This is a genomic window from Arcicella sp. GW822-FHT02H01 (assembly GCF_058802005.1).
In genome coordinates, this window is record NZ_JBXANT010000001.1 from 1,326,447 (window position 1) to 1,441,789 (window position 115,343).

General features: G+C 36.6%; 105 protein-coding genes (2 of these 105 cut by a window edge). 56 read left to right on the plus strand and 49 right to left on the minus strand.

The window, feature by feature from the left end; translation table 11 throughout:
- The 3 genes from AC1RNE_RS05740 to miaA (AC1RNE_RS05750) all read left to right on the plus strand — a co-directional run.
- A protein-coding gene (locus tag AC1RNE_RS05740) for a complex I subunit 1/NuoH family protein (protein WP_492800070.1) crosses the window boundary here: on the plus strand, positions 1 to 132 show its end. 957 nt of this gene lie to the left of the window's left edge; only the last 132 of its 1,089 coding nucleotides appear in the window; the start codon falls outside the window, past its left edge; the stop codon is at positions 130 to 132.
- 103 nt (positions 133 to 235) lie between these two features.
- Entirely contained in the window at positions 236 to 1,477 is a 1,242-nt protein-coding gene (locus AC1RNE_RS05745; protein WP_492800012.1) for an IS4 family transposase, read from the plus strand.
- 764 nt (positions 1,478 to 2,241) lie between these two features.
- Positions 2,242 to 3,165, plus strand: coding sequence for a tRNA (adenosine(37)-N6)-dimethylallyltransferase MiaA (gene miaA / locus AC1RNE_RS05750; protein ID WP_492800071.1), 924 nt, complete (start codon positions 2,242 to 2,244; stop codon positions 3,163 to 3,165).
- Between the two features lie 197 nt (positions 3,166 to 3,362).
- On the opposite strand, the gene AC1RNE_RS05755 is transcribed toward miaA (AC1RNE_RS05750), so the two are convergent.
- Entirely contained in the window at positions 3,363 to 3,962 is a 600-nt protein-coding gene (locus tag AC1RNE_RS05755) for a beta/alpha barrel domain-containing protein (RefSeq protein ID WP_492800072.1), read from the minus strand.
- A gap of 570 nt (positions 3,963 to 4,532) precedes the next feature.
- Here AC1RNE_RS05755 and AC1RNE_RS05760 point away from each other — a divergent pair.
- Positions 4,533 to 6,092 carry a type I restriction-modification system subunit M gene (locus AC1RNE_RS05760; protein ID WP_492800073.1) on the plus strand — a complete coding sequence of 520 codons (1,560 nt, stop codon included), beginning with the start codon at positions 4,533 to 4,535 and terminating at the stop codon, positions 6,090 to 6,092.
- Positions 6,093 to 6,139: 47 nt separating this feature from the next.
- Entirely contained in the window at positions 6,140 to 7,372 is a 1,233-nt protein-coding gene (locus tag AC1RNE_RS05765; RefSeq protein ID WP_492800074.1) for a restriction endonuclease subunit S, read from the plus strand.
- A 53-nt stretch (positions 7,373 to 7,425) separates the two neighbouring features.
- Here the strand turns inward: AC1RNE_RS05765 and AC1RNE_RS05770 are convergent, their stop codons facing one another.
- Positions 7,426 to 8,727, minus strand: a complete 1,302-nt coding sequence (locus tag AC1RNE_RS05770; protein WP_492803607.1) for a restriction endonuclease subunit S — start codon at positions 8,725 to 8,727, stop codon at positions 7,426 to 7,428.
- Between the two features lie 52 nt (positions 8,728 to 8,779).
- On the opposite strand from AC1RNE_RS05770, the gene AC1RNE_RS05775 reads away from it, so the two are divergent.
- The 5 genes from AC1RNE_RS05775 to AC1RNE_RS05795 all read left to right on the plus strand — a co-directional run bounded on the left by AC1RNE_RS05775 (position 8,780) and on the right by AC1RNE_RS05795 (position 15,672).
- Complete coding sequence (locus tag AC1RNE_RS05775; RefSeq protein WP_492800075.1) at positions 8,780 to 9,703, plus strand: tyrosine-type recombinase/integrase; 924 nt, start codon at positions 8,780 to 8,782, stop codon at positions 9,701 to 9,703.
- Between the two features lie 102 nt (positions 9,704 to 9,805).
- A complete protein-coding gene (locus tag AC1RNE_RS05780) occupies positions 9,806 to 12,679 on the plus strand; it encodes a type I restriction endonuclease subunit R (protein ID WP_492800076.1) in 2,874 nt (957 codons plus the stop codon).
- 435 nt (positions 12,680 to 13,114) lie between these two features.
- Entirely contained in the window at positions 13,115 to 14,251 is a 1,137-nt protein-coding gene (gene mnmA / locus AC1RNE_RS05785; protein ID WP_309923976.1) for a tRNA 2-thiouridine(34) synthase MnmA, read from the plus strand.
- A 4-nt stretch (positions 14,252 to 14,255) separates the two neighbouring features.
- The gene (locus tag AC1RNE_RS05790) at positions 14,256 to 14,531 is read left to right on the plus strand and encodes an ArsR/SmtB family transcription factor (RefSeq protein ID WP_492800077.1); all 276 of its coding nucleotides are present in this window, start codon (positions 14,256 to 14,258) and stop codon (positions 14,529 to 14,531) included.
- Positions 14,532 to 14,595: 64 nt separating this feature from the next.
- Positions 14,596 to 15,672, plus strand: a complete 1,077-nt coding sequence (locus AC1RNE_RS05795; RefSeq protein ID WP_492800078.1) for an alkene reductase — start codon at positions 14,596 to 14,598, stop codon at positions 15,670 to 15,672.
- Between the two features lie 366 nt (positions 15,673 to 16,038).
- Here the strand turns inward: AC1RNE_RS05795 and AC1RNE_RS05800 are convergent, their stop codons facing one another.
- On the minus strand, positions 16,039 to 16,524 hold the full coding sequence (locus AC1RNE_RS05800) for a peptide deformylase (protein ID WP_492800079.1): 486 nt from the start codon (positions 16,522 to 16,524) through the stop codon (positions 16,039 to 16,041).
- A 38-nt stretch (positions 16,525 to 16,562) separates the two neighbouring features.
- On the opposite strand from AC1RNE_RS05800, the gene AC1RNE_RS05805 reads away from it, so the two are divergent.
- Together AC1RNE_RS05805 and AC1RNE_RS05810 are read left to right on the plus strand one after the other, a co-directional pair.
- Entirely contained in the window at positions 16,563 to 17,144 is a 582-nt protein-coding gene (locus tag AC1RNE_RS05805) for an aminotransferase class IV (RefSeq protein ID WP_492800080.1), read from the plus strand.
- 970 nt (positions 17,145 to 18,114) lie between these two features.
- Positions 18,115 to 19,374, plus strand: a complete 1,260-nt coding sequence (locus AC1RNE_RS05810) for a hypothetical protein (RefSeq protein ID WP_492800081.1) — start codon at positions 18,115 to 18,117, stop codon at positions 19,372 to 19,374.
- 149 nt (positions 19,375 to 19,523) lie between these two features.
- Here the strand turns inward: AC1RNE_RS05810 and AC1RNE_RS05815 are convergent, their stop codons facing one another.
- The 3 genes from AC1RNE_RS05815 to AC1RNE_RS05825 all read right to left on the minus strand — a co-directional run bounded on the left by AC1RNE_RS05815 (position 19,524) and on the right by AC1RNE_RS05825 (position 21,194).
- Positions 19,524 to 19,898 (minus strand): helix-turn-helix domain-containing protein, encoded by a 375-nt coding sequence (locus AC1RNE_RS05815; RefSeq protein ID WP_492800082.1) that lies wholly within the window; start codon positions 19,896 to 19,898, stop codon positions 19,524 to 19,526.
- Positions 19,899 to 19,912: 14 nt separating this feature from the next.
- A complete protein-coding gene (locus tag AC1RNE_RS05820; RefSeq protein ID WP_492800083.1) occupies positions 19,913 to 20,059 on the minus strand; it encodes a type II toxin-antitoxin system HigB family toxin in 147 nt (48 codons plus the stop codon).
- A 193-nt stretch (positions 20,060 to 20,252) separates the two neighbouring features.
- Entirely contained in the window at positions 20,253 to 21,194 is a 942-nt protein-coding gene (locus AC1RNE_RS05825; RefSeq protein WP_492800084.1) for a ClpXP adapter SpxH family protein, read from the minus strand.
- 187 nt (positions 21,195 to 21,381) lie between these two features.
- Here AC1RNE_RS05825 and AC1RNE_RS05830 point away from each other — a divergent pair, with 187 nt between their 5' ends.
- From AC1RNE_RS05830 to AC1RNE_RS05840, 3 genes are all read left to right on the plus strand, one after another.
- Entirely contained in the window at positions 21,382 to 21,675 is a 294-nt protein-coding gene (locus AC1RNE_RS05830) for a winged helix-turn-helix transcriptional regulator (protein WP_492800085.1), read from the plus strand.
- A gap of 728 nt (positions 21,676 to 22,403) precedes the next feature.
- Positions 22,404 to 22,667: a hypothetical protein gene (locus AC1RNE_RS05835; protein WP_492800086.1), complete on the plus strand. Its 264-nt coding sequence runs from the start codon at positions 22,404 to 22,406 to the stop codon at positions 22,665 to 22,667.
- A 229-nt stretch (positions 22,668 to 22,896) separates the two neighbouring features.
- Positions 22,897 to 23,505 (plus strand): class I SAM-dependent DNA methyltransferase, encoded by a 609-nt coding sequence (locus AC1RNE_RS05840; protein ID WP_492800087.1) that lies wholly within the window; start codon positions 22,897 to 22,899, stop codon positions 23,503 to 23,505.
- 252 nt (positions 23,506 to 23,757) lie between these two features.
- Here AC1RNE_RS05840 and AC1RNE_RS05845 read toward each other — a convergent pair whose 3' ends face one another.
- From AC1RNE_RS05845 to AC1RNE_RS05855, 3 genes are all read right to left on the minus strand, one after another.
- Positions 23,758 to 24,543 (minus strand): sulfite exporter TauE/SafE family protein, encoded by a 786-nt coding sequence (locus tag AC1RNE_RS05845; protein ID WP_492800088.1) that lies wholly within the window; start codon positions 24,541 to 24,543, stop codon positions 23,758 to 23,760.
- A 345-nt stretch (positions 24,544 to 24,888) separates the two neighbouring features.
- Positions 24,889 to 25,764, minus strand: a complete 876-nt coding sequence (locus AC1RNE_RS05850) for a TraB/GumN family protein (RefSeq protein WP_492800089.1) — start codon at positions 25,762 to 25,764, stop codon at positions 24,889 to 24,891.
- Between the two features lie 237 nt (positions 25,765 to 26,001).
- Positions 26,002 to 26,280 carry a MafI family immunity protein gene (locus tag AC1RNE_RS05855; protein ID WP_492800090.1) on the minus strand — a complete coding sequence of 93 codons (279 nt, stop codon included), beginning with the start codon at positions 26,278 to 26,280 and terminating at the stop codon, positions 26,002 to 26,004.
- 213 nt (positions 26,281 to 26,493) lie between these two features.
- Here AC1RNE_RS05855 and AC1RNE_RS05860 point away from each other — a divergent pair, with 213 nt between their 5' ends.
- Positions 26,494 to 27,249, plus strand: a complete 756-nt coding sequence (locus tag AC1RNE_RS05860) for a hypothetical protein (RefSeq protein WP_492800091.1) — start codon at positions 26,494 to 26,496, stop codon at positions 27,247 to 27,249.
- Between the two features lie 123 nt (positions 27,250 to 27,372).
- Here the strand turns inward: AC1RNE_RS05860 and porV are convergent, their stop codons facing one another.
- The 3 genes from porV to arfB form a co-directional block, all read right to left on the minus strand.
- Positions 27,373 to 28,488 (minus strand): type IX secretion system outer membrane channel protein PorV, encoded by a 1,116-nt coding sequence (gene porV / locus AC1RNE_RS05865; RefSeq protein WP_492800092.1) that lies wholly within the window; start codon positions 28,486 to 28,488, stop codon positions 27,373 to 27,375.
- A 216-nt stretch (positions 28,489 to 28,704) separates the two neighbouring features.
- Positions 28,705 to 29,745, minus strand: coding sequence for an agmatine deiminase family protein (locus AC1RNE_RS05870; RefSeq protein ID WP_492800093.1), 1,041 nt, complete (start codon positions 29,743 to 29,745; stop codon positions 28,705 to 28,707).
- 282 nt (positions 29,746 to 30,027) lie between these two features.
- Entirely contained in the window at positions 30,028 to 30,450 is a 423-nt protein-coding gene (gene arfB, locus AC1RNE_RS05875; protein ID WP_492800094.1) for an alternative ribosome rescue aminoacyl-tRNA hydrolase ArfB, read from the minus strand.
- Between the two features lie 166 nt (positions 30,451 to 30,616).
- Between arfB and dinB the strand changes: the two genes are divergently transcribed.
- Positions 30,617 to 31,696: a DNA polymerase IV gene (gene dinB, locus AC1RNE_RS05880; protein WP_492800095.1), complete on the plus strand. Its 1,080-nt coding sequence runs from the start codon at positions 30,617 to 30,619 to the stop codon at positions 31,694 to 31,696.
- A 175-nt stretch (positions 31,697 to 31,871) separates the two neighbouring features.
- Here the strand turns inward: dinB and AC1RNE_RS05885 are convergent, their stop codons facing one another.
- Both AC1RNE_RS05885 and AC1RNE_RS05890 read right to left on the minus strand, forming a co-directional pair.
- Positions 31,872 to 32,603, minus strand: coding sequence for a LytR/AlgR family response regulator transcription factor (locus tag AC1RNE_RS05885; protein WP_492800096.1), 732 nt, complete (start codon positions 32,601 to 32,603; stop codon positions 31,872 to 31,874).
- Positions 32,600 to 33,571, minus strand: a complete 972-nt coding sequence (locus AC1RNE_RS05890; protein ID WP_492800097.1) for a sensor histidine kinase — start codon at positions 33,569 to 33,571, stop codon at positions 32,600 to 32,602. The genes AC1RNE_RS05885 and AC1RNE_RS05890 overlap by 4 nt, the downstream gene beginning before the upstream one ends.
- A gap of 452 nt (positions 33,572 to 34,023) precedes the next feature.
- Here AC1RNE_RS05890 and AC1RNE_RS05895 point away from each other — a divergent pair, with 452 nt between their 5' ends.
- The 6 genes from AC1RNE_RS05895 (at position 34,024) to AC1RNE_RS05920 (ending at position 39,759) form a co-directional block, all read left to right on the plus strand.
- On the plus strand, positions 34,024 to 35,517 hold the full coding sequence (locus AC1RNE_RS05895; protein ID WP_492800098.1) for a CotH kinase family protein: 1,494 nt from the start codon (positions 34,024 to 34,026) through the stop codon (positions 35,515 to 35,517).
- A gap of 115 nt (positions 35,518 to 35,632) precedes the next feature.
- On the plus strand, positions 35,633 to 37,060 hold the full coding sequence (locus tag AC1RNE_RS05900; protein ID WP_492800099.1) for a CotH kinase family protein: 1,428 nt from the start codon (positions 35,633 to 35,635) through the stop codon (positions 37,058 to 37,060).
- A 107-nt stretch (positions 37,061 to 37,167) separates the two neighbouring features.
- Complete coding sequence (locus tag AC1RNE_RS05905) at positions 37,168 to 37,650, plus strand: hypothetical protein (protein ID WP_492800100.1); 483 nt, start codon at positions 37,168 to 37,170, stop codon at positions 37,648 to 37,650.
- The gene (locus AC1RNE_RS05910) at positions 37,640 to 38,440 is read left to right on the plus strand and encodes a polyphosphate polymerase domain-containing protein (protein ID WP_492800101.1); all 801 of its coding nucleotides are present in this window, start codon (positions 37,640 to 37,642) and stop codon (positions 38,438 to 38,440) included. The genes AC1RNE_RS05905 and AC1RNE_RS05910 overlap by 11 nt, the downstream gene beginning before the upstream one ends.
- A complete protein-coding gene (locus AC1RNE_RS05915) occupies positions 38,415 to 39,050 on the plus strand; it encodes a DUF4956 domain-containing protein (protein WP_492800102.1) in 636 nt (211 codons plus the stop codon). The genes AC1RNE_RS05910 and AC1RNE_RS05915 overlap by 26 nt, the downstream gene beginning before the upstream one ends.
- Positions 39,051 to 39,057: 7 nt before the next feature.
- Complete coding sequence (locus AC1RNE_RS05920; RefSeq protein WP_492800103.1) at positions 39,058 to 39,759, plus strand: DUF2490 domain-containing protein; 702 nt, start codon at positions 39,058 to 39,060, stop codon at positions 39,757 to 39,759.
- Between the two features lie 114 nt (positions 39,760 to 39,873).
- Here AC1RNE_RS05920 and AC1RNE_RS05925 read toward each other — a convergent pair whose 3' ends face one another.
- Positions 39,874 to 40,575 carry a PAS domain S-box protein gene (locus AC1RNE_RS05925; protein WP_492800104.1) on the minus strand — a complete coding sequence of 234 codons (702 nt, stop codon included), beginning with the start codon at positions 40,573 to 40,575 and terminating at the stop codon, positions 39,874 to 39,876.
- 522 nt (positions 40,576 to 41,097) lie between these two features.
- The gene (locus AC1RNE_RS05930) at positions 41,098 to 41,658 is read right to left on the minus strand and encodes a carboxypeptidase regulatory-like domain-containing protein (RefSeq protein ID WP_492800105.1); all 561 of its coding nucleotides are present in this window, start codon (positions 41,656 to 41,658) and stop codon (positions 41,098 to 41,100) included.
- A gap of 25 nt (positions 41,659 to 41,683) precedes the next feature.
- Here AC1RNE_RS05930 and AC1RNE_RS05935 point away from each other — a divergent pair, with 25 nt between their 5' ends.
- Complete coding sequence (locus tag AC1RNE_RS05935) at positions 41,684 to 41,854, plus strand: hypothetical protein (RefSeq protein WP_492800106.1); 171 nt, start codon at positions 41,684 to 41,686, stop codon at positions 41,852 to 41,854.
- Here the strand turns inward: AC1RNE_RS05935 and AC1RNE_RS05940 are convergent.
- Entirely contained in the window at positions 41,841 to 42,566 is a 726-nt protein-coding gene (locus AC1RNE_RS05940) for a 3-keto-disaccharide hydrolase (protein WP_492800107.1), read from the minus strand. The two genes, AC1RNE_RS05935 and AC1RNE_RS05940, sit on opposite strands and share 14 nt — an antisense overlap.
- Positions 42,567 to 43,045: 479 nt before the next feature.
- On the opposite strand from AC1RNE_RS05940, the gene AC1RNE_RS05945 reads away from it, so the two are divergent.
- Together AC1RNE_RS05945 and AC1RNE_RS05950 are read left to right on the plus strand one after the other, a co-directional pair.
- Positions 43,046 to 44,122 (plus strand): Fic family protein, encoded by a 1,077-nt coding sequence (locus AC1RNE_RS05945; protein ID WP_492800108.1) that lies wholly within the window; start codon positions 43,046 to 43,048, stop codon positions 44,120 to 44,122.
- A 266-nt stretch (positions 44,123 to 44,388) separates the two neighbouring features.
- Positions 44,389 to 44,841 carry a methylglyoxal synthase gene (locus tag AC1RNE_RS05950; protein ID WP_492800109.1) on the plus strand — a complete coding sequence of 151 codons (453 nt, stop codon included), beginning with the start codon at positions 44,389 to 44,391 and terminating at the stop codon, positions 44,839 to 44,841.
- A 203-nt stretch (positions 44,842 to 45,044) separates the two neighbouring features.
- Here the strand turns inward: AC1RNE_RS05950 and AC1RNE_RS05955 are convergent, their stop codons facing one another.
- The 4 genes from AC1RNE_RS05955 to AC1RNE_RS05970 form a co-directional block, all read right to left on the minus strand.
- Complete coding sequence (locus AC1RNE_RS05955; RefSeq protein WP_492800110.1) at positions 45,045 to 45,974, minus strand: NAD(P)-dependent oxidoreductase; 930 nt, start codon at positions 45,972 to 45,974, stop codon at positions 45,045 to 45,047.
- Between the two features lie 135 nt (positions 45,975 to 46,109).
- A complete protein-coding gene (locus AC1RNE_RS05960; protein ID WP_492800111.1) occupies positions 46,110 to 46,988 on the minus strand; it encodes a sugar phosphate isomerase/epimerase family protein in 879 nt (292 codons plus the stop codon).
- Positions 46,989 to 47,283: 295 nt separating this feature from the next.
- Complete coding sequence (pdxA, locus tag AC1RNE_RS05965; protein WP_492800112.1) at positions 47,284 to 48,315, minus strand: 4-hydroxythreonine-4-phosphate dehydrogenase PdxA; 1,032 nt, start codon at positions 48,313 to 48,315, stop codon at positions 47,284 to 47,286.
- Between the two features lie 506 nt (positions 48,316 to 48,821).
- Positions 48,822 to 50,015 (minus strand): DUF418 domain-containing protein, encoded by a 1,194-nt coding sequence (locus AC1RNE_RS05970; RefSeq protein ID WP_492800113.1) that lies wholly within the window; start codon positions 50,013 to 50,015, stop codon positions 48,822 to 48,824.
- Positions 50,016 to 50,746: 731 nt separating this feature from the next.
- Between AC1RNE_RS05970 and AC1RNE_RS05975 the strand changes: the two genes are divergently transcribed.
- The 8 genes from AC1RNE_RS05975 to AC1RNE_RS06010 all read left to right on the plus strand — a co-directional run bounded on the left by AC1RNE_RS05975 (position 50,747) and on the right by AC1RNE_RS06010 (position 62,156).
- The gene (locus AC1RNE_RS05975; protein WP_492800114.1) at positions 50,747 to 54,604 is read left to right on the plus strand and encodes a pyruvate carboxylase; all 3,858 of its coding nucleotides are present in this window, start codon (positions 50,747 to 50,749) and stop codon (positions 54,602 to 54,604) included.
- A gap of 381 nt (positions 54,605 to 54,985) precedes the next feature.
- The gene (locus AC1RNE_RS05980) at positions 54,986 to 55,579 is read left to right on the plus strand and encodes an RNA polymerase sigma factor (RefSeq protein ID WP_492800115.1); all 594 of its coding nucleotides are present in this window, start codon (positions 54,986 to 54,988) and stop codon (positions 55,577 to 55,579) included.
- Positions 55,576 to 56,037, plus strand: a complete 462-nt coding sequence (locus AC1RNE_RS05985) for a hypothetical protein (protein WP_492800116.1) — start codon at positions 55,576 to 55,578, stop codon at positions 56,035 to 56,037. Before AC1RNE_RS05980 ends, AC1RNE_RS05985 begins: the two co-directional genes overlap by 4 nt.
- A 45-nt stretch (positions 56,038 to 56,082) precedes the next feature.
- Positions 56,083 to 56,514: a hypothetical protein gene (locus AC1RNE_RS05990; protein ID WP_492800117.1), complete on the plus strand. Its 432-nt coding sequence runs from the start codon at positions 56,083 to 56,085 to the stop codon at positions 56,512 to 56,514.
- 168 nt (positions 56,515 to 56,682) lie between these two features.
- Positions 56,683 to 57,066 (plus strand): hypothetical protein, encoded by a 384-nt coding sequence (locus AC1RNE_RS05995; protein ID WP_492800118.1) that lies wholly within the window; start codon positions 56,683 to 56,685, stop codon positions 57,064 to 57,066.
- Positions 57,067 to 57,311: 245 nt separating this feature from the next.
- Entirely contained in the window at positions 57,312 to 57,701 is a 390-nt protein-coding gene (locus AC1RNE_RS06000) for a BlaI/MecI/CopY family transcriptional regulator (RefSeq protein WP_309923508.1), read from the plus strand.
- Position 57,702: 1 nt separating this feature from the next.
- Positions 57,703 to 59,346 carry a M56 family metallopeptidase gene (locus AC1RNE_RS06005; protein WP_492800119.1) on the plus strand — a complete coding sequence of 548 codons (1,644 nt, stop codon included), beginning with the start codon at positions 57,703 to 57,705 and terminating at the stop codon, positions 59,344 to 59,346.
- A 395-nt stretch (positions 59,347 to 59,741) separates the two neighbouring features.
- On the plus strand, positions 59,742 to 62,156 hold the full coding sequence (locus AC1RNE_RS06010; protein WP_492800120.1) for a TonB-dependent receptor: 2,415 nt from the start codon (positions 59,742 to 59,744) through the stop codon (positions 62,154 to 62,156).
- Between the two features lie 361 nt (positions 62,157 to 62,517).
- Here AC1RNE_RS06010 and AC1RNE_RS06015 read toward each other — a convergent pair whose 3' ends face one another.
- Positions 62,518 to 62,955 carry a hypothetical protein gene (locus AC1RNE_RS06015; RefSeq protein WP_492800121.1) on the minus strand — a complete coding sequence of 146 codons (438 nt, stop codon included), beginning with the start codon at positions 62,953 to 62,955 and terminating at the stop codon, positions 62,518 to 62,520.
- A 104-nt stretch (positions 62,956 to 63,059) separates the two neighbouring features.
- Positions 63,060 to 63,917: an alpha/beta hydrolase gene (locus AC1RNE_RS06020; protein WP_492800122.1), complete on the minus strand. Its 858-nt coding sequence runs from the start codon at positions 63,915 to 63,917 to the stop codon at positions 63,060 to 63,062.
- A 279-nt stretch (positions 63,918 to 64,196) separates the two neighbouring features.
- Here AC1RNE_RS06020 and AC1RNE_RS06025 point away from each other — a divergent pair, with 279 nt between their 5' ends.
- Both AC1RNE_RS06025 and AC1RNE_RS06030 read left to right on the plus strand, forming a co-directional pair.
- Positions 64,197 to 65,210, plus strand: a complete 1,014-nt coding sequence (locus AC1RNE_RS06025; RefSeq protein WP_492800123.1) for a threonine aldolase family protein — start codon at positions 64,197 to 64,199, stop codon at positions 65,208 to 65,210.
- Between the two features lie 70 nt (positions 65,211 to 65,280).
- A complete protein-coding gene (locus AC1RNE_RS06030) occupies positions 65,281 to 65,736 on the plus strand; it encodes a DUF1801 domain-containing protein (RefSeq protein ID WP_492800124.1) in 456 nt (151 codons plus the stop codon).
- Between the two features lie 172 nt (positions 65,737 to 65,908).
- Here AC1RNE_RS06030 and AC1RNE_RS06035 read toward each other — a convergent pair whose 3' ends face one another.
- The gene (locus tag AC1RNE_RS06035; RefSeq protein WP_492800125.1) at positions 65,909 to 66,160 is read right to left on the minus strand and encodes a VF530 family protein; all 252 of its coding nucleotides are present in this window, start codon (positions 66,158 to 66,160) and stop codon (positions 65,909 to 65,911) included.
- Between the two features lie 334 nt (positions 66,161 to 66,494).
- Here AC1RNE_RS06035 and AC1RNE_RS06040 point away from each other — a divergent pair, with 334 nt between their 5' ends.
- Together AC1RNE_RS06040 and AC1RNE_RS06045 are read left to right on the plus strand one after the other, a co-directional pair.
- Positions 66,495 to 67,373 (plus strand): helix-turn-helix domain-containing protein, encoded by an 879-nt coding sequence (locus AC1RNE_RS06040; protein WP_492800126.1) that lies wholly within the window; start codon positions 66,495 to 66,497, stop codon positions 67,371 to 67,373.
- A gap of 217 nt (positions 67,374 to 67,590) precedes the next feature.
- A complete protein-coding gene (locus AC1RNE_RS06045) occupies positions 67,591 to 68,196 on the plus strand; it encodes an NAD(P)H-dependent oxidoreductase (RefSeq protein WP_492800127.1) in 606 nt (201 codons plus the stop codon).
- Positions 68,197 to 68,375: 179 nt separating this feature from the next.
- On the opposite strand, the gene AC1RNE_RS06050 is transcribed toward AC1RNE_RS06045, so the two are convergent.
- Together AC1RNE_RS06050 and AC1RNE_RS06055 are read right to left on the minus strand one after the other, a co-directional pair.
- Positions 68,376 to 69,299, minus strand: coding sequence for a DUF4249 domain-containing protein (locus tag AC1RNE_RS06050; RefSeq protein ID WP_492800128.1), 924 nt, complete (start codon positions 69,297 to 69,299; stop codon positions 68,376 to 68,378).
- Positions 69,300 to 69,323: 24 nt separating this feature from the next.
- The gene (locus AC1RNE_RS06055; RefSeq protein ID WP_492800129.1) at positions 69,324 to 71,720 is read right to left on the minus strand and encodes a TonB-dependent receptor; all 2,397 of its coding nucleotides are present in this window, start codon (positions 71,718 to 71,720) and stop codon (positions 69,324 to 69,326) included.
- Positions 71,721 to 72,268: 548 nt separating this feature from the next.
- Here AC1RNE_RS06055 and AC1RNE_RS06060 point away from each other — a divergent pair.
- From AC1RNE_RS06060 to AC1RNE_RS06080, 5 genes are all read left to right on the plus strand, one after another.
- Positions 72,269 to 72,475, plus strand: coding sequence for a helix-turn-helix transcriptional regulator (locus AC1RNE_RS06060; RefSeq protein WP_309923451.1), 207 nt, complete (start codon positions 72,269 to 72,271; stop codon positions 72,473 to 72,475).
- Positions 72,476 to 72,780: 305 nt separating this feature from the next.
- Positions 72,781 to 74,682 (plus strand): glucosamine-6-phosphate deaminase, encoded by a 1,902-nt coding sequence (gene nagB / locus AC1RNE_RS06065; RefSeq protein ID WP_492800130.1) that lies wholly within the window; start codon positions 72,781 to 72,783, stop codon positions 74,680 to 74,682.
- Positions 74,683 to 75,113: 431 nt separating this feature from the next.
- Complete coding sequence (locus AC1RNE_RS06070) at positions 75,114 to 75,512, plus strand: ferredoxin (RefSeq protein WP_492800131.1); 399 nt, start codon at positions 75,114 to 75,116, stop codon at positions 75,510 to 75,512.
- Positions 75,513 to 75,608: 96 nt separating this feature from the next.
- The gene (locus AC1RNE_RS06075; RefSeq protein ID WP_492800132.1) at positions 75,609 to 76,448 is read left to right on the plus strand and encodes a maleylpyruvate isomerase N-terminal domain-containing protein; all 840 of its coding nucleotides are present in this window, start codon (positions 75,609 to 75,611) and stop codon (positions 76,446 to 76,448) included.
- A gap of 1 nt (position 76,449) precedes the next feature.
- The gene (locus AC1RNE_RS06080; RefSeq protein WP_492800133.1) at positions 76,450 to 76,974 is read left to right on the plus strand and encodes a DUF4269 domain-containing protein; all 525 of its coding nucleotides are present in this window, start codon (positions 76,450 to 76,452) and stop codon (positions 76,972 to 76,974) included.
- A gap of 60 nt (positions 76,975 to 77,034) precedes the next feature.
- Here the strand turns inward: AC1RNE_RS06080 and AC1RNE_RS06085 are convergent, their stop codons facing one another.
- The 6 genes from AC1RNE_RS06085 to amaB all read right to left on the minus strand — a co-directional run bounded on the left by AC1RNE_RS06085 (position 77,035) and on the right by amaB (position 84,436).
- On the minus strand, positions 77,035 to 78,441 hold the full coding sequence (locus AC1RNE_RS06085) for a S8 family peptidase (protein WP_492800134.1): 1,407 nt from the start codon (positions 78,439 to 78,441) through the stop codon (positions 77,035 to 77,037).
- Positions 78,442 to 78,475: 34 nt separating this feature from the next.
- Positions 78,476 to 79,189 (minus strand): hypothetical protein, encoded by a 714-nt coding sequence (locus AC1RNE_RS06090; protein WP_492800135.1) that lies wholly within the window; start codon positions 79,187 to 79,189, stop codon positions 78,476 to 78,478.
- Between the two features lie 77 nt (positions 79,190 to 79,266).
- On the minus strand, positions 79,267 to 79,851 hold the full coding sequence (locus tag AC1RNE_RS06095) for an RNA polymerase sigma factor (protein ID WP_492800136.1): 585 nt from the start codon (positions 79,849 to 79,851) through the stop codon (positions 79,267 to 79,269).
- 219 nt (positions 79,852 to 80,070) lie between these two features.
- Positions 80,071 to 81,126, minus strand: a complete 1,056-nt coding sequence (locus AC1RNE_RS06100) for a saccharopine dehydrogenase family protein (protein WP_492800137.1) — start codon at positions 81,124 to 81,126, stop codon at positions 80,071 to 80,073.
- A 530-nt stretch (positions 81,127 to 81,656) separates the two neighbouring features.
- Positions 81,657 to 82,574, minus strand: a complete 918-nt coding sequence (locus AC1RNE_RS06105; protein ID WP_492800138.1) for a DUF1338 domain-containing protein — start codon at positions 82,572 to 82,574, stop codon at positions 81,657 to 81,659.
- Positions 82,575 to 82,897: 323 nt separating this feature from the next.
- Entirely contained in the window at positions 82,898 to 84,436 is a 1,539-nt protein-coding gene (gene amaB / locus AC1RNE_RS06110) for an L-piperidine-6-carboxylate dehydrogenase (protein ID WP_492800139.1), read from the minus strand.
- A gap of 469 nt (positions 84,437 to 84,905) precedes the next feature.
- Between amaB and AC1RNE_RS06115 the strand changes: the two genes are divergently transcribed.
- From AC1RNE_RS06115 to AC1RNE_RS06125, 3 genes are all read left to right on the plus strand, one after another.
- Positions 84,906 to 85,145, plus strand: coding sequence for a hypothetical protein (locus AC1RNE_RS06115; RefSeq protein ID WP_492800141.1), 240 nt, complete (start codon positions 84,906 to 84,908; stop codon positions 85,143 to 85,145).
- A 334-nt stretch (positions 85,146 to 85,479) separates the two neighbouring features.
- Positions 85,480 to 85,713, plus strand: a complete 234-nt coding sequence (locus AC1RNE_RS06120) for a hypothetical protein (protein WP_323252295.1) — start codon at positions 85,480 to 85,482, stop codon at positions 85,711 to 85,713.
- Positions 85,703 to 86,029: a type II toxin-antitoxin system RelE/ParE family toxin gene (locus tag AC1RNE_RS06125; protein ID WP_492800142.1), complete on the plus strand. Its 327-nt coding sequence runs from the start codon at positions 85,703 to 85,705 to the stop codon at positions 86,027 to 86,029. Before AC1RNE_RS06120 ends, AC1RNE_RS06125 begins: the two co-directional genes overlap by 11 nt.
- 40 nt (positions 86,030 to 86,069) lie before the next feature.
- On the opposite strand, the gene miaA (AC1RNE_RS06130) is transcribed toward AC1RNE_RS06125, so the two are convergent.
- The 3 genes from miaA (AC1RNE_RS06130) to moaC form a co-directional block, all read right to left on the minus strand.
- Positions 86,070 to 86,987 (minus strand): tRNA (adenosine(37)-N6)-dimethylallyltransferase MiaA, encoded by a 918-nt coding sequence (gene miaA / locus AC1RNE_RS06130; RefSeq protein ID WP_492800143.1) that lies wholly within the window; start codon positions 86,985 to 86,987, stop codon positions 86,070 to 86,072.
- Positions 86,988 to 87,189: 202 nt separating this feature from the next.
- Entirely contained in the window at positions 87,190 to 87,768 is a 579-nt protein-coding gene (locus AC1RNE_RS06135) for an NTP transferase domain-containing protein (RefSeq protein ID WP_492800144.1), read from the minus strand.
- Between the two features lie 158 nt (positions 87,769 to 87,926).
- The gene (gene moaC / locus AC1RNE_RS06140; protein ID WP_492800145.1) at positions 87,927 to 88,397 is read right to left on the minus strand and encodes a cyclic pyranopterin monophosphate synthase MoaC; all 471 of its coding nucleotides are present in this window, start codon (positions 88,395 to 88,397) and stop codon (positions 87,927 to 87,929) included.
- Positions 88,398 to 88,550: 153 nt separating this feature from the next.
- On the opposite strand from moaC, the gene AC1RNE_RS06145 reads away from it, so the two are divergent.
- Positions 88,551 to 89,747, plus strand: a complete 1,197-nt coding sequence (locus AC1RNE_RS06145) for a molybdopterin molybdotransferase MoeA (RefSeq protein WP_492800146.1) — start codon at positions 88,551 to 88,553, stop codon at positions 89,745 to 89,747.
- A gap of 118 nt (positions 89,748 to 89,865) precedes the next feature.
- Here the strand turns inward: AC1RNE_RS06145 and AC1RNE_RS06150 are convergent, their stop codons facing one another.
- The 5 genes from AC1RNE_RS06150 to AC1RNE_RS06170 all read right to left on the minus strand — a co-directional run bounded on the left by AC1RNE_RS06150 (position 89,866) and on the right by AC1RNE_RS06170 (position 95,327).
- Positions 89,866 to 90,900 carry a YheT family hydrolase gene (locus tag AC1RNE_RS06150; protein ID WP_492800147.1) on the minus strand — a complete coding sequence of 345 codons (1,035 nt, stop codon included), beginning with the start codon at positions 90,898 to 90,900 and terminating at the stop codon, positions 89,866 to 89,868.
- An 11-nt stretch (positions 90,901 to 90,911) separates the two neighbouring features.
- Complete coding sequence (locus AC1RNE_RS06155) at positions 90,912 to 92,081, minus strand: glutathionylspermidine synthase family protein (RefSeq protein ID WP_492800148.1); 1,170 nt, start codon at positions 92,079 to 92,081, stop codon at positions 90,912 to 90,914.
- A gap of 400 nt (positions 92,082 to 92,481) precedes the next feature.
- Entirely contained in the window at positions 92,482 to 93,174 is a 693-nt protein-coding gene (locus AC1RNE_RS06160) for a Cj0371 family chemotaxis-regulating polar lipoprotein (protein ID WP_492800149.1), read from the minus strand.
- Positions 93,175 to 93,485: 311 nt separating this feature from the next.
- Positions 93,486 to 94,934, minus strand: coding sequence for a M56 family metallopeptidase (locus AC1RNE_RS06165; protein ID WP_492800150.1), 1,449 nt, complete (start codon positions 94,932 to 94,934; stop codon positions 93,486 to 93,488).
- Between the two features lie 18 nt (positions 94,935 to 94,952).
- On the minus strand, positions 94,953 to 95,327 hold the full coding sequence (locus AC1RNE_RS06170; protein ID WP_492800151.1) for a BlaI/MecI/CopY family transcriptional regulator: 375 nt from the start codon (positions 95,325 to 95,327) through the stop codon (positions 94,953 to 94,955).
- Positions 95,328 to 95,464: 137 nt separating this feature from the next.
- Between AC1RNE_RS06170 and AC1RNE_RS06175 the strand changes: the two genes are divergently transcribed.
- The 3 genes from AC1RNE_RS06175 (at position 95,465) to AC1RNE_RS06185 (ending at position 100,329) form a co-directional block, all read left to right on the plus strand.
- Positions 95,465 to 97,018, plus strand: a complete 1,554-nt coding sequence (locus AC1RNE_RS06175) for an NFACT RNA binding domain-containing protein (protein WP_492800152.1) — start codon at positions 95,465 to 95,467, stop codon at positions 97,016 to 97,018.
- Positions 97,019 to 97,841: 823 nt separating this feature from the next.
- Positions 97,842 to 99,515: a sodium/sugar symporter gene (locus AC1RNE_RS06180; protein ID WP_492800153.1), complete on the plus strand. Its 1,674-nt coding sequence runs from the start codon at positions 97,842 to 97,844 to the stop codon at positions 99,513 to 99,515.
- A gap of 100 nt (positions 99,516 to 99,615) precedes the next feature.
- Positions 99,616 to 100,329 carry a thiamine diphosphokinase gene (locus AC1RNE_RS06185; RefSeq protein ID WP_492800154.1) on the plus strand — a complete coding sequence of 238 codons (714 nt, stop codon included), beginning with the start codon at positions 99,616 to 99,618 and terminating at the stop codon, positions 100,327 to 100,329.
- A 2-nt stretch (positions 100,330 to 100,331) separates the two neighbouring features.
- Here the strand turns inward: AC1RNE_RS06185 and AC1RNE_RS06190 are convergent, their stop codons facing one another.
- From AC1RNE_RS06190 to rsfS, 4 genes are all read right to left on the minus strand, one after another.
- Complete coding sequence (locus tag AC1RNE_RS06190; RefSeq protein ID WP_492800155.1) at positions 100,332 to 100,904, minus strand: glycoside hydrolase family 32 C-terminal domain-containing protein; 573 nt, start codon at positions 100,902 to 100,904, stop codon at positions 100,332 to 100,334.
- Complete coding sequence (locus AC1RNE_RS06195; RefSeq protein WP_492800156.1) at positions 100,901 to 101,692, minus strand: UDP-2,3-diacylglucosamine diphosphatase; 792 nt, start codon at positions 101,690 to 101,692, stop codon at positions 100,901 to 100,903. The genes AC1RNE_RS06190 and AC1RNE_RS06195 overlap by 4 nt, the downstream gene beginning before the upstream one ends.
- Positions 101,693 to 101,848: 156 nt before the next feature.
- The gene (gene ftsH, locus AC1RNE_RS06200; RefSeq protein ID WP_492800157.1) at positions 101,849 to 103,900 is read right to left on the minus strand and encodes an ATP-dependent zinc metalloprotease FtsH; all 2,052 of its coding nucleotides are present in this window, start codon (positions 103,898 to 103,900) and stop codon (positions 101,849 to 101,851) included.
- 186 nt (positions 103,901 to 104,086) lie between these two features.
- Positions 104,087 to 104,473 (minus strand): ribosome silencing factor, encoded by a 387-nt coding sequence (rsfS, locus tag AC1RNE_RS06205; RefSeq protein WP_492800158.1) that lies wholly within the window; start codon positions 104,471 to 104,473, stop codon positions 104,087 to 104,089.
- A 114-nt stretch (positions 104,474 to 104,587) separates the two neighbouring features.
- Here rsfS and AC1RNE_RS06210 point away from each other — a divergent pair, with 114 nt between their 5' ends.
- Positions 104,588 to 105,355 carry a biotin--[acetyl-CoA-carboxylase] ligase gene (locus AC1RNE_RS06210; RefSeq protein ID WP_492800159.1) on the plus strand — a complete coding sequence of 256 codons (768 nt, stop codon included), beginning with the start codon at positions 104,588 to 104,590 and terminating at the stop codon, positions 105,353 to 105,355.
- A gap of 354 nt (positions 105,356 to 105,709) precedes the next feature.
- On the opposite strand, the gene AC1RNE_RS06215 is transcribed toward AC1RNE_RS06210, so the two are convergent.
- Positions 105,710 to 106,852 (minus strand): DEAD/DEAH box helicase, encoded by a 1,143-nt coding sequence (locus AC1RNE_RS06215; protein ID WP_492800160.1) that lies wholly within the window; start codon positions 106,850 to 106,852, stop codon positions 105,710 to 105,712.
- A gap of 119 nt (positions 106,853 to 106,971) precedes the next feature.
- Between AC1RNE_RS06215 and AC1RNE_RS06220 the strand changes: the two genes are divergently transcribed.
- A complete protein-coding gene (locus tag AC1RNE_RS06220) occupies positions 106,972 to 108,246 on the plus strand; it encodes a replication-associated recombination protein A (protein WP_492800161.1) in 1,275 nt (424 codons plus the stop codon).
- 2 nt (positions 108,247 to 108,248) lie between these two features.
- On the opposite strand, the gene AC1RNE_RS06225 is transcribed toward AC1RNE_RS06220, so the two are convergent.
- Positions 108,249 to 108,692, minus strand: coding sequence for an Lrp/AsnC family transcriptional regulator (locus AC1RNE_RS06225; RefSeq protein ID WP_492800162.1), 444 nt, complete (start codon positions 108,690 to 108,692; stop codon positions 108,249 to 108,251).
- Positions 108,693 to 108,837: 145 nt separating this feature from the next.
- Between AC1RNE_RS06225 and AC1RNE_RS06230 the strand changes: the two genes are divergently transcribed.
- Positions 108,838 to 110,025 carry an acetyltransferase domain-containing protein gene (locus AC1RNE_RS06230; RefSeq protein WP_492800163.1) on the plus strand — a complete coding sequence of 396 codons (1,188 nt, stop codon included), beginning with the start codon at positions 108,838 to 108,840 and terminating at the stop codon, positions 110,023 to 110,025.
- 63 nt (positions 110,026 to 110,088) lie between these two features.
- Here AC1RNE_RS06230 and AC1RNE_RS06235 read toward each other — a convergent pair whose 3' ends face one another.
- Positions 110,089 to 111,321, minus strand: a complete 1,233-nt coding sequence (locus tag AC1RNE_RS06235) for an S-adenosylmethionine:tRNA ribosyltransferase-isomerase (protein ID WP_492800164.1) — start codon at positions 111,319 to 111,321, stop codon at positions 110,089 to 110,091.
- A 3-nt stretch (positions 111,322 to 111,324) separates the two neighbouring features.
- A complete protein-coding gene (locus AC1RNE_RS06240) occupies positions 111,325 to 111,840 on the minus strand; it encodes a DUF1648 domain-containing protein (protein ID WP_492800165.1) in 516 nt (171 codons plus the stop codon).
- Positions 111,841 to 112,078: 238 nt separating this feature from the next.
- Between AC1RNE_RS06240 and AC1RNE_RS06245 the strand changes: the two genes are divergently transcribed.
- Both AC1RNE_RS06245 and AC1RNE_RS06250 read left to right on the plus strand, forming a co-directional pair.
- Positions 112,079 to 112,633, plus strand: coding sequence for a cob(I)yrinic acid a,c-diamide adenosyltransferase (locus AC1RNE_RS06245; RefSeq protein ID WP_492800166.1), 555 nt, complete (start codon positions 112,079 to 112,081; stop codon positions 112,631 to 112,633).
- Positions 112,634 to 112,885: 252 nt separating this feature from the next.
- Positions 112,886 to 113,950 (plus strand): branched-chain amino acid aminotransferase, encoded by a 1,065-nt coding sequence (locus AC1RNE_RS06250; RefSeq protein ID WP_492800167.1) that lies wholly within the window; start codon positions 112,886 to 112,888, stop codon positions 113,948 to 113,950.
- 71 nt (positions 113,951 to 114,021) lie between these two features.
- On the opposite strand, the gene AC1RNE_RS06255 is transcribed toward AC1RNE_RS06250, so the two are convergent.
- A complete protein-coding gene (locus AC1RNE_RS06255) occupies positions 114,022 to 114,594 on the minus strand; it encodes a hypothetical protein (RefSeq protein ID WP_492800168.1) in 573 nt (190 codons plus the stop codon).
- A 203-nt stretch (positions 114,595 to 114,797) separates the two neighbouring features.
- Here AC1RNE_RS06255 and AC1RNE_RS06260 point away from each other — a divergent pair, with 203 nt between their 5' ends.
- Positions 114,798 to 115,343 carry the 5' portion of a response regulator gene (locus AC1RNE_RS06260; protein ID WP_492800169.1) on the plus strand. It continues 126 nt past the right edge of the window, so 546 of the gene's 672 nt are visible here — the first part of the coding sequence; its start codon is at positions 114,798 to 114,800; its stop codon lies off the right edge, out of view.

The following is a 115,343-nucleotide window of genomic DNA, read 5'->3' on the forward strand; positions in this document are numbered from 1 at the left end:
ATTCAAATGTGGATTCGCTGGACTTTCCCTCGTCTCCGTGTTGACCAACTGATGTATCTTACTTGGAAAGTCCTCACTCCTTTCGCTATTCTAGGCATTTTTCTTTCGGCTATTTGGCGATTGTTGATGTGAATTAGTTGTGATTGAGTGAGTTAGTCAATTAGTGAATGATTCGCCTTTGTTGGTGTTTTTCACCATAGCCGTCAGGCTAAGTAAAAAATATTATCTTTGCTGAATGAAAAAACATGATTTCAATGATATAGACTTATCATCAACTTGTTTCAGGGATTTATGTAATTTTTTTGAAGCAGAAAGTATTGAGCGATTAGGCAGGGAAGTGAAATTTATAGAAAGAAGTACATCACGTTTAAGTGCTTGGATGTTTTTACAATTGAATACTTGTTTGGTCAATAATGGTAAAATGGATAGTCTAAATGATTTAGGGACAGCATTATTTAAGATTTTTGGAGTTAAACTGACTAAGCAATCTCTAGATGAGCGTTTTAATATTCATGGAGTTAGCCTTATGCGAAAGTGCTTTGAAATGGTTTTTGAAACGATTTTGTCAGCTTCAAGGAATAAAGAACATTTTGCTAGTGGGTTTAAACGTATTATTTTACGAGATGCTACAAGTTTTCAATTGCCTCCTGATTTAGCAACTTACTATCAAGGCAATGCGGGAGATACCACAGGTAGTGTTATTAAAATCCAACACGATTTTGATTTATTAAGTGGTAAGATACTTAAGTTAGATTTTCGCAATGGGAGAGAAACAGATACCGATTGGTTGAATCAAAAAGGTATAGATGTTTCTGCTAACGATTTACATCTAATGGACTTAGGCTATTACAAATTAGCTCATTTTACAAGCATTGCTCAAAAAGGAGGCTTCTTTATTAGTAGATACAAAGTAGGAACCTGTCTCTATACCAAAGATATTCAAGGAGAATATGTAGCATTAGATTGGGCTGATGTTTTCAATCAAATACAAGGAGATGATTTTGATAAAGAGGTATATTTAGGTAGTGCTAAGGATAAACTCAAAGTGCGTTTACATTTACAAAAAATACCAGAAGAGATTGCTCAAAAACGTCTAAAGAAGTATGAAAGTAAAGAGAAATACCAGTCAAAAAATAAGAAAAGGCTCTATGAAAACTCTGATTTCAAAAAGGAATTGGCGTATTATAATATTTTTATCACAAATGCACCACAGGAATTACTGAAAACAAAACAGATATATCCTTTTTATAGGCTTAGATGGCAAATTGAGCTACTTTTTAAAATTTGGAAGAGTGTTTTTGAAATTAATAAAATAGGAAAAATGAGCATTGCTCGATTTGAATGCTACCTCTATGGAAAGCTAATCTCTATTCTATTAAGTGGATATATTCAAACCCTTTTTAATGATTTCATTGAAGAGAAGATAGACTTTGAACTTAGCGAATGGAAAGCTTACAAAATTGTAAAAAAAACTTAAATGTATTGTGGGGCTATCTCCGAAAACAAATGTCAGGACTGAAGAAATGGTTGAAATGTATTTTTGAAGAATTATGGATAAGAGCTAAAAAAGAGAAAAAAAAGATTCAGCCAAAACTATACAAACCTTACACAAAAGACATTATCAACTCTTAGCCTGACGGTTATGGTGTTTTTCACCAACAACCTAAGCGTCAGCAACCTATCAACTTCATAGTTGTATTTTATTGTTTCTTTGGAGTGTGCTTGATTTGTTGGTGAAAACACCAACAAAGGCAATATGAAGATATTAGACTCCAAACTTTTGGACTTAAAAATCACTAATTCACAACTCACTCAATGCAGTCGCTAAGGCTATTGCCGAGTGACGATTATTCGCAGAAGCCCTCTGGGCGAATGTTGAGGATGAAAGGATTTATGAATCTGTTAATTTAGCCTTTAAAACCAAGCGTTGAAGCCCTTATCTCTAGCGAGGGACTTAAGTCCCTCGCTAGAGATGAGTATCTTATTATTAATACTTTTCGGCTGGAAGCCTTATAATAGTCGTCACTCGTTAGAAACGAGCGACTGCGTAAAAATTATTATCCTCAAAAACCTTTCCTATTAGCGGGTGACTTAAGTCACCCGCTAATAGGAAAGGTTAGGACTTAAAATACCGACAACCGATAGCTTTAGCCTTACAGCCTATCGCTTATAGCACTTCAGCATTTAAACATAATCACTCAATCACAATTCGCTAACTCACTCATTCACAACTCACAACTAATGTCCCCATTAATCGTCATACTCGGTCCAACTGCTAGTGGGAAAACGCATTTGGCTGTACAACTCGCTCATATCATTGATGGTGAAATCATCAGTGCGGATTCTCGGCAGGTGTATCGAGGGATGGACATTGGTACGGGTAAAGATTTGGACGAATTTGAAATTCAAGGGAAAAAAATTCCACATCACCTTATCGATATTATCGATGCGGGTGAAAATTATCATATTTACCAATTTCAACAAGATTTTCAGCAAGCTTACAACGATATTATTCAGCGAGGCAAAACACCGATTCTGTGCGGAGGGTCGGGTATGTATTTAGAGGCTGTACTGAAAGGCTATGAATTTACAGCCATTCCGATAGACTTGCCCGCCAGAGAAAAATTGCTGGAAAAGTCTACTGAAGAGCTACTTAGCATTTTTGAAGAGCACAAAAGTATCTATTCTGATAAGTCGGATACCTCTACCAAAAAGAGATTAATCAGGGCTATCGAGATTAACGTTTTCTTAAAAAACCACCCTGATTTCAAAATTAAGCCACAAAATGTCCCCAAAGCCATTATTTTTGGCTTAAACCCAAGCGTAGAACTCCGACGCGAACGCATCACCAAACGCCTATCAGACCGTTTAGCCAACGGTATGATAGCAGAAGTACAAACACTGTTAGCCAAGGGAATCTCTGCCGAAAAACTGATTTTTTACGGACTAGAATACAAGTTTATCACCCAATATATCAATGGAGAAATAGACTATCAAACCATGTTCGAGAAGCTAAATGTAGCCATCCATCAGTTTGCAAAACGACAGATGACCTACTTTAGGAAGATGGAAAACAACGGCTTAACAATCAATTGGTTAAGCCCAGAACTACCGTTTAATAAAATTACAGACACTATTTTAAGGGAAATTGCTGATTTTCAATAGTTTTCGTCTATTTTTACTCGAAATCTAAATCTAAGGCATAGTTTTTTTACGTATCTAATGTAAGAAAATAAACCTGAACTTAACATCAAATCTACCGTTATGGCTCTAGCAATTTTATCAATCATGTTATTGGGTATGGGAGTGTACCTTTCGTTCAAAGTAAGTACACACAGAGATGACAAATATCCTATGAATAACTAACCATCTGTTTCAAGTAGCTCAAGAATATTCATTAATTCGTCGATATCTCCAAATCCTGGTCGGATTTCGTCGTTACCTTTTAGGGCAAATCCCTTCAATTGGGTTTGTTCTAAAAGGTCATTAATGTTTGATTCCTTTACGCCAAAACCTAACAGTATTGGGTACTGAAACGACCATGCGTCTATCTGACTCAGGGTGGCATCGTCTATTACGCCAAACTCATCCGAACTTTCCAATAAAAAATATTCAACCATTCCCTTGGTTGTCTGAAACAACGCAGGAAGGTTTGCCGTAGCAAAATCTACTTTCAGGATGATAGGCAAGTTTATTCTTTGAATCTCAGCTAAGTGTTCCCAAGCACTTACTTGTAAATAATCAGGCTGAAAGGTTTCTGCCAATTCAGCGATTTTAGCTACGTCATTAGTGTCTGTTTCACCCACTACTTGCACGCCAGCTAACCAGCCACGCATTTCTTTATATTTCTCAAAATCGAGTTTATCCATCGAAAAACCCAACAGGTCTACTCCCATTCCTGCACAATAGCGTGCGTCAGAGAGGTTATTTAACATTGATACTTTTACGGTTGTTTTAAGCATAATTTTTATATGGCTTTTATTATTGCTGTCGGCTTCCGGTCGTCGGCTTTCAGCTATCTGCTTTTGGCATTTGGATTTGAATAACCCGTGGTCTGTGGCACACAGACTACAAAAAATATTCATATCGATGATTTTATCATTCAAAATTGGCAAGTAGGTGTTCTGTGTGCCACAGACCACGGATTAGGAAGTCATGCCATGAGTGACAATCAGTATTAAAATAAAAAACAAACCCGTTTTGAGTTTGTCCTAAAAAACTACTTTTTCAGTATCCAATACCTTTTCAGAATATCTGATGGAGCAAAATTACATGTTAGTGTACGGATAAACAATATTTTGCTTTCAAAAATAAGCGAGAGGTCATTCGGCTTTCGGTCGTTAGCTTGCGGGCTTTGGGTGGTGAACTGTAAGTCGTTAAGGTATTACACTATCTCAAATATTCAATATTTTTATAGTAAGTATAATATTTAGTAGTTAAAAGTTTGCTACTTTAGCGTTTTTTAAGATTTTAAATCCTTAATTTTTATAATTAGAGATTTAAAATCCCTAATCTAAATAACACTTATTAAAATGTCTGAACAGCAAAAGAAAATATTAGAGCAACAACTCTGGAACATAGCTAATACATTACGTGGAAAAATGAATGCCGATGAATTCCGAGATTATATTTTGGGATTTATTTTTTATAAATATTTGGCTGAAAAAATGGAGATTTATGCCAATTCCATTTTGCAACAAGACAATCTTCAATTCAGAAATATACAAGAGAATACGCCCGAAGGCGAAGAATATATTCAAGCAATCAGAGAAGAAGCGCTTGAAACATTGGGGTACTTCCTAAAACCTTCTGAACTGTTTAGTGAGATAGCTAAACGAGGAAATAGTGATAGTAACAATTTTATTCTTGAAGATTTACAGAAAATATTAACCAATATTCAGCTGAGTACGATGGGTACGCAAAGTGAAGAAGACTTTGAAGACCTGTTTTCTGATATGGATCTAAATAGTAATAATTTAGGTCGGAATGCTGAAAGTAGAAATGCTCTTATTGTTAAGGTATTGCTACATCTTGACGAAATCGACTTCAAACTAGAACATACAGAACTTGATGTATTGGGTGATGCTTATGAATATTTAATTGGTCAGTTTGCTAGTGGTGCAGGCAAAAAAGCAGGAGAATTCTACACGCCTCAGGAAGTTTCTAAAATCCTGGCAAAAATTGTTACTACAGGCAAAAACAGATTAAAGTCTGTGTATGACCCTACCTGCGGGTCGGGTTCGCTGTTGCTTCGCGTAGCCCGAGAGGTAAAGGATGTGAATAATTTCTATGGACAAGAAATGAACCGTACTACGTACAATCTTGCCCGAATGAATATGATACTTCACGGAGTACACTACCTCAAATTTGACATCAAGCAGGAAGACACCCTAGAACATCCGCAACATTTGAATGATATGCCTTTTGAGGCTATCGTAGCAAATCCTCCATTTTCAGCCAATTGGAGTGCCAATCCTTTATTCCTGAATGACGACCGCTTTAGTCAGTATGGAAAATTAGCACCAGCCAGCAAAGCAGACTTTGCGTTTGTACAGCACATGATTTACCATCTGGCAGAGAATGGCACAATGGCGATTGTATTACCACATGGTGTTTTGTTCAGAGGAGCAGCAGAATTACACATTCGTAGGTATCTTATCGAACAGAAAAATTATTTGGATGCTGTAATTGGTTTACCTGCCAATATCTTTTACGGAACCAGCATTCCAACTTGTATTTTGGTATTTAAAAAATGTAAAGAAGACCCTGACCATATTTTATTCATCGACGCCAGCAGGGAATTTGAAAAAGTGAAAAATCAAAATATGTTGCTAGAGGAACACATCGATAAGATTGTGGATACCTATCGTAACAGAAAAGCGATTGAAAAATATAGCCATTTAGCTACACTAGAAGAAGTAGCTGAGAATGATTATAACCTCAACATTCCCCGTTATGTAGATACGTTTGAAGAGCAGGACGAAATAGACATCCATGCCGTCATGCAGGAAATCAAATCTTTGGAGTGCAAAAGAGCACAATTAGATATTGAAATCGATGTATATTTCAAGGAATTAGGACTTGTTTTTTAATTTTTTATATCCTTAATGTTTTTAATAACGAAATTTAAATTACCAAGATGGAGAATAAAAAATTAAAAGTAGGTAATGTCCCTAATAAAGGAAATTTAAACATTCCACGCCTGAGATTTCCGGGGTTTGAGGGGGAGTGGGAAATGAAGAAGTTGGGGGAAGTAGCAACGTTTTCAAAAGGAAAAGGAATTTCCAAAAGTGATATTGAAGAAAATGGGATTACTGAATGTATAAGATATGGTGAACTTTATACACATTACAGAGAAGTTATCAACGAAATAAAATCCAAGACCAATGTAAATAAATCTACTTTAGTGCTAAGTGAAGCGAATGATGTTATAATTCCTGCATCGGGAGAAACAACAATTGATATTGCAACGGCATCATGTGTTTTGAAATCAGGTGTTGCATTGGGAGGTGATTTGAATATAATCAAAACGGATAATAATGGAGTTTTTTTATCCTATTACTTGAATAGCAAAAAGAAAATGGAAATAGCCAATCTGGCTCAAGGAATTTCAGTAGTTCATTTATATTCAAGTCAATTAGCTTCTCTGGTATTAAATTTGCCAAAGTTCGAAGAACAGAATAGAATTTCTAATTTCTTAGCCAAACTAGATGAGAGAATTACAACCCAAAACAAAATAATTGAACAATTAGAAACCTTAATTAAAGGGTTGTGTCAAAAATTATTTAATGAAAAGAAAAATAGTAGTTGGTCAAAACATTATTTAAAAGAAATAATAATAGAAAGAAAGGAATTGAACACAGCAAGCTATTCTGTGCATTCCGTTTCAGTAAGTAAAGGAGTTATCAACCAAATTGAATATTTGGGAAGATCTTTTGCCTCAAAAGATACGTCAAATTATAATGTAGTGCATTATGGTGATATTGTTTACACAAAAAGCCCTACTGGAGAGTTTCCATTTGGAATTATAAAACAAAGTTTTGTAAAAGAAAAGGTAGCTGTTTCGCCACTATATGGAGTTTATAAACCTAAAAGCTTTTATTTAGCTAATATTTTACATTACTATTTTTCTAATCCAGTCAACACAAACAATTATCTTCATAGTTTGATTCAGAAGGGAGCTAAAAATACTATAAATATAACCAATCAGAATTTTTTGAATAAAGAAATATATTTACCAGGGGATGAAAATCAAATAAAAACAATTTCTTTATTATTGAATAGTATAGCTCAAAAAAGTAGTGCTGAGCAAGATGTTCTTAACAAATTAATTCAGCAGAAAAAGTTTTTATTACAAAATCTTTTTCTTTAGAAATTGACGTAATAGGCAAGAAACATTTTTTTATTTTCTTGCCTATAGTTTTTTTAAAGAAACATTTGCTGTAACAGGTATTGTTTTTGTTTTTCAAGCAGTTCTAAGATTTGTTTTTCGGTTTGGATTTTTTTGTCAATTAAAGTAAGAAATGAGGCAATTTGTTTTTGTTCTTCAAGAGAAGGAAACGGTACGGATATTTCTGAGAAATAAGTATAGCTAATCATTTTCCCATCTCGTATTCCTTCAAGTTTCTTATTGAGTAGTTTGATATAATCTGGTGTTTTAAAATAATATTTATAAAAGCCAAGTTCAATCTTAACTTTATTCCTGAGAACAATATATGCTGGACTACAAATGCCTTTATAGTTAGAGTATTCAATACCTCCTTGAAAACTCCTCAAACTAATTATAAAATCACCAGTTTCTACAACTTTATAGGTTTCAATACTTCTATCTGTTACTGTAATTTGATAGTCTATAATATCTCTTGGAATAGCACCTTGTTCTTGTGTAATTGCTAATATTGGCAAATCAGAGTTATGATTTTTATTAGAAATACTATCAAACAATTCTCCTCCGTTTTTATAATCCCATAATGGAAATTCTTTTTCATTAGCGTCTTTTAACTTTATTTTCTGTCTAAATATCTTTTCTTGTAATCCTAGGATTTGGGTTTTAAAATTTTCAATTATTTTGTTTTGGGTTGTTATCCTCTCATCTATTAGCGACAGAAGGGAAACTATTTTTTGTTGTTCAGATATTGAAGGAAAAGATAAATCAATATTAGAAATTCGTCCGACATTTATACTTAGCACTTTCGAACCTTGAGATTCTTTTTGTATTTGTGTTCTGACTAAGTTGGATTGGAATAAACAGCCATTAAAACCCAAATGGAAAATATTGTCTTTTGGTCTTGCTAATAAAGTATGTAATCCTGATAGCAATTTTTCACCATTTACATTTATAATCTCAATACTTTTACCTACATCATTCAAATCTTCGGAAGCATCTGCAAATATAATGTCTCCTTCTTTACAATAATTTTCCTCAGAAATTCTGTCAATATTGATTTCATCATTGATAAAAGGGACTGTTTCATTTGTAATATCAAATAAGGTTTGAAATTTAGTATGAATATCTCCGTAATGGATATTCTTTACAGTTCCTACTTCATAATTCAAATTTTCACGAGAAAAGGAGTTGGTTACTTTAAAATGTGCAATATCCCCAAATCTCTTACTTCCCCACTCTCCCTCAAAGCCTTTAAATCTTAAATTAGGGACATAGATATTTATATCTCTTATTGATAAGATTGGAGAAACTTTTGGCCTCCAATCGAAATCCTTACGTATTTAGTCCTTTTAAGTTTCCTTTGTTCCTTTACAACTTTAATTAAAACAAAAAATGAACAAAAAAAAACTTTCAGAAGTAATCAGTCTATGGAAAACAGACAAAAAACAGTATGTAAAAAAATCAAGCTTTTCGGCTTATATGCTCTTGATTGAAAATCATTTACTGCCCACCTTTGGGGACAAGTCTTCAATTGATGAAGCTGATGTACAAAGCTTTGTGTTCCAAAAACTGGGAACAGGTTTAAGCCATAAGACCATCAAGGATATTTTAATTGTGCTGAAAATGATTCTAAAATTCGGTGCAAAACATAAATGGCTCGATTATACACCTTTTGATATACAGTTTCCCACCGAGCGTGAAAAGCATAATATAGAAGTGCTTACCCGAGCTGACCAGAAAAAAATAATGAACTATATACAAGAGCATTTTACGTTCAGAAACTTAGGCGTTTACATCTGTTTAAGTGCAGGTATGCGTATCGGAGAAGTATGCGCCCTTACTTGGGAAGACATCGATACCGATAACGGCATTATCAGCGTTAATAGAACAATCCAACGTATATATGTAATAGAAGATGGAACTAGAAAAACCGAACTGATTCTGGATACGCCTAAAACCAAAAACTCTATTCGTGAAATCCCTATAAGCAAAGATTTATTGAGGATACTCAAACCCTTTAAAAAGATAGTTAACGCTTCATTCTTTGTTTTAACAAATGATGCCAAACCCACTGAGCCACGTACTTACCGCAGTTATTATAAAAACCTGATGAAAGAACTCAATATGCCCGACCTTAAATTCCACGGATTAAGACATAGCTTTGCAACCCGATGTATTGAAAGTAATTGCGATTACAAAACGGTCAGTGTATTGTTGGGGCATTCCAATATCAGTACTACGCTAAACCTCTACGTTCATCCAAATATGGAACAGAAAAAGAAAGCCATTGAGCAGATGTTCAAAGCACTAAGGTAAGTTTTAGATTATGAATTAGGAGAAATGACATAAGAATACTTTATTTCGTTACATTTGTGCGTAAATAAAACGAACACCATACACTCCTAATTCATAATTATTTTGAGCAAGCAATCCGAACAAATTCTGGAAGAACAACTTATTGTCCAATTACAAAAATTGGGGTATAAATATGTCACCATTGCTGACGAAAAAGGTCTATTAATAAACCTTAAAACACAATTAGAAAAACACAACAATATACAATTTAGCGATGGTGAATTTGAAAAAGTATTAAACATCGTCAATAAAGGTTCTGTATTTGAAAAAGCCAAAATATTACGTGAAAAGAAGCACCATATTATCAGAGATAATGGAGATAATCTATATTTTGAATTGCTGAATGTGGAACATTGGTGCCAGAATGAATATCAGGTAACCAATCAGATTACGCAGGAGGGTAAATATGAAAACCGTTATGATGTTACCATATTGATTAATGGCTTGCCCTTGGTTCAAATAGAACTAAAGCGGAGAGGTTTGGAGATGAAAGAAGCCTTTAACCAGATTAACCGTTATCAAAAACACAGTTTCGGCGCAGGAAAAGGATTGTTTCACTTTGTACAATTGTTCGTTATCAGCAATGGTGTCAATACCAAATACTTCAGCAATTTCGGTACACACAAACAGGAGTATCTTCAAACTTTTCATTGGACGGACGAGCAAAACAATCAGTTGAATAATATTCTGAATGGTTTTACCGATGCATTCTTAGAACCCTGCCACGTCAGCAAAATGATATGCAAGTACATTGTACTGAACGAAACCGACAAACGCTTGATGGTACTGCGTCCGTATCAATATTATGCGGTAGAAAGTATTATTAAAAAGGTAAAGGATAATGAAATTTTGAACGGGTATAACATCGAAAAAAACGGTTATATCTGGCACACAACGGGAAGTGGGAAAACCTTGACTAGTTTTAAAGCAAGCCAGATTTTATCTAAAATTCCGGCTATTAAAAAAGTAGTTTTTGTAGTAGATAGAAAGGATTTGGATTATCAAACCAATCAGGAGTATGATAAGTTTAGTAAAGGTTCGGTAAGTTCGGCAACCAATACCGACGACCTTATTAGAAAATTCAATGACCCAGACCCGAATGCTAGGGTCATCGTTACTACTATTCAGAAGCTGAACAATGCTATTTCGGGTAGGAATTTATTTAAAATGAAAGCTATTCAAAACGAAAGAATGGTTTTTATTTTTGATGAATGCCATCGCTCGCAGTTTGGCGAAACTCATAGCAATATTGTTAAATATTTCAATAATATTCAATTGTTTGGCTTTACGGGTACTCCGATTTTAGCCGAAAATGCCGATGGTGAAAAAACAACCGCAAGCCTTTTCGGAAAATGCCTCCATAAATATGTGATAACCGATGCTATTCGGGATGATAACGTATTAAAATTTTCGGTAGAATATATACAAACTTTTAAGAAGAAAGAACATATCATTGACTTGGACGTGGAAAAAATCAACGAAACCGAAGTCTTTGAAGCTCCCGAACGTAAAGAAGCCATTGCTGATTACATCATTAAATATCACGACCAAAAGACGCAAAACAAAAAATTCTGTGGAATGATGTGCGTACAGGATATTGATGCTGTTATTCAATACTATGAAATTTTCAAACGAAAGAAATTAAATGGGGAACATCATCTGAAAATAGCTACAATTTTCAGCTTCTCTCAAAACGAGGAGGAAATGGAAGAACAGGGTATTCCTCAACTCAATATGGCTGCTGAATCCCAAACTGCATACGGATATAGACCTCACCGCAGAGAATTATTGGAAAATTATGTGCAGGACTTCAACCATTTATTTAGTGAAAAACAAAATATTAAAGACACAGAAGGGTTTTACAATTATTACAATGCTGTAGCAAAAAAATCTAAGCAAAACGAAACAGATATTCTTTTGGTTGCCAATATGTTTTTGACAGGGTTTGATAGTAAGTTTCTGAATACGTTGTATGTTGATAAAAACCTACAATATCATGGACTGATACAGGCGTTTAGTAGAACTAATCGTATTTTAGATAAGAACAAAACACAGGGAAATATCGTGTGTTTTCGTAATCTGAAAGATAAAACCGATGAAGCAATTGCTTTGTTTAGTAACAAAGAAGCCATTGATGAAATCATTGTAGAGCCTTATGAAGCCTATGTAGAAAAATTCAATGAAGCAACTCAGAAGTTATTAGAAGTAGTTTCAAAGGTAGAGGATGTAGATGGGCTATACACAGAAGAAGACAAATTAGAGTTTATTTTGGCTTTTAGGGATTTGATACGCTTACAAAAAAAGATGAGCCATTATACCGAATTTACTTGGGATGATTTGCCTATGGAAGAACAGCTTTTTACGGATTACACTAGTAAATACTTGGATTTAAAAGACAAAATTAACACGGATGATTCACCCCAAAAAACATCTATTCTAAATGATATAGATTTTGAGTTGGAATTAATACGACGGGATACTATCAATGTTACCTACATTCTTCAGTTATTGATTAAGTTCAAATCAAAACACAGTGAGAAAGATAAAGAAAGTATTGAGAAAGAGATTTTCAACTTATTGAACACCGAAGTATCACTAAGAAGTAAAAGAGAATTGATAGAGAAATTTATTCAAGAAAGTCTGCCACATATTAAAGATACTGATACAATTCCTGATGAATTTGAAAAATTCTGGAATGTAGAACAAGAAAAGGCATTGCAAGAATTAGTTAAAACAGAAAACCTTTCAGAAGAAAAAACAAAAAGCGTAATCGACAATTACTTGTTTACTGAACGTAAACCTTTACGAAAGGATATTATTCCACTTCGGATAGAAGGAACACCCAGTGTATTAAAATATAAAGAAACTGCTGACCGAATCTTAAATAAGATTTTGGGATTTGTAGAGACTTTTTTTGAGGGTATATCAGGTAGTTAAACATTCTTTCATAATGTACCTACTTTGGTTATTTATGCTACCTAAACCAAACGAATAAATGTAGGGCTGAATTGCATTCAGCCTATTGTACAATTGGGTAATCTAAACCGTGTTCTGTGTGCCACAGACCACGGTTTAGCTGAATGGTATTATTTTAGGCTAGAAGCCTTTTAATAGTCGTCACTCGCTTGAAGCGAGCGACTGCACATCACAACTCATAAACTCACTAATTCACTCAATCACTAACTCACAATTTCCCATCCGAACCAAAAAATCAGAAATGATGTTGAATATTATTGTAAATTTGTGACATAGTAATTAGTGATTGGTAAATAGTGATTGGAGTATTCGATTTAAATAAAATTCTAATCACTATTTACCAATCACTTAAAAAAACAACCCTTAAAACGTCAGGCCTTGAACCTGAGCAGTACAATGAGCAAACACGGAAGAATATTAGTCGCCATGAGTGGCGGTATCGACAGTTCAGTAGCAGCAGTTATGCTACATGAAGAAGGCTACGAAGTAGTTGGAATGACGATGAAAACTTGGGACTACGCCTCGTCGGGCGGAACCAAAAAAGAAACAGGTTGCTGTTCTCTTGACTCTATCAACGATGCCCGCAACGTGGCGGTATCACTCGGTTTTCCACATTATATTTTAGATATCCGTAATGAATTTGGCGATGCTGTCATTGATTACTTTACGGGCGAATACATCGAAGGGCGTACACCCAACCCATGCGTAATGTGTAATACCCACATCAAATGGGATGCACTTTTGCGTAGGGCCGATAAATTAGATTGCGAATTTATCGCTACTGGTCACTATGCCAATATCCGCGAAGAAAACGGCAGACATATCATTTCAAAAGGAGCTGATACTTGGAAAGACCAAAGCTATGTACTTTGGGGCGTTTCGCAAGAAAGTCTGGCACGTACAAAATTGCCTCTAGGACACCTGACCAAAGCACGCATCAGAGAAATGGCTACCGAAAGAGGATTCATGGATTTGGTGAATAAATCTGAAAGCTACGAAATCTGTTTTGTCCCTGACAACGACTACCGTGGTTTTATCAAAAGAAGAGTAGAAGGTCTGGAAGAGAGAGTAAAAGGCGGTAACTTTTTGGATACCGACGGCAAAATATTGGGCAAACACGAAGGCTACCCATTTTATACCATCGGTCAACGCAAAGGCTTGGGCATTGCCTTGGGTTATCCAGCCTTCGTAACCGAAATCAGAAAAGAAACCAACGAAGTAGTGTTGGGGCGTGATAAAGACTTGGAAAGAGACGGCATGGTAGTAGGGCAATTGAACTTATCAAAATACGCCTCTATCGATAATCCGATTGAAACCATCACCAAAGTACGCTACAAAGATGCCGGTACGCCCGCTACTATTTGGCAAGAAGGCAACAAAATAAAGGCTCATTTTCATGACGCTGTTTCGGGGATTGCTCCGGGGCAAGCGGCAGTATTTTATGAAGGTGACGACGTAGTAGGTGGCGGTTGGATCATGAAATCGTTCAAACAAGATGCTACTTCAGGTATTTTTATGGCTGAAGTAAACTAAAAATATGCAAGAGACCACTCAATTTATTGAAAAAAGCACCAATGCAATAGCTGATAGTTATCGGCTAAAAATCCTATTGGAATTATCCAAAAAAGGAGAAATGTGTTGTCGTGATGTTCAAGAATTGATTGGTCTCTCTCAATCTACCTGTTCACATCATATCGGTCTATTGATTGAAAGCGAGTTGGTGGAATCTAAAAAAGAGGGGAAATTTCATAAAATTTCCCTGAATCGCGAGAATTTTAAAAAACTTTCAGCCTTTTTTCAGGAACTTTCTTAGGTATTTTTGGTTTCTTAACGTATCGAAAAGATTCGATATATTAAGCAATCTAAAAAAAATAACTATGAGTTATCAATTATTCTCTTCTGCCAAACTTGGCAACATTGAATTAGCCAATCATATCGTAATGGCACCCATGACTCGCTCTAGAGCTATCGGCAACATTCCTACAGCGTCAGTGGTTACTTATTATGCACAACGTGCCTCAACAGGGTTAATCATTACTGAGGGTACTTCGCCATCGCCTAATGGTTTGGGCTATGCCCGTATTCCAGGGATTTTTTCGCCTGAACAAATAGCAGGCTGGAAAGCAGTAACCAGTGCAGTGCATGAAAAAGGTGGAAAAATATTTATCCAATTGATGCACTGTGGTCGGATAGCACATCCAGCCAACTTGCCTGAGGGAGCGACTATCGTAGCGCCATCAGCAGTAGCAGCGGCTGGGCAAATGTGGACAGACACAGAGGGAATGCAACCACAACCGACGCCTTCGGCACTAACGATTGATGGTATCAAATTGACAATTGCAGAGTTTGTACAGGCAGCTAAAAATGCTGTTGAAGCAGGGTTTGATGGCATAGAACTTCACGGAGCGAATGGTTATTTGATTGACCAGTTTATCAATACAAAGTCTAACGTTCGTACGGATGAGTATGGTGGTGACATTGCAGGTCGCGCTAAGTTTTTATTAGAAATAGCGGCTCAAACGGTGGAGGCTATCGGTAAAGAAAAGGTGGGTGTGCGTCTTTCTCCTTATGGAGCATTTAATGACGTAGCTATTTTTGATACCATCGACACTGATTATCAATACATTGCAGAGAAATTAAACGAAATTGGCATAGTATACACTCACTTGGTAGACCATTCGTCAATGGGTGCGCCAGCAGTTCCTAAAACTGTGGTGGATAATATTCGTGCTGCATTCAAAGGCACGCTTATTTTGTCGGGTGGATATGATGTAACTCGTGCGGAGGCTGACTTGGAGTCGGGCATAGCAGATTTAATTGCGATTGGTCGTCCATTTATTGCTAATCCTGATTTGGTAGAACGTTTAAAACAAGGTGCTGAACTAGCAACGCCAAATCCTGATTTATTCTATTCTGGTGGGGATGAAGGGTTTATTGATTATAAGAGCCTTTAGGAATACAGTTTTTTTTTACCCGCAGATTTTCAGAGATTTTACTCCGCAGATTTTCGCTGACAAATGATATCAGCGCAAATCTGTGGTATAAATCAGCAAAATCTGCGGGTAAAGTAATATTTTATGCGGAATTATTAACAAGCTGGGGATGAAGGGTTTATTGATTATTAGAGCCTTTAGGAATACAGTTTTTTTTTACCCGCAGATTTTCAGAGATTTTACACCGCAGATTTACGCTGACAAATGATATCAGCGCAAATCTGTGGTATAAATCAGCAAAATCTGCGGGTAAAGTAATATTTTATGCGGAATTATGAGCAAAAATCTCTACTTACGTGTAAAATATTCCACATTCAACCCTTATTATCAGCTTCGCCATTTAAAAGCCTTGTCATCCACGGCCCTCATGGTACATAAAATGCCATTCAGATGGTCGTATTCATGTTGTAAAAGTTCAGACAGAGCATCTTCCATGTGCCAAGTCTGTAATTGCCAATTTTCATTTAAATAATTTATCGTTAGCGACCTGTGCCTTTTTACCTTTACCAAAAGGTTGGGGAAGCTCATACAATCGTCCCAAAGTTCAAACATCTCTTCACTGACATTCTCAAAAACAGGGTTGATAAACACCACAGGTTTATCGATGTTCATATAAATCAGGCGTTTCATAATACCCAATTGTGGTGCAGCGATAGCCCGACCAAAATTGTATTTTGTCCTGATTTCCTCCATCACATTATGCAAATCGGCTACCCATTCTTTCACAAGCGGTAGCTCATCGTGCGTCACGGGTTTCGATATTTCATACAGGCGTGGGTCACCAAGTAACAATAAATCATTCAGATGTTTCATATCTTTGAGGTTGATTGACGAACAGATGTTTACAAGCTATGCAATTATTAGAAACCATACAAATCAAAGACGGGAAATTTCAGCATATAGCCTATCATAATCAGCGATTTAATGCTTCTCGCAAGGCATTATTCCAAATAGATACCGCAGTAAAGCTAGAAGACATCATCCAGATTCCAGAAGATTATCTCACTGGCACTGTGCGTTGTAGGGTATTGTATGAAGCAAATATTCAAGAAATCACCTTTGCTCCTTATATTTTTAAAGATATTCGGCATTTACAAGTAGTAGATGTTCCCACGATAGACTATTCCCATAAATACGCTAACCGACAGGTTTTTGCCGATTTACTACAACAATATCCACAGGCCGATGAAGTAATCATCGTACAAAATGGTTTGATAACCGACTGTACAATAGCCTGTTTAGCTTTTTATGATGGCACGGAATGGTTCGTCCCTACCACTCCCCTATTAAAAGGCACTCGCCGACAGCAATTATTAGAGAACGGGTTGGTAAAAGAAAGAATCATCAAAACTAGTGACCTAAGTACTTTTCAGAAAGTATGTTTAATCAATACTTTTAGGGATTTAGATTTAAGTATAGCGGTAAATTTATAGCCTAAGTAGCACGAGTTTCCAACTCGTAAGTAAATAATATACGAGTTGAAAACTCGTACTACAGTTATTATCAAGGGTACAACTATTTCAATCTTTTCATAATTAGGTTATGTCGTTGGGGTTTGGTCTTTGTTGATAGTCCAGATTGTCCCGAGCTTGGCGTAGTGTTTCACTCCAAATTAATATAGTAGCTCGTACTTCGCCCGCCTCCTGTTTGAATCAATATATTTTTTTGTACCACATCTGCTAAATCTCTGAGAATAACTCAACTACACCTCTATTTTGTCCTGCAAGTGAATAGAATTGCTTATCGACTTCATCGTAAAGATGAATGTCGTATTTAAAATTGGGCCAGCTTTCAAATTGCCAATTATACATAATGAGCCGAATAAAGAAATTAATTGGCTCATCGACAAAAAAGAAGCTTTTGATATTGGTTTGTGAAGGTAAAATAGCGAGTTTGTTTATATGTAGTTGCTAGTGTATTTATATTACTTTGGTCATTAGTTGGCTAAAGTAAAAGAGCATTACTCTTTAAATAATCTGAGGGTGAAGAAACCCTTTGGATACATGGCTTATCACTGATTGATAACTAACATACTTGAAACTTCAAAAAGTAATATTTCAATAATAACGCATATCGAATTATTCTATGGCTTGGACTTTTTAATCATTTCAGTTTCAAACTGAAATATTTCATATAAATACAAGTGACGCTGCTGTTAACACTTGCACTAGTGGGGATAAGATGTTAATTGTGACACTGACAATATTTCCAGCTTCTAATCAGTAAAACTCCATTTTATTATTGTACTTTTGTCACTTAAGTAATCAATACCATTTAAGCAACGTCTTTCATTTTTTGTAAATAACTGATAACTAGCAATTTGCAATACTACCGCCATGGCAGAGCGTTCAACAATCACTATTTACTAATTGTTTTACTATACACTATTATAAACCCACTATTATGTTCTCAAAACTATTAAGTGCCTCAGTATTTGTCTTATTGTTGATATGCCTTTCTTGCTCAAAAAAAATTGACGACCCCAATCCTTCATCCACCATCAGCCAGTTAATTATAGGTACTTGGAAATTCCAGAGTGCCGTAGGTTCGGCAACTGTTGCCAGCAAAAAAATAGATTTAGCTAGTGATTTAGAACTAACCGATAAAACTGGAAATACACAAACCTTCAAAAAAACAGTAGCTTGGGTTTTTAGTGAAAACGGCAAAGGTACACAAGATGGCGTAGCTTTTACTTACAAAATCGAAGATAAAACCATCATCATCACCAAAGCCAACAAGATATTTAGCTTAACAGCCTCAGTCAATAATAATCAGCTAGACATCACCGAAACAGAAACGGGTATAAAATCTATTCTTGAAGATTACAATGCCCTTTTACTAACCACCAATGCCGTAACAGCTTATAATAGAACACAAAGCTATAAATCATTAGCAGATATTCTGGCCACGAATGGCACACCAGGCTGTCTAGTAAAAACGATTACTTCAATAGCAGGAGATACTAAAAATGTACGGGAATATACTTATAATGACGAAAACAAAGTAATTGCTGTTATATACAAGACCACCGATTTACTAAACAATACCCAGACTACTAACCAATATAGATATGAAGAGGAACGTTCGAACCTTGGTTCAGATACTAAACCTTCTATCAAAATATATATCAATAACCAACCTCTGACTAAACTTTATTGTGATAAAAATGGCAGGGTAAATCGTATGGAAATTTTTGGTAACTCTTCCGATAAATACCCTAATACTATCATTACACAGGAATACGATAGTAATAACAATCATATTAAATCAGATTATGCCTATTATGATACACAAACGGGTGAAAAAAATTCTTTCTTTATAATTTATAATTATGAATATTCAAATGGCAATTTATCTAAATCTTACTCATCTCATAGTTTTACGCCAAAGTATCTTTCTTTTGAAGTAACTGCTTGGACACCAGAGGTAAGAAAAACAAAAAGTGTTTATTTATTCAATTATGGTAATGTTAACACTGATTATAATCAAAATAATTACCCTCTGAAAAGAGCTAATTATAATAGCTTGGGGAACCCTACACTCGAATATAATTATACCTATACTTTTGATAGTAAGGGTTACCTCCTTACTGAGAAAACCATAACTGCTCATAATTCAAAAATCATCGATTCAAGTACGTATGAATATTTTTCGTGCAAATAAAATGTTTGAATGCTAAGATTGATACATAGAAAATGATAAAAAAATAACGTTTATGAAGTTTTCACCCTTGATTTTGTCATAGAAATCGAGGGCGAAACGCGTATCGAATTACTATTTTTTACCTGACACACTTTAATGAATAGTCTCTGTTAAGCAAATAGAACTTCTGCAGATATTCCTAACCCATAATGAATTTTTTTAGCCATTTCAAAAGTCAAGGGTCTTTTGCCATTCAATATCTCTGATACTCTACTACTGCTTCCAAAGTAAATTGCTAAATCTTTTCTTTTTAATCCTTTTTCTTCAATTTTTTGTTTTATGGCTTCTATAACGTTGGGAGGCTCAATTGGATAATGTTCAGCTTCGTAGCTTTCCACTAAAATAGAATCCAATTCTAAAACTTGCTCTTCTGGGCTATCCTCTAAACAATCAATCAGACTATCTATAATTTTCAGATAGCTCTTATACTGTTCTTTTGTTTTGATGGGTTTTAGTTCAGCCCTGATTTGTGCTAATGTTTCCATATTCTGATTGTAAACTAAATTTCTCGTATATTTTCTATTTTATCGTATTCTTTGTGTGTACCAATAAATCTAATATATACAGTTTTTAATTTGTACCGAAACAATGCTATCAATCTGTATTTGTTTCTACAAATATTAAATACTATTCTGTTGTTTCCCACGCTTGGCGTAGTGTAACACTACGCCAAGGTATGGTTTAGAATTGAAGGATGGATGTAGCACGAGTTTTCAACTCGTGGAATAATGTACGAGTTGAAAACTCGTACTACATTTGTAAAGCAAAAGTGCTTCAAACTAATAAAGGTCTGAAGCACGTATGAAGGGTACAACTATTTCAATCTTTTCATAATTAGGTTATGTCGTTGGGGTTTGGTCTTTGTTGATAGTCCAGATTGTCCCGTTCTTAATGTTTGCTCTACTGAGTTTGCCTTGTGTCGTTAGCTGTTGTAATAACATTTCGCTATCGGACTTTGTATTACCACTTAATTCTGCAAATTCTCGGGTTGTTAAACGTGGATACTTGTTAAATAAATATTCCCAGCTAGTATCATATTGATATTTTGTAGCTTTTGGGAATGTCTTTAATATGGCATTTTCAAAAGCTTGGTAAGGTCTGAAACCATATACTGTTTGTGTTTTTAGGTGAGAGTCATCCGAGAAAAACAACGTCGGGAAGCCTCGTACGCCTAGTTTTTGAGCCAACGCCAAATCTTCCTGAAACAAATCTTTGGCTTTGTTTTCATAATCATGCTTCAATAGTTGGCTATCCAAACCTACCTCGTTGGCGGCCAAGCTAAGGTGTGCCCAGTTAGTAATATTCTTCTTTTCTAGAAAAACCATTTCCCTTATCCTCCTCATGAACAACACAGCCTTTGCTTCATCCTGTAGCTGAGCGGCTTTGAAAGCTATTGAAGGCGGAAAAGATGAATGTAGCGGGTCTTCTAGCCAGACATCCCCGTCGATAGGCATATCATAATACTCACTTACTTCATCCCAGTGGTGTGCCACATCAGAGGGCTTTGCGATGCCTCCACTGTTAAAATAATTCCAATTGGGTAGCAGTCCACCCATACGGTACTCAATTTCAACAACTGTTTCGTATTCGAGTTTAAGTTTTCGTAACTGAGGCTCGATACCCCAGCACGAAGAACAAATTGGATCAGTGAAATAGATTATCTTAACAGATTTTTTAGGTTTAGAGGTAATATCTTGATGTTCGTCGGTTGTGTATGTGATAGGCATTTCACACATTCCATTTTCTATGTCACACAAAAGTGGATTATTGTTTTTAATCATTTCTTAGGTCAATAGTTTGTTGTTACTAAAATGTTGTTATCGAAATTGCACTCAGATTGCTTTTTGTTGTCTTTTACCTTTTTAAAGCACTCTGTATCTTTTAAAGTTGTAATTTCGTTGTAAAGTTGAACACAATATAAACACCAATCAATTAGTCAGAAAAAGCTGACTACTAAAAAGATTAAACATGGAGCCCGAGAATAATTGCCCTGCCGAAGGACTTTTAAAAATACTAACTGGCAAATGGAAGCCACAAATATTCCGCCAAGTGCTCGAAGGACCTGTCCGTTTCAATTCACTACTCCGCCAAATAGAAGGTTCGAACAAGCAGTCGATAGCAGTTGCCCTGAAAGAGCTAGAAGAACAGGGATTATTAGATAAAATCGTTGTAAAGCTAAAGCCTTTGCATGTAGAATATACCTTGTCTGAAAAAGGGGAATCACTCATTCCTATCTTTCATCAATTAGAGACTTTGTTGTAGGGTAAACCTGTAAAATTCCTTGTAGATTAATGTAAATTACTTAAATGTAGGGCTGAATTGCACTCAGCCGTTTCCGATAAAGGCTGAATGCAATTCAGCCCTACGTTAATCTATACCTCTGCTTGTTGAAGTATATTAATTTAGAACAGCTTGGAATAGCGATTATTCAAAGTTAAGACATGCGATAAACTTTATTAACTATTAAAATGGGAAAAAAAAGTTTTTATAAATTGATAGGTATTATAGCTCTATCATTTTCATTTTTTTTACAATATAATACCCCTATTGGAATATTCCATGAAATGGATCTTTATGCTTCAGTAGATTGGAGTAATATTTATTATGTACATACACAAAGTCCGTGGTATCAAATCACTTTTTTATATACCCTACTTTTTATTAGAATAAGTCTTCTTATTTCTTTATTTTATCAATTAAGACGCATTTTCAAAGGAGTAATAATTTTCAGTTTAATACTTAATTTAATAGCTGGAATTAATTTAAGGTTAGGAAGTTTCTGGCTTATTTGGAGGTTATATGTTCCCTTTTTAATAATAATGATATTGTGGGTTGTTTTGTCCTTTAAATTTATACAGGAAGAAGAACTATGAAGAATAAACAAAGTTTTGGTAATAGCCTACTCTTACTGCTTCACGAAGTCAGAGACTTTGTGAGAGCGAGTTATCAATATAATCTGTATATTTGATTTATGATAAAACAACAATAATATGCTTACAGCCATAGAAGGTATTTATGATAATGGTCAGATAATTCTAAAAGAAAAATCAGCTCTTACCCATAAAGTAAAGGTATTTGTGATGTTTATGGAAGAGGAAGTTTTAGAGCAACTAGAAGAGACTCAGGTAATGGTTTCTGGTGCTTCTATTAAAGGTACTTTGCGAGGAGCTTGGAAAAATATCGACTCAAAAGATAAAGAAGATATTAAAAATCACTTTGAAAGTCTCCGAAATGAATGGGAAAGAGATAATTAATTGATACCAATATTGTAACAAAATATTTTGAAGAAACACTTTCAGTACATGGTTTATCACTAATTGATAAAATACCTACTCACTAGCATTTTGCTAAATTTCCTCGCTTGACGAAGTATAAGAATTGGAATAGCGGGCGGTGTCAGTAGTACGAGTTTTCAACTCGTACATTATTCCACGAGTTGAAAACTCGTGCTACTATTGATGCATTAAATCACTCAATAATTATATGGAACAAGGGGAAAGAAATAACGTTTATGAGGTTTATGATAAAATAGCTACGTGGTTTGCTGAAAATAAAGGCGATAGTTTAATAGAAAAACATTGCCTTGACGATTTAATACAGCATTTGCCTGTGGAAGGCACTGTTTTAGATGTTGGCTGTGGAACAGGAAAGCCCATTCTGGAATATCTTATTAGTAAAAATCTACATGTTGTTGGCGTAGATGCCAGTAGCAAAATACTCGATATTGCTAAGGCTAACTTCCCATCAACAACATTTATTTTACAAGATATGCGGTTGCTGGATATAGATAAGAAATTCGATGCTATTATTGCGTGGCACAGCTTCTTTCATCTTCCTGCCACTGACCAACCATTGATGTTTGCCCTTTTTCAAAAACACCTAAATCCTAATGGTATTTTACTTTTCACTACTGGCACAGAACATGGCGAAGCTTGGGGAATGAATGGTGGCGAAAACCTATTTCATGCTTCCTTAGATTCAAAAGAATATGAAAGACTCCTGAACGAGCATCATTTTAAAGTATTGAAACATGTTATTAACGACCCAAATTGTGGTAATGCTACCGTCTGGATGGCACAGTATTTACCGTAATAGAGAAGAAACAAACATTAGTCATCCCTAATTTTCTCATAAATTAGTAAATTTAAAAAAAATTAGAGATTTTTGGATTTATAGTTACCCTTACTTTTTGTCTTGATACAAAAAGTAACAAAAAAATCAAGAATTCCTAAACTCGCTCCGCTCAAACAGTAGGAATTCGGGGAAAATTAATCACAAAAAAGCGGTCAAAATTAGTTTTTTTGACCGCTTTTTTGTGATTTTAAAATTCGGGATGACTCATATTTAGGCTGTCTTCCAAATGTCATAGCCAAATCTGGCGATAACGGCTGTTACTACTATCAGAAAGAAGATTCTTACAAAGGAACTACCCTTTAATAATGCTAATCTTGTCCCTATTATCGAGCCTGCAATATTGGCAATGCCCAGTGGAATGGCTACTTGAAAAAGTACATCGCCCGACGACATAAAGAAGATAATCGCAGGAATATTGGAAGCACAATTCAGTATTTTAGCATAGGCGGAAGCATGGAGGAAATCTAATCCAAAAATAGAAACAAAGGCAAAAATTAAGAAACTGCCCATTCCTGGCCCGAAAAAGCCATCATAGAAACCAAGGATAGCTCCTGTGAGTAATGCCCCTATCAAAAACTTTTTACCATCATATTTAGGGGTATGGTCGGTGCCCAAATCTTTTTTCAGAAAAGTATAAATCAACACAAGTACCAACAATACTAGAATAATAGGTTTGAGTAGGTTTTTATCTAAGGAGGTAACCAGCCTAGCTCCCATCAAAGCAAATAAGCTGGTGACTATTATCGCTGGCACAATTACCTTCCAATCCACTTTTACCTTCCGTACATATTGTGATGCCGACACCAATGTGCCCGACACAGAGGCTAATTTATGCGTCCCCATAATGGTAGGAATGGCATAATGGGGAAGAAAAATCAATAAGGCTGGTAGTTGAATTAGCCCTCCTCCACCAACGATGGCATCAATAAAACCTGCCAAAAAAGCAAAACAACAGAGCAATAGTAATGTTTGGAGTGTAATATCGTCTAGTAGCATATTTTAAAATCGCACCTACCTATATCAAAGATATAGTTGGTAATATATTGAATAATAATCAGTTAGTTATCAAAAACAATTATATTTTAAAGCTTATATAATTCGTTTTGCATGGCTAAAGTTATGATTATTTTGTGGGATTTTTATTGGGTGTAGAGATTATTGGTTTAATGAAATTATTCCATTGTTTATTGACGATATTGGACTTGCATGGTGGACGAATGCAATTCGTCCCTACGGAATAGCTTGGTGCTTCGGAGTTTGGAACATTATAAATCATCAGCAGTCTTCGATTTGCTGATACTAGTCTGCTACCTGTGTAAAACAGTAAAAAGGCTATTATACTTATTTGATTTTATTAAGTCTTATTGGTTCTACCTTATACCCTTTACTGCGTAGTAATGCTATTAACCCAGTTTTGTATTGTAAATGCCCAAGTCCTACGGCAATGAAGCAAGAGCCTTCTTTGGTCTTACTGATAATCTTAGGAAGCCAAATTTGATTTCTTTTTATCGTACCCTCCCTAATCCATTCTTCTTTTGGTTCTTCATTTAGCGCCATATCTGCCTGCATAGATTTTTTGTAGAGGGCTTCGTCCAACGTTTTAATGTTTATCAGACGATTAACATTCACTTTGGTCTCAATTAAATATACTAAAGTCTTTGCCGCTGTTTTATAATCATACTTTTGGGCTGACTCAGCCATTTCTACAGGTTCATCCAAACCGAACGTATTTTTCTTCAGGCTATCTTCCATATACGTATGAATATATTCATCGAAAAACATAGCCTGATTTTTGGTTTCTTCTTCATTCAACATTACAACAGCCTGCAACATCGCCATTAATGATGCATCATTATTATGCGGTTTGATACTTCCAAAGGGTGATTTGGTAAAAAAACTATCTACTAAGGCGTATTCTTGGGCTGTAAAAATAGCATCCAAAGGTGGGGTTTTAATATCTGCATATTCAACATTTCCAATCGCATTCTCTGACTTTTCAAATATGCCATATTGGCAACTGTTCATAATGCTTTTTAGCTGAGGGAAGCTGTCTATCAATTGAAAACTTACGGTATGAAACGTCCCAAATAGATAGGATGTCGACGGGAGGTTGTTCCCTGTTATTTTCCAAAGTACCGATTCTTTTTTTTGGGCTGTCGCTAGAGCAGGGACTAATAAAAGTAAGAATATGATGGATTGGTTTATTTTCCTTGACATAGCTATTATAATTAGTTTAAATCAGTAGGGTCGTATTGCATACGACCTTTTGGCGAACAATAATAGGACGAATTGGACGACGAAAAGGACGAATGCAATTCGTCCCTACTTTTTTTTATGCTTTACAATAAAGATATGAGACGGTAACTGCAAGGGTTACCGCTAATGTCGTCCTAATCTTGAGTTTTGTTTAGCACTTAAATTAAAGTAGTGGAGGAATAATTTTATCACTTCATCTTATACAGACTTAGGAATATTTTCCCTTATCAATTCTTTCATAAAACAATAACTATCTTGAACCAAATTTATACTTTCTCCAATCTTGGAAATTGATTTATAAATCTCATTATCTATTTTAATATCGTCCTCATACATTTGTGTTATTATTGTCTCAAAGCACAAACCGAACTCATTATGTAGTAAATAATCTTTAGCATTTCTCAAATCATTCTCCTTTAAACCAAGTATTTTTGCAACTTCAATTAGTTTTAATAAGTCGTTTATTAATATTTTCATTGTATTATTTAATTGGAACAGCTTGGGTATATATAAGACGAGTTTTCATTTCATATACTGCTATTTCACCCCTAAAGGGTAACACATGTCAAAAAATAGAGTGGATTACTTTCTTGTGAATTATTACCATTTTCCATAGTTGATTTATGGTTATTTTTCTTAATTTGTTTAATTAAACGGATTGAAGTATGCTACCTAATAAATAATGACTATATGAATAATGCAATTTATGCTATTTTTTTTACTTTCTTACTGATTTCTTGTAAAGACAAACAACAAGAACAAAAAGCGCTGGTTGAAAATGACACTACTGCTGTGCAAAGTACTGAGGAAATTATATATACAGAAAACAAATTCCGAGATACTATAAAAGTTGATTATTCAATGCATAAGGATTTACTGCATATTCTAACTATTTTACCAGATAGTGCAATGCGTAGTTGGGAATGGAAACCTAATGACAGAAGAGCATTTGTGAAATTCATAAAGCAAAACAATTTTGTTGTTGATACTACGGAATATTTTAATATAACGTTTATAAAACCTAATACAATTAGTATGATTATAGTTGATGGCGGTTGGAAGTTATCAATTTATAAAATAAAGCCAAACAATTATATCGTTATCACAGATGATATTGTTGGAGGCGGAAACGATTTAATGGTATTTGAATACGACAATGGGAACCTAAAAGCTATTAAAGTTGAAGACTTCTTTGGTGATATTTTTTCGGAATTATTAAATAACAAAAACGATTCAAAATGTACAGCGTTGCTGAACGAAAAATCACCTTGGTTTGATTATAATCTGCAAGACACTACAAAAGTAGAAATAAGTAATAGTTACGATATCAGAGAAAAGGATAGGAAACATTGTTTTAAAGGGAATACGTTAAACTGTCAATTTAACCCAACTACTAAAAAGTTTGACCTAGTAGGTATAAAGTGGACTGAATACAAGGAGGAATAATGCACTTAGTTGTAGGGTCGTATGGCATACGACCTTTTGGCGAACAATAATTAGTACGAATAGGACGACGAAAAGGAAGAATGCAATTCGTCCCTACCAGTTTTGTGATTTATAAACCTACGCTTATTTAATTCTTGAAAAATTAAAACCTACTGAAAGTATCAATGTGTTGCCAATTATACTGTTATTATTGTCAATTGAATAAGCAACATCCAGATTTACCAATTTCTTAATTAAAACCCCAGTCCCCAATGTTGTAAAATTACGATTGCCCTTGTCTTGGGCTTCTATAAATTTACCTGCTCTTAAAAACAAAAAATCATTATAGCTATACTGCATTCCCAACGACCACACTATTTCTCTTAGTTCTTCACTTAGTCCACCTGGGGCATCAGAAAATGAAGCTACGATTCCTTGCAATGCTGAATCTTTATAATGCTTACTATTCCATGTTGGTATCAGTAATTTATTGGCATCTACCGTAAACGACATCTTATTTTTGGCATCAAGCCTATAGGTAGGTACTATCCCTATTTTTAGATTAGTGGGTAAAAAACTCTCTTGTGAGGTAAAAACATCTTTAACTTTCCCGCCAATATTAGCGATATTAAAGCCGTAGTTAAACGTAAATTTTTTAAAGACATCTGTATCAACGTGTGCCAAACTAATATCAAATGCCAGATTAGTATTAGAAGAAGCCATATTTGTGTTAGATCCAACATCCATTGTGTGTTCAGATAAGTATTTCATCCCCACAGCCATAGATAATTTGTCTGAAAAGCGTCTGGAATAATTCAGTCCTACAGCCCAGTTGTTTGCATTAATCTCTTCAAGGAGTTGTCCTACAGCATTAGTAGGTTGAAAAGTACCACTTCTAAAATAGGTGATATTACTTGATAACACACTCTTTTTATCGATTTGATAATATCCTCCACCTTGCCAAATAAACATATCGCTCACAAATTTTCTGAGCCAAGGTGTGTAACCCACAAATAGTCCAGTCCTATTAGGAGAATGTACCAACATAGCAGGATTTAAGAAAGTAGCGGTTTCATCCTTAAAGAGTGCCATTCCGCCATATCCCAAAGAAGTAGTTGCAGCATCAATAGGGCTGAAAAGTGCAAAAGAATATGATGGTGCAGGGACATTAATAAAGCCTTGCGTAGGAAGTGTTGTTTGTGCCTTTATTGATTGTGTAAAACTAGCAATAAGCGTGAACAATAATAGTGTTTTTTTCATGGTTAAATAGCTTACTCCTCTCTTGTTATAATGATGATTCTCTTTTTTCAGAGAAAAGATAATTTTATACAACGAGCCGTTGGTAAGCTTTGTAGTGTTTATTAATTAGTGATAGATTTTTATTTTTAAAATAGTAGGGTCGTATTGCATACGACCTTTTGGCGAACGAATAATAGGACGACGAAAAGGACGAATGCAATTCGTCCCTACCGATGTTTAAACCGCTGGTTCTTGTTGAGATAAACAGTGGAAACTGCCTTGTCCCCAAATAATATCTGTCGCATCTAAGCCAATTACTGGGCGGTCTGTAAAAAGCCCTGAGAGGATATCTAACGCTACATCATCATTTTTACATTGATATGTCGGAACGATTACGCCAGCATTGGTTATCAAGAAGTTGGCATACGAGCCCGGTGTTCTGAACTCATCAATCACTACTGCCGAGGGCATTGGTAATTCTACTACATTCAGTTGCTTGCCATTTACCAAACGCATCTGTTTTAATAGCTGTAAATTATCGTTCAATACTTCGTAATTATCATCGTTTTTGTCATATTCAACGGCTGCTATTACGGTATCGGCATTGACAAAACGGACAGTATCATCCACATGACCGTCGGTATCATCCCCTACTATGCCATCGTTTACCCATAACACCTGTTCTTGTCCGTAGAAATCACATAGGTATTGTTCTATTTGGGCTTGGTTCAGATGTGGATTTCTATTAGGGTTCAACAAACATGAGCGACTGGTCAGTACTGTGCCCGCTCCGTTAAATTCTACCGACCCGCCTTCCATAATAATGCCGGGGGTTACGCTATTTAAGCCACGGTATTCGGCAATTTTGGTAGGCAAATTGTTATCATCATCAAATGGAGGATATTTTCCGCCCCAAGCGTTGTATCCCCAATTCACAATCATGCGTTGCTTAGTATCTGGATTAATCAAAAACGCAGGACCGTGGTCTCTGCACCAAGCATCGTTGGTGGGGTTTACTAATATTTCTATTTGCGAAAGTTCAATATCATATTTCGGTAATTCATTCAAAATGAACGATTTAAGGGTTTCGTCATTTACATTCAAGCAAACCTTTTCACCTTTAGCAATCGCCTTGATAAAATTAAAATATTGTGGGTACATTTTGGCTAGTTTGTCACCTTGCCAAGAGTGGTCGTTGTGCGGAAAAGTAAGCCAAGTTGCTACGTGTGGATGCCATTCGGCAGGAAAAAAGTATCCTTGTGATTTTGGAGTAAGCATTTGTGTCTGTTTTAAGGTGCAAAAATAGGGATTTATCTTTAAAGCTGTAAGCATTAGGCTATAAGCTTTAAGCTATCGGATGTCAGATTTCGGCTATCTGCCTTCGGTGTCAAGTCCTTAAACAATAAATCTTGTGTCTTGAGTCTTACGTCTAGTATCCTAAAGTCTAAAAATCCAAAAGTCCTAAAGTCTAATTTCCTAAAGTCCTACAACAAAAAAAATCTTGTGTCTAAAATCTTCAAGTCCTAAAGTCTAATAATCCTAAAGTCCTACAATCAAAACTCATTCTTCAAAAGAAATCCCTCTTCTATTCACTTTTTTGATGGAAGCGATTTTTTTTGTTTTGAGTCTATCCATTTTAGAAGCCAAAGTTGGTTGACTGGCTTTGCGTTTTTTGGGTACGAACAAAGCCTTTTTTAGTAAATCCATAAACTTTTTAATCGCCAAATGTTTGTTTCGAAGTTGAGTACGTTCTTCTTGCGAAACAATGATTAGTTCACCCTCAGAATTAATTTGGTTTTTAAGTTTTTCTTGAAGCGTATTTTTCTGAATTTCGTCTAATAAAACGGAATTGATTATATTGAATCGGAGTTCTACCTTGGTAGAAACCTTATTAACATTCTGTCCACCAGCTCCACCACTTCTTGAGGCTTGGAATTGGAATTCTGGACTGAAATCTTGTTTAAATAATTGGTCGAGAGACATTTTTTTTAATGAGTGAATTGTGAATGAGTGAGTTAGTGATTGATATAAGCTATCAGTCATCAGATATCGGCTTTCTATTGTCAGTAAATCGTTTGTGAAAGCTGACGACTGACATCCGAAAGCTGAAAGCTCATAGCTTATTGCTTACAGCCGAAAGCCCCAAACAATGCCCGAAACAAACATACGAAAAATAATTCATATTGATATGGATGCCTTCTATGCTTCTGTAGAGCAAAGAGACAACCCTGCCTTGCGTGGAAAACCCGTCGCAGTGGGTGGCTCGCGTGAGCGTGGCGTGGTGGCAGCAGCCAGTTATGAAGCTCGTAAGTTTGGCGTACGTTCGGCGATGTCGTCGATGATGGCAGCACGAAAATGTCCGAATTTAATTTTTGTCAAACCTCGTTTTGAAAGCTACAAGACTGTTTCCAAGCAAATCAGAGAGATTTTTGCGGAATATACTCCTCTGATAGAGCCCCTGTCGCTAGACGAAGCTTATTTAGATGTTACCGAAAATCTAAAGGGCATAGACTCTGCCACGGAAATAGCCAAAGAAATTAGGGCAAAAATCAAAGAAAAAACACAACTAACGGCCTCCGCAGGGGTGTCGTATAATAAATTCTTAGCCAAATTAGCATCCGACTACAAAAAGCCTGATGGCCTCTTTGTGATAAAACCTAACCAAGGCGAAAAATTTGTAGAGCAATTAGAAGTATATCGTTTTCATGGCATAGGTAGGGTAACGGCCGATAAAATGAACAAAATGAATATTTTTACGGGTCTGGATTTACGCCAATACGACGAAGCTTTTCTGACCAAAAACTTCGGCAAGGCAGGGAAATATTATTATAACATCGCCCGTGCGATAGACAATCGCCCCGTGAATCCTGAAAGAATCAGGAAATCGGTGGGGTCAGAAAATACCTTTTGGCGAGATTTAGAAACCAGCGTAGAATTAGAAGCGGGATTAAAACCTATTATTGACGACGTCTGGAAATACTGCGACCGTACTCATATCTATGGCAGAACGGTAAACTTAAAGGTAAAATACAATGATTTTCAGATTATCACACGGAGCAGAACGACGCTCTCTCCTATTTTTGACAGTACCTTTTTTGAAAAAATAGCCTTTGAATTATTGGAACAATTATATCCCGTTCCAAAGGGTGTAAGACTATTGGGTATTTCTTTATCAAACCTAGAGTCGGCCGATGAGATGGTGGGGAAACAGTTGACTTTGGAGTTTTAAAAATAGACCACCAGTAGCACGAGTTTCCAACTCGTGTATTAGCTAGCGTACGAGTTGAAAACTCGTGCTACTGTACCGTGGCTGGTCTATCGAACACGGAAGTCAAAAGTAGGGCTGAATTGCATTCAGCCTATATCGGAAACGGCTGAATGCAATTCAGCCCTACTTTTACTCATCACCTTTTCCCCCGATACCTCTCCTCAAAAAAATCAAAAAAACGACTGCCAATTGGGATTTCTATAGGGCCGATATTGATTTTTGTTTTCTGGAAACTATCTATCTTTTTTAAATTGACGATATAGGAATTGTGTATCCTACAAAACACTTTTTCTGATAATTTCACCTCCATTGCCTTTAGATTTAATCGCGTCAGGATAGGCTTCTGCGGGGATTTTACGGTATAAATCTTTACATAGTCTTTCAGTCCTTCTATGTATAGAATTTCGTCATACATGATTTTAATTTCCTTGTATTCTGAATAAACGAAACAACAATCTGGTTCATTTTCTTCACTTGTTGGTAAAGAATTAGTTTTAGACAATTGCCTTAAAATAAATAATTCGTTGGCTTTGTTGGTTGCTTTCAGCAGGCGCTCAAAGGCAATGGGCTTTAATAAATAATCTACTACATTCAGGTCATAGCTTTGTAGGGCGTATTGCTCAAAGGCCGTCGTAAAAATCACCATAGGCGACTCTGAAAGGCTTTTTAGCAATTGTATGCCCGTCAGACTAGGCATTTGAATATCAATAAAAAGCAAGTCTATCGTTTCCTTTTTCAATATTTCAAACACCTCTAAAGGATTGGTCGTTGACTTTACTAAATCAAGATAGGGTATTTTTTGTAAGTCATCTACCAATATATTTAGGGCAAATGGCTCATCGTCTACTGCCAAACAACGGATTTTCATGCGCTCAGGTTTATCAATAAGTTTACTTCAAACTTTCCCCATTCTGTATTAATACTAAGTTGGTGTTTGTCGGGATAATGCAAGGCTAATCGCTTCTTTACATTCGGGATTCCAATACCAGATTCTTCTTCCAACAAGGGCGAGTTGCTCGTAAAAATATCATTTTTACTATAAAAGTGTAATACTTTGTCTTTGATTGATAAACGAAATTCAATGGGCGTATCTTGCTGACTATGTACGCCATATTTAAAGGCATTTTCTACAAATGGAATAAACAACATAGGCTCTATCATCAGGGTTTCGGTGTCGCTCTCTACTTCAAATATTACTTTTGAAGGGTCAATCAGTCTCATGCGTTGCAGGTCGATATAATCGTTGAGGTATTTTATTTCTTGCGAAAAAGCCACTTTGTCATGGTTCGCATGGTAAATCATGTACCGTAGCAAGTCTGAAAGCTTGAGGATATACCCTTCTGTTTGTTCAGATTTTTGTCGTGCCAACCAACGAATATTATTGAGGGTATTAAACAGAAAATGAGGACTTACTTGCAATTTCAACACTGCTAATTCTGCGGCTACTTTTTCATAAATAATTTGCTGTTGGATAGCCTTGTTTTCTGTTCGTTCTCTCCAGAGGGCAATCACACTACTGAGCACCACCACCAATATAAACGAAACAAACATCCCAAAAAAATGAGGTGAATTGAGCATCATGGGCGGTCCTGCGAAAAATGGTCGCGGACGTCCCTCGCCATGTAATGGGGGCGGGCTATCATGCCTTGGTCGTGGCATATCATCAAAGGTAAGGTCAAAAATCACCTTATCGATGACAAACATAACGATGAATGCCCCTAGCAATAAACCTATGAATGTACCCCATGTGCCTTTTTGGAGGGTATTAGGTGTCAGCCAATGTAGGTTGAAATAAAACAGTCCTATCAATAAAAAATTGTTGATAAAGTTGGACATCAAAAAGGGGTAAAATTTCAAGCTTTCCTTTATTGAGAAGGGGAAGAATGAAAAAGGGGCTAAAATAAATACTAGCCACCCCAAAATATGTATTAAAAAAGAATATCGCTCTAAATACTTCATAGACTGAATACAACGTGAAGTTTATTAAAATGTGGTATCAAGTTACGCTTTTATTTACTGATATAGTTTTGAGGTCTTTACAAGTGTCTATCAATACATTCATTGTGCATATTTTGATGTAAAACACCTTCAATTTGGGCTTTTATCTACACAAGTAATCTAGTATTCTACACTCGTTTATTCAGTAACTCGTTGGTGCGTTACTTTGGTCTCTAACCTCACCCCCTGCCCCTCTCCTTCAGAGAGGGGAGATTTTGAGTACTCGTTTTTCCCCTCTCTGAAGGAGAGGGGGCAGGGGGTGAGGTTCAAAAACCCTAATATATATAACCATGCTTATCCGTAAATTCATTCTTATTATCCTCTTCTCGGCTGTAGCTAGTTCAACACTTGCACAGTCTAGCCACGAAAACCCACAATATGACATCGTCTTCCCTCAACGAAAGGTAAACAAATTGGTGGTTACGTTAAAGAAAGAAGACTGGCAGGGCATTCAGTTAGAGATGAAAAACATTTTAAATACTGAATTTGGTACGATGAAAAACGGACGAGGAATGCCCAATATGCCTCCGCCTAACTTTGATAGAAATGCTCCAAACAGACAGGATAGGCAATGGGGTTCTCCGATGAAGATGGTACAAAAAGACCCACCCTACGTTTCGGCGAAACTTACGTTTAAAGATAGTACTTGGCAACAGGTGGGTTTCAGACTGAAAGGGAATTCTAGCTTGATGATGTCATGGGGACAAGGCATTTATAAATTACCATTCAGACTGGACTTCGGAAAATACATCAAAAAAGGAAGTGATTTTTATGGGTTTGAAGCACTCTCTATGTCACCCGCCATGGGCGACAATTCGTTAATGAGAGAAAAAGTAATGAACGAAATTTTTCAACAAGCAGGCATCAATTCGCCACAAACTGCTTATTATCAGGTATATATCAATTTCGGAGAAGGTGAAAAATATTGCGGTATTTATACGATGGTGGAAGTAGTAGACGACACCATGATTAAAACACAGTTTGGCGAGAAGTCGGGCAATATTTATAAGCCAGAATCTACCTTCGCAAGGTTTGATAGTACTGCTTTTGAAAGAAAAAATAAAAAAAGTTCTCCTGCCGACTGGAGCGACATCAAGCAGTTGATTAAGGTATTAAATGCGTCGTCGCGCACTAACAGCCCTGCACAATGGCGAAGCGATTTAGAAAGCGTATTCAATGTAAACCAGTTTTTAAAATGGTTAGCCGTCAATGCTGTGGCGGTCAATTGGGATACTTATGGAGCGATGGCGCATAATTTTTACCTGTACAATTCTACGCTGGGGCACCTTACGTGGATTCCTTGGGATAATAACGAAGCCCTGAAAACTGGCAGAGGTGGCGGTGGTGGTTTTTCTGGCCCACCAGATATGAACAGGATGCCTGCCTTTAACCCAGCGATGCAACAAGGCGATGCTCCTGCTATGCCAACGGGTGGCAGAGAGATGCCTCCACAGATGATGCCTCCGATGATGGGGAAAAGTGGGTCGTTATCCCAAAAAGAGGTAACAGACCGTTGGCCATTAATCCGTTTTTTGATGGATGATGAGGTATATGCCAAACGATACAAAAACTATGTAAAGGCCTTTAGTGTGTATATTTTCACACCTGCCAAAATGCACGCTTTGTTGGATGAACATTACCAATTATTAAAACCTTTGGTAGGTTTAGAACAAAAACCGTATTCGCAATTGACTGATGTAAAAGCTTTTGAAAAGGAATTTGAAGGGCTTAAGAAACACATCGAAGCACGACAAGAGGCCGTTCAGGCTTTTTTGAAGGAATAAATAATATCTATCTACACAAACACGACATTCATCTACACGTATGCAACGGTTGGAATAAGGGGCTGGTCTTCGATGTATAAACTGCTCTTTAAATAACCCCATACAATAAACCAATATGAAAATCAACAACTTAGTGGCCTTTCTCTTACTGGGAATAATGGACTTGTCTTCTTGCAAGGTAAACGATGAGATAAGTGCCTCTACACCCGACTGGACGGAAACGTCTCATGGCAATAGCGTTAGCCCAGATTATAATGTGGCTTTTCCACAAGATAAAGTAAATACACTTGAAATTACGATGACGTCGGCAGATTGGCAGGCCATCAGAACTGATATGAAAACCAAATCTGGGTCAGATTTTGGTGCGAGTTCATCTGGTAGCGGGACGCCTGGCGGGGCAAATCCCAGTGGCGGAGGTGGTGGGAACGCTGGTGGTGGTGGCTTAGACCTCATCACTGGCGACCCTATCTATGTAGCCACCTCAGTAAAATTCAACGGTAAAGAGTGGTACCATACAGGTTTCAGACTCAAAGGAAACTCTAGTTTATCGGGAGCATGGCGAAGTGGCAACTATAAATTGCCATTTAAATTGAATTTTGATGAGTTTGAAGATACCTATCCCGAAATCAAAAATCAGCGTTTTTATGGCTTTAAAGAATTCTCGATGTCGCCGGGATATAATGATAACTCGCTGATGAGGGATAAAATAGCAAGCGATTTGTTCAGAGCAGCAGGCATTCCTAGTGCTCAAACTGCTTTTTATAAAGTGTACATCAATTTCGGTAGTGGACTAAAATATTGTGGGGTATATACGATGGTAGAAGTAATAGATGACACAATGGTGAAAAACCAGTTTGGTGAAGATGATGGTAATATCTATAAACCAGAATCGGCATTAAAGACTTTTGTGCAAGACGATTTTGAGAAGAAAAATAACAAAACAGCCGCTGATTACTCGGATGTACAAAGCTTCATAACTGCCCTAAATGCTAGTACACGCACAAGCAATGCTAGTCAATGGAGAAGTGATTTGGAAAAAGTTTTTAATGTAGATCATTATTTGAAAGTGCTAGCGGTCAACAACGTCATTGTGAATTGGGATGCTTATGGAGCGATGGCGCATAATTATTACCTCTATACCCATTCCACTAAAAAAATAACATGGATTCCGTGGGATTTTAACCTTTCGATGACCACTAGCAGTACAGGTGGACAGGGCAATAATCAGCAAGGGGTTTCATTGGCGATGACGGAAGTAACCAGTGCTTGGCCATTGATTAGGTATTTGGCGGATGATGCCACCTATTATGCCAAGTACAAGGCATACGTAAAAGAATTCAATGACAATATTTTTACGGTTGCCAATGTCAATGCGATGTTGGATAAAAACTATACCCTGATTTCTCCTTACGTGACGGGTGCTGAACCTGAACAAAAAGGCTATACTTACCTGAGCAGTGCCAGCGATTTTGCTACAGCAATTACAGCTTTGAAGACGCATGTAGTTACTAGAAATACGGCGGTGAAGGCTTTTGTAAAGTGAGATTATTTTGCTCTCACACAATTCTTTACTATTAGCGTGTGACTTAAGTCACACGCTAATAGTAAAGAATAAATCCAATACAAACTAACCAACATAATTATATCAATATGAAAACCACAATAACATTTTTATGCCTGATTTTAAGTGCCCAACTATTCGGACAAAGCAAGAAAGACCTTAAAAAATACCGTGTAAAAAACATTACTGAAATAATTGTTGATGTCAGCGGAGGGAAAGAAACCAAACGAACAGATGTACAGAAGAAATTGGATGATAACGGTAATGTAATCGAGGAAATCAATTTTGATAAAAAAGGCAATATCCAGACCAAAACCCTTACTAAATACAACTCAGAAAAAGATAAGGTAGAAGAAATTGTGCAAGATGCTAATGGCAAACAGATAAGTCGCGAGGTATATAAATATGACATCAACGGCGAGAAAAAAGAGGAATGGAAATATAATGAACTGAACACCTTGGAAACCAAGCAAATCTATACGATAGATAGCAAAGGGTTTAGAACCGAACGAAAAACCATAGACGCACAAGGCAAAACCATTCAAATAAAGAAATACATCTATGGGAACTAGTAGCTTGTTGGAGACTATCACAAAGGAAATAGCGCATTTTGAACCTATCACGTTGGCGGAAATGGACAAGGTAAAGCTGATGGATAGAGTGGATGTAAAATACGTAATTCCACTTTGGTTGCTACCAAAGCTATTAAAAGAAGCCTGTGAACATTACAAAGTAGTCGTCGTGAACCAAGAGCGTATTTGTGCTTATGAAACCCAATATTTTGATGAAGATAATCAGATGGGGCTATATCATCAGCACCAAACGGGTAGTTTGAACCGCTATAAAATCCGTACACGCAATTATGTGGGGTCTGACCTACAGTTTTTTGAGATAAAATTTAAAAACAACAAAGGCAGAACCCTGAAAAAAAGAATAAGAACAAGTGAGTACAATAAACCGTCGATTGACGAAGATAATGAGCGTGATTTCCTTGAAAAACATTCTCCCTTTCATCCCAACGATTTAAAGGGTGTGCTTTGGGTGTTTTATAGGCGAATCACGCTTGTTAGCAAACATACTCTGGAAAGGCTGACGATAGATTTAGAACTCTGTTTCAAGAACGACAATAAAGAAAAGGGATACCCTACGATTGTGATTGCGGAGGTAAAACAAGAGAAAAAGGGAGCCTCGCACTTTATCGAACTCATGAAAAAATACCACATCCGCGAAGGCTCTATCAGTAAATATTGCTTTGGCATTATCAGCTTGATAGAGGGTGTAAAATACAATCGTTTCAAACCACATTTACTAAAAATCACTAAATTAATCAGCCAACATGATGCTCTTGCAGGACATAGCTAGTACCGATACTTTACAAAATATTCAGGGCGCTGGGTTTGAATTATTGGATAAACTATCACCCAAGTTTTTTTTACGACTAACCATTGATTTAATTGCTACTACTATCTTGGTAAGGCTTATTTATTACAGAACTTACCACAAAACAGAGCAGTTTTTTACTTTTTTCACCTTCAACCTTACCATTTTTCTCATTACCAATTTATTGAATAATGTAGAGATGTCTATGGGGGCTGCCTTTGGGTTATTTGCTGTTTTTTCAATGCTCCGTTACCGTACCGAAAGTATCTCTACCCGTGATATGACTTACCTTTTTTTGGTCATTGCCATTGGTTTACTATCGGCAGTAAGCAAAGGGGGTTGGGACGAGCTTTCTGCATTGAACGGCATCTTATTAATCACAACGAGTGTACTGGAAAGTAAATGGCTGGTAAAAAAAGAACACTCAAAATCAATCATTTATGAACGGATAGAGTTGATTCACGTCAATAGACGTCAGGAGTTGTTAGAAGATTTACAAAACAGAACTGGACTGAATGTGCAACGAGTTGAGATAGAATCAATTGACTTTTTGAGAGACGCTACCCGTATGATTATTTACTATGTTGACTAAACTAACCATGAAAAACACACAGCTATATATACTTTGTCTTTGCTTAATGAGTACTTTGATGCATGGACAAACTACTAAAGATTACAACGATTTTCAGACGTGGTACGGAGCATCGATTAAGCTAGATTTACCCAAAAGATGGTCGGTATCAGGGCAATATCGGATGCGTTTGGCTGATGATGCCAGCAATTACAAGGGGTCTTATGTGTACGGACAAGTAGATAAACGCCTAAGTAATGTCTTTGAAATAACAAGTAGTTATCGCTTGGCGATGGTCGACAAAGGCACTTATCATCGCTATGCTTTGGGGATTGAGGCGCAAAAAGAAATAGGTAGGTTTAGGGCTTCTATCAGACCGATGATACAGTATCAGAAACAATATTTTGTGGGCGACGACGAGCAGTCGGATACAGATGCTTTTATACGGACACGCTTTACGGGCAAGTACAAACTTACTAGAAGACTGGATGTCTATGCCTATACGGAACCATTTGTAGAGCTTGATAATAGCTTGGCTTTTGATAGATTTCGTAATTCGGCGGGTTTGAAATATGAGGTGAATAAGAATTTTAAAGTGAACTTATACTATTTGTGGGTGCCTGATTATTCGCACAAACAACTCCGTACTAACCATATTGCAGGGCTTGATTTAGAGTTTACGTTAAAGCCTTGGAAAAAGAAAAAGCGGGTTGTTAATATTGAAGAATAAATGTGGGGAACCGTGATTGTCTTATTGTCGGGAATGCGGATATATGCAATATGTCCCTACTTTTTAAATGTGCAAAATAATAGTAGGGCTTAATGGCATTAAGCCTCCTACAAATCATACAGTTTCTAATTTCACTTGTGCAGTAATCGCTAAAAACTCATTCTTGAGGTTTAGCAATTGCGTGTTGATTTCCTTGATAGAACCATCTATCTTTTCGGCACTTTGGCATATTGTATTAGATAACGTCTGGAGTTCTTCAAACGTTAGCGTAATATCTTTTTGCTGAGAGAGATTGATGATACCTAATATTTTTGAATGTTCGTGCCTTAATTCATGCGATAAGGTAAACGAAATTTTCTCAATATTCTTGATTTGCTTTAATATCATTGACTGAGACGTCACCTGTGGTGTAATATTATTAGACATCGTTAATATTACCTTATTACTATTGTTCAGTTTGCTTTTATAAAAAGGAGTAACATGATTTTTGAACCAGTGATATTTTCCTTGTTTATCCTTCCACCTATTTAAATGTATGTGTGTACTATCTTCTTTGGAGACTATATTTTTTTGAAACAAGTCTATAATTTCTTCATAATCATCAGGGTGAATAATTTCTTGAAGTACTTTATCTCCTAAAGAATGTATCTCCTCGATAGTATAGCCTATGTTTTCAAAAACAGCATTATTGATAAAGAGATTTTTTCTTTCTTCAACATCATAAAGAAATACTACATACGGAAGTGCATCTAAGATAGATTCTAGCAACTTATTTTGCTCTTCAAGGGATAAACTTAAGAAGTAATTTGATTTCATCGGAATAGGTAGTTGTTCAATCAATAAAGCTTACCCTTCAACAATCTAGCTTAATTAAGCAAACATCCGTTTAAAATTTAGTCGTTGATATCAATTCATTCAGATTAAATAACGTAATTAATTCCCTAGGTTATTTACTTCAAGACCCTATTCCTAGCCAGCGACTTAAGTCTGTAGGAATAAATAATTTTGAGCTTTAGAACTTAACCAATCAATACGTTAGCGATGTCTACTGATGTATTCATTTTGCTAAAAACCCTGTAGACAATCCAATCTGAATAAATATTATTATGGGCAACCATAATGGTCACCCAATCGAAACACTCAAAAAAATCATGCCAAACTCTATAAAATAAACGCAGCAAAATGGTGACTCAAGTTACCGTCTAGTGATAAGATAAGTAATAATATTCGCAAGAAAAAACACTCAACAGATTATTAAATAACAGTTATTCTCAACAAAAAATATTCCTCTTTGGTCGGTGACTTAAGTCATCGACCAAAGAGGAATAGCTACCTTAATTACCTCCACAGAACACGAAAATACCAAGTATATTTTGCTCTGCTATAAATGATATTAATGGTATTATTCGTATTTTCAACATTATATCTATACGTAGTAACCATGCTTGTTTTCAGACTAGAGGTAGCCTCGGAGGAGCTTAATATTTTTTGAGCCATACGCTCAATATCATCTTTAAGGTGGGTTTTGTTAGCTACTATCGTCACCTCTTTTAATTCTTGTGCTTCGGGAATGAGTAGCAAAATATCGAGGTCATTTTTTCCAGCATTGTTAGGGCTGATAGTAATATTCCTAGCCACATGACCACTACAATTTATCGTGAGAGAATCATTGTCTTCATGAAGGCTGTGTAGAATAAACCTTCCCTTTGTATCAATAGTTTGTAGGCTGACAGCCTTATTTGGCAAGTTTTTGAGCGTAACCCTTACAAAAGCTACGGACTTGCCAGTTATTGAATCCATGACAAAACCCTTGATAGCATGAGGCGTTTTGGGGGAAGACTGTGCGAAAACTGGATAAAAAATAAAGTGACAAAAAATAAAAGTAAGTAGCTTTTTCATGACATGAATGAGGTTTGTGAAAATCATGTCCAATATTAAAGCGATGACTGACCCCAAAGTGGGAAATGTGTTGAATCTATTAGAAAATGGGGTGAATTACACCCTTTCGCAAAGCCTTGCTTGTGGGAATATGCCCGATAAGGTATTATCGTTAATATCTAATCCCACAGCAAGTACAAACGCTAAAGGTTTTTAATTTTGATATTTCTAAATGATATTCCTTTCGACCAATCCTGTAAAGCGATACTCCCTTTTGTAGATTTACTAAATTGTGGGAAATACTTAAATCCACTTTTGGCAACTAGCGCTTTCCATTCTTTAGCATTAAGGTTTTGTTCCGCAGTTAGTATGCCATTTAGGTAAAATTGTACCTGACCATTCACTTGTTTAATAATCGACTGGTTCCATTCGCTGGCAGGTTTGGTTGATGCTGTATTCTTTTGGGGATAAAAACCATACAAACAACCCGAACGTTTTTTGGGACTTATTGCAAAGTCGGGATGAGATTCCTCTAACAGCTGATATTCTGGCCCCGAAGCCCAAGCCGTTGGAATAGTTTGTTTTTCAATGACATTGAAAAAAACACCACTGTTACCCCCTTCACTTATTTTCCATTCAAATTTTAGCTCGAAATTCTGGAAAACCTTATCTGAAACCAAATCGCCATGTTCAACCTTAAAGGTATCTGGTTTACAGTATAACTCGTCGTTCTGTATAATCCATGCCGATGGAATTTTCCCTTTATTGTAAATATGCCACCCATTGGTGGTTTTACCATCAAATAGTAAAATCCAACCATCTTTTTTCTCTTGTTCTGTCAAGATATTATTTTCATCTATGGTAAATGATGACAACACAACAACTGTTAAACTTAATACAATAGCCAACTTGATTAATACATTTTTCATAAGTATTTGATTGTTCTTGGAATGGGGGATAAAAGTTAACTCATATTAATTATCAGCACTTCACGCATAAACAGTCTTACTTCGGCTATAAATATTTCATACAAAAAAGCTAAGTACTCAGCAAAACATATTGTAATTATAGGCAAATTTACACGATATTGAACGCTGTACTATATGGTTAAAATTTATACCTAAACCAAGAAATACCATGTCGATATATATTTGATGGGAGGATTTTTAAAGATGCAGTCGATTGGCTTGTTGCTCACGCACATTTCGTTGGAGATAATTCCAACGAAGGCGGAATTACTCATTAATATTATTCTTTCGAAAATGATTAAATACTATTAACCACTTCAATTTTCTATCTTTGGTAATCAAATCTATAAACTAATTGGTATTTGATAGTAGTTTCATGAAGATTTGTTTATACCAATATTTCTAACTAAATATTTAGAGTTTTACTATAAAAGAAAAATATGTGGAATATCGCAGAGTTTCCTCCTAAAATAGACATAGAAACCAAAGAAGTTTTAAAGATGGTAAATAAAGCACGCACAGCTTTAGCAGAACTAAAGGGTGTAGCAGAATCAATACCAAATCAATATTTATTACTCAACACTTTGGTTTTACAGGAAGCGAAAGACAGTTCTGCTATTGAAAATATTATAACCACCCAAGATGAATTATTCAAGGCAGAACTCAATATAGAAGGAGTTCAGTTTCTTGCTGCCAAAGAAGTACAAAACTATGCAATTGCCCTTAAAAGAGGTTATGAATTAATTAAGGAAAGTACATTGTTAACGAATAGAACTATTCTTGAAATTCAAGAAACCTTAGAAAGAAATAAAGCAGGTTTTAGGAAAGTGCCAGGAACAAGCCTTAAAAACAACTTTGGTCAGGTTGTGTATGAGCCCCCACAAAAAAATGATGAAATTGTGTCGTTGATGAATTCCCTTGAAAGATTCATTAATGATGATGAAATATCCGATTTAGATGATTTGATTAAAATGGCACTTATTCATTTCCAATTTGAGAGCATCCATCCATTTTACGATGGGAACGGTCGTACAGGTAGAATTATGAATGTATTATATTTACAGAAACAACGATTAATTAATTTGCCCATTCTGTATTTAAGCCGTTATATTAACCAAAATAAATCCGACTATTACAGGCTTATTCAAAATGTCCGTGACCATGAAAATTGGATTGATTGGGTAAAATTTATGCTCATTGCTATTGAGAAAACGGCTATACAAAGTATAGGTATTGTAAAAGACTTACGTCAATTAATGCAGGTTTATAAGGAAAAGATTAGAAATGAATTACCTAAAATTTACAGCCAAGATTTATTGAATAATCTTTTTAAACATCCATATACCAAAATAGAATTTATTCAAGAAGATTTACAAGTAGGAAGAATTACTGCAACAAAGTATTTAGACCAATTAGTCCAGATTGGGTTACTTACTAAATACAAGATTGGAAAAAATAGTTATTATGTAAACCATGCTCTTATTACACTTTTCTCTCAAGATTATACAATTCAATAAAATTGTAGTTTTATATACATGATTATACCGATATGTATACAAAAAGGTCGTTTTCTATACATGATTATACAGATATGTATACAAAAAGATGGTTTTGTATACATAAGTATGGTAATAGGAATACAAAAAAGTGGCTTAGAGAATTAATGCCCTCACCAGACAGACCGATTGTAGTCTTATACATTCCTATTGTAAATAAACTAAAAAGATTACTTTTGTTACTGGAATTCCTAAACACTTAACTAAGTAAAAACAATCTAACGATAATGTCGAATATTAGAACATTAAAGCCTCGCAAAAGAATAGCCCTAATTGCACACGATAATAAAAAATCTGAATTGATTGAATGGGTATATTATAACAGGGGTGTATTATCAAGACATGAATTATATGCTACAGGTACGACGGGCAGACTGGTGGAGGAATCTATCGACCGACCTGTCGCTAAACTATTAAGTGGACCTCTTGGTGGCGACCAACAAATTGGAGCTTTGGTGGCCGAAGGTGTGATAGATTTGATTATTTTCTTCTGGGATCCTATGTCGTCGCAACCGCACGACCCTGATATTAAAGCACTACTTCGCCTCGGTGTAGTTTGGAATATTCCGATGGCTTGCAACCGTGCTACGGCTGACTTTATGATGACTTCGCCATTGATGAATGGTGAGTATGAATCTAGGCTGACAGATTATTCTGTTTACTTGGGGAGAAAAGTTTAGTCGTTTGATTTGAAAATCTGGTGATTTGAAGATTTGAAAATGGAAATCAATCTCACTTGCAACTAATCTTTTCTATTAGCCGGTGACTTAAGTCACCGGCTAATAGAAAGAAATAGAATTAAACAGATTAAACAACTTTTCAAAAGTTGTCTAATCATAATCATTTTCAAATCTTCAAATTCTCAAATCATCAAATCATTACATTACATCGCCTTTATCTTCTCAATCAACACTTCATTGATTTTTTGGTAGCTTTCTACCGTCCAGCCAGCGATATGTGGGGTTAATATTACATTTTTCAACTGAAACAATTGATCATATTGACTTTCCTGTTCAGCAGAAAGTTGCTTCATCTTTTCATTTTCTAGTACATCCAAACAAGCCCCTCTGAGTTTTCCGTTTTGCAAATGTTTCAATACCGAAGCTATCGAGGCAACTTCTCCTCGAGAGGTATTAATCAGGAAAATATTCTTCTTAAATTTTGCCAGATAGTCGTCATTTATCAACATTTTGGTAGAAGGATTCAATGGAACGTGCAGTGAAAGTACATCTGCTTTTTCAAAGATTTCCTCCATACTAGCTTCCTTTACCAAGTTTGACGAAAAGCCTGTTTTGTAACAATCATAAGCCAATACCTCTACACCAAAGCCTACCAATCGTTCAGAAAGTGCCTTTCCCATGTTGCCATAGCCAATAATGCCCACCGTCATGCCTTTTAGTTCGATACCACGATTGGCTTCGCGGAGCCAAATTTTCTGGCGTACTTCCGCATCTGCCCCATTGATTTTATTGAATAAGCTCAACAACATACCCAAAGTATGTTCTGCTACAGCATCTGAATTACCCTCGTTGGCGGCAAATAGTTTAATACCCAATTGTTCTACAGCTTCGATATCTATCAAATCTAGCCCAGCTCCTGCCCTACCGATAAATGCTAGTTTTTGATTATGGCTTAAAAACTCTTTGTCTATTTTGGTTTTACTTCTAATCAATAACCCTTCATAATCTTTGATGATGCTTAATAATTCAGGACGTTGAATATTGGGTTGATAGTCGGGTAAAAAACCTAATTCTTCCAGCATCGTCAGGATGCTTGGGTGCATATCATCCGCTATTAAAACTTTCTTCTTCATAATTGTTGCTCGAACCGATCATTAATTCTGCTCTCTTCGGTACGAGTGTTACTAAAAAAACCTGCCACAGAGGTGACAGGTTCATTTTTCTGTTTACAAATTTAACAGATTAATACTTTACAGAAAAATTAGCGCCTAAAACTTTAACTTTTTCAAGTTGTTCAAGCCGATTTCGATACCTTCCATTGGCGTACGTTTGTAGTTTTCTAATTCTACCACAAAATATTTTGCTCCTGCAATTTTAGCTGCATTAAAGATTTCTTGGAAGTTAATATCGCCTTCTCCTACTTCTACGGTCACGTTTTTAACTGGATCGTGGTCTTTTACGTGGAAATGCGTAAATCTGCCTGGGTGTTTCTTGAACCATTCTATTGGTTTTTCACCGCCTACTACTACCCAGTATAAATCCATTTCGAATGTCACCAAGTTTTTGTCGGTATTGTCCAAAAGCGTCGTATAAAGTTGTTCGCCATTATACTTCTTGAATTCAAAATCATGGTTATGGTATCCGAATTTCACGCCTGAAGCCTTGCAATATTCACCTGCTTTGTTGAAAGTTTCAGCCATTTGCTTACCAATCAAACGGTCTGGGTCTGACATATACGGAGCAATCACATACTTTTGTCCAACCTTGATAGCATCTTCTACCAATTTCTTGAAATCATCCGAAAGCTGTCCGTTTGCATAGTCTTTTGAAGTCACCATAGCATGTGCAGATGGCATTTTCAAACCATTATCAGCCAACGTTTTAGCATAGTCATCTGGCGTTAATCCAAAGAATTTTCCACCTGAATATCCAAAGCCTTCTACTTCTTTGTAACCCATTTTAGCCACTTTAGCTAACGTGCCTTTGGCATCTACTTTGATGGCATCACGGACAGAATACAACTGTACGCCAATATGACGAGCCTCTTTTTTCGCAGCCCATAAATCATTAGAAAGAAGCGTTGCTCCTGCAGTAGCTATCAAGCTATTTTTCAAAAAGTCACGACGTGATTGTTGTTCGATTGACATTGTTAATTAAGGTTGAATTTAGATTGAATAATATTGTTGAAACCTCACCCGCAGCGGCGGCCGCCCCAACCCCTCTCCTTCAGAGAGGGGAGCTTTAAGACCCAGAGTCTGCTCCCCTTCTCTGAAGGAGAAGGGGCTGGGGGATGAGGTTATTATGCATTAATTATCAGTTACTTACATACTTGTGAATAATCAGTAGGACTTAAGTCCCTCGCTAGGGATAAGTAATTAAATTAAACTTAATAGCTTTTCTAAAGAGAACTGAAGCATTTAAACCTCTTCCTAAAGAATAAGTTTAGTTTACCTGCTCGCTAACCGCCACTACCTCTTTTCTATTCCGTATTACATCAATAGCCGTAAAGATGGCTTCTAGCATCGATGTTTCTTTGGCTATATTTTTACCTGCTATATCATAGGCAGTACCGTGGTCTGGCGAAGTACGTACTACCGACAAGCCCGCAGTAAAGTTAACGCCATTTTCAAATGATATATATTTGAAAGGTATCAACCCTTGGTCATGATACATCGCCAATACGGCATCATACTGTTTGAATTGAGCATTTCCGAAAAATCCATCTGCAGGAAAAGGTCCAAAAGCCAAGCTTCCTTTTTTTCTGAATTGTTCTAATACTGGACTAATTACCTCTTTCTCTTCATTACCCAATAGCCCGTCTTCACCAGCATGTGGGTTTAGTCCCAATACAGCGATTTTAGGTTTTTGAATCCCAAAATCTTCTATCAAAGACGTAAACATCAGGTTGAGCTTCTGAGTAATTTTTTCTTGTGTAATTGCTCCTCGTACTCTTCCTAAGGGAATATGCCCAGTGACTACTCCAACCCTTAGCACATCCGACACCAAAAACATCAAAGATTCTTTAGCTTCAAACGCTTCGGTGAAGTATTCAGTATGTCCGGGGAATTTAAATTCTGCTGATTGAATATTATTTTTATTGATAGGAGCCGTCACGATAGCATGAATATGCCCAGCCTTCAAATCTTCAGTAGCTTTTTGTAAGCAAGCCAAAGCAGCCGCACCAGCTTCTGGCGTTACTTTGCCAGGGTTTACTTCGGTTTGTTTGTCGTCCCAACACGTAATTACGTTGGTAAATTTCGGATTGATTTGGTCGATACTCGGGATACTGTGTAGCGCCCAATCTTTTAAATCTAGTGCTTTTCGGTAATAAGTAAATACTCTTTGTGAACCATAAATAACAGGCGTACACATCTTTAAGATACGGTTGCTAGTCAATGCTTTCAAAATTACCTCAGGACCTACACCATTATAATCTCCTAAAGTTATTCCTATGATTGGTTTTTGTTGTTCCATTGTTTTTGTAAAGTAGATGGGCTTTTCTTAGAAAATAACATTTCCCCCATTCTGTAAATTTGAACTGCAAGTTATCTTAAAAGTAGTGGAAATAAAAACAGGGGCATAGAAATTAAAAATTGGCTTGACGCAGAAGGCTATAGGTGGTCGGTCTTCGGATTTCGGTCTTCGGATTTGGGATATAGGTAGTCAGTTATCAGATTTCGGTCTTCGGTTGTAAGATAAATGCGAGAGTTGTTAGTTAGTGATTGAGTAAATGGTGAATGAGTGAGTTAGACGCTAGGGGCTTCGGCTTAATTTACAATCCACTAACTTACTATTCTATATTGTAAACCCTTTCTGATTCAACGTTTCCTTTCTAATTCAACGTTCGCCCAGAGGGCTTATGCGAATAGGCGTCACTCGTAAAATACGAGCGACTGCGCGAGACTAACTCACAACTCGCTCAATCACAATTCACTAACTCACTCAATCACTAACTCACTCAATCACTAACTCACAAATCCCTATTGCCACTTCAAATAAGTAGCAGAACGCCAAAGCCATTCCATAGGGCCATATTTAAACTTACTCAGCCACCACTTACTGAATACAATCTGAAGACAAAAAATTACGATACCTATTCCATAACACCAAGCAGGACTAATGTCGCCAGCCAACCCAAAACCTATGCCATAAAATAGCATCACGCCAATAGCACTTTGTAATAAATAATTGGTCAATGCCATTTTGCCAATGGCTGAAAAGTTAATTAGTACGCCAGTCATGTATTTTTTACTAAGCCATAGCAACATCCCTGTGATGTAGAAAATCGTCATTAATAGTGAATGTAGCGAAAACAAGAAATTGCCAACCATGCCAAACCATTTTGGCATTTTGTCCCAAAGCTGTGCAATATCAATCGTTAAAAAGAAGGCAATGATAAAAACATTCACTCCGATAGACCACCACATTGTCTTTTTAATCAGGCTTTTATTTTCAGTTAACTGTTCAAAAATCTTGCGTTTGCCTACTAATAGCCCCAACAAGAAAAAGCCGAACGTCACGAAAATCCTTCCTGATTCCCATTGAAATCTGGCTTTGAATTTAAAGTCTTTAAAATTTTGCACGATTACTTCGGCATACGTACCTTTCTTTAAGGTATAATAACTTTTGGCAGTTTCTTTCTCTGACTTCGCTTGTTCAGCTTTTTGTTCTTTTTCTGTTTTTGGCTTTTCAGGAGGTTTATTATAGGCTATTACTTCATGGATAAAACTTGGGACATTCAGGGTAAAAAACAAAATCGCTATTAGCAAAATCTTTTCGCTGGCATTTCTGAACAGTATCATAAAAAAGCCAAGGAAGGCGTAAATGCCCAGAATGTCGCCTTTCCAATGAATATGATGGATAAAACCGATGATAAATAAAATGATGAGACGCCACATAAACCTAGGCAAAAAACGGTTGTCATCTTCTTTGCGTTGAAGCAACTGTATCGCAAAACTCACCCCAAAAAAGAAGGAGAAAAAAGTATAGAATTTGCCCGAAATAAAAATAGCATCGATATAATTGACAATAGTACTCCCTATATCGGTTTGGTATTTTTGCCATACTTCGTTAGGGATAGCCCCTGCAATAAACCAGCCTCCGATATGTGCCAGAATAATACCTAATAAGGCAAAGCCCCTTAGGGCATCTACCAGCAAAATTCGTTGTTTCATAGTATAAGTTTTCGATTGTAAGATAGTACTTTTTACAGAAAACAAGATGCTGATAGTATGAAAAAAGTTGCATGCGGAAATCTTTGCAGAACAATAATCAGCTACAGATAATTTATACCTAAACCAATGGCATAGAGGGTCACGCTGGGTTTATTTCCTTAGTCCAATTTTCATACTCACTTTTGCACAAATATGACAAAAAAAACGGCTATATATTAATATACCTGTAACCATTTCTGAACACAGAAACAGCTACAGGTAGTAAACGGTGTATTAGTGAATATTTTGCTCAGCTTTTAGTAGCTGATATAGTGATGCGTTTTTTTTTAATGAAAATTTATGGTATCTGTTAAAAGTGGTTAACAATCATCGCTATTCTTTTTAAAGGTTTACTTTAGTAGGATAAAGGTATTTGAAGCCTAAAAAACCCTAAATGATTTGCATTTCATATAAATATGATTTTCGTCAGGTTTATTTTAAATGAATATTTTATGCTAGTCTTTTTCAAAATAGTACCTAAACACAACAAAATTGTAACTTTCTAATATATGCCAAATTTTCTTGTGCATATATAAGAAAATACCCAATTTATTTTTGATTTTTGTATGATTTAATATGTTTTTGTTTCGTAGATTATAATTTATTAATAATTATCAATAAGTTGTGATTTCTATAACACATTGACGATTCAATTAAGCAATTACCAGTAACCGACAACCAATCTCTGAAATATGGCTCAGCCTTACGTCCAAAAAATCAACAGTCTCTTGGTAGCCAATCGTGGTGAAATAGCTATCCGTATTATGCGTGCTGCCTCTGAACTAGGTATTCGCACCGTTGCCGTTTATACGTTCGAAGACCGTTACTCTCTTCACCGATACAAAGCCGACGAGGCTTATCAAATCGGGAAAGATGACGAACCATTAAAGCCTTATTTGGATATTGAGGGAATCATTCAGCTTTGTAAAGAAAAGAATGTAGACGCAATTCACCCAGGGTATGGCTTTCTTTCTGAAAACGTTACGCTGGCACGTCGTTGCCGTGAAGAAGGCATCAAATTTATTGGGCCCTCGCCCGAAGCCATGGATGCCCTTGGCGACAAAGTAGCCGCTAAAGTAGCTGCTAGGAAAGCGCAGGTTCCGATGATTGAAGATTCGAAAGAAGATTTAATCAATTATGATATCGCCCTTTCGGAAGCACGTAAAATTGGATTCCCCGTAATGGTAAAAGCTGCTGCTGGTGGCGGTGGACGAGGAATGCGTGTTGTACGTGAAGAAGAGTCTTTAGAAAAGGCATTCAGCGAAGCGAAAAACGAAGCGAAAAATGCGTTTGGTGATGATACTATTTTTATCGAAAAATTTATCGACCAACCAAAACACATTGAAGTACAGTTATTGGGTGACCAACATGGAAACCTTGTTCACCTTTATGAACGTGATTGCTCGGTACAACGCCGTTTCCAAAAAGTAGTTGAAGTAGCCCCTTCTTTTGGTTTGAAAGAAGAGACCCGTCAGAAATTATACCAATATGCTTTATCTATCGGTAAAGCCGTAAATTATTATAATGCTGGTACCGTAGAATTCTTGGTGGATAAAGACGAAAACATCTTCTTTATCGAAGTAAACCCACGTATTCAGGTAGAGCATACTATTACAGAAGAAGTAACGGGTATTGATATTGTAAGAACGCAAATCTTGATTGCCCAAAACTACAAGCTTTCAGATAGCAATATCTTTATCCTGAAACAAGAAGATATTCCATTGAATGGTTATGCTATTCAATGTCGTATCACTACGGAAGACCCTGCTAATGGTTTCAAACCAGACTTCGGGACAATTATCGCTTACCGTAATGCGGCAGGTTTTGGTATTCGTTTAGATGAAGGGTCGTCGTATCCAGGGGTAAAAATTTCGCCTTACTTCGATTCGATGTTGGTGAAAGTATCTGCCCGTGGTAGAACGTTGAAAGGAGCGTCAGAACGTCTTTCTCGTGCTTTGACTGAATTCCGTATCCGTGGGGTAAAAACCAATATTCCATTCCTTAAGAACGTAATTACGCACCCAGTTTTCCAAAAAGGAAAATGCGTGGTACAGTTTATCGACTCGCATCCTGAATTATTCGACTTTAAGACTTCAAGAGACCGCTCTACGAAAGTATTGCGTTACCTTGGCGACGTGGTAGTAAATGGTAATCCAGATGTAAAGGTTAAAAACGAACGTACTTTCCGTACGCCAGTAGTACCTGCGTTCAATCCTTTCTCTGAACATCCAGCAGGCAACAAGCAATTGTTGGATTCGATGGGTGCTGACAAATTCAGTCAGTACATTAAAGAGCAAAAGCAGATTTTATATACCGATACTACTTTCAGAGACGGTCACCAATCGTTATTAGCGACCCGTGTACGTACGAAAGATATGGTAGCGGTGGCAGAAAGCTATTCTAAGAACTTCCCACAATTATTTTCAATGGAAGTTTGGGGTGGTGCTACTTTTGACGTAGCGATGCGTTTCTTGAACGAATCTCCTTGGAAACGCCTTGAAGAATTCCGCGAAGCCATGCCGAATATGCTTTTGCAAATGCTTTTCCGTGGTTCAAATGCGGTAGGATATTCTGCATATCCAGATAACTTGATTGAGAAATTCGTAGAAAAATCTGCTGCAACGGGTATTGATGTCTTCCGTATTTTCGACTCATTGAACTGGGTAGAGGCCATGAAGGTTTCTATCAAAGCCGTTCGCGAGCGTACTAATGCCATTGCCGAAGCATCTATCTGTTATACTGGGGATGTATTTACGAATCAAAAATATTCATTGCAGTATTACCTTGATATGGCTCGTCAGTTAGAAGACGAAGGAGCGCATATCTTGGCAATCAAAGACATGGCTGGTTTATTAAGACCTTACCAAGCACAGCTATTAGTAACGGAATTAAAGAAAGCCCTTTCGATTCCTGTACACTTACACACACACGATACTGCCTCGATTCAGGCGGCTACTTATTTAAAAGCCATTGAAGCAGGCGTTGATATTGTTGACTGTTCATTAGGGTCGATGTCGGGCTTAACGGCACAGCCCAACTTCAACTCTATCGTGGCAATGATGCAAGGTAACGAACGTGAATGCCCAATCAATTTGCCTTTATTGAACCAATATTCTAACTATTGGGAAGATATTCGTCAGCTATACTATCCGTTTGAATCTGAACTAAAAGCAGGTACTGCGGAGGTTTATGATAATGAGATTCCGGGTGGACAGTACACCAACTTGCGTGGTCAAGCCATTGCGTTGGGTGTGGGTGATAAGTTTGAATTGATGAAGAGCAATTACATTGAAGCCAACAAGTTGTTTGGTGATATTGTAAAGGTAACGCCTTCATCAAAAGTAGTTGGCGACATGGCTATCTTTATGACGGCTAATTCGTTAACTGCTGAAGACGTATATGCTAAAGGTGCAACGCTTTCTTTCCCTGAATCTGTAAAAGATTTCTTCAAAGGAGGTTTGGGTCAACCTTATTTAGGCTTCCCGAAACAATTACAGGAGATTATCTTGAAAGGCGAAACACCTTTGACTTCTCGTCCGAATGATACCATCCCTCCTATCGACTTCGGTAAGGATATGGAAGATTTCAAGGCTAAATTCCCTGAAAGCGAGCAAATAGAATTGGATTATCTTTCATACAAAATGTATCCGAAAGTATATGAAGACTACTATAAAGCACAGCAAATTTATGGGGAAGTATCGTTGATACCAACGCCTGCATTTTTGTATGGTTTAAAACCTGACGAAGAGATTTTGATTAACATCGATGAAGGGAAAACCATCATTGTAAAATACTTGTACCAATCTGAACCAGATGAATCTGGACTTCGTGCTGTTACGTTTGAATTGAACGGACAAGCTCGTAGAATTAAAGTTTTAGATAAAAATATCAAGATTGAACGTCCGCAACACATTAAGGCTACTAGTAAGGGAGACATCGGTGCGCCATTACAAGGACGTTTGAGCAGAATATTGGTAAAACCAGGCGACGAAGTGAAGAAAAATGCTCCGTTGTACGTTATCGAGGCCATGAAGATGGAATCTATCGTTTCGTCTCCATTTGAAGGTATCGTTTCAAAAGTAGTATTGAACGAAGGAACTGTAGTAGAACAAGAGGATTTAGTATTGGCAGTTGAAGAAGCTGTCTTACCAGAGCCTGATAAAGAGGAATTCTTGTTTGTATATGGAACCCTTAGAAAAGACTTCGGCAACGAATTGCACAAGTTAATCACGCGTAATTCTGAATTTATCGGCATGGCTACTTATCAAGGAAAAATGTATAATATCGGCGAATATCCGGGTATTGTACCTTCTGAAGATGAAAGTAGCAAAGTAGTGGGAGAATTATACAAACTATCGAATTCGATAAGATTAATCAGAATCTTGGATGAATACGAAGAGTTTTATCCAGAAAACATTGCTGAAAGTGTATTCGTAAGAAAATCTATTTTAGTAAGTATTGATGGTAAAGATTATGAATCTTATTCATATCTATATAATCGCCCAACGGATGGTTTAGAAGAAATTACTAGCGGTAACTTTTTAGCGTAATATCGTTGATAAAATAAAAACACAAATAGCCTCGGAGCAATCTGAGGCTATTTTTTTAATTAGTTAATTAGCGAGTTAGTGATTGAGTGATTTTATATTTTACCTCTCAGGCAGTCGCTCGTATTTTACGAGTGAAGGCTATTTATAGGCTTCTAGCCTAAATATGTAATGTGAGATTTTGGAAACATATAAAATAATTAAAATTTCTATTAGGGTGTGACTTAAGTCACACCCTAATAGAAATTAACATAATGCGTCTCCTAGCCCAGAGGGCTGATAATAGTCGTCACTCGTAAGATACGAGCGACTGCGTTATTCAAATATTTATCATTTTGATTAAAATTGTTGCAACTTTAAATGCACTGGGCGGTCTAATCAATAATGAGTCATGCAAACAAAAATAATCTAGATGATCACAGCTTGGTATCTGCCGTACTAAACGGTGACCGCCATGCGTTTGGCTTGATTATCCGACAGACGGAAAGACTGGTTTCGCAAATGACTTTTAAGATGATTAACAATCCGGGCGACCGTAAGGATATTGCACAGGATGTTTACTTAAAAGTCTTTAAAAACCTGTCTGACTTCCAATTCAAATCTAAACTATCTACGTGGATTGGTCAGATTACTTATAATACCTGCCTACAGTATATTGAAAAAAAGAAGTTGGTCTTACTAGAAAATTTTGGGCAAGAAGATGATACTCTTGAAAATCAACTAACAAGTGAATCACATAATGATGTCGAAGAAGTATTGTTGGGGAAAGAACTAGCTAACATTTTAAACGCTGAGATTGACCTGCTTCCTCCGCTTTACAAAACATTAATATCCTTGTATCATCAAGAAGAATTGAGTTATATCGAAATTGCGGACATTACATCATTGCCTGAAGGTACTGTAAAAAATTATATCTTCAGGGCTAGGAAAACATTAAAGGAAAGTATTTTATCAAAATATAAAAGGAACGAGTTATGATAACAGCACATCTCAGCGAAAACGAGATTCAGCTTTATGTAGCTGAACCACAAGCTATCAGCAAAGCACAGATAGCGCATATCCAAGGCTGTGCTAGTTGCCGTACTAAAGCTACCAATTACGAACTTTTATTTAAGGGTATCGGCGATGTTCCCCACCCTACTTTTGACTTCGATTTGTCAGCCTTGGTATTAGTACAATTGCATGTAGCGGTACCCAAAAAAGCTTTTCCGTGGGCTACTTTGCTTATCTCCTTCTTATCAGTCGCTATCATAGTGGCGAGTATTTGCCTTTTATGGACAACCGTAGAAGCTGTTATGAAGGTAATGCCAAGCATTATGTTATCCATTGCTGGTACAGGTGTAATCGTGATTTTGGCGTTTCAGTGCATGGAGATGCTGAAAGAACATCAAAAACGAATGCAAGCTTTATTATTTCAAAAAACATTGCAACTTTAATCTGGCTGGTCGGTCTAATGAGGTATAAACAATTAAAAAAAAGACATGAAAAAAATATTAATATCGACCTTATTGATTGCCTCTGCGCTGTCTACCAATGCTCAGAGTGAATTTGACCCACTAACCAACAAGACTACTTTTGAGGAAATGTTTCGTAGTGTGGTCATCTTGTTATTATGCTATCTCGTCACTAGTTTTATTTTGAATATCATCAAACTGTTCTTGGACGAACGTTTGAAAAAAAAGATTGTCGAAACTGGAACATCCGAAGGAGTGATAGCCCAACTATTGCCCGCGAAAGTAGATGACAAGCATAGCACCTTAAAATGGTTTAGTGTACTAACTGCCATTGGGATAGCACTTACTATTATCGGCTTTACGCAGTTAGGCGGCATCTTTGCGGCGGCAATTATCGCCTTTAGTTTGGCTATTGGTTTTTTAGGTTATTTCTTCTTGGGCAAGTATCTGTCTAGGTAGGAGTTGTGAATTGTGAGTGATGAGTTTTGATTAAAATACTGACAATCAATAATACGCAAAGCCCACGGGTTTTCATCCCTAGCGAGGGACTTAAGTCCCTCGCTAGGGATGAATCGGGAACACTATGCTCTCAAACACTCTTCATCTATCATATTAACATTTAAAAAGATGACAAAAAATAATATCATCTTAACGATTACGCTGTTATCGTTAAGCATTAGCTTGCTCTATTTCCTGACTAAAAAAAGCGATGGAAAAACCGAAATATATACAAAAGAAACAAAAACAACTTATTCTTTTGGGGCAAGTTTCAACTCAGCTAAAATGTCAAGAATAACTAGTTATTTAAATAACTACCTTGCTCCAGAGGGTACTTTTGATGTTAGTCAAAAGTATGATAAAGAGATTGTTTTAAAAGACAAAACAACTTTTCAGTTAGAAACTTCTGCAGGTGAAATAACAATAACGGCAGATAAAAGGAATAATTCTGTTCATTCACTTGAGCGAATTAGGAAAATGTGTGTGGATATTAAAGATTTAATTGCTCAGTAATAGTGCGTTTTAAGCGAAAGCTTTTGACAAACTCTTTACTCTTTAGAGAGTATGAGGGTTAAGTCCCTTTCTATTAGCGGGTGACTTAAGTCACCCGCTAATAGAAAAAAGGTTATTTTCTACTCCCACCGAAACGTTACTGATACAGGAATCAGCATGAGGTTAAGCTTTCTCAAGCTCAAGGTAGAAAAAAAATCCTACCTTTTGTTTGCACGGTAGGAAAAATTTCCTACCTTTGTTTTGTCATGAATAAAAAAGAAGAACATAAGCTGGTAGAGCCTACCAAATCTGAACTAGAAATACTGCAAGTACTATGGGAAATTGGTCCTGCTACTGTGCGGGCAGTAAACGACGAACTGGTAAAACAGAAAGACGTAAACTATGCTACTACCCTTAAGTTTATGCAACTGATGGCGGAAAAGGGAATGCTTATCAGAGATGAAAGTCAGATGAAACATATTTATCGCGTAGCCGAGGAGGAACAAAAAACTAAATCGTACCTACTAGAAAAATTTGTGGATTCGATGTATAAAGGTTCGGCAAGTAAACTGGTCTTACAGCTACTTGGTAACAAAAAGAATTCGCAACAAGAGCTACAGGAGATTAAAGATATCATCAAAAAACTAGAGGAATAACATGGAAAATTTCACTGTCGCTTTAGGGAATACGCTGATAAACTCGCTTTGGGAAGGGGTAATAATAGCAATCTTTACAGCCCTTATTATTGTGTTTACACGTAAATACAGTGCTACTGTACGCTATAACTTATTAGTATCCAATATGTTATTATTTGTATCGGTTATTCTTATTACCTTTTGTTATGAATTGGGTAGTAATACCTTTAGCCATACGCTCAAGCAATTGGCAGTGCCTATCAAACAAGGAATCGATACAAGTACTAAACAATCGACGACTGGCAGTGATGTATTCCAAACCATTCAGTTTTACATTGGCTCGCATACCCAAACGATAGTGCTTATTTGGTTTCTGATTGTATTAATGCGTTGCCTTCAACTAGCGAGCGGATTACATGAGCTTTACCATTTACGTCGAAATAACCTTTTTGCTGTTGATGAAGTTTGGGCAAAACGTGTGGCAACGTTAGCCAATTGCTTAGGCATCAGCCAAATGGTTGGCATTGTAGAATCTAGCTTAACCAAAGTGCCAATGGTGATTGGTCATCTAAAGCCTCTTATTCTAGTACCTGTAGGATTGATGGCTACTTTAACACCAGCAGAAATAGAAGCGATACTGGTGCATGAACTGGCACATATTAGACGAAGAGATTACCTTGTGAATTTGTTACAAAACTTACTTGAGATTTTCTTTTTTTTCAATCCTGCAGTACTGTGGTTGTCCTCGGCGATTCGGGCAGAAAGAGAGAATTGTTGCGATGATATTGCCTTGGCACAAACCAGCAGTAAGGTAGACTATATACGTGCCTTAGTATCTTGCCAAGAATATCAATTAGAAGCACCTGCCTATGCGATGGCTTTCCCTGGGAAACGTAGTCAGTTGATGGATCGGGTAAAACGCATGGCATCAGGCAATAATCAATCGCTTAATTTCAGAGAGCAATCTATCCTATTCATCACATTATTAACTACGGGACTATTAACTGCTGCTTTTACCAATGCTAAAGAGATAGCACATTTGGCAGTGGAAACGAAAGTAGCATTCAGTCATGCTGTAACAACTACGACTGAACAAACTACAATATCGGCAAAGCCAATAGTTAAACAAATTAAGCCTAAAGTATATACGACATCGGTAGAACCAAAAGCGCTAAAGGAGCTAAAAGAACTGCCAGAAACTAGCCTTAGTAAACACAAGAAAATGGCATTGGAAGATTCTATCAGACAGAGTAATCTAGCAACTTTGAAACCATTGTCTGTTCATCAGAAAGCACTTGGCCCATTAAATGAGAAACTGCCACCTTATAAGCCTTATAAGGCTGAATATAAGCCATATACCACGCAATATGATAACAAGAAGCCTGATATTGGTGCAGCAATAACGGCTGATTTGATTAAAGATAAATTAATCAATGCAGATGATAAAAATGCCTCTTTTAAACTCAGTGATTCTGAGATGATTATCAACGGTATTCGTCAGCCAGAAGAGGTTTTCAAACGCTATAAAGACAAGTTTGTACCACCACAAACTGAAGGTAAAAAAGGCACTTGGACGCTCTATAGCAATTATGTTACGACTACCACAACTAGCAATGTTTTAATCGTTTGGAATCAAAATAATCATCATAATGTGTGGGTGATTTAAAAAGAGTGAAGTTTTAAGCAAACATGATAAAATCATTTCCTATTAGCGGGTGACTTAAGTTCTATTGATTACCCACATCTTTTAAAAAAGTTGAAATGAAGATGTGATTATTGATAGAATTGCTTTGAATAGGCTTAAATCATCCTCCAAACCTCATCCCCCAGCCCCTTCTCCTTCAGAGAAGGGGAGCAGACTCTGGGTCTTAAAGCTCCCCTCTCTGAAGGAGAGGGGCTGGGGGTGAGATTGTTATACTTTGATTATCAGTTAATTATCAACTTTTGGTTAATCAGTAGGACTTAAGTCAACCGCTAGTAGGAAGGGTTTGCGCTTAATAATGCTATGACGAGTTCTTTTATCTCTTTTACACAAACTAATAATTTTTAATACTAAATCTTATGAAATTAACATTTGTGACTTTTTTAGTCGCCTGCCTTTTTATTGCCTCTATTTCGCTAACAGCACAAACGATAAGCGGGAAAATAAGCGATGCCACTCAAAAACCCCTTGAAGGTGCGAGTGTATATTTAATGCAAGATTCTATCTTGGTAAAAACGGCACTCGCTGATGCAGAGGGACGCTTTTTGTTTGATAAACTAAAGCAGGGCAATTACCGTATTAATATTACCATGATTGGTTTTGCTTCATACAAAAGTGAATTATTAAAGCCCGATGCCGTGGTGACGATTGTGTTGCAACCTGCTAGTAAAGAATTGAATGAAGTAGTGGTTACTACTAAAAAGCAATTTGTAGAACAAAAGATTGACCGTACGGTAATAAACGTTGATGCCCTGATTAGTAATGCTGGCTCAACCGCATTAGATGTGTTGGAGAAATCTCCGGGTGTGACAGTAGAGCAAAACGGGGTAATTAGCCTGAAAGGGAAAGGCGGCGTAAAGATTTTTATTGACGACAAACCTACGTATTTATCAGGGGCTGATTTAGAAAATTACCTGCGCTCACTTTCCTCTGCTACTGTCGATCAGATAGAACTTATGAGCAATCCACCTGCCAAATACGATGCAGCAGGGAATGGTGGCGTAATTAATATCCGCCTAAAACGGAACAAGACTAAAGGTTTTAACGGAGGTATTAACGTTAGTTATATTCAAGGAAAATATAGTAAAACCAACAATGGGCTTAATTTTACGTATCGCAACAACAACATTAATGTATTTGGCAATGTTAGTTTTAATGTTGCCAATGGCTTTAGCGATTTGGATATTAATCGTCATTTCTTTGATGAAGATGGCTCTCCTATTTCCGATTTTCTTCAAAATTCATTTATTCGTCGAATCTCTACAAGTAATAACGTAAAGCTTGGGTTTGACTATTATTTGGGCAAAAAAGACATTTTCGGGATGGTGATTAACGGACTAAGTAACGTAGGCGATGTTAATACCTTAAATAAAAGCCGTTTGTTCAATGTTTCTGGCATACTAGATTCTACCATCGTGGCAGTGAATAAAGAAAATAGAAACTTCAAAAATGGAGGTATCAATTTTAATTATCGCCATCAATACAATGATAAAGGAAGAGAATTAACAGCCGACCTAGACTACCTTCGCTATCAAACTCGTAGTAAGCAGTCCTTTGATAATACAGGTTACTTGCTTGATAACAGCGTAAGCAGTCATGATTTGTTGACGGGTAACTTGCCTTCTAACATCAATATCTGGTCAGCCAAAACAGATTATACACATCCCTTGAGCAATGGCGTAAAGTTAGAAACAGGTTTGAAAGCAAGCTTTACTGAAACAGACAATATTGCCGATTACTTTTATACGGTTGATAAAGTAACAACGCCAGATTATAACAAAACCAACCATTTTATTTACAAAGAACAGATTAATGCAGGTTATCTAAACGCCAGTAAAGACTGGAAACGCTTTGCAGTACAGTTAGGATTACGTTTTGAAAATACAATTTCTAATGGACATCAACTAGGGAATATTCAAAAGCCTGATTCTACGTTTAAACGCAATTATAATGGACTATTTCCGACTTTTTATGTACAGTATAAGCTGGATACATCAGGCACTCAGACAATTGGATTTAATTATGGTCGACGTATAGACCGACCATACTATGAAGACCTTAATCCGTTTTTATCTCCCTTAGATAAGTTTACTTATTATACTGGTAACCCGTTTTTAAGACCGTCTTATACAGATAATTTAGAACTAACCCATACTTGGAAAAACATCACGACTACCTTAAACTATAATAAAACCAAAGACGATGTGAACGAGACCATCGAAATTGTCAATGGTATTTATTACAGTAGACCGGGAAACTTAGGCACTGTTACTGTGAAAGGTATTAGCATAGATGGTAGCTTTGATTTAACCAAATGGCTTAACTTTCACCTTTTTGTGCGTGCCACCAATATCCATACTAATAGTACATTTTATACAGGTGCGCTCAATACACAAGGTACATTCTATTTTATCCGTCCTATTTTCCAATTTAAACTCCAAAAAGGCTGGACAGCCCAGCTAGACGGAGGCTACCAAAGTAAGGTAACCAATGCACAATTTATCGCTTCGTCAAGGGGGAGAGTAAACATGGCAATTACCAAAAAACTTTCGCCATCTGCCACGTTGAGTTTAGTAGGCAACGACTTATTCTATACTTTTAGAAATGCAGGAGAGATTAATAATTTAGCTAATACCAAAGCCAATTACCTGAATTTAAGCGATACCCGAACGGTTGTATTGTCGTTTAATTATCGTTTTGGCAAAGCCATTTCTAATTTGCGTAAGCACAATGCCAATGGTGCTGAAAGCGAGCAGAATAGGGTAAAGAATTGATGGTGGTATCGTATATGACCAATCCCGAAGGGATGAAAGGATTATAGAAAATAATAATGATTTTATAACCTAAACCCTGAAAGGGTGATAGATACGGAGTTTTCTATCACCCTTTCAGGGTTTGCAGCTTGATGATTTCACTAAATGCTATAATTCTATCATCCCTTCGGGATTATTGTTCTGGTTTAAAATAGTTATACATTAGGTAAATTATACCCTTGCTCGGCGTAGCGTTTTTCACTACGTCGGTGTGTCATGCCTTCTTAGCAGGCAACGACGAAAGATAATAGTTTATTTGAGGAGGCAATGTAACATTGCCCGACACTGTGATGTAGTGAAAACACTAAACTAAACGGGGATGTTAAAAATCTCCTTTTTCCCGCCCAAGAAACTCTCCTTTTGAAATTTTATCTATCATTTCTTCAAACTCCTTACTCCTTGACCTATCAATACATAATCCAAATAATCTTTGTTTCTTTACATCTTTACTATTGAAAAAAACATCACCACCTATTTTTTTAGCATATGCATCTATTTTTTCTAAATCTATTTTTTGAATATAACTTATCCAAGCGTTATATAGTAATTTTGTTCTATCTTTCTGGAAAGTAATATCTCCATTGTTTAACAAGCCATTATTAATACAATTACAAAGAAAATAATCCCTCATTAAATCTTTAGCTAGTTTCCTTTTTGTATTAATAAAGGCAATATCTATTTTGTTGTTGGGACTTTGGTGTTGAGAAAAGACTTGCATATTGCTTATCAAAAACAAAAAGATAATTGTTAGTTTCTCCATAATATGTTTTAGTCATTTAAGTTTAAATCTTAGCCCCTCACTCGGCATAGTGTTTTCTATTAGCGGGTGACTTAAGTCACCCGCTAATAGAAAATATCATTTTGTTATCGCTTCCCATCTCCATGTATCCACTGCAAGGCATTTACCATTGCCTGATGACCAATGGTAGCATGATTTTCCAGGGGTAGGTAATCCAGATAAACTTTTACTGTTTTACTTTGAGTGCTTTTAATTTTCTCTGCTAATAAATTGGCATCTACTTCCATTACACGTGGTGGTACTGTTGGTGTAAGTCCCTCTTTGCCTACACCAATATAAACTTCGGTTTTCTGCAAAAAAGTAGATAGCAACAATGCGGACGGCACAGTAAGTAACGAACCATTATCCCACCAAATACTCGGACTAACAATAATATACTTATTAAAAAGCGTTGGCTGTTTTAGCAAAATTTCAGTCGCCAATAGACCTCCTAACGATTGTCCAATAATGGTTTTATTACTATTTGTCTTGTATTTTTTGTGAATGAATGGTTGTAGTTCTTTTTCAATGAATGCTATAAATTTATCGGAGTGCCCAGAGGTAGGATTTTTCTTTTTATCTGCTTCAATGGTAGTAGGAAACGTAAAATCCCTCCTCCTATCAACTGTGGCGATGCCCACTACTATAGATTTAGGAACACGACTTACCCATTCAAAATTATTGAACTGAAATATTCCAGCTACATGAATAAAATCTTCATCAGCCGAGCCATCTAGCAGGTAAGTAACGGGATAGGTAACTGTGTCATTCTTGCTATAACCTTCTGGTAGGTAAATATTTAAAATCCTTTTCTCCCCTAACTCCTTTGAATAAACTTCATCAATCACGCCTAATATAAATGGTTTAGCATTATTAGTTTTATCAGCTTGAGAGAATGCCTGAATGGTAAAGCATATAAAGAGGATGGTAATAATTAATCTCATGATGGATGTTGTGTGTATAATGAAGTTTTGTAGCAATTTAATAAGCTTTACGCCTTTTTCTATGAAGTGATGTTAATAAAAGACTTGCTAAATGTAGAAAAATAGTTTAGATACAAGCAATGCTTCACCAAGGACTGAGAAAAACTAGCCCAGAGGGTTGATAATAATCGTCACTCGTTTGAAACGAGCGACTGCGGTAATAAAAACCATAAAACCCTTCACTACTAAGTTACGCAATATCTATCTTTGCCCTTATTTCATCAAAAAACTAATAACAACATGACCATTGAATTAAGGAGTGATACTTTTACGAAACCTACACCTGACATGTTGGAGGCTATGTTTACTGCCCAAGTCGGCGATGATGTTTTTGAAGACGACCCAACGGTTATTGCCCTTGAACAAAAAGCAGCCAATATGTTTGGTTATGAGGCAGCCTTGTTTTGTACTTCTGGTACCATGACTAACCAAATAGCCATTAACGTTCATGTAAAACAGGGTGACGAGGTAATTTGTGATGCCCTTTCGCATATTTACTTATATGAAGGCGGAGGCATTGCGGCCAACTCCTTAGCGTCTGTCAATTTGCTTGAGGGCGACAGAGGGCGGTTGAGGGCTTGGCAAATCAAGGAAGTAATTCAGCCTGATAATATCCATCATCCTATCTCGGCATTGGTTTCTTTGGAAAATACTGTCAACAAAGGCGGAGGGGCGTATTATCAATTGGCTGATATTCAAGAGATAAAACAACTTTGTATCGCCAATAACATTCCTTTACATCTAGACGGTGCAAGAATATTTAATGCTTTGGTAGAGACACAGGAAAGTCCCCTAGAATATGGCAAAGTATTCGATTCTATGTCGGTTTGCCTATCTAAAGGACTAGGAACACCTATTGGCTCAGTACTTTTGGGAACGAAAGACTTTATCAAAAAAGCAAAAAGAGTACGCAAACGCTTAGGTGGTGGCTGGCGACAAGCTGGTTATCTGGCAGCTGCGGGTATTTATGCTCTTGACCATAATATTAATCGATTAAAAGAAGACCACGCTCGTGCCAGCATAATTGGAGAAACGATGGAAAAGTTACCTGAGGTAGAAAACGTTTTACCTGTGGATACCAATATTGTAATTCTGAATTTGAATCATAAAATTTTAGCAGCTGACTATGTTCAACAGCTCAATGATAAAGGTATTCGTGCTACCACCTTTGGCAAACACCAAGTAAGGTTTGTAACTCATTTAGATTTTACGGACGACCATCTGACGGAGTTTCAGAAGAGAATTTTACAGTAAAATCAAGAGGCTTTTGTTTTCAAATAGCCTCTTTTTTTGTACATTTATGACGACTCAAAACTAGATATCTATGCAAAGCAATGCTTTAACTCCCGACGAATACGTTGAACAGTTACCCGAAGATAGAAAACTCGCTATCAACGCTTTACGAAAAGCAATCCTTCAAAATTTACCAGAGGGTTTTACCGAAGTAATGAGCTACGGCATGATTGGCTATGTGGTGCCACATTCACTTTATCCAGATGGCTATCATTGTGACCCATCGTTGCCTTTGCCTTTTTTGAACATTGCTTCACAAAAAAACTTTGTGGCGGTATATCACATGATGGTCTATTCAGACCCTTCGTTGCATGAATGGTTTGTAGCTGAATATCCTAAATATACTAAAACAAAACTTGATATGGGCAAAAGCTGTATACGCTTCAAAAAGGTAGACCAAATCCCGTATCAATTAATAGGAGAACTGGCGAATAAGGTGACTGTGGATGAATGGGTTAGTAGGTATGAAGAAAAATTTAAGCGATGAATAAAGGAAATGGCTCTTTCTGAAAAATCCATCCTAAACTGGTACTAGATTGTGCTACTTGCTCGAAGTATAGTAGCATTGCTCTTCGAGGTGTTTTAAAGGACAAGTCGAGGAGCAATAAGCGTGACGCTCATTATTATTATAGGTCGTAGGAAATCCTAAGACCAGATGTTCAAACCTTTGCTGCCTTCTCAGCCTTGGCTATATCTCTTAAACTTTTCAAATACAACAATTCTACTTTTGTTCTTGCCCAAGGCGTTTTTCTTAGAAACGACAGACTTGATTTTACATTAGGGTCATAATTAAAACAACGAATATTGATTAATTCTCCTAACTTCTCCCAGCCATAATAAGCCACCAAATGGTTCACTATATTTTCTAAGGTTAGGCCATGTAATGGATTATTTTTTTGCTTGGTTTCCATATTTTTACTTTTGCTATAAGCTATAAGCTATAAGCTATAAGCTATAAGCTATAAGCATTTTTTTTAGTTAACTATTGAAAGGCTTATAGCCTATCGCCAGTACAAAATTAATCATTAAACTATCTATAAACCTATTAGGCAAAGGTAAAAAGAATCATATATTGACTCGTTATTTCTACAGACGGTATTACCATTATTTGAATCTTATAGCATTTTATTTGAATACATTAATGATAATAATGATATAAATACGACATTTGCCTTGATTACTTATATCCTATCACCCTACAAGTAATCACGGAAAATTAGCTTACACGTTTTGAAATAAATAGTCGTGAAAAAATCAGAATCGCAACAGGAGTTTTTTGGGAATAAGTTACCAAACGTAGGCAGTCAGTTTAATATCTATGAATGCGATGCTTTCAGGGCTAAACCTGTGCCTTATAATCGCAGGGATTTTTATAAAATAACACTGCAATTTGGTACTAGTCGCCTTGAATATGCTGATAAAGGAATCTTGATTGATAAGCCCGCCTTGTTGTTTACCAATCCATTGATTCCTTATTCGTGGGAGCCTATTTCCGAAGACCAAAAGGGTTATTTTGTGCTTTTTACAGAGGAATTTCTGAAAGTTACCAATGCTGATTTTGCTTTGGAACATTCACCATTGTTTAAATTAGGAGCCGATCCTGTGTATTATGTAGACCCTGAGCAAATAATTTATATATTACAGATATTCCAAAATATGTATAGGGAATATCATTCAGACTATATTTATAAATTTGATTTACTTCGCAACCATTTGAATGTATTAATGCACGAGGCTGTAAAGATGCAACCTCTGAACAATTATATTGAGCCTCAAAATGCTTCAACACGCATTGCTTCTCTTTTCCTTGAGCTACTAGACAGACAGTTTCCTGTTGATCTTCAGCGACCTTTTAGCTTAAGAACCCCTAACCAGTATGCCGAACAACTTTCTATTCATGTGAACCACCTCAACCGAGCAGTAAAGGAGACTACTGGAAAAACAACAACTGTACATCTTAATGAACGTATCATCACAGAAGCGAAGGCATTACTAACTAATACGGATTGGAATGTAGCCGAGATATCATACAGCCTTGGTTATGAATATCCTACCTATTTCAACAACTTCTTTAAAAAACATGCTGGAAAAAATCCTTCATTTTTCAGAGGAGAACCTGTCTAACAAATGTTATGATAGTTTGTCTACTTTAATATTCTATTGTTTAGGCACTCAATCATATTATTTTAAATTGTTTGAATCTATTAATCATCTGTTTGAATACCTTTAACACTCACTTCTTCTGTCTCCATAAATTTGTATCATCTTTTATTTATCCCTGTAATATTCCCTATTGATATAAAAAGGGATTTAGGAAGATTAAAAATACAAATTATTAATAATGGAAGCTATCAAAAAAGTATTGCTTATCAATACACATTTAACCTATCCTAATTGGACAGAAGGAACATTAAACAAGGCATTTTATCAAATTGCTAAAGACTTTTTTACTGCTCAAGCTTACGAGGTTTTGGAAACAGTTATTGAAGAGGGTTATTTGCCCGACGAAGAAGAGAAAAAGCATTTGGAAGCAGACATCGTGATTTTACAAATGCCTGTTAATTGGTTTGGCGCACCGTGGATTTATAAAAAATATGTTGACGAAGTATTCAACTGTGGGCTATTTAGTAAATCATTTCTAACAGGTGACGGAAGGGTAAATAACGACCCAACCAAACAATATGGAACAGGCGGGCTTTTAGCAGGAAAGAAGTTTATGATTTGTGCTACTTGGAATGCTCCGTCTGAAGCATTTAATCATCCTGAACAGCGTCTTATGCAAGGTAAAAGCACAGCAGATATATTTCTTCATATTACAAGTAACTATCGTTTCTGTGGATATGAAATTATGGATGATTACAATTGTTTTGACATATTCAGACGTAGCGATATTGCCAAAGACCTTGAAGGCTATCCAGCACATTTAAAGAAAGTTTTCAATTTGTAAACTCTTTTTTGCATCCTCCGCAAAAATTTTTACCCGCTGATTTACACTGATTTAATACGCTGATTTTGGAGATTTTTTAATTGCTATGCTTGGCGTAATTATAATACTACGCCAAGCTCAAATCTAGCGTCTTTTGTCTTGCGTCCTACAGTCCTAAAGTCTCAAAATCCTAAAGTCCTCTAATCATTAAATCTTTTCACAGCTTTGTTTTTATCAATTGTCACTTCCAATGAGCTAACAGCCGATGTACCAAACCAACCTGCTGCTTGTTTTTTAGGAGTCGTGCTGATATTGATTACATTACAAGGGATTCTGGCAGCAGGTGTCGAAAACAAACCAGTGTTGTTCAATTCTGTACGAAACTGCGTCCAGAAATCAAAATGCGGTTCTGTAATCGAATTAAGTTCTACTTTTAATTTATCGTTTTCTAAATACAATTCTGGCGAAATAGCCCTACGCAGTGGCAAAATAAACATCAAGCCATCGCCTACGCTACTTTTGTTTAAAAGGGCATCATAGGCAATTACGATATTATCCGCTCCGCTAAACATTTTTCCATTTTTATATACCTTCACACGGTAGCAGTCGCCTACTCCTACAAAATCTTTGGCATAAAAATTAGCATCGTAGCCCTCTTTGGGTTTATTATCGCCCGTCTGGTTTACTCTTCCACTACTTTCATATTTATACACGATAGAATCTATTTTAGGCACTCTTTTCAATTCCGATACCGCTTGGTAGCTCTCGCCGTCGGCATCTATTCTTAAAGTATAGGTCTTGCCAATAGCTCCCATTGCTTCTGTAGCAGTGCTAGGCGTCCAGATGTATTTGCCTTCATTTTTTGTGTCCTTAAATTCATACACTTTACCTGTATTGTCGGTTACTTTTACGGTGGCATTAGTAACAGCCTTGGGCGTGGTAGTACTTAATAATGCCTGCGATTCTGTCAGTTTAATAAATTGTTCGCCCGCTACGTTGGTAATAGTACCTTCTACGACTAAATACTTTTCGGTTTCGGGGACATTTAATTGAATCACGTCTTCGCAACTCATTAAAGAAACACTCAGGAATAGGGAATATATATATTTGATAATCGATTTCATAATTGATAATGTTAAAATTCACTATTAGAATTTAAAGTTGTACGTTACTGATGGAATAAACGAGCCTATGATGGATAAACGAACGGCTTCGTTCTGTACTGTTCCCACTTGGGTAGTTCCGCCATCATCTTTTGGTCGGGTGTAAATTGAAAATGGATTTCTACGATTGTATAAGTTATAAACTGAAAATACCCATTCCGATTCGCCTTTCCCAAACAATGCTTTTTTGTTCTTTTTGGTAGCTGAAATATCCAAACGGTGATATGATGGCACTCTTACGTTTCCTCTTACACCATTGGTTGTAATCCCAAACGTTAAGTCTTCATACACGCCCTGCCCTTTTCCTAACGAATACGGCACGCCAGAAATAAATGAGAAGTTTGAACCAAAACTCCAAGTTTTGTTGAGTTCATATTGCGCTACCACGTTCAACGTATGTGTACGGTCGTAACGGTTAGGATACCAGTTATTGTCGTTCAATCCTTGTACCAAACGTTCTGTGCGCGCTAACGTATAGCTTACCCAGCCTGTCAGCTTGCCTTTGTTTTTCTTACCGTAAAACTCTACCCCGTAGGCACGACCTTTACCAAACATCAAATCTTTCTCAAACTCAGGGTTCAAGAATAAATCTGCGCGGTCGGCATAGTCTATTTGGTTTTGTAGGTCTTTATAATATACTTCTACTGATGTTTCGTATTCGTTATTACCAAGGTTTTTAAAGAAACCTAAGGCAACTTGGTCTATCAACTGAGGTTTGATATTGTTGGTACTAGATGTCCAAACGTCCAACGGCGTAGAAGCCGCCGTATTAGAAAGCAAATGAATATACTGAGCCATGCGGTTGTAACTAGCCTTGATAGAACTGCTTTCGCTGGTTTCTAATTTCATGCTTAACCTTGGTTCAAAGTTTTGATAGCTTTGCAATACTTTGTTTTTATCGTTGACTTTGGTCGTAAGGTTATAGCCCGAAGGAAATTCGTCCGAAACGCCTACATATACTCTTTCATAATATACATCTTCTTTGCTAGTATAGTCGTATCTAGAAAAACGAAGACCATATTGTAATGACAACTTCGACGAAATTTTCATTTCATTCCCTACATAAGCCGCATATTCTACTGCATTTTTAGGTGCCGACCCAAACGTACGTTTGTCACCATTTGAGCTAGCCGTAGCCGACCCTGGTGTAAAGTCATAGTTTAATACCTGTCCACCAAAAGTAAGGGTATTGTCTGGCGTGATGTAATAGGTAAAGTCTGGTTTAAAGCTTAGGTTTTTGATATTCGATGTCCATCTGAAGGCATTATTTGGGCGTTTGTTGGCTAAGTCAGAATCCAACAGATAATCGTAATCACTAAAGAACGCTGTAGAGTTCAAGAATAATTTAGAACTAAACACATGGTTCCAACGAGCAGAAAGCGTACTGTTTCCCCAATTGAAACCAAATTGGTTACCAAATACATCTCTCCCAAAATATCCTGACAAGAAAACAGTATTGTTTTGGTTGATATTATAGTTTACTTTAGCCGTTAAATCATAAAAGTTGAATTTTGAATCAGCACTACTACCTGTTAAAAACGGTTTTGCCAGTACATCAATGTATGAACGTCGTGCCGCTACAATGAATGAGGCTTTGTCTTTTACGATAGGTGCTTCGATAGAAAGACGGCTAAAGATTGCCCCAATTCCTCCATTGATTTCTAAGTGTTTGGCATTTCCCTCTTTCATTCTTACATCCAAGATAGATGCTCCACGTCCGCCATATTGGGCAGGAATACCGCCTTTTATGAGTTTAACATCTTTTACAGCATCTGGATTGAAGATAGAGAAGAACCCAAAAAGGTGAGATGAGTTGTATACGGGTGCATCGTCCAATAAGATAAGGTTTTGGTCAACCCCACCTCCGCGGACATTAAAACCACTGGCTCCTTCACCTACTGTAGAAACCCCCGGTAATAGTTGAATAGCACGTACCAAATCGACCTCGCCTAATAAAGCAGGAATCTTTTTGATGGTTTTCATTTCTATTTTATTGACCGACATTTCTATGGCTTGTACGTTGTCGTCTTCGCGTTTAGCATTTACTACTACTTCTGCTAGCTCCTGTCCGTCTTCTTGTACTTCTACATTCAAGGTAATATTTTTGTCAACAAGTTTAATGTCTTTGATTGATTTACGATAGCCCAGTGAGCTAATAACAATTGAATAATCGCCTTTAGGGAGGGTCAAAGAATAAAAACCATAGGTGTTTGTGGTAGTACCAGTCATTAATTCCTTCACAAAGATGGAAGCACCTATCAGGCCTTCGCCATTTTTGCTATCTTTTATATAGCCACTCACCGTCAATTTATCAGATTGAGCAAAAAGTTGTATCGGTAAAATCAATAATACAAGTAAGGATTTTCGAATAAGGTTTATCATAAATTGAAATTAGAAATGTTTAAATTTAAAAATGGGCTTTTGTTTCTCTTTTAAAAACTCAGGAATTTGATTTTAGTTATTTGTTTTTTTGAAATTCATGTCTTCAAATCTACTCACTTGTGCTTTTTCCATGCTTAGCACTACACACAATTAGCTGATTATCTTTACTTTATCATCAACAACTAAGCCATCTCATCAGTAATTCAGTCTTTGAAATGAATATATTTTATTTATTATTTCTCTTGCAAAAATGGGTATAAAACCATCAAAAAAGCGCTTTTTAAATAGTTTTTATAATAGCATCATCATTAGTACTCATTTGAATAATGCAAAATTACCCTTGTTTATTATGAATGAAATATAAGTATGTGATGAATGGCAAGTTCAGTAATCTGACAGTCGGAAACTATTATACCCCTACACATAATGATAAATTAACAGAAACTATCAATTAATTTAACACATCGGAAACATATTGCCGAATAATAATTTTTATTTTAAATATTAATTGTATATTTGCAAAAATATCAGTAAAATAATTCTGAAATATGAATCTTGAACAATTAGGCAGTGTTATCCGTGAAAGAAGAAATACTCTTTCTCTTAGCCAAGAAAATTTAAGCGAGCAAAGTGACGTAGCGATTAAGACGATTCACTCTATCGAACTGGGGAAGGCTAACCCTTCAATAAAGACACTTAACAAAATCTTAGATAATCTAGGATTGGAAGTAATTGTAGTGAGCAAAAAGGAATAAATCGTCCTTAATTGATGATTGAAGCTTTAGAGTACGTTTAAATTTTATAAAGATTTATAATTCAATATTTTAGACAAAACTGGCGTAAGCATCTTTTGAAATTCCGCTGTTTGAGCGAAGCGAGTTTCGGAATTTCTTGATTTTCTTTTGTTACTTTTCTTGTATCAAGACAAGAAAAGTAAGGTCTTAGAAAAGGAAGTATTTCTCTTTGAGAAATAGAAATAATTTAAACATCCGCTCATAATACAACAAGCCTTCTAATTTAATAACATATAAAATCTTTCTAATTCTCAAATTGATTTAACATGGAACAAGCCATTAGTTACGAACGTATTCCGACCATTATTTACGCTGATTCAGATGCAGCGTCTCGGGCAATCGCTCATGAAATCGCTGGCATCATTCGTCAAAAAAGTATTGAAGGTAAACCCGCCGTATTAGGTTTGGCAACGGGTTCATCACCTAAAAAAGTTTACGCCGAGCTTATCAGAATGCACCGCGAAGAGGGTTTAAGTTTCCAAAACGTAGTTACTTATAACCTCGACGAATATTATCCGATGCAACCAGACGCCGTACAAAGTTATGTGCGTTTTATGCGTGAACAACTTTTTGACCATGTCGATATTCCATCGGGCAACTGGCATTTACCAGACGGTACGTTACCACTTGAAAAATTAGCAGAGTTTTGTAAAGATTACGAAGCACAAATTGAGCGTTATGGAGGTTTAGATTTTCAATTACTTGGTATTGGTAGAAACGGTCACATTGGTTTCAACGAACCAGGTTCTTTGATTAACTCAAGAACACGTTTGATGACCCTCGACTTAACGACTCAAATAGATGCCGCAGGCGACTTTGGTGGTTTGGCGAAGGTATCTAAAAAAGCCATTACGATGGGTGTCCAAAAAATCATGGAAGCCAAACGTGTGGTATTACTAGCATGGGGTGAGCACAAGGCTATCAACGTAGCGCGTGCCGTTGAAGGTTCGGTAAGTTCTGATGTGCCTGCTTCTTATTTGCAATTACACGAAAATGCTTCTTTTGTTATTGATACTTCGGCAGCATCACAATTAACCAGACTTAGTACTCCTTGGATGGTTGATGCGGTGAATTGGGACAGACCAATGATTAAAAAGGCTGTTATCCATTTGGCATTAACGGTGAACAAACCTGTATTGAAATTGACCAATTCGGATTATAACGAAAACGGTCTTTCAGATTTGTTGGCATTGTATGGCCAAGCGTATGATATAAACATTGAGGTATTCAACTATTTACAACACAGTATCACAGGATGGCCGGGCGGAAAACCTAATGCGGATGATTCTAACCGTCCTGAACGTGCATACCCTGCTCGTAAAAAAGTGATTATATTTAGCCCACACCCAGACGACGATATTATTTCGATGGGTGGTACTTTCCAACGTTTACACGACCAAGGTCATGATGTACACGTGGCTTACCAAACTTCTGGAAACATTGCCGTTGCTGATGATGAAGCATTGCGTTTTGCTGAATTTGTGGTTGACTTCAACGAAAGATTTGAGGCTAACAATGCTAAAGCAAACCGTATTTATCGTGAAGCGGCTAAGTTTTTGAAAGCTAAAAAGGATTCTGAAATCGATACGCCAGAGGTGCGTTATATCAAAGGGCTGATTCGTAGAGGGGAAGCCAAAAATACTTGTCGTTACGTAGGTATCAAAAAAGAAAACATCCATTTCTTGGATATGCCTTTTTATGAAACAGGAACGGTACAGAAAAACCCAATCGGGCAAGCTGACGTAGATATCGTATTGAATTTGATTGAAGAGATTCAACCACACCAGATTTATGCAGCAGGCGATTTAGCCGATCCGCATGGAACGCACAAGGTTTGTTTAGATGCTATTATTGAAGCGGCACAAAAACTAAAACACCGCGAGTACATGAATAATTGCTGGATTTGGTTGTATAAGGGTGCATGGCAAGAATGGGATATCGACCAAATAGAAATGGCCGTACCGATGTCGCCAGACCAAGTGTTGAAGAAACGTTATGGCATTTTCAAACACCAATCACAAAAAGATGGTGTACCTTTCCAAGGTTCAGACGACCGCGAGTTCTGGCAACGTGCAGAAGACAGAAACAGTAATACTGCCAAGCTATACAACAAATTAGGCTTAGCCGAATACGAAGCAATGGAAGCTTTTGTAAGATGGAAGTTCTAACGATTTTATTACACTAATCAACAGTAAAAGGTTGGCAAATTAATTTTTGTCAGCCTTTTTTTTTAGGCTGGAAGCCTTGTAATAGTCGTCATTCGTAAAATAAGAGCGACTGCGATTTGGATAGACTTTAGACTTGAAGACATTAGACTTGAGGACTATTTAAAAAATCTCCATAATCAGCGGATTAAATCAGCGAAAATCTGCGGGTAAACATTAAGGGCTTTGGACAGTCTAAAACCATGATCTTTAGCACATACTTTTTATCTAAATAATTACTCATGGCATGACTTCCTTAGTTTTATCATAGTTTTGCCAACCAATTGGAATTCATGCGATGAGTGATGCCAGAGGACGAATTAATCGAACAAAGGACGTAATTATGAAAATTTAGCACTAAATTCAAATGACTAGTTTTAAAACCAAGATTTGCCATGCCTAAAGAAACGAGTAGCAATATATTTTATAATATCTTTCAGTTCTTGACAAACAAAAAGACGAAATACTTCGATAAACCTAAAGCTAAAATCCCTGAACGCTTTCCAGAAAATTCTCAAGGAGACTTCTACGTCGAGAATGGAGTTTGTATTACTTGTGGAGCACCAGAATATGAAGCACCTGACTTAATAGAGCATTCTAAACTTGAATGTGGACATTGCTATTTCAAAAAACAACCACAAACTGAAGATGAAATTCAACGTGCTATCAATGCAATAGCCGTTTCTTGTATTTCAGGACTTAGGTATGGTGGAACTGACGAAAAAATATTGAAACAACTTTATGAAATGGGTGAAGGTGCCCAATGTGACCATAAACCCATAGGTAATTTATAAAACTATTATTTGAAATAAAGTGGAATTTCTGAACTATGGCTCTATTAAGATAATGTTGTCCAAACATTTTATCTTCAAACCCTAAATCTCCCCACCATGAAACAAACTACTATAATTCAAACAATTGAGCTTTTTCCTAAGATTGATGAAAAACTGTTTGAAGTACTCTCGTCATTATCACCCCAAGACTGGGAAAAACAAAGTATAGCACCACTCTGGCGGGTGAAAGATATTGCAGTACATTTATTAGATGGCAATATCCGCACCTTATCAATGCTTCGTGATAAGTATTTCGGAGTAGTACCCGAAAGCATTAATTCTTATCAAGATTTGCTAGATTACCTCAATAAGCTAAATCGTGACTGGGTAACGGCGATGAAAAGGGTAAGTCCTGCTATCATCATAGAATTGTTGACCTCTACAGGCAAAGAATATAACGATTATCTGGCAACACTAGACCCACAAGCAACTGCCACCTTTTCGGTAGCTTGGGCTGGCGAAGAAGAATCATCTAACTGGTTTCATATTGCTCGGGAATATACTGAAAAGTGGCATCACCAACAACAAATTAGGTTTGCGGTTGGACAAACGGCTGAACTTTATCGCAAGGAATTTTATTTCCCTTATTTAGAAACCTCTATGCGAGCTTTGCCGCATCATTATAAAAATGTGAAAAGTCAGGAAGGCGATGTCATCCATTTTCATATCACTGGCGAAGGTGGGGGCGACTGGTTTTTGGAGTATGATGGCAGTGTGTGGGGTTTAATAGATAACGCTAGTAAAGCGCCCGTTACCGAAGTAACGATTGAGGGAGAAATAGCATGGAGGATTTTTACAAAGGGAATCATCAAACAGACGGCCGCAAAACATATCAGTATAAAAGGCAACCAATTATTAGGCGAAAAAATTATTGATATGCTGGCAGTAATGGCTTAATATGATAAATTTTGAGACAATAGATTACCTGAAAAATGGTAACCCAAAACAACAAAGGGCTTTTAGAATACTTACTCAAAATAAGGTAATTGAGCACCTAGTGCCCTTTAAGCCTATTTTAGTAGGTACGATACCTATTGAGATTGATATTGAAAGTAGCGATTTAGATATTATTTGCCAATGGACTAACAAGCAAGCTTTCACAGATTTTCTGATAGCACATTTCGGGGATTTTGTGGGTTTCAAGCAATGGTCACGGGAAGTGCATCAGCATGATGCTGTAGTCGCTAGCTTTATGATAGAGGATTTTGAGATTGAAATCTTCGGACAAAACTTAGCGACAAAAGACCAATTCGCTTATCGACACATGATGATTGAATATCAATTACTGCTAAAATATGGCGAAGCGTTTAGGGCTGAAATCATTGCATTAAAAAAAGCAGGCTTGAAAACGGAGCCTGCTCTTGCAAAATTATTGGGTTTAGAAGGCGACCCCTACCTTGAATTATTAAAGGTGGAGGCATAAAAAAATAGTCTGAAATACCTTCCTCAGAAGATAATCAGACTATTGACATCTATCTAAATCTTATGGATTTTGATAGACCGAAATACCACTGGCGGGTGGAGTAGCAATTAGGGCATTGGTAAAAGTCTTCTTGTTAAAAACACCCGAATTAGTTAAAAAATATTTTATTACTTCCGACGTAACATAAGGAGCCGCAAAGGATGACCCACTTTGGGCTGGGCTATTAGGAATATCATGCATACAATTGGCATCTGCCCTTACTGTAAAGTCGATATATTTTCCCGATTTCGATTGATTTTGACAAATAGTACCACTTTTACTGGTTACTGTAATGACGTTTGAGCCTAATTCATTATCCTGCGTATAACAAGCTGGCCAATATTTTTCATCATCAATATCTAGGTTATCATTTCCAGCAGAGGCTATTAAAACCATCTCTTTCTTTTTCAAATCATTCAGTACTTTTGTAAAAATTCCATCTGGCTCTTTGATATAAGTACCCCAACTAGCATTTACCACTTTGATGTTATTTTTATAAGCATATATCAAGGCACAAACATTATGGTATAAATCGCCAGCATAGTTTTCGTCAAATGTTTTTAACCCTACCAATTGTATTTTATCGTTTTTACCTGCATTTTGAATAATGATTCTTGATATTTTAGTACCATGTATTTCAGGATTGGTATCTTTAATATCAGTGGTATTGTTCAAAAAATTATAGTCTAGCCCTGTACTAAAATACCCACTATTCAAAGCCTCGGCATTGAAACCCGTATCTATGATGCCTACTAATATTTTACCATCAGTACTGCTCGGTGTGCCATCATTAGCACCTTTCGCTATTATTTTTGTAACATCTGTAGGGTCAAGCGGAATACTTCCTAAATCTTCAATAGGGATAATAGTATGTGGAGGTCCACTGCCGATTCCTCCGCCATCTGGATTAGGGTTTGTTCTAATCAGGTGCAAATCTTTACCTGTTAACAAGATAAAATTGTTGTCACATTTACAGTTATTAACAGTATCAATGGATACTTTAATTAAATCTGACACATCAAAAAGCTGGGTTACTCGGTCAGTTATTGCTGGGGATTCATCGTTAGCAACATCATTTCTATTAACATTACTAGAATCCACAGCTAGACGTTTGTTACCTAATAAAATTTCCCATTTCCAATACGCCTCCAATTCTGCTTGAAAAGCATCAATGATTTCTTGTTTTCTGGCATCTGTAGTATCAGCTTCGCCAAAATATACTACTTGTTTGTCTTTCAACACATAACCCGCTCCATCTACATAAGAGTACGGAAAAACCTCAGGCTTTTCCTGAATAAGCGAATCTATTTTCGTTTTGATAGGCGCTACTATTTCTTTTCTTGAATTGCTAGGTTTTAGCCCCATAAAGAAAAGAAACAACCCTATTAAAAGAGCAATGGAAACTAGAAAAATTAGAAGTGGTCTCATAGTAATCAGCTTTGGTTATGAATTAAGGTTTGGTTTATAATTGTTTCAGTATTTCTATGGCTTTTTCTTTTCCTTCCAAATCGTTGTTCACTACTTCGTTCAGTAATCCTTCAACAACTTTTTTATTAAAAGGCGCTACTTTCATCAAGGCCAAGGCTTCATAAAATTTGCCCGGATTAGCAAACAAGTTGGTCTGGGTGCCTAATTCATGAAAGTATTCGGCGGCTTTTGCATAATGTTCTAATTTCAATTCGGTAATTCCTGCTACCCTTAGTATTTCAGGGGCATCTGGTTTACGGATTAACAAGTCATCAAAAATTAACTTGGCATCTGAATAGTCCTTTTTATTAAAAAACCTTACTCCCATTTGCAGGCTATCGGCATTGCCATCCATTTTAACTGGTAGGCTCTCGAAATGCTCTTGGATGTATCCATCGGCAATCTCTGCTGGATTACCCGTATTCTTTTGAACAAACACCCACGTAATCAAGGCAATAAAGATGGAGGCCGCAATGCCCATTGTCCAAGGATTGAAACGTACCTTTTTGGTCGTCGACAAATCTTTCCTTAGTTCTTCAAAGGCTAGCTTGCGTTTTTCTTTGGCATTTTCGCGGGCAGCAATTTTGGTATTTAAGTAAAAAGCTACTTCGTCAGCCAGTTCTTTATCGGTTGCCAGTTGTGTTTCAAACAATTGGCGTTCCTCTTTGCTTAACGTATGGTTAAAATATGATTCTATTCTTTCTAACATTTTCGTTCAATTTTTACAAATGATTAATAGCATTTAGCTTTAGTAGTGTCAAGGATTATATTATATACACTTTAGCCTTATCTATACAAGGCTCTTAGTTTTTCCAGACACCTCAGTCGACTAGTTTTTACTACGCCTGCCGATTGATAACCCATTTCGGTAGCTATTTTTTCATCCGACAGTCCTTCGCTCCAAGACATCATCATTTCCTGACACTTTTCACCTATTTGTTTAATCTTGGTTTTTAGCACATTTACTTCATTTTCAGAAATCATTTCTTGTAAAATATTGCTAGTTTCATCTGGCACTCCTATCAACAAATCATCAATTGATGCTGTTTTATAGACGCTCATCTTGTTAGTCGAAGCTTTTCTAAGGAAGTCAACACATTTGTTTGAAAAAATCTGAAAAAGGTACGTTTTTAAGGAAGATTTACCCTCAAAACGCTTTTTCTGGATATGCTCAATAACTATTAGGATAGCATCAGCATACAAACTTGCTGCTTCATCTTCAGTGAGTTGGTGCTTGAAGGTAGCATCTTTGATTAAATAAGCGAACTGCTCATACAACTTATTTTCAGTAGCTCTTTTCAGGACTGAATCACCCAAAATTCCTGACAAAATTTTATCATCAGGCACTATACCACGAGCAAAAATATTCATTTTAATAATGGTTGTTTAAGCAATTTTTTAATTGAGTTTGTAGGAAGAAATTTAAAGGTAAATGAGATTGGTGTGTTTTGAAGAAATCTTTTTTGGTATCAAAAAAGCAAAGTAACGTAAAGAATAGTTGTTCAGCATACAAAAATAAAAAAAGTTTTCAATTGACTATACACACAATAGAATAGTCAACTGAAAACCAATCATTTGAAGATAATATATTTATAGGAAAAAACGCCCCGTAGTGGTCGCTAGGAAATCACTAAAATGAATGTCTTCTTGTTTGATAAATCCTTGTTGGGGTAATGTTTTATCGGCTACCATTTCAATCACACTCACGATTGAGGCTGCCGTTGTCCATGAAATAGCGCGCCACGGCTTGCCATCAATTAATATAGGCGAATAGGCTTTGTAAAATTCTTCCCGTTCGATGACGCCGTTTTTCCAACCTTCCACTACAGCATATACGTACACTACATCTTCTTGTACGGGCGGTTTGGCTTCTGTCAGAATTTCTTCCAACAATTCTCTGCGATTTTTCAGGATTAATTCATACAACAAAAACTTCATCAATTTACCATGACCGGGGTAGCGAATGGTTTTGTAATTGAGCGTGTCAACTTTTCCTTCAAAGGTTTCACACATTGTGCCTAGTCCACCAGAAGTACTAAAGGCTTCAAATTCATTCCCTTCTATATTAATGGTTTCGTGACCGTCTAGTGCTGAGACTAATTTTAGTTTTCCATTATGGATTACCTCACAATCATTAATATATTCGTTGATTACCCCCGCTGGCGACCACGTAAAAGAGTATCCTAGCAGTCCGTTAGGGTATTTTGGCAATGCTCCTACCCTTAATTCAATATCACGCAGTTTGGTAAAACGCTTGGCTAAATCTGCCCCAACGATACCTATCAACCCCGGTGCTAACCCACACTGGGGTGCTAAAACAGCATTACTCCCTTCGGTTGCCATGATACGAATGGCACTGGTAGTGGGGACATCTTCGGTTAAGTCAAAATAATGTTTGCCATTTTTATGGGCAGTTTGGGCTATGGTCAAATTCAGATTATAAGGCATACACGACACTACCGCATCATAATTAGGAATGATATTTTCCAGAAAAGCGACGTCTGTCACATCTCCTTTTATTACTTCAAAAGGAACCTTTGTAGAGGGTTGTTGCTTATCTAAACCTTTTACTTCAAAACGTTTAGACAATAGGATTCCTACCAATGAGCCTACCTTGCCCATGCCGATTACTAAGATATTTTTCATATTTGTAAACTCAACCTTAGCCCCTTTCGCTTAGTGAGGATAGCCTTTGAAGAGCATTTAATGTGATTAATTAGTTGATGATTTTTCTTTTTTTACGCAATACATATCCATCTCTGCTTGTATAAAAAGCAGGGTTGGTTTAATCCTTATTTTGTTGAGCTTTTTTTGAGATGATACTCCTCAAAATCACTTTCTATTAGGTGGTGACTTAAGTCCTACTGATTACCCACATCTTTTTAAAAGATGTAATTATTGATAAAATTAGCTTAAATGCACATAAATACTCTTTAAAACCAAGCGTTGAAGCCCTCATCTCTAGCGAGGGACTTAAGCCCCTCACTAGAGATAATCATCTGACTATTAACAACTTATAAACTTATAGATAATCAGTAGGACTTAATTCACCAGCTAATAGAAATGGTTATCACTATCTGGGAGAAGAATTTTATTTTACAACCTCCCACACATCAGCAGCCACCAATGTGTGAAGATTGCTTTTCACTAATGGCACATTCAACTGTCAGCTTGTGCTATCGCTTAGTAATCTCAAAAAGATTGGTAGCTTGTTCCCCTAAGAAACCGTCAAACCAAATCTTTTTACCGTCGTTATCCATATAGTTTCTTTCCGCTAATTCATAGTAAGCATAAGACCAACGGAGTGTTCCGATACTTCCATCCTCTTCTATTACTTCGCAGTCTTCATCGATGGCTTCGGTTGAACTTTGGCGTAATTTGCTTCCTTTATCTCCTTCAATCGTATGCTTAATGGGTACGCCAATGCCATATAAAGCAGACATTGTTGCTTCAATACCATTCCATTCAGGTATATTTTGGTGATTGATATAAGCCGTAAAATGGTTTACCGAATTGCCATGCAGGAGTGTCCAAGCAGCAAATTGAGATTCCTGATTAACGGCTAATATCGTTTCTTTTTTCACTGGCCCCCAAGGACGAACGAAATATTTCACTAGCATATCTACCAGACGGTCGGCTTCGGCAGATATTAATTCTTTATTGTGCTTCAAAGACGCTAACAATTGACGAGCTTCGCCAGCCAGTAAATCGGGCGTATCTTTTACGGCTTCGTTAATCAAAATTTGTGCTGTTTCTGAAAGCTCAGCTACTTCTAATTGAGTAACAAAGAATTTTGGAAAATTAATATTAGTTGGATGCTGATAATGAACAGAATTTAGATGTTTGGAAGGGAAAGAATAAGGCGATACTTTTGCATAACCCAACGCTTCTAATATTTCTGCAATAGCCATAATACCAGCAGGCTGTTTGCCCGTAAGGGTATTAAATGTCCTAAAAGCACAGTGGTCATTTACAACATTCCCTCCTTTTGATAACACTAAATCTGCATATTGTTTTGCATAAGTTACTCTTTTGTAGTAGCCCTCCCAGAGCTTCTCCATCAGAGATTTTGTGATTGTTTCTTGCGTTTTCATATTTTTAAATAATTTTGAGTTATGTCAGTTGTGATTGAGTGAATTAGTGAGTTAGTGATTGTTTTTTTGCTATGATTTAGTAATTTTTATAGTTGTGGGTTAGTGAATTGTGAGTTAGTGTTTGTTAATGGTCATCATGTAATAGGTCAAAATGTGAATTTGAGAGACTATGTTTTGCTAATAGATTGACAAGTATTTTAAACTCATTGTGATAAATCAACAAACTAATCAACCACTCACCATTCACTAACCCACAACTATAAAATTCACTAACTTACAATTCACAACTAAAAACAATCACTAAATCACAACTCACTCAATCACTAACTATCCCCCTCTATATTAAATTTAATTCCTTGTGCCAAAGGTAACTGTTTACCATAGTTGATAGTATTGGTTTGTCGCCTCATGTAGGCTTTCCATGCATCCGAACCCGACTCTCGTCCTCCACCTGTTTCTTTTTCACCACCAAAGGCACCGCCTATTTCTGCACCAGAAGTACCAATATTGACATTGGCAATACCACAATCTGAACCATTGGCAGATAAAAACAACTCCGCTTCCCGCATATTCAAGGTAAAAATGGAAGATGATAACCCTTGAGGTACATCATTCTGTATAGCAATGGCTTCTTCTACCGTAGAATATGACATAAGATACAAAATCGGCGCGAAAGTTTCATGCTTTACAATCCTGAAATCAGGTTTCACTTCTGCAATGCATGGCTTTACATAACAGCCAGACTCATAGCCTTCACCATATAAAACCTCTGAAACTACTAACATAGTTCCCCCTTCTTGTTTTACGGCTTCAATAGCCGCCTGATAGGCTTCTACTGCCTTGGTGTCTATTAGCGGACCGACATGGTTGTTTTCATCTAAAGGATTACCAATCCGCAACTGTTTGTATGCTTTTACTAACCGTTCTTTAACCGTTTCATAGATAGACTCATGGATGATTAACCTTCTGGTAGAAGTACAACGTTGTCCAGCCGTACCAACTGCCCCAAAAACCACCGCGGGAATGGCAATCGATAAATCAGCATTAGGGGTAATGATGATGGCATTGTTGCCCCCTAATTCCAACAAACTTTTTCCCATTCTGGTAGCAACCGTTGCTCCTACTATTTTCCCCATTCGGGTAGAGCCTGTGGCTGAAATCAAAGGAATGCGCGTATCGGCAGTTAGCCACTCGCCTACTTGATAGTTGCCTGTAATAATACTCGATATACCTTCGGGTATTTCATTATCCCTTAATACAGCAGTAATAATATTTTGGCAAGCAATGGCAGTTAAAGGCGTTTTTTCCGAAGGCTTCCACACACAAACATCTCCACAAACCCATGCCAGCATCGCATTCCACGACCAAACGGCTACTGGGAAATTAAAGGCTGAAATAATGCCAACGATACCCAAAGGATGATATTGTTCATACATTCTATGTTCGGGGCGTTCAGAGTGCATCGTAAGGCCGTATAGCTGTCTGGAAAGCCCCACGGCAAAATCGCAGATGTCGATAATTTCCTGAACTTCCCCTAATCCTTCTTGTAGACTTTTGCCCATTTCGTAAGAAACCAATTTACCAAGTTCAGATTTGTTGACTCTGAAAGCCTCACCCATTTGTCTCACAATCTCGCCTCGTCGGGGTGCAGGAACATTCCGCCATGTTGCGAAAGCAGACTTGGCGGTTGTAATCACCTGTTGATAATCTTCAAACGTAGTTTGTGTAACCTCGGCAATTAATTGATTATCCACAGGCGAAAAAGAACTAAGCAACTCCCCTTCCGATGCCCAAGCGTTTAAACCCGTGCTCGTTCCAAAATTGATTGGCTTAATTGATAATTTTTCTAAAATAGTTTGCATGATGAAAAACCCACCCTTTTTCAGGCTGATTTATTTAATTTTTCTAAGAATGAATACCCTAGATAGAATATTAACAAATAGTGATTTTTCCGAAATGTATGCTCAATTATTCTAATTTGCAAGCAGAATAACTCTTTACAATATACGTAATACATCAATAAAAATATTACTATTCTAAGTCTAAAAAATTTTAGACCATGCTAAAATTAGGAAGCATAGTATTTTTATGGGAAAAAAAAATATTAAAATTTTCGAAAAAAAATATTTTACCTGCAACGTTTTATACTTTTTCTTCATCTTATAGGCAAACCTAATTCCATTCATCCGTTTTCTTAACCATTTATATAGATTTTAACAAAATTTAAGGTATTATGTATTGCATAGTACCTAACAAAACACTTAACTTTGTATTGTAATTAAAAAGCCACTCTTGCGACACATATATAGAACATTTAAAGCTATCATAACGATGAAATCTTTTACCATTGCTCTTACATTATTTGCGGTTACTGCACTGTCTAATAACTCATTAGCCATTGGGTTTCCACATAATTTATTGTCGGGAAAAAAAGTGGAAAGAAAAGAAGGAAAATCTAAAAATATTGTTCCAGAAATTCAGAAAAAAACAATATTGGCAAAAGAAAGTCGTTTATTAAACATCGGAAGTAGAATTTTACTCCTAGCGTTCAAGCGCGAAGACGAACAATAATATTATTAGGCGAAAGCCAACATTTGCCATGTTTTGGCATTTTTTAGAACACATTATCTATTTAGTTTTGGTTTAAGGATGATTTGTAGCGAAGCCTTTTAGGTTTCGCTACATTTGTTTTTGGGTGACTGTAGTATGGCATTAACAAATACCTAAAATACTGATTTACTAAAAAGAGACAAGTCTTATACAATTTTTTATGTGCTTTATGTAAATTTGCTAAGTAGCAGTTAACACACAAAATTGGAAGCTGGCGAAAAAGGCAAATATGGCAATAATGGGTTTGTTTCTTTTTTAAATTAAAAGACAGGTAATTTTAAAATATTTTTAAGATATGAGGTTACAGATGATACAAGACGGTAAGGGAAAAACCACTGGTGTATATATCCCTATCAATGAATGGAAAGAGCTCAAAAAACAATATAGAGACTTAGAAGCGTTGGAATACCAAGAACCAACCAAAGAACAAGTTTTGCAAGAACTTAAAGAAGCTGTTTTGGAGCTTAAATTGGTAGAGCAGGGAAAGTTGAAAGCTCGCCCTGCAAAAGACTTGCTCAATGAGTTATAGTATATCTTCCATTCCGCTTTTTGATAAACAAGCAAAAAGGCTGGCTAAAAAATATCCTTCGCTGAAAAAGGACTTAACGGAGCTATTAGAAAGCCTTGCCAATAATCCAGAACAAGGTAAAGCCCTTGGTAATAGTTTTTATAAAGTTCGATTGGCTATTGCTTCTAAAGGAAAAGGTAAATCTAGCGGAGCTAGGGTCATTACTTATATAAAAGTTATTGATACAGTTATTTACCTTACTTCTATCTACGACAAGTCCGAAAAAAATACCATCACTGATAAAGAGCTTGAACAGATTTTCAAACTTATTCCCTGATAAACTCAGTAATCTATTTATACTCTTTAATACTTACTATTCACTTTAGGGAGTTCGCCACAAAATCCATAATCTCTGCTACATTCTTGGCATCAAACCAATGAAATTCGTCTTGGTTTTTAAACCATGTCATTTGCCTTTTGGCATATCGCCTTGAATTTCTTTTGAGTAACCTCACCATCTCTTCACGGTCGTAATTGCCATCCAGATGCTCGTAGATTTCTCGATAACCTACTGTTTTTAGGGCATAATGTTCACGATAGTCCATGACGGCTTTTGCTTCTGCTTCCAAGCCAGCACCTAACATCAAATCCATCCGTGTATCTATTCTGGTATAGAGTTCTTCTCGTGGTCGTTCTAACGCTATTTTTAGCATTTTGAAAGGGCGTTCTGCTTTCTGATTTTTTCTAAAACTTGAAAAAGGTTTCCCCGTGGCGATGCATACCTCCAAAGCCCTTAATACCCTTTGTGTATTTTGGTCGTCTACTTGCTTAAAATATACAGGGTCTAGGGTGCGTAATTCTTCTTTTAGTAAACCTAACCCTTCTTTTTCAAAACGTTCGGCTAGTTGCTGACGTATCTGTAAATCTGCCTCAGGCATTTCATCGATTCCGTCTGTAATCATTTTTATAAACATCCCCGAGCCTCCTGTAAGAATGGCAGTATCTTTTCGGGTAAAGATTTCTTCTAAAACCTTCAAACAATCTCGTTCAAAATCGCCCACAGAATAATAATCATGGATAGAATGCGAATCTACAAAATGATGTGGCACGCCGTCCATTTCTTCGACAGTTGGTTTGGCTGTTCCAATCGCTAGTTCACGATAAAACTGACGAGAGTCTGCCGACACTACTTCTGTATCGAGTTCCTTAGCGAGTTTTACACAAAGGTCTGTTTTACCAACAGCCGTAGGGCCTACAATGATGATGAGTGTTTTATGTTTGGGTTTTATGTTCATTTGTATTTAGCTGTTGATAGCTGTGAGCCTTCAGCCTTGAGCTGTGAGATTTTTTCGTTAAATTAAATGCTCATAACTGACTGCTCAAGTCTCCCTCCTTATAGCTTTAAGCTATGAAATTTGTTTTTTTACGCTAAATTAAATATTCATGGTTCATTGCTACTTGTTCGTGGCTCATAGCTCAAGGCTCACTGCTCATAGCTTACAGCTTAAAGCTATTATACTCTTCTGTTGTATTGATATTTTTTAACATTTGTATGTCGGGTACTTGTAATAATGCTATGTCTAAACTCTGTAAAAGTCGCATCGTAGCTTTTTTACCTTGCTTGAGAAACTCTTGCAGAGGTTGATAAAATCTAGGTTCAAAAATTGTCAACAAAGGTTCTGGAAAATGCTCTTCAGGGTTTTCAAAAGCCGTTGCGTACTTTTCAGCATTACGGTTTTCTAATAAAAAAGTGATGGTTTCATGATTCACCAAAGGCATATCGCAAGCAATTACTAGCCATGCTGAGTCAGGGAATTGTTGAAAAGCAGAAAAAATACCCACAATCGGGCTTTTCACATTAATCTCTGGTACATCCTGAATAGCAGGTAAAGTTGTTTGTTGATTTTCGTTGATTGAAACAAATACTTCATCACAAAAAGGCTTCATCAATTCATACAAATATTTCTCCTGAGTTTTGCCATGATAATTCAGAAGACGTTTTTCTGTCCCCATTCGGCTACTCAGCCCGCCAGAAAGGATTAATCCTTTTATTATTGGTTTACTAATTGTTGACATTTTGAACGTATTAAAAATAAAAACCGCAAGTCTCAGCCTGACTGCTTCAGAGAGCAGTTCTTCCTATTAGCTGGTGACTTAAGTCACCAGCTAATAGGAATTTCCAAAATTATTGATGGCATGAGTTAAGTGACAGCCGATTTCCGACAGCCGAAGACCTACACCTTATAATCACTCTTCCCTCCAGTCTTTAAAATCAGCTTTGTTTCTTTAATAACAATATCATGTGAGAAAGCCTTGCACATATCATAAATCGTCAAGGCAGCAATGCTTGCACCTGTCAAAGCCTCCATTTCTACCCCAGTTTTAGCAGTTAGTGAACATGTACAGGTAATAATCACCTCATTGCCAACTATTTCGGTAGTGAATTTACATGAATCTAACCCTAATGGATGACAAAGGGGAATCAATTCTGATGTCTTTTTAGCACCCATTGTTCCAGCAATAATAGCTGTTTGGATGACAGAACCTTTTTTAGTTTTCAAGTCGCCGTCTTGGAAGTTAGCCATTATTTCGTCCGTCAACACCACGATACTTTGTGCTGTAGCAGTACGCTTGGTAATAGCTTTTTCAGAAACATCAACCATCGCAGGTTGATTGTCGGCATCTAAATGAGTAAAGGTTTTCATAAATTGTTGATCAAGAAATTCGTTTTGAACAAATTCAAAAGAATAAACCATTCCCAAAGGAATCCTGTTTATTTTTGCACAAAGGTAAATATCTAATCTTGATTCCCTACATTTAGTTGAAATACAGTTTCGACCAAAATCTCAAAAATATTTATGATTTCAGTAGCAGAAGCCCTCAACATCGTGATGTCTAACCCCTACCAAACTACGGTTTCAGCAATACCGTTGTTATCAGCCGTAGGTAAGACATTAGCCGAAGATATTCTTGCTGACCGCGACTTTCCACCCTTTAATAGAGTGGCGATGGATGGTTTAGCATTTTGTTTTGATGAAGTAGATTTTCAAAAGATAATCATTGAAAACATTCAGTTTGCAGGCGAAGCTCAAAAGGCATTGCAAGATAGTACAAAAGGCATAGAAGTAATGACAGGAGCAATGTTGCCTTTAGGCTGTGACACCGTGCTGCGGTATGAAGACATTAATATTCAGTCAATTGATGATATAAAGGTAGCTTCAATAACGATTGCTAAGGAAGAAATCAGGAAAGGACAAAATGTGCATCTACAAGGCTCTGACCGAAAAGCGGATGATGTTTTATTGCAAAAAGGCATAAAAATCAGCCCTGCCGAAATAGCTGTAATGGCTACTGTAGGCAAAAGCGTAGTAAAAGTACAGGGTATCCCCAAAATCGCTATTATTTCCACAGGAGATGAATTGGTTGATATTGATGTTTCGCCTTTACCTTATCAAATCCGTGGTTCTAATGCCTATATGTTGGCGGCGGCTTTACAACAAATCGGGATTGAGGCTTCCACTTTTCATCTAATTGATGAAGAAGCCGTACTTTATCAAAAACTACAAGAAATTATTACTTCACACGATATTCTGTTGTTAAGCGGAGGAGTTTCAGCGGGAAAAAAAGATTATGTCCCTGCTATTTTAGCTGATTTAGGACTTGAAAAGCTATTTCATAAAGTAGCTCAAAAACCAGGCAAGCCTATGTGGTTTGGCAAGACCAAAGAAGGGAAAATCGTTTTTGCCTTGCCCGGCAATCCTGTTTCTACCTTTTTATGTTTTTGCAAATATGTATTGCCTACACTTAAAGCAGGCATAAAAAGTGAGGAAGTAATATTGGATAAAGACATCGTCTTCAAGCCTGATTTAAGCTATTTCGTGCCTGTAAAAACGTATTTTGAAGCAGGTAAAATGATGGCTACTCCTTTTGAAGGCAGTGGCTCTGCCGACTTTGCTAACCTGACTGATTGTGATGGTTTTGTGGAATTACCAGCAGATAAGCAAGTTTTTGAAGCTGGCGAAGTGTTTGGGTTTGTAAGGTTTAAAGGGCTGTAAGCTTATAGCTTTGAGTTATGAGCCATGAGTTATCAGCCTTGAGTTGTGAGCTTTGAGCCATCAGCCATAAGATTTGAGTATTTAAAACTCATAGCTTAAAGCTCATGGCTCAAAGCTATTACACAACAATCTTCCCCTCCACAAATTCCAACATCCGTTTATCGCCATAATATAAGTCATCAGCATTGGATAGATAAAAGCCACAATGTCCGCCGTAATTTGGGTATTCAGAAAAGATATAATCTGAATGTTTGGCAAGGTCTAACATCGCACAGCTTTCAGACAACACAGGGTCATTTTTGGCATTCAGGATAAACGAAGGCACCCTTATTTTATCTACATAAGGCATCGCAGCACATTGCTCGTAATATTCCTCGGCATCTTTCATGCCATGTAAGGGTGCTATGTAATTATTAGTAAAGTCTTCTAAATATTTATATTTTTCAAATTCTTTAAATATCTGACTATCAATCAACTCCCATCTATTCTTCAAGAATTTCAGCAATTTCACTTTAAACCTTTCGGCATAAAAGCCTGCTTTCCCCATCGCTACGATGCTCCCCTGCAAATCAGTTGGGCAAGAAATGGCGATTACTTTCTTGATTCTTTCGGAAATTCCTTCCCCTTTCTCTCCCGCATATTTTAGTGCAATGTTTGCTCCTTTGCTATAGCCTACCAACACAATCTCCTCATAAATACCTTTGTCTAAAGCATGGTTTACTACGGCTTCTAGTTCATCACTACCCCCGTGAATGGTCATGCGCTCTAGTCGATTTATTTCTCCGCTTAGTCCTCGGTGATTCCAAGCCAACACATCCCAACCAATAGAATTAAATGCTTTTACACCTCCTAATAAATAAGGGCGAGTAGTATTGCCTAAAAAACCGTGGGATAGTATCGCCAACGATTTACTAGGCTGTACGTTTCCTTGCTCCTCTACTGCTGCTACAGCCTTTTTTTTTGTTTTTACTTTTTTAGTAGCTTTTCCTGCTTTCGACCAATCTAAGTCCAGAAAGTCGCCATCCCATAGTTCTAATCGTTCGCGGTCGTATTCAATTCCAGTTACTTTTCTGAGTGTACTTGGATAAATTGTTGAAAAATGAGCATCCTTCCAGATATGTGAAGTTCTGTAAGACGTTTGAATAATGGGCATATTAATAATATTTATACAACAATGTGCCCACAAAATTGGGCTGTATTGTCGATGATTTTTCCACCTTTTCTAAAACCTAAACCACATGCTTCGCCAGCAAAAAAAACACCTGCTTGGTAATAATTTCCAGCATGGTCGGTTAGAAATTGGGTATATTCTTGATAAACGGCTACTTGTTCAAAATATTCTCCGTCTTTTGCATCAATCGTTGCGCCTTCTGCCGAAAGTATTTTTACATTCGCTCCTTCTCGGCCAAAAAGCACTTTTTGTACCGAGGTTTTGTTAGCCAAAGGTTTGCTATCTGTTTCTAATAACAACGGATGATTGGGAAATAATTCCCATAAAATACGCAACAGTCCTTTCGACTGGAACAATAACGTATAAGCTGGATTTAATACGATTGCTTTGTTATCGTACACAATTTTAGTCAGGATGTCCGCCAATTCGGGTTCGTCCCATCCAATGTATTCCCACGGAACTAGCTTAAACCAGAAATCATATTTTGTAAAACTACCATTTCCTTTATTTTGCTGAAAAATACCATCAATCGGCGAGAACTCTACATTTTCGATTTTCTCATAGGCTATCTCAAAACCTGCTTCCATAGCCGCTTCGCCCAATACTTGCATATTGGTATCGTCTTCGGGGAAACCTTCCATCGTTGAAATCAGCAATGAAGGTGTTAACACAGGATTTTGGCGTTTTAGTTCCTTGAATTGTTCAATCAAAGATTCATAGAGGGTATTGAATTGCGAGCTTTCATCTAGTCCATTGGCCTTTAGAGAAGCCCACTGTACAATGGCAGTTTCTGGAATACAGGTAGCAGTATCGGCATTAAATTCTATTAGCTTGATGGGCTTGCCATCTAAACCTCCGCTCAAATCAAAACGACCGTAAATATGCCAGTGATTATCGTTTTCCCAAGAGTATTTTACTAGCTTGACTAAGTTTTCGGGAATACCTATTTCTTTGAAAAGCTCATTTTCAACTACATATTGAGCAGCTTCAATATACATTTCGTATAATTGCATCACGGCTTCATAGTAATTTTCTGCTTCTTTTTCAGAAACGATAATCATCTCATCAGTAATGTATGGAAGTGTACTTTCGCCAAGCATCCATTCCCAACCAGCATTTTGCAAGGTGCGCGTAGGTAAAATATTTAATCTTTTGAGCTTCATTGTTAATAGCTGTAAGCTAATAGCTAACAGCTGTGAGTCGTCAGCTTTGAGCTATCAGCTTCTTTATTAGATACCTAAAATTTAACACTTTATATTATAAAAACTCTAAGCTATCAGTCGTCGGCTCTGAGCTATCACTATCAGCTTCTTTATTGAATACATAAAATTTATACGCTACAATATAAAGCTATGAGTCGTCAGCTTTGAGCTATCAGCTTCTTTATCGAATACGTAAAATTTATACATTATAATAAAAATTTACATTACTAAAATAAAAAAGCTCAAAGCTCACTGCTCATAGCTTAAAACTTATTTATTATAAAATCTATGCCACTAAAAATAATTGAAGAGTGGAAAGAGCAAGCCGAAAGCTCAAAGCTCACTACTCATAGCTTAAAGCTTATCCATGATACCCACCATGACTAGAACTATGAAAGAAACCACTTCTTCCTGCCACAGGTCTGGAAGTAATTGTCCTTGAATTCCCAATGCTCTGATGAATCGAACTTGATTTTTGGAAAGCACTTGCTGTGGCATAATAACGCCCCAAACCTCCTCCGTAATATCCGACATGGCGTCTTCTTCGTGAGCTGTCTTGGTTTGCACTGCTATAAGATGAACTCGACGAATTAAAACCATTCGACATATCTGGACGATAATTTGAATACGTCGGGCTTAATGTTTTGGCTAGCAAATAGCCCATCCCGCCATATAACAACGCATTCGATAGGTTGCTACTTTGTCCTATTGTAGCTTGGTTCGTCGCAATTTCATTATCAATCAATGCCTTTACAGCCCTAGGCGAAAGCGTATCTTTTTTACCATCTAAATACGTAACAATGGCTACGGAACTATCGGCAGGTACTTCTACTTCATCTGTAATTTTAAATTCACCTTTAGATGTCTCAGAAATATAAGTTTTTACTCCTTTTGTATAAACTTCCACTTCTTCGTAGTCGCCTTCATCCTCATCATTAGAACTTCCACAACTTTGGAGCATCACGGTATTACCCAACACAGCTAATGCCAAAGTACTTCCCACGGTTATATCTTTGACTTTGCGAATAAATGAACTTTTGCGTAAGGGTGTCATTGTCTTTGATAACGATTATAAAAATCGTGAAATGTTATTTTGGTTTGTCCATCAAAGATATTCTGGATTTTTGCAATAAGAAAATACTTAGGAAGAATGGTATTTTAATTTGGAGAGCGGTAAGAAAGACGGTAGCTCAAAAGGCTATAAAGGATTGAGAAGAGATTCAGGTATTTATCCTTAGCGAGGCACTTAAGTACCTCGCTAAGGATAAATAATTTTACTATCGTATACAAAAAAACAGGACAAGCCTTTGTTAAGACTTGTCCTGATAAGATTGATAATCCAAAGCGTGTTTTACCTATAAAGAATTAACAGCCATTTTCTTTACTATAGATGAATGGAGTAAACGATGGTGTCAAAAACTTTTTAATCCTTGTTTTTTGCAGTTGCTCTTGATACAAATTGTATGGAGTTACGTCTGGTAATGTTGGCGGTGCCAAAGGAACAACAAAATGCTCGCCAGTAGTTTTATCTGCAAAAATCGTAATCAAAGCATCCAAATCTTTCGGATTTTTACTAATCATTTCCGATAGATTAAAGCTAAAACGTGTTGGCAAAGCAGACATGATATTCTTGCTAATATCTCTGCTTTTTTTATTTTCCTGCGTTTCTTCAAGGATGATTTCTAGTCTTAGCAATTTTTGGAAATTATTATATTGAGCATCAACCGCTTTTAATTCAAAGCCATACTCTTTAAAATAATTCGCTACTGCTCCATTAATTAATTCAGGCGTAATTTTATTAGGGTTTAAGGTTATGCCTATTCTATCGTTTTTTTCATTAGTAGTAAGCGTCATGATAGATTTGTTTTCAAAAACCTTAATTTCTGGATAAGCCTTAAAATAACTGTTTTCAATAACTTTCAAGCCAGTATCCAGACTCTTCCCAACCTCCTCACTTTCTTTCTCGAACGAAAATGCCATGATAAGCACTCCGACGAGGGGCAATACAGATAAATATGCGTACTTTTTCATAGGTATTGATTTTTGTTTAGTGAATAAAAAATGAATGCGCGCTGAAAGTGGTTTACGACTAAACTGATGAAATATCATGGGTTGCGTATGTAAACCAGCCAACTTTAGTAATAAATGTGCATAGTCCTGAGGATTATACTGTTCTATCATCCTGCTATCTACTTCATATTCATGCACTTCTGTCAGAGAACGTTGGTATAACCAAACAATCGGATTGAACCAATAAACCGCTTTTAGGAGTTCGACAAAAAGTAAATCATAAGAATGCAACAGCCGAATATGCCAACGTTCGTGCGTTAGAATCTGTTCTACTTCATGGGCTTCTAACTGACTATCATCAATAAAAATCAAGTTAAAAAACGAGGCATTCGCCATCTTGCCTGTATTAGCAATATAGGGCTTAGAGGGAGTTCTATTGATAGTGAATATTCTATAAATCAAGATAAACAAGCGAGCTATCATCAATACAAAACCAATGACATATACCCACTGAATGATGACAAACCATTCAAAATTGTTTGACACTTCATGCATAGGATTATTTAAAGGAATATTGCCAAATGCTTTATAATTATCAAAGCTGTAAAGCCCCGTAGTAATTGACGTAGAACCCAAAGCAGCTATCGGCATTTGCCATCTAAGCGTTGGAATCAGCAAACTGAAAGCTAAGCTCAGCAATAAATATATCCGATTCAGCCTTATAAAGGTGAATTGCCTAAAAACAAAGAAATATAATCCATACAAAAGCATCATCGAGATACTTGATTCTATTAGATAATTCATCTTTTGTCGCTTTAAAAATTATGACATTTTACCCGTTTTTCCATCAATAATACTTTTCAATACATCCAGTTCTTCCGAAGAAATAGACTCTTCTTTCACCAAAAATGATAATAAACTACTGGCAGAATTATCGAAATAATTATTCAATATTTTCTTAAAAGTCTTTTTGGCATATTCTGCTTTCGCAATTATCGGAAAATACTCGTAAGTCTTTCCATAAGCCTTATACCCCACATAACCTTTCTTTTCTAGTATTCTAACTACTGACGAAATCGTATTGTATGGAGGTTTGGGTTCTTCGTCTATTTTCTCGATAATATCTTTTACAAAAGCACTTTTCAACTCCCAAAGTGCCTGCATGATTTTCTCTTCTGTTTTTGTCAATTCTTCCATGAATCAAAACTATAACTTATTTTTCAGTTTTACAACTAAATAATAAGTTATTTAACGTATTTATCCGTTCATCGATACAATAGTTAAATCAACTACCTTTGTTATCCAATAAAAAGCCTTGTGCTTTCCGTAATTTTATGCAAACCAATTATTATTTTCTTCGTCAATTATCCAAAAAGCTTTCAACTGAGCTGACTGGTTTAGTACTGGCAGAATGTTTTACCCAAGAAAAAGACGAAATATTATTAGGCTTTTGTAGCGAAGGCAAGCAATGGCGTGACCAAAAAGATTTTTATATTAAAGCTGTTCTTCATCCAGATTTTGCTTGTTTAGCTTTCCCGAAAGACTTTAAAAGAGCTGGACGCAACTCTGCCAATCTTTTTAAAGAAATCATCGATTTAAAAGTACTAAGCGTTCGCCAGTTTGAAAATGAGCGTGCTTTTGCCCTCTATTTTGAAAACAACTTTATATTACTTTTTAAAATGTATGGCAATCGTTCAAACATCATTCTTTTTCAAGAAAACGAAGTGATTGATTTGTTTCAGAATAAATTGGTGATTGATAATAATGTAGAAATAGACAAACTAGACCGCCCGATTGATCAAAGTTTTGAAGCTTTTCAGGAAAAAGGGTGGAAGCCCCTCTTCCCTACTTTTGGCAAGGAAATCACCAAGTTTTTGAGCAAAAATGGTCAAGAATCTGTTACTTGGGAACAAATCCAAGCCATTACAACACAACTAGAAAACCCCACTTATTACCTAAAAACGATAGACTATCAGCCTGTTTTATCATTAATTGAAGAAGACGGCGAGATTACCAATACTTTCACTGACCCGCTAGAAGCCAGTAATGCCTTTTATTATGCCCACAACAAAATCAATGTAATTGATAAAGAAAAAGGCGTAATCATTAAAATACTCCAGAAGCGAAAAACAAGAACACAAACTTATATTGATAAGTGTTATCAACAATTGGCTAGTTTGGATACGGGCGTAAAACATGATGAAATTGCAAATATTATCATGGCGAACCTTCACGCTATTCCTGAGCGAACAGAAGTAATAGAACTCTATGACTTTTACCGTGATAAGCCCATTAAAGTACGTTTAAAACCAGATTTGAGCCCGCAGAAAAGTGCTGAAAATTATTACAGAAAATCGAAAAACGAGAAAATCGAAATTGAGAAATTGATGGAGAATCTGGAAGCCAAAGAAATGGATATGTCTGAAATTGACCAACAGATAAAGGACATTGAAGGCTTTGAAACCTTGAAAGAATTCAGGAAATACCTAAAGGCTAATCAGCTAGAACCTTCTCAAAAAGTAGTTGATACTGTTCAAACACTTTTTAAATATTATCAATTTGAAGGATATGAGATATTAGTAGGTAGAAATGCCAAAAACAACGATTTACTAACGCAACGCTTTGCCCGAAAAGAAGATTTGTGGTTACACGCCCGTGACGTGGCAGGTTCGCACGTAGTAGTTCGTAAACAGGCAGGTAGGAATTTCCCTGTAAATGTCATCGAAAAGGCAGCAGGGTTAGCGGCTTTTTATTCAAAACGGAAAACTGACACCCTTTGCCCCGTGATAGTTACACCAAAAAAATACGTCAGGAAAACCAGAGATTTGGGCGAAGGGCAAGTAATCATCGATAAAGAAGAGGTAATAATGATTGAGCCTAGTTTGTAGGTAATTTTCGAAGTCTCTTATTCTTAGTGAGTGACTTAAGCTCAATTGATTACCCACATCTTTTAAAAAAGTTGAAATGAAGATGTAATTATTGATAAAATTGGTTCAAATAGGCTTAAATCGCCTTTCAAACCGAGCTTTGGTCGCCTCATGTCACAGCCTGACTACGTGAAGTTCTTATCCCTAGCGAGGGACTTAAGTCCCTCGCTAGGGATATATTTATATACTTGTGGGTAATCAGTAGGATTCAAGCCACTCGCTAAGAGTAAGAGGTTTGCGGCTTTGTTTGTGAAAAACATCAACAAAGGCGAAAATGAATTAATACACTTATTAACAGATATACAGTTAACTTTCTACTTCTTTTTAATTATTTGCTTAAACCTTTCAGCAAATTCAACTGATTTTATAACGATGGTAGCTCTTTGCAACAAAAATTTGTTGCATTTTAGTTTTTAGGGTGATACAGGTATTCAAACCTTTAAAAGTAATATTTCACAAAAGGATATTTTGTTTTTTATAATACAAACCAAATTTTTTAAAGAGCAGGGCTTATAATCCACCAATTTTGCAGACTTTACTATTTTTAACCAAAAGCATAGCATTATTTATGTACTTTATTGAAAAAAAATAAGGGTAAATGTGTCAATTTGACATGATTAAAATACAATATAACATTCTAAAAATCAACACATTATAAAATTGTCGCTAAATATAATATAGTTTTTATAATATATTTTATAGTATTTAATCTATTTAATTTTGAATTAATGCAGTATCTTTCGGAATGAAAAATAATATATAACCTAAAAAATAAATAAACCCAATGCAAAAAGGACTGCAATCCATTGATTATTTAGTATTCTTCTTTTATTTTATCGTTGTAGCAGGTTACGGCTACTGGATTTACCAACAGAAAAAATCAAAACAAGCATCATCTACTGACTTCTTCCTTGCCGAAGGTTCACTTACTTGGTGGGCTATCGGAGCATCGATGATTGCTTCAAACATTTCAGCCGAACAATTTATCGGTATGGCTGGTAATGGTTTCAAAATGGGCTTAGCTATTTCTGCTTACGAATGGATGGCAGCAGCGACGCTCGTAATTGTGGCGGTATTTTTTATGCCAATCTATTTGAAAAATAAGATTTTCACGATGCCTCAATTCTTGAAACAGCGTTATAATTCAACAGTAAGTACCATTATGGCTGTTTTCTGGTTGATTCTATATGTTGTTGTAAACCTTACCTCTATTTTGTACTTAGGAGCATTAGCTATCACCACTATTTCAGGTATTGATTTCACCCTGTGTATGTGGGGCTTAGCATTTTTTGCTGTAATTATTACATTAGGTGGTATGAAAGTTATCGGTTTTACAGACGTTATTCAAGTGTTTTTCTTAATCTTGGGCGGACTTTGTACTACTTATTTAGCGCTTACGTTGGTATCAGAACAATTTGGCGAAGTGGGTGCTATCGAAGGGATGAAACAAATGTTTACCCGTGCTGATGACCATTTCCACATGATTTTGAAAAAGGATAACCCTAATTATACTTCACTACCAGGCTTAGCAGTATTGATTGGTGGTATGTGGATTGTAAACTTAAACTACTGGGGTTGTAATCAATACATTACGCAACGTGCCTTGGGTGCATCGCTTCCAGTAGCTCGTGAAGGACTTTTATTTGCAGGTTTCTTAAAATTATTAATGCCTCTTATCGTAGTTATTCCGGGTATCGCAGCATATGTATTATACCAAAATGGCTTGTTCCAACAAGAAATGTTGGGTGCCGACGGTACTGTAAACCCAGACCACGCATACCCAGTATTATTGAATTTATTGCCTGTTGGGTTAAAAGGACTTTCTTTTGCTGCTTTAACGGCTGCTATTGTGGCTTCTTTGGCTGGTAAAGCAAACTCTATCTCAACTATCTTTACACTGGATATTTATCAGAAATTCTTCAAGAAAGATGCTACTGAAAAAGAACTAGTAAAAACTGGTAGAATCGTGATTGTTGTTGCCATGATTCTTGCTATTTTCATCTCTCCTTTCTTAGGTATTGATAAAAAAGGTGGCTTCGACTTCATTCAAGAAATGACTGGTTATGTTTCTCCGGGTATCTTCGCAGTATTCTTGTTAGGTTTCTTCTGGAAACGTGCTAACTCTGCTGGTGCTATGATTGCAACAATCGGCTCGGTGGTTATCTCATTGGTATTAAAAGAATTCCCAGATTGGACTGGTCTTTATCAAACACCAATTTATACTTCTTTCTTAGATGGCGAAGGCAAACACATTATTCCATTCCTTGACCGTATGGCCATTACTTTTGTTATATGTGTTATCGTTATGGTTGTTTCAGGTCTATTAGACCCAACTACTAAAGAAAACCCTAAAGCTTTGGCAATAGATGCTACTATGTTCAAAACGACAAAAGGTTTTGCCATTGGTGCTGCTGCTATCGTTACTATCTTAGTGGTACTTTATGCTACTTTCTGGTAGTAAGTAAAAGTTGTGAATTATGAGTGATGAATTATGAATAAAATATCGTTATAAAACACTTTAAATTCACAATTCATCACTCATAACTCTTACTTATAGTATGTCATCACATCACGTTATCAGAGAACAACAAGAGCCTGCTCTTATCATTGCCAATGGCGAAGCCTGTAATTTTGAATTATTGGGACAGCTATTAGAATGGTCACCCTTAGTGATTGTCCTCGATTCTGCCATCAATCGTGTGCTAGAATTGGGCATTAAGGTAGATGTTCTCTTAGGCGATTTTGATATTCTCAGAAACACTTCTGACATCTCTCTGCTAGACGAACAAAATCTTAAAAGAGCCATTAATTTAGAGAAAATCAGAGAAGACCAGTACCCCATCGAGATTGTTCATACTCCAGACCAAGATAAAACCGACTTGGAAAAAGCCTTTGATTATTTAGTGGAGAAAGGATTTCCTGCCGTCAATGTTGTTTGGGCTACAGGTAGACGAGCAGACCATACCATCACCAATGTTACAAACATTGTACGGTTTAGGGAACAATTAAAAATAGTAGTGATTGACGATTACTCAAAGATTTTTGTACTACCCAATAGTTACGAAAAATGGTATCCAGCCAAAACCAATATTTCCTTGATTCCTGTGGGTGAAGTATCGGGCATTACTACACACAACCTAAAGTATGAATTATCAGCCGAAAGCCTGACTATCGGTTATCGTACGGGTAGTAGTAATGAGGTAAAAGAAGACGGTTTGGTGAAGATTACCTATGAATCTGGTGATTTATTAATGATGGAATGCAATGACTAAGTTTATTTTTTAGTGGGGAAATCCTCTAAGTCCCAAATTTTCAAAGATTCAACAAATACTTTTTTTCGCTTGGTAAAAATTGAAAATATTAGTGCATCAGGACTTGGGGCGATAGAATCTGCCAACATTACTTCATTATTATTGGCATAAAAACGAACATAATTGTTCTTGACAATTATCTGCATTTTTATCTTTTTATTCACAAGGTGATAAGGAGCTACTAAATCTTTCTTAGCAGGTATCGACGACTTTGTTCTGTCGATGTATATTTCTTTATGATGTGCATTATAGCCAAGTGTCAACTCTTCAAGTACTTTTTTAGGATGAACCTTGTCTCTCCATTGGGCTACCTTAAAACCAAAATTCTTAGCTGATTTACAAATCAATTCGGCCTCTATCAGGTAATTATTCTTAGAAAAAAGATCAGCGCCATTGAGGGCTATTTCCTTAGCTACTACAAAGTTTTTCTTTTCGAAATATCGGTAGGTATTTTTCGGAATTAAGGTATCAAAAGCAACGTTTTGCCCTAACACTGTACAATTAATAAATAATAAGAGTATCGCTATTATTTTCATCCCTGAAATTGTTTTACACTAAAATTAATCCCGTCGAATATGGCATAATGATTACTTTCTGGTTTATCATAACACCATTCTCCTAAATTAATATAACGGCTATTTTCACCTACTTTTAAATCTAATAACAAATGGCGATGTCCAAAGATATAAAAATCATGATGTTTTTGTTTTTCTACTTCTTTGGCATAAGACCACAGCCATTCTCCCTCACCTCTAAACTGTAATTCTCGCTTGAGCCTTTCTTCATCTTTTTTAGAAGCAGACCACGCCATAGCTAGTTTCATACCCAATTGTGGATGTACCCAGCCAAATGCCCATTGACTAAGCTTGCTTTCAAAAACACGTTTCAGCTTTTTATAGCCATAATCTCCTGGGCCATAACCATCTCCATGCACTAGGTAAAAAGAAGTACTATTACTGCCTTGGTTAATAACATATTCAGTAGGTTCTCTCAATACCTTAATACCCATTTCTTCTTCAAAATAATCGAAAATCCAAAGATCGTGATTACCCTTAAAAATGATTATTTCAATACCCGCATCCGACAGTTCTGCTAATTTACCCTGAAACCTAGCAAAACCTTTGGGTATCACATTTTTATATTCAAACCAAAAATCGAATAAATCGCCCATCAAAAAAATTATTTGTGCATCTTTCTGGATTTGATTGAGCCAAGCGATGATTCTTCGTTCGCGAATCAAACTAGTTTGATGGTCGGGATATCCTAAATGAAAATCAGAGGCAAAGTATATTTTCTTGTCGGCTTGTAAATTAATAGTAGTCATTGAAACATATTTAAAAGACAAATATACAACAAATCTAAGTGTGAGGTAAGAGACCCATCAACTAAAAGCTTGTTGCGTCCTAATAAGACAAAACAGCAAAAAAAAGCCTCCTCTCTATCAAGAAAGGGGGCTTAGGGTTGAGGTTAAAACCGTCTATTACTTTTCAGCAGGTTCTTCACTTTCTTTTGCAATAGCTTTTTCGGCTTCTTTTGCTTCCAAATCTGCTGCTTTTCTATCTTCGTTTCTTGTAAACTCCTGATAGGCTGTTAATTGCTCAAAAGGTCTTGGTCCTACCAAACGCTCTAAATCATTTTGGAAAAGCACTTCTTTTACTAATAATTCTTGCGCTAAAATTTCTAACTTATCTTGTTTTTCAGTCAATAAGGCTTTTGTTCTTTCGTAAGCTTGTTGAATAATCTTACGTGCTTCTTCATCTATTTCGCGGGCTGTTTGTTCAGAATACGGTTTGTTAAAATTATATTCCGAGCCTTTCGAGTCGTAGAATGAAACATTACCAAGCTTATCGTTCATACCATAAATGGTTACCATACTATAGGCCAATTTGGTAATACGCTCTAAATCGTTTTGTGCACCTGTTGATATTTTACCAAAAACAATGTCTTCAGCTACACGACCACCCAAGGTAACACACATTTCATCGATTAATTGTTCTGTTCTGTACAAGAACTGCTCTTTAGGCAGATACTGTGCATAACCTAAAGCAGCTACACCACGTGGTACAATCGTTACTTTTACCAATGGATTGGCATGTTCTAAGAACCATCCAGCAATGGCATGACCAGCTTCGTGATAAGCAACAATTTTCTTTTCTTCAGGAGAAATCAATTTGTTCTTTTTCTCTAAACCACCAATTACTCTGTCCATCGCCTCTTGGAAATCTTTCATATCAACCGCAGTTTTGCTACGACGTGCCGCTATTAAAGCCGCTTCGTTACAAACATTGGCGATTTCAGCACCTGCAAAACCAGGAGTCTGAGCAGACAATTCTTTAGGGTCAATATCAGCCGCTAATTTCAAAGGTTTTAAGTGTACTTTAAAAATAGCTTCTCTTCCGATAATATCTGGCTTATCAATTGAAATCTGACGGTCGAAACGTCCTGGACGTAATAAAGCTGAGTCTAATACATCAGGGCGGTTTGTTGCTGCCATGATAATAATACCAGAGTCAGTAGCAAAACCATCCATTTCAACCAATAATGAGTTCAATGTATTTTCACGCTCATCGTTTGAGCCTGGCATCGCACCACGACCACGAGAACGTCCTACAGCATCAATCTCATCAATAAAGATGATACATGGTGCTTTTTCTTTCGCTTGTTTGAACAAATCTCTTACACGTGCCGCACCCACACCAACAAACATTTCAACAAAGTCTGAACCAGACAACGAGAAGAAAGGTACGCCTGCTTCGCCAGCAACAGCTTTTGCTAACAAGGTTTTACCTGTTCCCGGAGGGCCTACTAATAAAGCTCCTTTTGGAATTTTACCACCTAAGTCGGTGAATTTTTTAGGGAACTTCAAAAACTCTACAATCTCTTGAATCTCTTCTTTGGCTTCATCCAAACCAGCTACATCGTTGAAGGTAATCTTTACTTTAGCTTCGCCATCAAACAAGGTAGCTCTAGAACGACCAATGTTAAAGATTTGTCCTCCTGGTCCGCCTGCACCACCCATTCTAAAGAACATGAAGTAAATAGCGATAAACATCACGATAAAGAAACCTGGGCCCATCAAGAATTCAAAAATTCCATAATGTTCTTCCGTAGTGGCATGCACTCTCTTATCACGAGGAATATCTTTCTGCAATTCATTCAGTTCTGTTTCAAAAGAATTGATAGAAGTAATCTCTTTTTCGAATTGAGGCCCCGCATTCTGATTAACCACAGCATTTGGTTGGTCACTTAATTCGTTTTTATATTTAGGAAGTGCCTCTGGTTTGAGGGTAATCTCAACAATATCTTTTCCTTTGATAATGGATAATTTAGCAATTTCCTGATTGAGCACCATTTGTTCGTACTCGGTTTGCTGAATAGGTTTTAGAACTTTTGTTTTACTCAAAAAGTAAATACTGATTAAAGCAACTATCAATCCTATAACCAACCATCCTTGAAAACCATTGCCAGAAGCATTTGGGCGACGCTTCGGAAAGCCTTGAGGTTTATTATTCTCACTATTATTTTCTGCCATTTTTTCTTTAATTAACTTTTAAACAGTATCCAATTTATTCTAAAAAGTAATTGGTTTTACATAATTTGAGATAAATTGTAAACTTTGGTTATCTATATTGAGAACACAAGGTCTGGTAACTTTGTTTCGAACTTATGTTTTTCATGAAAAGTGGTATGATAAATTTATGAAAGGAATGTTATTACTTTAAACGGCATCGTCGTCAATATAAGTAAATTCAGCATCACCCCACAATTCTTCTAGTTTATAAAACTCTCGTTTATCTTTTTTAAAGATGTGTACTATTACATCATAATAGTCTACCAATATCCATTCACGGTTGGCTTTGCCTTCCATACTTTTGGGATGATTACGAGTTGCCTCCCATACTTCTTTATCAACAGATTCTGAGATAGCATCGATTTGCGTATCAGAATTACCAGAACAAACGACAAAAAAATCAGTGAAAGCATTTTTTACTTTTCTTAAATCCATCACTACAATATTGGTTGCCTTTCTTTCCTGCATCCCTTTCACCACCAATTGGCTAAGTTCTTGTGAACTAATTTCTTTTTTTAATTTAACTTCTGCCATGCTTTGTTGTTTGTAAATTCACAAGTGTTTGTCACAATGTTTAGAGATAAATCTCATAACTTCATCACTCAATAACACAAAAAATAATTTGAACTTTAAAATTACAAAATAACCTTGTACAAAATTCAACCCAATACATTATTTACTGGCAAAACAATTAAATACCTGCCAGTCTGTCACTCTACTAACGACATAGCGGCTGAAATAATTCAGTCGGGTAATAACGTTTTTGAGGGAATGGTCATAATTACCGATAACCAAACGGCTGGTCGCGGACAAAGAGGCAACGTTTGGGAAGCCTCTGTGGGCGAAAATTTAACATTTTCATTAATCCTAAAACCCAATTTTTTAAAAGCCAGCGAACAGTTCAAACTCAATGTGGCGGTTTCGTTGGGGGTTTTAGACTGCCTATCCGAATATATCGACGACGACCTAAAAGTAAAGTGGTCGAACGATATTTATTTTCAAAATCAAAAAATGGGTGGCATTCTTATTGAGAACACCCTGCAAGGTTATCAGATTGGTTTTTCTGTGATTGGAATAGGTTTAAACATCAATCAAGCCCAGTTTCCAGTACCCAATGCTACCTCACTCAGGAATGTAACGACGAATCCGCTAAAATATGATTTATCCGACCTACTTTCTGAATTATTAGCTTGTATTGAGAAAAATTATTTGGCCGTAAAAAACGGAGATTATGAAGTATTGAAAGAAAGGTACCTATCTAATCTTTTCAGAATAGATGAATTTCATCATTTTAGAAAGAACGGGCAATTATTTCTGGGGAAAATAATTGGTATCGACGAAAGTGGGCAATTGGGTATTGAGTCCGACGGGCTAGTCGAATATTATGGTTTCCAAGAAGTAGCATTTGTGATTTAATAAAAAGCCTTTAATATTTTTTAAAGGCTACTACATGATGTGCAAATGAATCAAAACTTTTCAAAAAAATGTATCCTAAGAAAACTACCAGTGAACTAATAAACAAAATTCGAAGCATCGATCTTAGATTCATGACATTTTAAGGGGTTAATGTGTGGTTAGTTTTGGGAATTATTTATCAAATATAATTAAAATCTTGAAATAACCATATACCATAGCAAATTATTTTTATTTGGTAGTTTTTCCTAAGATTTCCTCAAAAAGCTGATAATCAAGTATCTTATAACACCCTTAAAACAGCATTTTGTGCTTGTTTATAGAGGTAATAAAATGCTTGATTCTTTGAATTTTCACTTAAAATTTACCCAGGTCATAATCAGCAGAATCTACTGTTTCTACCTTTCTTTTCATCTTTTTCTGGATGATATGAAAATGGTGCTGGTCTTCAGGACAAATCAGCGAAATGGCGTCTCCTGAGGCCGTAGCGCGTCCCGTCCTACCAATTCTGTGAACATAATCCTTTGGCGAACGTGGCAATTCATAATTAATCACAAAAGGCAAAAACTCAATATCTATCCCACGTGAAGCCAAATCTGTAGCCACTAATACCGTAGTTTTTCCAGCTTTAAAACTCCTCAATGCTTCGGTTCTGGCACCTTGTGTTTTTTTACTGTGAATCGCCAAGGCATTGATGCCATTTTTCTTTAGTTTATCTACCAAATTATCCGCCGTCCTTACTGCCGAGACAAATACCAATACTTGCGGCATGGCTTGGGTTTTGATAAGGTATCTTAGTAAAGGTCCTTTTCTTTCGGGGCTAACTAAGTAAGCAATTTGCTTGATTTGGTCAAGGTTCTGTACTTCGGGTTCAATCTCTATTTTTACAGGTTCGCTCAAAAGGCTCTCCTTGATAATCTCTAAATCAGTATCTAATGTTGCCGAAAACAAAATGTTCTGGCGTTTTTTGGGTAATAACTTAAAAATGTTGTTGGCTTCTTCCTTAAACCCTAAATCCAACATTTTGTCGGCTTCATCTAATACCAAAATTTCTATCTTGGCAAGGTTGATTGATTGCGTCGAAACCAAGTCTAATAACCTGCCTGGGGTAGCTACTAAAATTTCTGTATTTTTAAGCGTCACCATCTGTTGATTGAGCGGTACACCTCCAAAAACAGCAATGCTTTTTACAGGATTAATTAAGTGTAAAGAAAATGAATCGATGACTTCCTTAATCTGAATAGCGAGTTCGCGCGTAGGTACCAGAATCAATACTTTTAGGTGTAAATTTCTAGTTGGACTCTTGCGCTGAAACATCTCTAAAATAGGTAATACAAAACTCGCAGTTTTTCCAGAACCCGTTTGGGCAATTCCTTGGATATCTTTTCCTGCTAAAATTGCGGGAATAGCCTGTTCTTGAATTGGGAAAGGTTCGGTATAATTTTTTTCGTCTATTCCCTTTAAAAGAGATGCTGATAAACCAAGTGATGCGAAAGTCATGTAATTATTTTAGGATGAAAATATTTTACAAAGATAATATTTCTTTGGCACAAAGCTTTGGATTAGCCTTAGCGTCTTGAAATGAATGTATATTTGCTATAAGAATTAACAATACTATTATGCAACCATTAGCCGAACGAATGCGTCCACAAACGCTTGATGATTACGTGGGACAACAACATTTAGTAGGAGAAAAAGCCGTTTTACGCCGTGCCGTAGAATCTGGCAGGATTCCCTCTTTTATTTTGTGGGGTCCTCCAGGCGTTGGCAAAACTACCTTGGCAAGTATTGTGGCTCAGACCCTGAAACGTCCGTTTCATGTATTGTCTGCCATTAGTGCGGGAGTAAAAGACATTCGTGAAACTATAGAAATGGCCAAAAAGCAAAAGTTTTTTGATACGCCCTCTCCTATATTGTTTATCGACGAAATCCACCGTTTTTCAAAATCTCAACAAGATTCGCTCCTCGGCGCTGTTGAAAAAGGTATTATTACGTTGATTGGTGCTACTACCGAAAACCCTTCTTTTGAAGTAATCTCAGCCTTGCTTTCTCGTTGTCAGGTATATGTACTCAAGCCTTTGGTGAAGGACGAATTAATATTTATGATTAATCAGGCCTTGGAAAAAGATGTTTTCTTGAAGAATCGAGGTATTGTAGTAAAGGAATACGAGGCTATTTTACAGTTTTCGGGGGGCGACGGGCGAAAGTTGTACAACATTTTAGAGTTGGTCTGCAATTTTATTCCTGAAGGCGAAGGACTGGAAATTACCAACGAAATGGTGGTTGAGAAACTACAGCAAAATATAGCCCTCTATGACAAAGACGGCGAACAACATTATGATATTATCTCGGCCTTTATTAAATCTATTCGTGGCTCTGACCCAAACGCTGCCGTGTATTGGTTGGCAAGGATGCTTGAGGGTGGCGAAGACATAGAGTTTATAGCAAGACGAATGATGATTTTGGCTTCTGAAGACATAGGTTTGGCGAATCCGAATGCGTTGTTGATGGCTAATACTTGTTTCCAGACAATACGTGCCGTAGGTATGCCCGAATCTCGTATTATACTTTCGCAAACGGTTATTTATTTGGCGACTTCTGCCAAAAGTAATTCTTCTTACTTGGCAATAGACCAAGCCTTGGCAACGGTGCGTGAAACTGGTAATTTGCCCGTACCGCTACACCTTAGAAATGCCCCAACCAAATTGATGAAACAATTAGACTATGGCAAAAACTATAAGTATGCCCACGGTTATGAAGGCAATTTTGTGAAACAACAGTTTATGCCTGAGGAAGTTAAAAGCACAAAATTCTTTGACCCTCAACAAAATCCTGCTGAGGAGAAAATCAAACAGAAACTCCGCCAAGATTGGGGCGACGAATACGGTTATTGATGTCAAGAACCCTGTTTTACCACTTTGTATTCAACAGGACTCGATAATATGACAGAAGTAGTAGGTTCGCCATATTCAGAGAATTTATTAATGATGTTTTCTAAATCGTTGGGGTGTTTTACGATTACTTTCATCACCAAACAATATTCACCCGTGATTCTATCGCATTGATACACTTCGGGCATTTGGCTGATGTGTGCTAAAAAAGATTGCATTTTGCCATTGTGCGCTTTAAACAAAATACTTGCCTTTAGGGAATAACCCAACTTTCCAAAGTCTAGGTCAACACCAAAACGTTTGATGACGCCTATTTCTTCTAGTTTCTGAACACGCTCAGCCACGGCTGGTGCCGAAAGTCCTACTTTTCTGCCTATTTCGGCAAAGGTATAACGGGCATTTTCCTGCAATAAAGCCAGAATATTCCAGTACAATTTATCCAAATCCATAATCGAAGGTATTTAAGCAAAATAAACATTGAATCAAAGGTTATTACCATCAAGTTCAATGGTTTATAAAGCGTTTATCTTATATCAGCAAGGTATCTTTGTTTCAACAAAATTCCAAAAGATAATTTTATTTTTCACAATAAAGATGGAAACTATACAACAAAATCGGAGAATTGAGTCGATAGATTTATTAAGAGGTATCGTCATTATTATTATGACTTTAGACCACGTCCGTGATTTTTTTCACGCTGATGCATATTTATTCGACCCTACAGATTTAAGCAAAACCAATCCCTTCCTGTTTTTAACCCGTATCATTACGCATTACTGTGCACCAATTTTTATTTTTTTGGCAGGCACATCAGCTTACCAAGTCGGTCAGAAAAAAGGCATTAGCGAACTATCGGCCTATTTACTAAAAAGGGGTATTTGGTTGATTATCTTAGAATTAACCGTAATGAACATTGCTTGGTTCTTTAATCCACATTTTGGGATTATTTCTTTTCAGGTAATTGGTGCCATAGGGTTAAGCATGGTTTTACTTTCGGCTATTGTTTATTTACCCATGCCTTGGATTATTGGAGGGAGCTTACTCATGATTTTTGGGCATAATCTTTTAGATGGCATTACTGTGCAAGAAGAGGGCTTTCAGGCATTTATTTGGGCTATTTTGCATCAACAAAAAATGTTTCATTGGATTCCCGACCACGTTATTTATATTGGCTACCCAATTATTCCGTGGGTCGGTGTAATGGCATTAGGATATGCCTTTGGTGTTCTTTATACCTCAAAATTTAATCCTGAAGCGCGTAGAAAAATATTGTTAAAATACGGATGGCTTAGTATAGCCTTATTTGTTATCATCCGTAGTACAAATTTATACGGAGATACTCGCCTCTGGGATACTCATGCGAACGGTATTAATCTCGCACTTTCATTTATTAACGTAAGCAAATATCCACCTTCGTTATTGTACATCTTATTAACAATTGGGCCTGCACTTTTACTTTTAGCATATCTTGAAAATGCTAAAGGGGCATTCTGGAACAAAGTATTAGTCTATGGTAAGGTATCGATGTTTTATTACATCTTGCATATTTATGTCATCCATACTTTAGCCATGATGGCAGCTAGCATGACAGGCTTTGGTGCTGATGCCATGGTTTTAGACACGTGGGTTTATATGTCGCCTCGTTTGCAGGGTTACGGTTTTAGTCTGAGCTTTGTATATTTATTATGGATTGTTATAGTAGTGTCTACTTACCCGATTTGTCGTTGGTATGGGGCTTACAAGCAAAATCATCAGGGTTATTGGTGGTTGAGTTATGTGTAGAGTCTAAACCTTTTATTTCTATTAGGGGGTGACTTAAGTCACCCCCTAATAGAAATAAAAGGTTTACGGCAATAACAAAGATGAATCTCCATAGCTCAAAAAACGATAATCGTTTATCATGGCTTGTTGATATACCTTTCTCCAGTCTTCCCCAATTAAGGCTGCTATGAGTAGAATCAGGGTACTTTCGGGCTGATGGTAGTTGGTAATGATACCATTACAGATTCTGAACTGGTAGCCTGGGAAAATAAAAATTTCGGTTTCGCCCGTAATTTCAGTTTCGCCAGAAGCTTCCATTTTCGATAAAATCGTTTTCAAAGACGATGCTATACTCGGCAAATCGTCGACAACGTGCTGATAAGGATATAATTTTTCAATAAAAAAATCGCTTGCAATATCACTACTCAGTTTTACGCCATACCAATACAAACTCTCTAAAGCACGCATTGATGTCGTTCCTACAGGAATAGTATTGCCAATATTTTCTAATAAGACTTCAATATTCTTTTTTGTAAACACAATTTGCTCATTGTGCATACGGTGTTCTACGATGTTTTCAACTTTGATAGGTTGAAACGTACCAGCACCTACATGAAGTGTAATAAATTCCTCTTTGATACCCTGTGCTGAAAGATTTTGTAGTACCTCGTCAGTAAAATGCAAGCCTGCAGTAGGTGCGGCTACAGCTCCTTTTTTCTCGCTATAAACAGTTTGATAGGTTTCGTAGTCTGCTGCTTCGGCTTCGCGGTTTAGGTAGGGTGGCAATGGTATTTCGCCCAAGGCTTGGATAATATCGACAAACTTTGGCTTGGGGATAGTACTATCTTCTGACATTACTCGCCAAGATAATTTCACTTGGTTGTTTTCAAAATCGTACAACTCGGCTTTTACTTCGATATCTTCTCCTGCAATGTTTAATATTTTCTCTAAAACGTCTTCTTTCTTCCAACGTTTCCTATTGCCAATCATGCATTCCCACACACATTCATCGTTGGCTTCCATCGCTAAATTAATGACTGATGTGGGAGCAATAGGGTGCAATAAAAAAATCTGAATGACAGCCCCAGTTGATTTCTGGAAATGGATTCTGGCAGGTATTACTTTAGTATTGTTAAAAACTAATAGAGTATTTTGGGGTAAATACTCGTTGATTTTCTTGAAAACGGTATGGGTAATATTACCTTGCTGATATACTTGTAATTTAGATTCATCACGCTTTTCTAAAGGGAATTTGGCAATTCTCTCGTCTGGCAAATCATATGTATAATCAGCAAGCTTTAAATCTTGAATATCCATCAATTAATCTTCTTCTACAGCAATTATTGGGCTGGTAAACAACAATTTGATAGGCAAATAAAATAGCCAAGCGATTATCAAAGCAATGCCTAATACTAATAAATAAGAATAATCTGTTTGATAAGTTCGTTCATCATTTAAAATCAATAATGCTCTGAGAATAAGCAATAAAAAAGTATTCACAATGGCAGGCAAAAAATTTAGCCAGTTTACGATTGCAGCTTTTAATTGTTCGCCTTCTTTTAACCATACTTTGTTGGGAATCCAAGCAAAGGCTGTTACAGGAACACGTTTTACGCTATTGGCTAACAAAATTGATAATATATTGAAAACGAACATGACTGTTCCAAAAAGGTAGAAAACTTCGTTTTTTGGTAAAAAGCCATCTCCTCTCCCACTTGGTCCAAAATGCACGGCAGTGGTGTCGGGCAAGCCACGGTAGGTAAATAATAAGACAAGGATGAAGGCTAAAATTGATAAGTAACGCCAAGTTCTGGAAATGAAAAATTCTATACTCATTGATATTTGTTGTTTCAGGGTGCAAAATTACGCTAGAAAAGGCAGGATTTCTAATGAAATGGATGATTAATCAAGAATAAAAATCGTTCTTTAGACTAAACTTGTCCTTTTTAACCTAAAAAATACTTGTCATGACAATTATTTTTTTAAGGATTAATGAGTAAAACTTCTTAAAAAAAATTAGCTTTGTAAAATGAACGATTTCAAGGGCTAGAAAGCCTTGAATATGAGTAACATTATGAAAATTTATACCAAAACTGGCGATAAAGGGACTACTTCTTTGGTTGGTGGCACAAGAGTATCAAAAACCGAGTTGCGGATTGAAGCTTATGGCACAGTGGATGAACTAAATTCATACATTGGTTTAGTGCGTGATCAAGCGGTAAATGAAAAGCGTAAAAATATTTTAAAGGAAATTCAAGATAGATTATTCACGATTGGTTCAATTCTGGCTTCTGAGCCTGAACAAACCAAAAAGCGTTTGCCTGATTTATTAGAAAGTGACATCGAGCTACTAGAAAATGAAATGGACAAAATGGATAATGATTTAGAATCCATGCGATATTTTATTTTACCGGGAGGACATCAATCTGTTTCGTTTGGGCATTTGGCCAGAACAGTTTGCCGACGAGCGGAAAGAATTGTGCTTAGACTTTCAGAGGAATCAGAGGTAAACGATTTAGTCATCAGGTATTTAAACAGACTGTCTGATTATATTTTTGTATTATGCAGGATGATGGCAAAGGAGCTTGGGATAGAGGAAGTAGCTTGGAAACCGAGGGTTTCTTCTTGAGACTTTAGGATTAGGGGACTTTAGGATTATAGACTTTAGTACTGGAGGAATTAGGACTTTAAGACACTAGAGGTGAGATTTTAGACGTTAGACTTAAGACACTAGACTATAGGAATTAGGAATTTAAGATACTAGATTTTATACGTTGGACTTAAGGACACTAGACTCTTTCTTGACTTTAGACCTTAAACTTTTGACTTTAAACTCTAGATTCGTGACTTTGAATATTAGAATAACAAATAGTATATATATATGACAGATACCTTGCAGATTGATATCCATCAGATTGAAAAATCTAGGATTGATGCGGTTGATTTTGACAACCTTGTTTTTGGGCGTTCTTTTGCCGACCACATGTTGGTGGTCGACTTTAAAGATGGAGAATGGCAAACGCCACAAATTGTGCCTTATGGCCCTATCTCTTATTCTCCAGCGATGATGTCTCTTCATTACGGACAAGCGATTTTTGAAGGCATGAAAGCCTACAAAAATGCAGCGGGTGAAATACTGGTCTTTCGTCCAGAAGAGAACTGGAAACGTCTCAATAAATCTGCTGTCCGTATGTGTATTCCTGAAATTCCAGAGGATATTTTTATGGAAGGTCTTTCACAACTTTTACGCTTGGATGCCGACTGGATTCCTGCGAAAGAGGGTTGTTCGATGTACATTCGTCCTTTTATGTTCTCTACGGATGAATACGTTGGTGTTAGTCCATCAAAAACATACAAGTTTATTATTTTCAACTGTCCAGTAGGTTCTTATTATACCAAGCCTCTACGTGTACGTGTTGAAACACAATTTATTCGTGCTGCTCATGGTGGTGTTGGTTTTTCTAAGAATGCAGGTAATTATGGTGGGTCGTTGTATCCAACTAAATTAGCGATGGATGCTGGTTATGACCAAATTATCTGGACTGATGCCGCTACGCATACTTTTGTGGAAGAAGCAGGAACGATGAACCTTTTGTTTGTAATAGATGGTGCTTTAGTAACGGCTCCGACTGGCGATACAATTCTTGACGGTATTACGCGTAAATCAATTTTACAAGTAGCGAAGGAATGGGGAATGGAAATTCAAGAAAGACAACTTTCGGTAAAAGAATTAGTAGAAGGTATTCAGTCAGGTAAAGTAACTGAAGCATTTGGTGCTGGTACAGCCGCTGTAATTGCCCCTATCGCAACGATTGGCTACGAAGGTGTTGATTACCAATTACCAGAACGCAAAGACGACGCATTCTCTAAAAGAGTATTTGAGGAAATCAATGATATTCGTTTAGGTAAAAAAGATGATACACGTGGATGGGTAATGAAAATATAGTTTTCATGATTGTTTATAAATAAAAATAGCCTTTAGATAATATCTAAAGGCTATTTTTATGATACAGTAACTTACTGTAAAAGCTTATTTTCTTTATTAGCAAAGATTATCTTTAAGCCTGGGTCTTTTTCAGTACTTACATTTTGAAGTAATAAACTATTTTTGCCATCAGCCAATTGCCAAGTCGTAGCTTTCTCTGTACTAGTCCCCTTACCATATTTAGTATCGAAATAACCTTTAAACTCCGTCATTAGGCTATCTACGGCTGTTTGTCGCTCGATGTACACATCAATCGTAATAGCTTCTACTTTATTTTGTGCACTCCTTACATACAAAATATCAGCAAAGTTTAAATCTGTATCATCAAAATACTCCGTAAAACTCTTCCCGTTTTCTGCTGGCGTTTCAGAAGGCAAAGTTGTTTCATTAATTGTATCAATGTTATCACCAATTTTTACACCGCGTGCCATACCAGCATCGGTTTTAAGAATTGCTTGAAAAATTGAGCTATAATTTTCTAAAGCAGATGAGCCAGCCGAACTACTTTCAGGACTGCTTGTTTCGGTTTGGGTACTTTCTTTTTTATCTTGACAAGCAATCAATAGTATAAATAATAAAAGGAAGTAAAGATTATATTTTTTCACGAATTGTATGTATTAAGATTTTTAAATACAAAAATACAAAAACTTTCTGAGTAGCTACCACATTCTGATTGATGATATAAGTTTCCTCACCCAATCATGTGATACCACCTGATAAATATATTTTGTAAGTTTACAATAAATTTAGTAGCAAAACAGTATCCTTCTTAATCAAGCATTTATTCAAAACTATTAGCTTCAACATCATGTCTCTAAATTTTCCTCAACCAATGAACCAAGCATCCATTAAAATCGTAATTTATGAAGATAACCCTGATTTAAGAGAAAGCCTTTCTGTATTGCTCAGAGGATCAATTGGTTTTGAACTTATCGGCGCCTTTGTAAACTGTGAGCAAGTAGCCAGACAAATTATTGATTTAAGGCCAGATGTGGTATTAATGGATATTGATATGCCCATTGCAAATGGCTTAAAGGGGCTCAAAGTAATCAAACAATTGGCACCACAAGTAAATGTAATCATGTTTACGGTGTTTGAAGATAATGAAAATATTTTTGAGGCAATCTGTTCAGGGGCAGTGGGTTACTTATTAAAAAGGACGCCTCCTATTAAACTGCTTGAAGCAATTCAGGATGCAAATAATGGCGGTGCACCCATGACTTCGAGTATTGCCCGTAAAATTTTGCAGATGTTGCCTGCTCAACAAAAAATTACAGAAAACAACGACTATAAATTAACAGAACGAGAAGGCGAAATATTAAATCTTTTAGTAAAAGGCAATAGTTATAAAATG

Coding starts and splice junctions, on each gene's coding strand:
- AC1RNE_RS05745 (WP_492800012.1), top strand. CDS start 236: ATGAAAAAACATGATTTCAATGATATAGACTTATCATCAACTTGTTTC.
- miaA (WP_492800071.1), top strand. CDS start 2,242: ATGTCCCCATTAATCGTCATACTCGGTCCAACTGCTAGTGGGAAAACG.
- AC1RNE_RS05755 (WP_492800072.1), bottom strand. CDS start 3,962: ATGCTTAAAACAACCGTAAAAGTATCAATGTTAAATAACCTCTCTGAC.
- AC1RNE_RS05760 (WP_492800073.1), top strand. CDS start 4,533: ATGTCTGAACAGCAAAAGAAAATATTAGAGCAACAACTCTGGAACATA.
- AC1RNE_RS05765 (WP_492800074.1), top strand. CDS start 6,140: ATGGAGAATAAAAAATTAAAAGTAGGTAATGTCCCTAATAAAGGAAAT.
- AC1RNE_RS05775 (WP_492800075.1), top strand. CDS start 8,780: ATGAACAAAAAAAAACTTTCAGAAGTAATCAGTCTATGGAAAACAGAC.
- mnmA (WP_309923976.1), top strand. CDS start 13,115: ATGAGCAAACACGGAAGAATATTAGTCGCCATGAGTGGCGGTATCGAC.
- AC1RNE_RS05790 (WP_492800077.1), top strand. CDS start 14,256: ATGCAAGAGACCACTCAATTTATTGAAAAAAGCACCAATGCAATAGCT.
- AC1RNE_RS05795 (WP_492800078.1), top strand. CDS start 14,596: ATGAGTTATCAATTATTCTCTTCTGCCAAACTTGGCAACATTGAATTA.
- AC1RNE_RS05800 (WP_492800079.1), bottom strand. CDS start 16,524: ATGAAACATCTGAATGATTTATTGTTACTTGGTGACCCACGCCTGTAT.
- AC1RNE_RS05805 (WP_492800080.1), top strand. CDS start 16,563: ATGCAATTATTAGAAACCATACAAATCAAAGACGGGAAATTTCAGCAT.
- AC1RNE_RS05810 (WP_492800081.1), top strand. CDS start 18,115: ATGTTCTCAAAACTATTAAGTGCCTCAGTATTTGTCTTATTGTTGATA.
- AC1RNE_RS05815 (WP_492800082.1), bottom strand. CDS start 19,898: ATGGAAACATTAGCACAAATCAGGGCTGAACTAAAACCCATCAAAACA.
- AC1RNE_RS05825 (WP_492800084.1), bottom strand. CDS start 21,194: ATGATTAAAAACAATAATCCACTTTTGTGTGACATAGAAAATGGAATG.
- AC1RNE_RS05830 (WP_492800085.1), top strand. CDS start 21,382: ATGGAGCCCGAGAATAATTGCCCTGCCGAAGGACTTTTAAAAATACTA.
- AC1RNE_RS05835 (WP_492800086.1), top strand. CDS start 22,404: ATGCTTACAGCCATAGAAGGTATTTATGATAATGGTCAGATAATTCTA.
- AC1RNE_RS05840 (WP_492800087.1), top strand. CDS start 22,897: ATGGAACAAGGGGAAAGAAATAACGTTTATGAGGTTTATGATAAAATA.
- AC1RNE_RS05845 (WP_492800088.1), bottom strand. CDS start 24,543: ATGCTACTAGACGATATTACACTCCAAACATTACTATTGCTCTGTTGT.
- AC1RNE_RS05850 (WP_492800089.1), bottom strand. CDS start 25,764: ATGTCAAGGAAAATAAACCAATCCATCATATTCTTACTTTTATTAGTC.
- AC1RNE_RS05855 (WP_492800090.1), bottom strand. CDS start 26,280: ATGAAAATATTAATAAACGACTTATTAAAACTAATTGAAGTTGCAAAA.
- AC1RNE_RS05860 (WP_492800091.1), top strand. CDS start 26,494: ATGAATAATGCAATTTATGCTATTTTTTTTACTTTCTTACTGATTTCT.
- porV (WP_492800092.1), bottom strand. CDS start 28,488: ATGAAAAAAACACTATTATTGTTCACGCTTATTGCTAGTTTTACACAA.
- AC1RNE_RS05870 (WP_492800093.1), bottom strand. CDS start 29,745: ATGCTTACTCCAAAATCACAAGGATACTTTTTTCCTGCCGAATGGCAT.
- arfB (WP_492800094.1), bottom strand. CDS start 30,450: ATGTCTCTCGACCAATTATTTAAACAAGATTTCAGTCCAGAATTCCAA.
- dinB (WP_492800095.1), top strand. CDS start 30,617: ATGCCCGAAACAAACATACGAAAAATAATTCATATTGATATGGATGCC.
- AC1RNE_RS05885 (WP_492800096.1), bottom strand. CDS start 32,603: ATGAAAATCCGTTGTTTGGCAGTAGACGATGAGCCATTTGCCCTAAAT.
- AC1RNE_RS05890 (WP_492800097.1), bottom strand. CDS start 33,571: ATGTCCAACTTTATCAACAATTTTTTATTGATAGGACTGTTTTATTTC.
- AC1RNE_RS05895 (WP_492800098.1), top strand. CDS start 34,024: ATGCTTATCCGTAAATTCATTCTTATTATCCTCTTCTCGGCTGTAGCT.
- AC1RNE_RS05900 (WP_492800099.1), top strand. CDS start 35,633: ATGAAAATCAACAACTTAGTGGCCTTTCTCTTACTGGGAATAATGGAC.
- AC1RNE_RS05905 (WP_492800100.1), top strand. CDS start 37,168: ATGAAAACCACAATAACATTTTTATGCCTGATTTTAAGTGCCCAACTA.
- AC1RNE_RS05910 (WP_492800101.1), top strand. CDS start 37,640: ATGGGAACTAGTAGCTTGTTGGAGACTATCACAAAGGAAATAGCGCAT.
- AC1RNE_RS05915 (WP_492800102.1), top strand. CDS start 38,415: ATGATGCTCTTGCAGGACATAGCTAGTACCGATACTTTACAAAATATT.
- AC1RNE_RS05920 (WP_492800103.1), top strand. CDS start 39,058: ATGAAAAACACACAGCTATATATACTTTGTCTTTGCTTAATGAGTACT.
- AC1RNE_RS05925 (WP_492800104.1), bottom strand. CDS start 40,575: ATGAAATCAAATTACTTCTTAAGTTTATCCCTTGAAGAGCAAAATAAG.
- AC1RNE_RS05930 (WP_492800105.1), bottom strand. CDS start 41,658: ATGAAAAAGCTACTTACTTTTATTTTTTGTCACTTTATTTTTTATCCA.
- AC1RNE_RS05935 (WP_492800106.1), top strand. CDS start 41,684: ATGTCCAATATTAAAGCGATGACTGACCCCAAAGTGGGAAATGTGTTG.
- AC1RNE_RS05940 (WP_492800107.1), bottom strand. CDS start 42,566: ATGAAAAATGTATTAATCAAGTTGGCTATTGTATTAAGTTTAACAGTT.
- AC1RNE_RS05945 (WP_492800108.1), top strand. CDS start 43,046: ATGTGGAATATCGCAGAGTTTCCTCCTAAAATAGACATAGAAACCAAA.
- AC1RNE_RS05950 (WP_492800109.1), top strand. CDS start 44,389: ATGTCGAATATTAGAACATTAAAGCCTCGCAAAAGAATAGCCCTAATT.
- AC1RNE_RS05955 (WP_492800110.1), bottom strand. CDS start 45,974: ATGAAGAAGAAAGTTTTAATAGCGGATGATATGCACCCAAGCATCCTG.
- AC1RNE_RS05960 (WP_492800111.1), bottom strand. CDS start 46,988: ATGTCAATCGAACAACAATCACGTCGTGACTTTTTGAAAAATAGCTTG.
- pdxA (WP_492800112.1), bottom strand. CDS start 48,315: ATGGAACAACAAAAACCAATCATAGGAATAACTTTAGGAGATTATAAT.
- AC1RNE_RS05970 (WP_492800113.1), bottom strand. CDS start 50,015: ATGAAACAACGAATTTTGCTGGTAGATGCCCTAAGGGGCTTTGCCTTA.
- AC1RNE_RS05975 (WP_492800114.1), top strand. CDS start 50,747: ATGGCTCAGCCTTACGTCCAAAAAATCAACAGTCTCTTGGTAGCCAAT.
- AC1RNE_RS05980 (WP_492800115.1), top strand. CDS start 54,986: ATGAGTCATGCAAACAAAAATAATCTAGATGATCACAGCTTGGTATCT.
- AC1RNE_RS05985 (WP_492800116.1), top strand. CDS start 55,576: ATGATAACAGCACATCTCAGCGAAAACGAGATTCAGCTTTATGTAGCT.
- AC1RNE_RS05990 (WP_492800117.1), top strand. CDS start 56,083: ATGAAAAAAATATTAATATCGACCTTATTGATTGCCTCTGCGCTGTCT.
- AC1RNE_RS05995 (WP_492800118.1), top strand. CDS start 56,683: ATGACAAAAAATAATATCATCTTAACGATTACGCTGTTATCGTTAAGC.
- AC1RNE_RS06000 (WP_309923508.1), top strand. CDS start 57,312: ATGAATAAAAAAGAAGAACATAAGCTGGTAGAGCCTACCAAATCTGAA.
- AC1RNE_RS06005 (WP_492800119.1), top strand. CDS start 57,703: ATGGAAAATTTCACTGTCGCTTTAGGGAATACGCTGATAAACTCGCTT.
- AC1RNE_RS06010 (WP_492800120.1), top strand. CDS start 59,742: ATGAAATTAACATTTGTGACTTTTTTAGTCGCCTGCCTTTTTATTGCC.
- AC1RNE_RS06015 (WP_492800121.1), bottom strand. CDS start 62,955: ATGGAGAAACTAACAATTATCTTTTTGTTTTTGATAAGCAATATGCAA.
- AC1RNE_RS06020 (WP_492800122.1), bottom strand. CDS start 63,917: ATGAGATTAATTATTACCATCCTCTTTATATGCTTTACCATTCAGGCA.
- AC1RNE_RS06025 (WP_492800123.1), top strand. CDS start 64,197: ATGACCATTGAATTAAGGAGTGATACTTTTACGAAACCTACACCTGAC.
- AC1RNE_RS06030 (WP_492800124.1), top strand. CDS start 65,281: ATGCAAAGCAATGCTTTAACTCCCGACGAATACGTTGAACAGTTACCC.
- AC1RNE_RS06035 (WP_492800125.1), bottom strand. CDS start 66,160: ATGGAAACCAAGCAAAAAAATAATCCATTACATGGCCTAACCTTAGAA.
- AC1RNE_RS06045 (WP_492800127.1), top strand. CDS start 67,591: ATGGAAGCTATCAAAAAAGTATTGCTTATCAATACACATTTAACCTAT.
- AC1RNE_RS06050 (WP_492800128.1), bottom strand. CDS start 69,299: ATGAAATCGATTATCAAATATATATATTCCCTATTCCTGAGTGTTTCT.
- AC1RNE_RS06055 (WP_492800129.1), bottom strand. CDS start 71,720: ATGATAAACCTTATTCGAAAATCCTTACTTGTATTATTGATTTTACCG.
- AC1RNE_RS06060 (WP_309923451.1), top strand. CDS start 72,269: ATGAATCTTGAACAATTAGGCAGTGTTATCCGTGAAAGAAGAAATACT.
- nagB (WP_492800130.1), top strand. CDS start 72,781: ATGGAACAAGCCATTAGTTACGAACGTATTCCGACCATTATTTACGCT.
- AC1RNE_RS06070 (WP_492800131.1), top strand. CDS start 75,114: ATGCCTAAAGAAACGAGTAGCAATATATTTTATAATATCTTTCAGTTC.
- AC1RNE_RS06075 (WP_492800132.1), top strand. CDS start 75,609: ATGAAACAAACTACTATAATTCAAACAATTGAGCTTTTTCCTAAGATT.
- AC1RNE_RS06080 (WP_492800133.1), top strand. CDS start 76,450: ATGATAAATTTTGAGACAATAGATTACCTGAAAAATGGTAACCCAAAA.
- AC1RNE_RS06085 (WP_492800134.1), bottom strand. CDS start 78,441: ATGAGACCACTTCTAATTTTTCTAGTTTCCATTGCTCTTTTAATAGGG.
- AC1RNE_RS06090 (WP_492800135.1), bottom strand. CDS start 79,189: ATGTTAGAAAGAATAGAATCATATTTTAACCATACGTTAAGCAAAGAG.
- AC1RNE_RS06095 (WP_492800136.1), bottom strand. CDS start 79,851: ATGAATATTTTTGCTCGTGGTATAGTGCCTGATGATAAAATTTTGTCA.
- AC1RNE_RS06100 (WP_492800137.1), bottom strand. CDS start 81,126: ATGAAAAATATCTTAGTAATCGGCATGGGCAAGGTAGGCTCATTGGTA.
- AC1RNE_RS06105 (WP_492800138.1), bottom strand. CDS start 82,574: ATGAAAACGCAAGAAACAATCACAAAATCTCTGATGGAGAAGCTCTGG.
- amaB (WP_492800139.1), bottom strand. CDS start 84,436: ATGCAAACTATTTTAGAAAAATTATCAATTAAGCCAATCAATTTTGGA.
- AC1RNE_RS06115 (WP_492800141.1), top strand. CDS start 84,906: ATGAAATCTTTTACCATTGCTCTTACATTATTTGCGGTTACTGCACTG.
- AC1RNE_RS06120 (WP_323252295.1), top strand. CDS start 85,480: ATGAGGTTACAGATGATACAAGACGGTAAGGGAAAAACCACTGGTGTA.
- AC1RNE_RS06125 (WP_492800142.1), top strand. CDS start 85,703: ATGAGTTATAGTATATCTTCCATTCCGCTTTTTGATAAACAAGCAAAA.
- miaA (WP_492800143.1), bottom strand. CDS start 86,987: ATGAACATAAAACCCAAACATAAAACACTCATCATCATTGTAGGCCCT.
- AC1RNE_RS06135 (WP_492800144.1), bottom strand. CDS start 87,768: ATGTCAACAATTAGTAAACCAATAATAAAAGGATTAATCCTTTCTGGC.
- moaC (WP_492800145.1), bottom strand. CDS start 88,397: ATGAAAACCTTTACTCATTTAGATGCCGACAATCAACCTGCGATGGTT.
- AC1RNE_RS06145 (WP_492800146.1), top strand. CDS start 88,551: ATGATTTCAGTAGCAGAAGCCCTCAACATCGTGATGTCTAACCCCTAC.
- AC1RNE_RS06150 (WP_492800147.1), bottom strand. CDS start 90,900: ATGCCCATTATTCAAACGTCTTACAGAACTTCACATATCTGGAAGGAT.
- AC1RNE_RS06155 (WP_492800148.1), bottom strand. CDS start 92,081: ATGAAGCTCAAAAGATTAAATATTTTACCTACGCGCACCTTGCAAAAT.
- AC1RNE_RS06160 (WP_492800149.1), bottom strand. CDS start 93,174: ATGACACCCTTACGCAAAAGTTCATTTATTCGCAAAGTCAAAGATATA.
- AC1RNE_RS06165 (WP_492800150.1), bottom strand. CDS start 94,934: ATGAATTATCTAATAGAATCAAGTATCTCGATGATGCTTTTGTATGGA.
- AC1RNE_RS06170 (WP_492800151.1), bottom strand. CDS start 95,327: ATGGAAGAATTGACAAAAACAGAAGAGAAAATCATGCAGGCACTTTGG.
- AC1RNE_RS06175 (WP_492800152.1), top strand. CDS start 95,465: ATGCAAACCAATTATTATTTTCTTCGTCAATTATCCAAAAAGCTTTCA.
- AC1RNE_RS06180 (WP_492800153.1), top strand. CDS start 97,842: ATGCAAAAAGGACTGCAATCCATTGATTATTTAGTATTCTTCTTTTAT.
- AC1RNE_RS06185 (WP_492800154.1), top strand. CDS start 99,616: ATGTCATCACATCACGTTATCAGAGAACAACAAGAGCCTGCTCTTATC.
- AC1RNE_RS06190 (WP_492800155.1), bottom strand. CDS start 100,904: ATGAAAATAATAGCGATACTCTTATTATTTATTAATTGTACAGTGTTA.
- AC1RNE_RS06195 (WP_492800156.1), bottom strand. CDS start 101,692: ATGACTACTATTAATTTACAAGCCGACAAGAAAATATACTTTGCCTCT.
- ftsH (WP_492800157.1), bottom strand. CDS start 103,900: ATGGCAGAAAATAATAGTGAGAATAATAAACCTCAAGGCTTTCCGAAG.
- rsfS (WP_492800158.1), bottom strand. CDS start 104,473: ATGGCAGAAGTTAAATTAAAAAAAGAAATTAGTTCACAAGAACTTAGC.
- AC1RNE_RS06215 (WP_492800160.1), bottom strand. CDS start 106,852: ATGACTTTCGCATCACTTGGTTTATCAGCATCTCTTTTAAAGGGAATA.
- AC1RNE_RS06220 (WP_492800161.1), top strand. CDS start 106,972: ATGCAACCATTAGCCGAACGAATGCGTCCACAAACGCTTGATGATTAC.
- AC1RNE_RS06225 (WP_492800162.1), bottom strand. CDS start 108,692: ATGGATTTGGATAAATTGTACTGGAATATTCTGGCTTTATTGCAGGAA.
- AC1RNE_RS06230 (WP_492800163.1), top strand. CDS start 108,838: ATGGAAACTATACAACAAAATCGGAGAATTGAGTCGATAGATTTATTA.
- AC1RNE_RS06235 (WP_492800164.1), bottom strand. CDS start 111,321: ATGGATATTCAAGATTTAAAGCTTGCTGATTATACATATGATTTGCCA.
- AC1RNE_RS06240 (WP_492800165.1), bottom strand. CDS start 111,840: ATGAGTATAGAATTTTTCATTTCCAGAACTTGGCGTTACTTATCAATT.
- AC1RNE_RS06245 (WP_492800166.1), top strand. CDS start 112,079: ATGAAAATTTATACCAAAACTGGCGATAAAGGGACTACTTCTTTGGTT.
- AC1RNE_RS06250 (WP_492800167.1), top strand. CDS start 112,886: ATGACAGATACCTTGCAGATTGATATCCATCAGATTGAAAAATCTAGG.